Below are 115,343 nucleotides of genomic sequence, written 5' to 3'. Positions count from 1 at the left end.
CTGTTTTGGATTTTATTGCCGATTTTATGTGTATGGAATTAATGCTAATAATTGAGGTTGATGGCATTACACATTGGCAAGAGGAGGTGGTCATCAAAGATGAACATAAAGAAAACGCGCTGCGTCAGGCCGGATTTCGGGTACTTCGGTTTGATGATGAGGAGGTGTTGAATGATATGGAAAATGTGGTGCGCGAATTAGAAGGTGTTATTGCGGAGTTGGAGAACGATAGGGTTAAGGAAGTTTTACCACCCCCAACCCCCGCCAGCGGGGGATATTTTTTTTGGGGGGGATTTTCTTTTTTTTGAAATATGCGGTGCTGACCACCCCCTACCCCCGCCAGCGGGGGACAGGTTTTATGTGTGGTGGTAAAACTCGAGGTACTTGTGGGTGATTTTCAGGAATAAGAAACTTGCTGACTTACCACCCCCTACCCCCGCCAGCGGGGGACAATTTTTATGTATGCCCCGCTGGCGGGGCCGAACAGTTTATGCCAATAAACTTTTCGGGGGTGGTAAACCTCGTGGTACTTGTGGGTGATTTTCAGGAATAAGAAACTTGCTGACTTACCACCCCCTACCCCCGCCAGCGGGGGACAGGTTTTATGTGTGGTGGTAAAACTCGAGGTACTTGTGGGTGATTTTCAGGAATAAGAAACTTGCTGACTTACCACCCCCTACCCCCGCCAGCGGGGGACAGGTTTTATGTGTGGTGGTAAACCCCGAGGTACTTGTGGGTGATTTTCAGGAATAAGAAACTTGCTGACTTACCACCCCCTACCCCCGCCAGCGGGGGACAGGTTTCAAGAGAGATAAACCACCCTACCCCCGCCAGCGGGGGACAATTTTTCAAATAAGATCTAACCTTAATTTGTGAATATCTACTCCTCACCGCCAATTTATTGCACTTTGCAGAAATTGTGCTTGCGCGTGATGGTAACTCTTAATTTTTATTAAAATTAATTTCTAGATTTACAACCTTGCATTTTTATGAACAAGAAATTAACAGCGGCTAAAAGTCTTTAAAGCATTAATTATCAATATTTACATTAAAAACAACTTACATGATTACAACAACTACAAACAACAACAGAATTACCCGTTTTGCTAAGCAATTACTACTCGTTTTGGCGGTGGTGCTTTTGAGCAATTTTAGTTCCATGGCGCAGAGTTTTCGTACCGTAACTTTTAGCGGGTCAAGTGCTGATTTTAATGCTGCCGAAAAAATAACAGCAACCGGAAGTGCTATTGATTATTACATCACTTTTGATGCAACAAATTTGTACTTGGGTGCTTTTAACACAAGTGGAAATTTCGGGGGAACGGACAACTTTACTGTATATATCGACAGCGATCCCAACTCTACCCCTACAGGAGGTGTTGGAACCACAGCAGGACAATCATATAATGGTGTCACAGGAACTTTACCGTTTTCAGCCAACTACAATGTTCATGCTGAACAAGGTTATCAGGAGGCACGCAGCTTCGGTTCTTCATGGGCTGCTACTATAAGTGGAGTTACTTATAGCACAGGCTCAAATTGGCGAGAAGTAAAAATCCCCTTAAGTAGTATTGGAACTCCTGATGCATTGTACCTTACCATGTGGATGGGTTATTCAGGAGGGTTTTTTGCAAATGCACCAGGAGCAAATATTGCTGCCTCTGGCAACCCAACCATAGTTAATTATTTTGGTGGAATTGGCGTGAGTAGTGCTGACTGTATTCCTGTAAATATTACCAATACACCTATTACTGCAACCGTTACTAACGCAATCCCTGCATCAGGTGCTGTTATTGGGAAATTGGTTATAAATACTGGCTCAATAACCGCATCAAACAATTTTACAATCGCTCCTGGTGGCTCAATTCAACTTAGTGGTTCAGCCACACTAACAATTTCAAGTAGAACAATTACAATGGGAGGAGCAACAATTGGTACTGGTAGAGGTACTACAATTAATATTGCTGGTACGGCGACATTAACTGGTAATAGCTCAACTATTCTGACCTTTAATGGTGAAGGGAATTGGACGGGTAATGCCTATTCATATCCTGGTACTATTAATATTAATAGGAAATTTACGCCGATGGCGAGCGGAGGTTTAACACTCGGCAGCACCGGACTTTTGCAAGTTAAGGCCAGTAGTTTTGTTAATACAAATAGTTTAACTTATGCAACTGGTTCTACCTTGTCATTTCAAACAGGAGCAACTTATACCGTTGGTACTGGTGATAAAACCTGGGGCATAGGAGCAAGTGGTGTTGGTGTTCCCGATAAAGTTTTAGTGAATTTGGCCAGCACAAATGTTACAATCAGCGAGAATAGAACTGCAAGAAGTACCGTTACTGTAACCTTAGGAACTTTAACAAATAATACAAACACTTTAAATATAGCCACCGGAATTACTACGGGTGCAACAGCCTTAAGTATAAATGGAGGGACACTCACAAATGCAGGCGGAACTATTAATGTTGGAGTCGCAAATGGAGGGAATCAGGCAATGAGTATTACAGCTTCTGGAGTTGTTACATTAAGCAGTGGAACAATAAATTTGAATGGTAATGGTGTATTTAGCAGCGGAACATTCACTATGACCAATGGAAATTTTAATATTGATCCTAACAGTGGAACTTTGGCAACAAGTGTTGCAAGTGGGACTGCAATATTGAATATTACTTCTGTAGTGATGGCAGTAAGTGGTGGAACTATTACTTTTGTTGATCCACCTAATGCCGGAACAGCAAAAACGTTAACTTTTTCCAGTACCTCTTCCTATTCAATGGTCGGCAACACGATTGTGGTCGGAGGAGCTTCTGGAACAAATACAACTACAGCAACAGTTGGTTTTGCTTTTGATACTTATGTTTCATCTGGTCGTCTGCAATTAGGAACGATTACTGTTGCTGGTGGCAACACAACCGACAGATATATGAGTGGAGCCGGTTCAACTGCTGACGAGGTAAACATCGGTGGAAATATCACCATTAATGCCGGTTCGGAGCTAAGGATTGGTGCATCAGATGAATTTCATTTTGCTGGAAATATTATTAATAATGGTACACTAACTTCATTAAATACTAATACCGGAGCAGCTGCCTCAGCAATTAACTTTGAAAGACAAAGCACACCAACATCTAACACGGTAGCACAAACTGTTAGTGGATCGGGTACTTTTAGAAACTCAACTTCAGCCTCAACTGCTAAATTCTCTTCCCTCACTTTTGATAACACAGCCGCTAGTCCGGCTGTAACATTTAGTATTGGAGATGTGACAGTGAGCAATGCAACCTCTTTTGTAAATGGTGTTATTGATATTGGAAATAACAATAGTTTTACTTATGTAGGAACAGGAGTTACCGCTAATAGGACAAATGGTTATGTGCTAATACAAGGAACCGGAGAGATGAAAAAGGCTTTTGCAACCGGCTCTTCAAGTTTTACATTTCACGTAGGTGAAAATACGGGAACAACAGAATACTCACCAGCATCTTTAAGTTTTACAGCATTAACACCTGCAAGTACAATTGGGGTTCGTCCTGTTGATGGTGCAACTGCAAGTACTGGTCATCCCAATGTTAATGATAAAACTACAGCCGGTGATGGTCTAGAGCCTCAAACTGATTATTTAAGTCGTTACTGGCAGGTTAGCAATAGTGCGGCCACCACTTATACCTACACCGGTACATTCACCTATTTACCTGCTGACATTAATGGAACTGAAGGCAATATGAGGGTAAATATGTGGAGTGGAGCAAGTCCTTGGACACAAGTTGCTAGTTCAGCAGCATCCAATGTACTAACTATATCATCCGGTGTTACACAAGCTAGTTGTCCTTTGGGAGCTACAGCGGATTTTACAGGAAGAGTAAAAGCTCCAGTAACTTATACTTGGAACCAAACAGGAACTGCAGACTACGGAACAGCATCAAATTGGACACCTAACAGAACAAATCCAGCATCCAATGATGTGTTGCAATTTAATGGAGGCAGTACTCCAAATCCAATTGTTACAGGTGTTATTACAGAAACAATTGGAAAATTAATATTACTTAATAGTGCAAATGTAACTTTGCAAAGTGCTGCAGCCGTTACACTAACTATTAGCGGTGGAACAGGAACAGATTTAGACATACCTAGTGGCAGTCATTTGCAATTAGGAAGCACAGGCGCTAATAGTATTAACCTTGCGTATACAGGAGCCCAAACTGCAAGTATTGCAGGGCAACTATCTTTGCTAACAAATACCTCAAATAATAATACTTACACAGCCACTAACAGTGTTACTACTGTTACAGGTGCGATAAATAGCAGTGGTACCATTGCAAGTACAACAACAAATCTGTTATTTACCACTGGTACTTATAACCACAATCATCTTAGTGCAGGTGCAAGTGCTGCAACACCAGCCATCCCAACCGCAACATGGACCGCTAATACCTCTTTGTGTGCTGTACTTGGTTTAACAAATCCAACAGCAGGCACCTTCCCTAATGGCCTTACCGGTCAAACCTTTGGTAATTTCACTTGGAATACTCCATCTCTTTCTACCAATCCTAATATTGGTGGGGGTACTATAACATCGGTTGGTACTTTTACAATGACTTCAACCGGAAGTGCTGCCCTCAGATTGGGTACTGCATCTAGTGGAACAATTGTTTGTACAGATTTTGCCCAAACAGGAGGAACAATTGACATGGCATCAGGCAGCGGTTCAGGTACAATCAGAGTAAGTGGTACGTTTAATCAAGGTGCAAGTGGTATAATTACCGAAACATCAACAGGTAATGGAACACTTGAATTTAATGGAGCAAGCAGCCAATCTGTAACCATATCTGGTACAATTTCAAACACAATTAATGCAAGGGTATTGAACCCTGCCGGCATTGCAATCACTGGCACACTAGCAATGAATGCCGGAACAACCTTTACAGCAGCGGCTGGAGGAACAGCCGTAACTTCAGGGACTGTAACTTATAGCACTGCAACAACATTGGCTTATGTAACAGCATTAGGGACACAAATAACCGGGAATGAATTTCCATCATCAAGCGGTCCGGTAAACGTTACATTTAATAATACCAATGCTGCAAGAACGATTACCTTATCAGCATCAAGAACCATTACAGGAACTTTAACCCTAACTGGAGGTAGAGGTAACATTAGGTGCTTTTGATTTAACTTTAGCAAACGGAGGAACATTAACAGCAACCTCACCTAGTGCCACAAATATGATTGTAACCGATGGAGCTGGGTTATTTAAAAGAGGGATTCCGGCAAGCAGCGGTACATATCTTTTCCCAATTGGAGATGTAACCGGCACAACTCAATACAGCCCTGTAAGTTTACAATTTACAGCAAACTCCACAATTCGTGTTGTTGGCGCAAAGGTATTTGATGCAAGCAGCAGCAACATTAATAGCGGCGGTACTCCAACTAATTTTTTAAGTCGTTACTGGACTTTCTCTGAAGATGGGTCGGGGGGTACTTACAATTATTACATCAATCCCGCTTTGGCAATAACTGGAGCAGAAGATGAAAACGGAACAGCGTCTTTAATAAAAGCAGCATATTGGGATGGATCTGTTTGGACAAGCTCAACGGGTTCATATACAGCAGGTAGTTTGGTTTCAAATGCAACAGGTGTAAGCGAAACAGCAGCACCGCTTGGCTCAGTTGAATGGACAGGTCGCGATAACCCGGCGGTTTCTTACACCTGGGTTGGTTTTACCGATGGTACATGGAACACAGCCTCAAACTGGAATCCTTCCGGAATCCCAAGTTCATCCGATGCGGTAACGCTTACGAATGGTTCTACCGGTGTAGCGGCCAATTTAAGTTTAACAGGTTCTGTTTCTGTTAATGCACTTACATTTAATGGTACTGGTAACTTCTTTACAATTGGCGCCAGCGCTACTTTAAGTGCTTCCGGAAATATTACCTACACTGCTGGTTCAGGAACCTGGGATGCAACAAGTACATTTGTAATTTCATCAGCAGTCTCTCAAACTATACCCGCTTTTAACTATGGCAACTTAACTGGTACCGGCGGTGCCCGAGTATGGACTTCTGGTACGACCGGTATAGCAGGAACATTTACACCCGGAGCGGGAGTATATACTGCTACATCAGGCAGCACAGTTGATTATACTAGTGCGGGTGCTCAAAGCATTGCTTCGGTTAATTATTATGATTTAAGCAATAGTGGAAACGGAGCAAGAACATTATTAACCGGTACTATTGATGTTGCAAACACCTACACTCCAACTACAGCAGCAACAACACCCGGTAGCTCCAACGTTTTTAACTTTAGTAGCGCGAGTGCTCAAACAATACCAACAACCAACTACTATAGTATAACAAATACAGGTAATGGTAACAGAACATTGGCAACGTCAGGAGCCAACTCCAATGTAATTACTATTGCAAATTTGTTCACACCAGGAAGTGGAACTTATACAACTACTAATAGCACAATTGAATATACAGGTGCAACCACATTTACATTGGCTGCTTTTCCTTATTATAACCTAATTCTTAATAGTACTGGTGCAGGTACTTGGAACTTAGCTAGTGGTATAACATTGGCCATTGCCAACGATTTAACTTTGGCAGGAACGAGCACTTCAAGCTCATTAAATATCAGTAACACAGCAAGCACATGCTCACTTACGGTTGCCGGTAATTGTTACATTCAAAGCAGAGGAATTTTAAGAACAATTTCCATTGGAACATCTACAGGTGGAGTTGCTACTATTACAGGTAATTTAGAAATTTCGGGAACCGGTAAAATACATTTGGAATCTGTTTCTGCAGCTAGCGGAACTGGTGTTATAAATGTTAATGGAAACTTTACTTCCACTGGTACAACTGTTGCGTCTGTTGGTGCGAATGGGGTTGTAGATTTTGGAGCAGGTTCCTCCTTAGCAAACAACGGAATATTCATTAAAGGAAACTTTAGTCATACAACAGCCGGTACATTCGGTACAGGTGGAACAGGTCCAAATCTTGGATTTGTATTCAATGGTACAGCTCCACAATCTCTTACTTATACAGGTGCCGCTGTTTCTGATTATACCAATTATCAAATAAACTCAGGTGCTACTGTTAACTTAGCAAGTAATTTAACCTTTAGCGGTGCCGCATCACCCAGTAGCTCAGTTAGGGTGCTTTCTGGTGGTACTTTGAATATGGCAGATTTTGTAATTGCAAATAGCACTGGTGGTTCAGGAACGCCAACTTTTGATGCACAATCAGGTTCTACTTTAGGAATTGGAAGTGCAGATGGAATTCGTCCCGTGGGTGCAACATTAGGAAATGTCCGTATTTCGTCTTCCTCACCAACAGGTGTGGTAACCTACAACTCGGGCGCAAACTATGTGTATAATGGAGTTGTGGCACAGGCAACAGGAACTGGCCTACCTGCTACCATCAATACATTAAGAATTAACAATGTAACCAACGCGGTTACACTAACAGCAATTGTGGGAATTACATCTGCCACAAACTCCTTGATATTGCAAGCTGGAACACTTGACTTAAATAACAAACAGTTAACCATACCGGTTGGCGGAACAGTTGCATCAACAGGTGGCGATTTTACAGCCACAGCAGGTCCTGTATTCTTTTTGGGAACTGGAACTGTCTCTGGCACAGTTAATTTTCCAACAGTAACGATTGCCGGTGGAGTAGTTTTTGGTGCCGGATCAAACATTGTTACATCATTGCAAATAAACTCTGGAGGGTTTGTAAATACTACAGCTCCAACTTATGGATCAAGTTCAACATTAATATATAACACAGGTGGCAGTTATGGCCGAGGGCTAGAATGGAGCGCAACAAGCGGTGCAGGATATCCTAATCATGTTCAAGTTTCAAACAGTACATCTTTAGATGTTGGCAACGCAGCGCCTGGAGTATTGCGCCAAATGGCTGGTAATTTAACCATTGATGCAAGTTCTGGTTTTTATTTGGATTTTGGTAGTAATGATATGACTCAACCTGTTGTCGTACTCGGAAATATAAACATTGCAGGAGGTTTATCCTTATCTGATGTAGCAGGAGGAGATTTAAAAATACGTGGCAATTGGACCCATACGACCGGTACATTTGCACCAAAATCAAGAGCCGTTTTCTTTGATGCCGCTTCAGGAAACCAAACAATTACAGCTACCGGAGGAGAGACATTTGATTTTTTAATTCTTGATAAAGCAGCAGATAACCTTGTTCTAGCTAATGATATCACGGTTACACAAACACTAACGTTAACTAGCGGTTTAGTTTCTACAGCAAGTAATTCAGTAACTATTGGTTCTGGAGGTGCTACCGCCAGTGCAAGTTCAGCAAGTTATGTTAGTGGTATTATGAAAAAAGTATATGCGGCCACCGGCACATTTACTTTCCCAATTGGTAAAGGTGGCGTTTATCGTCCTTTAGGATTTGAATATACTGCCCTTACCGGAACAAGCACAGTTACCACCGAACAATTTGAATCTGCATTAAGTGGAACACTGCCAGCCAATACAAACCTTAACAGTGCACGCTATTGGGATATTTCGCAAACTGGTGGTTCTGGATTAAGCTATAAGGTTACTTTGGATGGTACAGGCGATTATATTACCGGAACAGTTGTAATGCTTAAAAACGAGTCAGGAACAATTACCTCAAATACTTCCACAACTCCAAATTATACGAATTCAAGCGCTTATTCTGGAATGACGGGTACAGTAAGTCATGCCATAGGCAGTTCATGTTCTGTAGGTCGTTGGTTAGGTTATAGTAGTGATTGGTTTAGTACAAGTAACTGGTGTGGAGGCTCAGTGCCAACCGCTTCAACAGATGTTACAATTGAGAATGGAGCCACTGTGTACCCAATAATTGTTACAAGCGCAGCACAAGTAAAATCTATTTCAATTGCCTCCGCTGCTACGTTAACTATAAACAGCGGATCCTTAACCATGGCCGGAGCAGGAGATATTGTGAATGCTGGAGCTTTAACAGTGGGTGCAAGCGGAACCTTAAATATGGTGAATAATTTGATAAGTGGTGCTGGCTCGGTTACAATTAACGGAACACTAACTACTCAAAATTCGGTTGGTTTATCAGGTGGCATTAGCACAACCATTGTTAATACCATTACATTAACACTAGGAAGCGCTTCAACTATCGATTATGCAGCGGTTGGGCCACAAGACATTACAGCTGGGAACTATGCTAATTTAACCAATTCAGGAAATGGCGATAGAACTTTTGCAAATTCAGGAACAATAGGCATTGGGGCTACATTTTCTCCAGGAACAGGAGCCTACACTGTAAGTGGAAGCACCGTATCATATAACGGTACCTTAGCTCAAACAATACCCGCGCATTTACCAGACAGCAAATACGATAACTTAACCATCAACAATTCGGCCGGTGTGAGTATGAGCGCAGATTTAGCAATTGAAGGTGCTTTAACTTTAACAAGCGGTACATTTACAACCACAGGGTATGACTTTACTTTGCTTTCTACCTCAAGTAAAACCGCACGTATAGCGCCAGTTACCGGTGGAACAATAACTGGTGATATTATTATGGAACGTTTTGTGCCGGGTGGTGTAGCTGGTTGGGCTACTATTTGTGCCCCTGTTAGTGGAGCAACTTTGGCACAATGGAACGATGATATTGCAACTTCCGGCTTCACCGGCTCAACTTATGGACCAGGTATATTTAATTCTATTTATAGTTATAACGAAGCAATACCAGGATTATCAAGTGTTTCAAATGCATACATTCAAGCAACCAATGTTACTAACTCCATTGATCCAACCAAAGGGTACTATGTATTTATTGACATGGCTTCCCCTACCGTTGGGGATAAACTGTTAGATGTTAAAGGACCGCCCTTAGTCGGTTCCCAAGATTTAAATGTTACTTATACGTCATCAGTTGGCGGCGTTGATGAAGATGGTTGGAACCTTGTTGCAAATCCTTACGCTTCAGCAATTAACTGGAATGCAGGATCTTGGACAAAAACCAATATGGACAATTCATTTTATATTTATGAAGCAAACAGCGCTCAGTACAAAGGGATTTCTGGCGGTGTTAGTTATAATGGAGGAGGTGCAACAATTGCTTCTTCACAAGCATTCTTAGTGCATGCTAACGCAGGCAGCCCGAGCTTAATTGCCGATGAAAATATTAAGGTTGCCAGCAACCCTACTTTTTATAAGGAGAGCAATGTTGGTACCGGTATTTTGCGCCTACAATTGGATGGCTTAAACGGAACTTATTTTGATGAAACCGTTTTTCACACGGATATAAACGCCACCAGTAACTTTGATCCTGCTTTTGATGGTTACAAACTGTATAGTTTTGATCCGGCTGCTCCCAATATTAGCAGCAAGTGGAATGGTATTGAGTATGTAGTAAATACTGTAGGGGATTTGAATACCAATTTGGATTTACCGGTGCGTGTAAATGTGAATACTGCAGGAAGCTATACCATTAACTTTATTGGCTTGCAGGAGTTTGCGAATGTAACCTGCTTTAGTTTGGAAGATAAATTAACCAACACTTGGGTGGATTTACATATTGATAGCACCTATACTTTTAGCTCTGCAATCGATACTGTTAAGTCTTATGCTCGATTTGTACTTCATTTTGGAGTTGAAGCAATTGTTCCTCAAATTATGCCAAGTGCAACAACTGTAAGCTTCCCGGGCAGCACAAATGTTGACTTTGCAAACTTAACTACAGGGGCTACTTCCTATTCTTGGGATTTTGGTGATGGAAGCCCACTAGAAACAGTTGTAAGTCCGAGCCATGTTTTTGATTCGGTTGGAACTTACGTGGTTACCATGATTGCCACAAATGCAGCAGGATGTAGTGTAACTTCAACTGTAACAATCAATGTTGATAACGTTACCGGACTTTCCAATTTAACTGCAGAAGAAACTGTTAGCATTGGACAAGACGCACAAGGTGCATTTGTTAACTACAACTTTAAATCAAACACAAAATTAACCATCAACATTTATAATGCATTAGGTGCAGTTGTTGAGTCTGGCATCAATAAAACCGTCTTAAACAAAGGAAGATTAAGCCTCAATAATCTGAATGTTGCAAAAGGTGTTTATTCTATTGAAGTGCTTTTCGACAATAAAAAAATTGTAAGAAAGATGACTTTTTAAGGATTCGTTCCTAATTCGAAAATGGGCTGTAGACTTTTAGTTTACAGCCCATTTTTGCTTGTTATCGGTCTTTTTTTTTATTCCATCGGCGGAATGCCAATTCACATAGAATTGTTAGTAATTCACAATCAATTATTTAGCAATTTGCAATGCGAGGTTTATCTTTGAGAGGTTCCATGAGAATAAATTATTCAACTCGAAAATTACCAATGCGCCCAACTTTCCTCACAAAAATGTCAAGCATGACACAAAACAAAAGATATCCGCATCTCTTACTATTGTTGCTGTTGCTTTTGTCTCTAAATACACAGTTAAAAGCTGTAAATTATTATTCCTATCAATCTGGTGCATGGAACAACCTCACCACATGGACAACTGATCCATCGGGTACAACGTTAATTGGTTCGGCGGTGCCGGCAAACAGCGATGCTGTAACTATACTGGATGGGATTACTGTAACACTAACAGCAAATGTTACCACTACAGGCAATACGCTTAATATCAGACCCACCGGAGTTCTTAATCTATCCACTTTTCAAATCACAAATGTTCTATCTACATTCAGTGGTTCAGGCATGCTAAGAATTGGTGCTTCTTTTTTTCCGGGTGCAACTACCAATACCTTTGTTGCTCCGGGAGGCGGCACCACCGAATATTACAATTTTGGCGGAGCAGGTACGAATCTTCCCACCCAAGCCATTTATAACAATTTAATTATCAGCAACAATACTGTCACCAATAACACTGTTCGTTTCAACAATCCGGCTAACCCAACATCCTACACCATTAATGGAAATTTATCCTTGCTATCAAATTCTTCAGGTACCGTAACACTCATCTGGGGAAACCTTGCTACAAACATAATTAATGCGAGTATTGGAGGAAATACAACAGTGGGTTCAGGATGTGCAATTCGCGTAGGAAATTTCAATGCGATCCACAACATAAGTTTTAATGGAGATGTTACAAACAATGGTATCATGCGGTTTACCAACCAGGCATCTCCTGTGTCAAACGCTTACTATACTGCTGCTGCCACAACTACGGGCGCAGCAAACATAAGTTTTACCGGAACAAATAACAATACTTTATCCTGTAATGGTGTAAGCGATTTTTACGTTTTTATTTTGAACAAAGGAATTGATCAAACCTATACACTTACTGTTAATTCAACCAATGTTGCAAATTTTGCATTATACGGACCTAATAATGGGGCATCAGCCAATAAAGCCTTATACATGATTGCGGGTTCGCTTAAATTAAATTCAAATATCTCCATTCCCTCATTAACTGAAGGTGGAATTGATTTTGGAATACCGGAAACCTGCTCTCTTTGGATTAATGGTGCAACAGTTTCAACAACAATAGTTGGCTTAAACGGCACCGGATATCAAGCGTTGTCGGTTTTTGGCCAAATACGAATTAGTGCGGGCAGCATGAGTTCGGGCGATGCTGCTGGTTTAGTGTGCTGGAGCACCAATTCACCAGAAATTATTGTGGAGGGCACAGGTATTTTAGATGTATCTCAAATTTGGACAACCGCTGCCATAGGTATAGAAACATATATTCAAACCGGTGGAACTACTAATATTAGAGCAAATGGCGAGGTCCATGGTGGTCCCATGTTTCAATTTAACAGCAATAATTCGGTCGTAAACATATCCGGAGGTACCATTAATTTTTTGAATGGAATTTTCACCCCTGGTCAAGGTATCGATATACAAAGTGCTCCAGGAAACTTTAGCATTACCGGAGGTATCATCAATATCAATGAACCGGGAGGAACCGATTTTGGCATTAATTCTACGATTCCATTTTACAATCTTGCTGTGAGTCGCCAAAGTGGTGCCGGCAACAACACGATTACCTTGCTAAATACCAGTGCGAGCACTATTGGCATTCTTAACAACCTTACATTGAACGCAAATACATTACTAAATGCAAATACAAACACGGTAAACCTATCGATTGGCGGTGATTTTAATATTGGAAACGCAGCTACCTATACTCCCGGTAATACAACAACTTCTCTTAATGGGAATGCTGCTCAAATTTTGACCCTCGATGGCACCATTACAACAGGATTATATAATTTTACGATTGCAAAATCTGCCGGAGTTGCAAGTCTGGCAGGCACTTCCCTAACACTTGCTATAAGAAACAATATATCGATTACTTCCGGAACACTTGCTGATGGCGGCAAAACAATCGACGTAAAAGGAAATGTTATCAATTCGGGGACGCATAGTGGTGCAGGAAAAATCAGCTTGACCGGCACTAACATTCAAACAATTGGGGGTAATGGCTCAGGTATTTTTCAAAACCTTGAACTCAACAATAGCAATGCTGCAGCAGCCCCTGTAACATTGTTGTCAGGGCAAAGCGTGCTTGGGGCCTTAACTTTAACAAGCAATAAAATTTTAGATTTAGGGATAAATAATTTATCCCTAGGAAGTGCATCTACGATAGTCGGAACACCTGGAAGTAATCGATTTATAAGGACTGCAGGGTTTCGATCGGATGGTGGATTAAGCAAAACTTTTTCAACAAACAGTTTTACTTTTCCAATTGGAACCGCTGCTGACTACACGCCTGCAACGATTACATTTAGCACAACACCAACAGCTTATGGAACAATTACTGTTCGCCCGGTTGCAAATGAACATCCAAATGTAACGGTAACAGGACGTTCTCTCACCTATTACTGGAGAACAACATCTTCAGGGTTTACACTAGGCGCCGCAACAGTTAGCCAGAATTACACTTACGCCCAAAGCGATGTTGTTGCTGGTGGTAATGTTTCAGAAGCACAATATGTTCCAGCCCGATACAATTCATCCAACTTTTTATGGGCAAACACCACACTTGCAGATATAAATACTGGAACAAATGTGATAACATTTCAAGGAGCCACTTTTAATAATTTGATTGATGGCGATTATACTGCCGGTGACAATAATCCAACAAATCCCTTTGGAACAGTTATAGTTTACTACAGTAGAGTAAATACAGGAAACTGGGAAACAGCCGCAACTTGGTCGGTTGATCAAGTGCTGAAATGGGCCGGAGCAGCATCGGTATCAGTTCCAACAGCAACTAGCCCGGTAATTATTGGAAATGGAACATCCTTTAATCATACCATCACAGTTACAGCCAATAACAAACTTTGCGGCAGCCTTGAAATTGGTTTTGGTTCTGTGCTTAATTTAGCTACAACAAGCGGCCATAATTTCAACACCTACCTCACCGGAAATGCAGTTGGAATTGGAACATTGAGAATTTCTTCATCAGGTGCTACTGCCCAATTTCCTGCAGGTGACTTTGGTCTATTTTTAGGTCAAAATGGAGGAACAGTTGATTATTTTAATACCGGGGCTCAAGATTTTACTATCCCTTTAACCTCTGCAGCCCCCACTGCTGCTGCGCTTGGTAATTATTATAATTTAACCCTGAGCCCAACGAACAATAGAACAATTACATTACCCAATCGTGACTTAACTATTTACAACAACCTAACAATTTTGGGCGCTTCAGCAACTGCAAGAGCCTTAATAAACGCCACCGCAACAAGGACATTGAGTATCCTAGGAAATTTAAATGTTAATGCTGGAAATTTTCAGTTTCAAAATGGTACGATACAAAATATGCTGGTTACCGGAAATGTAAGCATTGCCGGAGCTGCAATTTTTGATGTCGCCAATAGTGGAACAGGAGTAAACAATACCCTTAGTATTAACGGAAGTCTCACAAACAACGGTATTTTCGACATGCGGGCAAATGCTACGCGAATTTGCAACCTTACCTTTACAGGAAGTTCAAATAACCTAATTACCGGAACAATCGGCACGCTAACGGAACTTAACCTATTAACCATCAACAAAGGAAATAGTCAAACACCAGAATTAAATGTGGATGTGGCTGGCACCCTTACTACTCCATCCGACAGTTGGCTAAATATCCAAAACGGTACTTTCAAGTTTTCGAAGACCGCAACATTGACCCTTACAAATGTAGGTGGTAGTTTATTTACGATCGCACCAACAGCGCAATTAAGCGTGAACAACTCAAGTGCAATTATTAATATTGGAAATGTGGCCAGCGATGCATCGGATTTAATTTTGGCAGGTAAACTTCAAATCCTTAGCGGTACGGTTAACATTGGCAATACTGCCAATGCAACCAACAATGATATTGAATACTCGGGTTCTGGTTTTCCTGAAATTGAATTGCAAGGTGGAACCTTAAATGTAAATGGTCAAATTCGAAAAAGCGCAATATCTACAGCGGGAGCTTTGGTTTACAAGCAATCCGGGGCTAGTGCCGTTACTATATTTGGTCAAAACCAATTGGCAGGGAAATCCAAATTGCAGATAAACACAAGTGGTTCGGTATTCAATATGAGTGGAACCAGCACGTTAACAATTGTCCGAGGGGGAGGAACCACTTACCAGGATTTGTACTTGCAAGCAGCTTCCTCAACGGTAACAGGTGGAACAATTTTTTTAGGAAATACGGCAACACCTGCAGCAACTACTTTCCAAATTAATTGCATTAACCCGCTCTTTAATTTGGTAGTAGATGCCACAACCAATACAAAAACAGCACAATTGATTGTTAATCCGATCACAATAAAAAATGATTTGAACATCAATGGAAATTCTGTATTTAATGCCAATGGACTAAATGTAAATATTGGCCGCAATTTCACCAACAGCAACACAACAGCTACTACCGGATTGTTGGTTGGAGGATATAGACCCGGAACAGCTGCTCAAACAACCACATTCAATGGTTCCTTATCAAATCAGTCAATAGCTGGTGTGGCGGCAAATTTAACCAATTTCGCTAACCTTGTTATCGCAAATTCCTTCTCCGGAGGAAGTGTTTCCCTTTCTTCAAATTCGGCCATTCGTGTAAATGGGACTTTAACTATTTCCTCTAATTCGCTAACAGATGGAACTAACGCTATTGATGTTGTTGGAAACATCGTCAACAATGCCAGCCATTTGAGTAGCGGCGCAGGTAGGATAAATATGTTGGGAACCAGTAATCAAATTATCTCGGGCAATGGAAATGGGATTTTTGGAAATGTTACGTTAAATAATTCTGCCGGAGTTACAATGAGTGCTAACAGCACCATCAATGGAGCCTTGAATTTTAATACCAATTGCACGTTTAATATCAATGATAAATTACTTACACTGGGAACCACAGCCACTATTGTGGGAAACAATGCCAATAGGTATATTGAAACGAATGGTGTAGCTTCCGATTTAGGGGTACGGAAGAATTTTGCAAGCGGTATAGCAAACTTTACTTTTGCAATTGGTGTTGCACCAAAATATACACCGGCACAATTTAATATCACGGCTAACTCAGCTGTGGGTACTATTACGGTGAAACCAATTAACAGTAAGCATCCGGGAACAACCGATGCTCTTGCGAAAGAATTGGCCTTTTATTGGCTTGTTTCCAGCAGCGGATTTTCCGGATTGACGGTTACTCAAACTTACAATTACATACAAGGTGATGTTTTTGGCATTGAAGCTAACTATGTAACCGGAAGAAATCTTAGCGGTTTGTGGACACCATTAAATGGCATTCCGGCAAGTGTAAATGCTGCAGCCAATACCATGACCATTGCAGCAGTAAACTATTTAAATGGTGATTATACCGCAGGTGAAGCATCAGAATTTGCTGCCCCGCTTGTATTCTATAGCAGAAATGCACGGACCAGCAACAATTGGAACAACACCAATTCAGATACATGGAGCAATGACCCTATTCTAAAGCATACAGGAGCAGCTGTTGCTACAACTCCTTCGGTTTTTAATGCCGTTGAAATTGCCGCCGGGCACACCATTGTTGCCAATGGTGATTTTAGAAAATGCGCTACGCTAAATTTAATGGGGACCTTGGATTTGAGCAATAATGTAGGACATGATTTAGGCGCTGTTAGCGGCAGTGGAACACTAAGAATTGCTTCTACACCAGGCAATTTCTATGCTTTTCCTAGCGGAAACTTTGTTTTGTTTACTGCTTCAAATGCTGGTACCTTTGAGTTTAACACATCAACTACTGCATCAATGCCGCTTCAAGCTGTTTACAACAACCTTCGCTTTACCGGCAGCGGAACGAGTACTTTAGCCAACCTTGACCTGCTCATTAATGGCAACCTCAACATTGTGGCCGGAACAGTAAACAATTCAATCAACAATAAGAATATCGACCTAAAGGGTAATTGGGCAAATACAGGAAACAGTTTTATGCCCGGCACAGGAACAGTAACACTAAGTGGAGGTGGGACCCAAAGCCTTTCCAGAACAGGTGGCGAGGTCTTCTACAACCTTGTGCTTAGTGGTGCATCTGCAAAGACATTAGGAAGCTCAATCCATGTAAACAATGATTTAACCATTAACAGTAACCTGGATGTTGATGCCATAGGAAACCACAACATTTCTTTAATGCATAATTGGGTTAACAATGGGACTTTTTTACAACAGCAGGGGGCTGTTTCTTTTATTGGTAATACAGCACAATCCATTTCCGGTGCAACTACCTTTTACGATTTGATTATAAATAACACATCGGGAGGGGTTAGCATTTCTAGTGGTGCCCAAAACCTCATTAGTGCGCTAGATCTTGCTAATGGCGTATTTACCACAAGCGGTCAGTCATTTACTTTGCTGTCAACATCAAGTGCTACAGCGCATATTTTGCCAGTAACCGGAGGTAACCTCGTTGGAAACGTAACCATGCAACGCTATGTTCCTGCTGGACTTCCGGGATGGTTTTTGCTTGGTTCACCTGTGCAGAGCAGTGTTATTGAAGACTGGGATGATGATTTAATTCTGGTAGGATTTCCCGGTGTAGATGGATACGCTGGCAGTTTTGTTTCAGCATATACTTACAATGAAACCATAGGGGGTTTAAATGATAACCCTGCGGCCTACATACCCGCTACCAACTCAACCAATAATTCACCAACAGGAACAGGTTTCTGGATTTGGATGGCAGATAATTTGACCACCCTAAATGCCAATACAATTGATGTTACAGGTCCTCCGGAAATTGGCAATAAAAATTTAAACGTATCGTTTACGAGTAGTGGAGGTATTGCAAATGATGGCTGGAATTTGGTTGCAAACCCTTATTGCTCTACCATAGACTGGGATGCACCAGCTTGGACAAAATCCAGCATGGATAATGCAACCTATATTTATCATGGAACTACCCAACAATATGCAAGTTATGTTGCTGGGGTTGGAACAAATGGCGGCTCACGGTATATTCCATCTTCACAAGGCTTTTATGTAAAGGCGAATGCCGCAGCTCCTGTTCTAATCGCAACTGAGAATATAAAAGCTTCAACAAATCCAAGTTATTTAAAGCAGGCTGCATCAAACAACTCCAAAGAAGTAGTTTATATAACTTGTGAAGGAATTTCATTTACCGATGAAACGGCCTTGCACTTTACAGATAGTGCCAGCCTAGGTTTTGATAGCAATTGGGATGCAGTAAAACTTTTTTCTGACAATAGTCAAAATATTAGCTTATCCACGCGCATTGCCTTGCAGGATTTATCAATTAACTCCTTACCTAAACTCACCTCTTCAATAACAATCCCCTTAAGGGCAAAAGTAGGAACGAGTGGACAATATACTTTGAGTTTTCGCGGATTAGAATCTCTTTCAGCTTCCATCTGCATTACCTTGGAAGACACCTATTCTGGAGTCATCACTAACCTAAGAAACCAAAACACGTTCGCTTATTTTCTAAGCGACACAGCCAACAAGCCTAGATTTTTAATTCAAATAAGCAATGCTTACAAGATTGAAACCACCCCATCAACTTGTGGAACAACAGGATCCGGAAAACTAATTATCACAGGAAACACAAATTCGATTTATGCTTTAAGCAACATGCAAGGAACAATTATAAAAAGCTCCGTTTTAAATGCAGGAGTTGATACTGTTTCCAATTTAAATATCGGACAATACTTGCTGTTATTTACAGACTCTAGCTCTGCCTGTATTTCCTTTGCAGATACCGTGGAGATTGAAGAAGGTACTTCAGTAGTTGCATCATTCAATATGAATACGGCATCTGTTCTCCCAAATCAAATGGTGTCTTTTTCGAACCAATCCAACGGGGCAAGTTATTATTCCTGGAATTTTGGTGATAATTCACCAATTGATACGAGTACCCATCCTACGCATAGTTATGCTGCATCCGGGGTTTACACTGTAACCTTAACTGCCGGCAACACATTGGGATGCGCCAAGAGTTTCAGTAGAAGCATTATTGTAGAAAATCCAACAGCTGTACAATTGCTTTTCGGAGAGGAAGGGGTTGACGTTGTGAGAAATGAACTAGGGCTTTTTGTGCACTATTCCTTTGTAAACAGCACATTGCTTAACGTTAGTGTTTTCAATTTAATTGGTGAAAAGCTTTGTGAAGGTCAAACAGAATGGGTGAAAGACAATGGCAGTTTTGCACTAAAAATTCCTGAACTGCCTAGTGGGATTTATTTGGCAGAATTTCATTACGACAATATGAAAGTAAGAAGAAAATTCTGGTATTAGTTTTAGTTTTTCTGGTTTGCTTCCAAAACCGATTTATTTTTATTCGCCAATTGCCCGCAGGCAGCATCAATATCCTTTCCTCTGCTGCGGCGCACATTCACAATAATATTTTTACTCTCCAGCAATTTCACAAAATTATCGAGCCGTTCTTGTGTGGTTTGTTTAAACTCGCCCCCTTCAATTGGATTGTATTCAATAATATTTACTTTACAAGGAACTTTTTTACAAAAATTAGCCAGTTCTTTTGCATCCAATAGACTATCGTTAAAATCCTTAAAAACAATATACTCAAAAGTTACACGGGTACCGGTTTTATCATAAAAATAACGCAGTGCTTCCGCCAAAGCATCCAAGGTGTTTTGTTCGTTGATAGGCATAATTTTATTGCGCTTATCATCGTTTGCGGCATGCAAGCTCAGGGCTAAATTAAATTTCACCCCGTCATCGCCCAGTTTGCGAATCATTTTCGCAATTCCGGCTGTTGATACCGTTATGCGTTGCGGCGACATGTTTAATCCTTCAGGGGATGTTATTTTATCGATCGAATCCAATACGTTTTTGTAATTCAGCAAGGGCTCACCCATTCCCATGTACACAATGTTGCTTAAGGGAATATTATAATGGTTGAGCGATTGATTTCGAATTAAAACTACTTGATCATAAATCTCATCGGAGTTCAAATTACGTAAACGTTCCATCCTACCGGTCGCACAAAATTTACAGGTTAAACTGCATCCCACTTGCGACGAAATGCAAGCAGTCATGCGGGTGGTAGAAGGAATTAATACTCCCTCCACAATATTGCCGTCATGCAAACGGAAGGCATTTTTAATGGTACGATCACTGCTAATCTGAAAATCACCCACGGTTACGGGTCTGATTTCAAAGCCGTCTTTTAACCATTCCCGCATCTCTTTCGAAAGATTATTCATGGCATCAAAAGAGTGCACACCTTTACGCCACAGCCAATCATACACCTGCTTAGCGCGAAAAGCCGCCTCTCCCTTTTCAACAAACTGTTGCTTCAAAGCTTCCTTTGTAAGCGAACGTATATCAATCTTTTCAGAGGTGTCAAGCATTTTGCAAAGATAATTCTTTAAAACGTAAGAATCTCTTTTTCATTTTAGCGCATTCCAAAATTAACAGCGAAATCGACTAAAAAACGACACTTTTAGCATATTTATGCCAATTTACGGCTTGCAGAATTAGAATAATACAGTATAAATACCTAAATTCGCACCTCAAATTTTAAAAACGATAAAAATGTCCTATTTATTTACTTCAGAAAGTGTGTCGGAAGGACACCCGGATAAAGTTGCCGATCAAATTTCGGATGCCGTTATTGATGCCTTTTTAACGCACGACAGCAATGCAAAAGTTGCTTGCGAAACATTTGTAACTACCGGCTTGGTGGTGATTGGAGGAGAAATTACTACAACACCTGCCGCAAAAGCAAACGTGGATGTGCAAAAAATTGCGCGCGAAGTAATTAACCGTATTGGATACAACAAATCTGAATACCAGTTTGATGCAATTTCTTGTGGTATTTTAAATGCCTTGCACGAACAATCATCCGATATTTATCAAGGTGTTGCCCGTGCAAAAGAGGAAGATCAAGGTGCAGGTGACCAAGGAATGATGTTTGGTTACGCTTGCCGCGAAACAGATAATTACATGCCGCTTCCCCTTGAAATTTCTCATCTTTTATTAAAAGAGTTAGCCGTTATCCGCCGCGAAGGAAAAAAAATGAAATACTTGCGTCCCGATGCAAAATCGCAAGTAACCATCCAATACAGCGACAAAGGAAAACCCGAAAAAATTGAAACCATAGTGCTTTCTACACAACACGATGATTTTGCTGCCGATGAGATTATGTTGGCTAAAATCCGTGAAGATGTGGTGAATATCCTCATTCCTCGTGTAAAAAAATTGTTGCCAAAACGCGTTCAAAAATTATTTGGTAAAGACATTCATTACCATGTGAACCCAACCGGTAAATTCGTTATCGGTGGCCCACACGGAGATACCGGCTTAACCGGACGAAAAATTATTGTAGATACCTACGGTGGTCGCGGTGCGCACGGAGGTGGTGCATTCTCTGGAAAGGATTCTTCTAAAGTGGATCGTTCTGCAGCTTATGCAACACGTCATATTGCTAAAAACCTTGTTGCAGCGGGAGTTGCGGATGAGGTTTTAGTTCAAGTGGCTTATGCGATTGGTGTAGCGCAACCGGTTGGATTGTACGTTTCAACTTACGATACCGTGAAAGCAAGAAACAGCGAAGGAAAAAAATTAAGCGACGGAGAAATTGCGCAACGCGTTGCTAAAATTTTTGACATGCGTCCAAGTGCCATCGTAAAACGCTTTGGCTTAAAAAACCCTATTTACTCCGAAACAGCAGCTTATGGTCACATGGGCCGCATACCCGGTGTGAAAGAAGTAAACGGAAAAAAATACGAAACCTTTGGTTGGGAAAAATTAGATTATGTTGACCAATTGAAAAAGGAATTCAATATCGTTGAAAAAGAAACAGCTGTAAATGCTTAATTCTTAAAACAAATAAAAAAAGCGCCGCAAATTAATTTTTGCGGCGCTTTTTTTATTCCACTAATTACTTCAAACAACAAGTTAGTATTCCTTTCAACCTTTGCGCTCTTTGCGCCTTCTCAGCGAACTCCGCGGTTAAAATCAACCGCATGAATGAATGTGATTAAGGACTTACAAATGCTTTTTCAAAAATTCTAAGGCCATTTTATGTGCCACCTCTGCCGAAGCTTTGTCGTATTTGGGATTGCTGGGGTTAGCAAAAGCATGTTGTGCATCAAATTCCTGAACAGTTACTTCCTTTTTATTATCCTTCATGTTTTTTTCAAAGGCACCAACAATTTCTTTTGTAATCCAATTGTCTTGACCAGCAAATAATCCTAAAACAGGTGCCGAAATAGTTTTCAGTTTTTGAACATCCTTTTCCGGCATGCCATAATACATCACACAACCTGTTCCTTGTTTGCCTAACATAATCGAAGCTTGCAAACTCCATCCACCTCCAAAGCACCAACCGAGCGTTTGAATTTTAGCATCCTTTCCGGCATAGTCGATGGCAGCTTTAATGATGGCCCTAATTCGTTCTTCTTTCGCTTCACCCATGTATTTACCGGCTTCTTCAGGAGTGGTGGCTACATTGCCATCATATAAATCGAGCGCTATTACAGTTACATCACCCAACTCGTTTTGTAGTTTTTCAGCTTCTTGCTTGATGTAATCATTTAAGCCCCACCATTCTTGAAATACAAATAAATAATTTTGGGTGGGCTTCTCTGATTTTATTTCAAAAGCCCCCGCATCTTTCTTATCATCGCAGGCAAGTGTAATCATTTTCCCTTTTGGCGATTCGTAATTAAAGGGCAAGGGAGCTAAATGCGAAGCACCAAAAGACTTGTCTTTGCCGAGCATGGCAAATTCCTGTGTAGCAGGCATGCTGCAGCAACTGTGTTGTGTTTGAGCAAATAACTGCATGCCCGTAATGCAGCAGGCAAATAAGGTAAAAAGTGATTTTTTCATATTTTTATGTTGGTTGAATTACTTTAACAAAGTGATGACTCGAAATGTTGAACCCATAATTTAAATAAAGCCGATGCGCATCAAATCGTTGCACGCCGGAATCTAAATGTACCTGATTAAAATTATTTTTTAGCGCGTAATCAAAAATCCAATCCAATAAGGCAGTACCCAATCCTTTTCCTCGATGCGATGGTAAAGTGCTTAAGTCATCGATGTAAATAAATTTGCCGCGGTGGAGTTTTACTCCTTCCACAAAACCGGCTGCACTCACCGCTTTTCCTGCTTCCTCTATAAAGAGCAAGGTAAATTTATCGGATTGCATTTTCTGAACAAGGGCAACAAACTCCTCCTGAACAAGGTGTGGGCGCAAGGCATATATTACCTCCCAACATTTTAAAATTTTTTCGGGAGTATCGGCAATTTCAACTTGTTTCATTTTTCTATGCGAATTGGTTTTGTAGTGTAAATGTATTTTTTTGCTTTGGAAATAGCCTTACATAATTTTGTATTCTCAAAAAATGCGTAAATTCGTTTGCCCCTATCCATTTTAGTATTCACTAAATCTCTCTTTTTATGCAAACGGTTTCTTACATTTTAAAACAAAAGGGAAGCGATGTAGCTTCTGTGTCGCCCGATACAATGGTACGTGACGCCTTGCGCATAATGGCCGAGAAAAATATCGGTGCCATCGTTGTAAAAGATAAAGAAAAATTGGTTGGAATATTTTCAGAGCGTGATTACGCGCGTAAAATTGTGTTGAAGGACAAGTCTTCAAAAACAACTCCCATCAGCGAGATTATGACCTCCGATGAGTTAATAACCGTGAAACCCGGCAACAGTGTAGACGATTGCATGGTACTCATGACCGAACGCCGCATACGTCACTTGCCGGTTGTTGAAAATGAGGTGTTATTAGGTGTTATTTCCATTGGCGACCTTGTAAAACACATCATCGAAGAGCAAAAAATTACCATCGAAAATTTGCAGAATTATATTTCCGGTCAATAATCTAGACCCGCCACAAGCTGTTCGATTGTATTTTCGGGACTAATGGTAATGGTTCGGATGCCCAGTGTTTGAGCGCTTTCGATATGTTGCAGCGAGTCGTCCCAAAAAATTGTTTCGGATAAATTCAACTTATTTTCGCGCAGCACAAATTCAAAAGCCTCCTTCTCCGGTTTTCGCAAACGCAAAATATGGGAGAAATAATTTTGTTTAAAATAACTGCTAAATACTTCGAAGGGAAGCAGGGCATTAATTTTTTCGATGCAACGTAAGTAGTGGATGGCGTTGTTGTTGCTGAGCAAATAAAGATTAAAACGCTGTGAAAGGCTTTGAATGGCAGCCACTCGGCTTGGTTTTAAATCTAAAATAAGCGCATTCCAGGCAGCATCTAATTCAAGTGAGCTAAAGGGTATGCCACACCAAGCCCTCACCTGATTTCGAAATTCATCCGGGCTTAAATTACCGCTTTCAAATTCTTCAATAAAACCGCTTTGGCTGGCTTTGGTAAAAAGGCTTTCAAAATTTTCAACCCCAATGGCTTTAAAAGCAGCTGCGGTTAAGGAATGGTCAATATCCAAGATAACACCACCCATATCGATTATGATGTTTTTAATTCCGTTCAATTGCGCTTGTGCCATGCTTTGTAAATGCGAGAGGTATTAATTTGTTTTTTACCTGCAAATATATACTTTTGCACTCCTTCAAAATGAGGGCCTATAGCTCAGTTGGTTAGAGTAGAAGACTCATAATCTTTTGGTCCCTGGTTCGAGCCCAGGTGGGCCCACTTCACAGGGCAACAACTCAAAAAAAGTTTGTTGCCCTTTTTTATTCCTTCTGGAATCCTTGATACTAGCGCAAAGTTTAAGAATCACTTCATTCACTTTTGTGGTTCGAACTCGATTATTTTCAAACATGAATTTTTCTGGAAATATCGAACCAATTATTCGCTGTTTTATTTGTGTATCTGCCTTCTCGTAAGCAATATCAAGGTTTAGAATAACATTCTTGCAGGTATCGATAATTTTATCGTGTGAAATGGGTGCTGGGCTAAATTTGTTTTGCTCTTGCGATAAATCTAAAATCTCTCGCTCAAATTTCAGTTTCATTTCATGGTATTCTAAAGAACTAATATCACCATCCAACATAAGCATTTGGGCATTTTTCAATCTTAATTTATTCTTCTCAATATCGGTGGCAACTTTGATTCGCTCGGTATTATTATTACTTGAGTTGTCCTTTAACCTTTTTGAAAGGTTTTTCATGAAGATGTTAATCTCTTGAGAATTGAGTCTAAGTGATTTAAGCTTTTGAGTAAATGCAGCATTTGTATCAATAGCATTTATGCGCTCCTTGCAGCCTTTTAGGCAATGGTAATAATAGAATTTATCTCCAGAACGACCAGTAGAGCCTGAGCCTGTAAGTGTTCTACCACACTTAGGACAAATTAAATGCCCTCTTAAAGGTAACTCATCTCTATAAGTGCTAATTTTATTGGGCATATTTCTTTTACGACCTGATAAGATATCTTGAACTTTATGAAAGGTAACTTCATCAATTATTGCATCGTGAATCCCATCTACCCATTGAGCAGACTCATTTTTATATTTAGCAATAAAAATTTTACCGATATAGGTTTTGTTTTTTAAAGCTGCGGCAAAGGCATTTTTTGTGAGTTTAAGCCCTTCTTTGCTTAACAATCTCCTTAGCTCTTCAATATTGTAAACACCTGTTGAAAATTGCTGAAATGCTTTTTTAATAAGTGCTTCATTTTTTCCTCCTTCGGGAACTATGATTGGTTTGTTTTTATCGTCTCTTGTGTTTTTATAGCCGAAAGGTGAGTTGCCAAGCCATCGCCCTTCCTTTTTTGCTCTTCGCATTCCCCTAATAACATTTAAGGCACGCCTGTCATTATCTACTTCTGGAGCTACAACATACAATGCTAACATTATTTTTTGTTCAGGAATATCGAGGTCGAGTGGCTGCTCAATTGCTTGGGGTTCAACTCCCAATTTTCGCAAGGTTTTAATGGTGATATAGGTTTCGGTTGTATTACGAGAGAATCTATCCCATTTAGTAAATAATATAAAATCAACCGAGGTACCCTTACTCTTTAGAAAGCTCATAATATTTAACCATTGTGGTCTGTTGAATGATTTTCCACTTTCATCATCGTGGTAAAACCCAAGCACCTCAATATTTTTTTGCTCACAATACTTATAAAGCCTTTCCTTTTGGTCGGCAGGGCTGTAACCATTGTTTTGCTCATCTGTGGATACTCTCGAATAAAGAATAGCTGTTTTTTTCATCTTGATAAATTAACCGCTCCGCATATGCGGAGCGGGATTTTTAATAATTATTTCCTCTTTAAATTTTGCAATATTTCATTCATTTCGTTAACTCCTGTATTTTCAATAATGGCTATTGCTATTTCAGCCAAATTATCTAGCCAGTCTCTCAATTTTAATAATTCTTCGTCAGAATAATTAACTGCACTATCATTAATAATTTTGCGGCATTCAGCGAGTGAAATTTTTGAATTACCCAGTATTGGAAGAATTTCTTTTCTGTTTTTTAGATTACTACCATTTTCTTTTGGAGTTAGGTTTGACATTGTAATAACAAATAAGATACAGGTCTGAGCTGTGATTCAGGGGCTGCACCATAATCATTATCCTGCTTGTGGCAGGTGATATACTTTGTTGCTTTATATTAGTCATTTAAAATTTTACTTTAATTGTATTCTCAATACTTGAAACAACTCCCTTATGACTTTTTATTGTAATGTTCTGGTAGGCTCCTTCTTTCATAATATCCACAAGTCTGGTTTTTGCGTCTTGTGTTTTATTTAGTTCCAATTCTTTCATTTCAGTGCCTTTAAAAATTACTCTTATCGAATCGTACTCTCCTGAGTTAATCAGCTCCAAAAGTTTAATTTCATTGGGCTGCAAAATTTTTAAATCAGTCGCCACATGGGTAATATGGTCACTATATCCAGTTAGGAAATTTTTAAGAATGGTAGTTAAGGAAATGCTAATATGCATTTCCCTAATTACCTTCAGAACATCCACTTCAGAATATAGATTATGAAAAGGGTGAAGTATTACTGAACCATCTTTAAAAATTTCTAGCTTTATCTCTTCGGTTAGTTGAATTGCATCAGCTATCGCATAGTAAAAATGTGTGATTTTTTTATTGGTAGGTTTCTTTTCTATTTGAGCATAGAACTTTTTCAATTTTTCCCTTTCCTCCTTAGAATAATTTTTAGTAATTATTTCAAATTCATCAGGGTTAGCTTTTACATTTTCCAAAAAAGGCTTCATGTTAAATGGTTGAAACAAGTTTTTTTTTGCTGCCTTTATGAGCGTTGTTGAAATGCCTATTTCCCTTAGTTCGTCAACAGTTTTAATCCACATAAAATCAATAAAATTGAAGTTTCGCCATCTTCCTCCAGCGCTTCGGCTAAAACTCAGTATACCTTGCTTGTCCCAATAGGTTATATTGGTGTAACTAACCCCCAAATCCTTAATTGTAAATCTTTCTTCCAACAGAAATTCTGTTAGCTTTTCAAGATTAGAAAACGTTGGCTCTGCTCCCCAATAGGGCGCAATGGAAATATTTTGATCCATGGATTATATGTTTAATTAGGTTGGTATAAATACAAATATAGTACAAGTATATTTAATAATTATGTAAAGTTACATAATTATTAAATAATAGTATCTTTGATTAAAGTTTGCGTTACAAATTGCCGATTATTTCTGTAACCGAATTTTAATTTCCGTATCAAAAAATGTAATTCGCGTAACAACATGGCTAAAAATCATTCAAAGACCTGCCTAAATTGCAATAAACGATTTATTGCTAAAAACATAAGAGCAGCCTTCTGTTCCGACAGGTGCAGAGTAAGTGCAAATAGAAAGAAATCCGTAACGGTTACGGAAAAAGTGCCTATTGAGCAAAGTATAGCTGAAATAGAACTAGAAAAGACAAAGATTTTATTGCAAAATGAAGAGCAGACTCTTTTGCACCTTCAGAATTTGGCCGCCAATTACAAAAAGGTAAAAGATGCGAAAGAGCTAAAAGATATAGTGCTAATCAAAGAAAAGCTTGAATTGCAAAATCAACGAGCTAAAATTCAATATGAATTGTCGATTAAAAACAAAAGCTCTTATGCAAGTAAAGTTCTTGAAATAGGTCAAACAACGCATGAAAAGCTTTTAGGTTTTTTCGGAGGAATTATCCTTGATAACCTTTTTGAAGGCGATTCAAGTCGGCAGGATTATTCTGGGATGATTAAATCCATTGATGCTAAAATTGGTAAAATAAACACTGAGCTAAATCGCGTTTTATTTAATCCGCTTGTTTTTTCAGACATTAAAGTGAACGAAGCCGCTGTTGAAAAGCTAAAACAGAAGTGCCTTGCTTTAGAAGAGGAAATTATACGCAGTAATTCAATCAAAGAGCTGGCTCAAATAAAGGATAAGGATGGATTTGTTAAGGCCAAAGATGTTCAAAGCATTAATTTTGCGGGAAGGGTACAGTTTTCAGGCGCATTAGGCGATTTTATAGGCTTACTAGAAATGGATAAGTGTGCTATCACACTCACCGGAAAACCCGGAAGCGGTAAAACTTACTTGTGCTTTGACCTAATTAGTAAATTCATAGAACTTGATTTTTCGGTTGCTTATTTCTCAATAGAGGAAGGAATTACAAACCTTACCCTTCAAAAAATAGAAAAATACAAATTACAGGCTTCTGAAAAATTTAAAATTAATGACCAAGCAACGCTTCAGGATATACAAAAGTTTGCAAGTAGTTTCGATGTAATTGTAATTGATAGTTGGGGCAAGCTCAATGCTGATATTGCAGAATTTGACAAATTGAGGATTGCCTTTCCTAAAACAATTTTCATTTCTATTTTTCAGTTAACATCCTCTGGTCAAATGAGAGGCGGGACGATGGCAGCTTTTGACGCTGGGGTTAATATTGAAACATCAATCATTGAGAATAAAAGGTTTGCAATTTGTAGCAAGAACAGGTATGGGAATACAGGGATTAAGTATTGGATTGATGAAAGAGTTATTGCGATTTAACTTTTCTCTGTTTCATTTTAAACATGCAAAGTGTTTATTATTTATTCAGCATCATCCGATAATTTCAGTAGCCCAATTTTTCCTTCAAGCCTCCATTTAATTAGAGCACTTGTTCCTTTAATTCCGATGGATCACAAATAAGGCTCTGATTTAATTCTTTGATATTTTCAAATTCACCAATTATGGTAGTTTCATTTGAAGAGTAAAAATCACCAAACATTGTAATTTCCATAAAGCACAAAAAAAGCAAGTTTTCAGCTGTGATTTTTGAAATCTGACGAAAAAAATTAAAACGAAAATTTGCAGAAAATGCAAATAATTTGTTTAATGCCTTTCTGCCATTGGTTTGAAGGCGTCTCAAAAATAATTGCATTTTCCGTAGAAATACGGATTGACATTTCAATTTATTTTTCTTTAATTAACACCGTCAAATAATTCATCCCCCAAAAGAATTTTATTTGGGCTTTATACTTAGAGTGATTTTCACCAAAATAATTGAGTGAAAAATGTAAGGTTGGAGTTTTAATTTTTAAAACCAAACTACATGACAAGAACTACCCATTTTTTCTTTCCAAGTTATTTCCACGCACTTTTTTTGGAATCAATCAAATATCATCCTTTTTGAGTATTGACAGAGTTGAATGGCGAAGTTAATTTTGTATCAATACTTTTTTGATAAATAAAATCAATAGTGTCCTGTTAGATTAGATTGATTTTTAACTGATTACATATTTGTTCTTTGACATCTTGATAGACAGATTCAGCAAGTAGCTGATTTAACTGGGTTTTATCCAAAAGTGATACTCCCAATATTTGTAGGATTTCGTAAGTGGAACGATTTAATTTAAGTTTGCTTTTAATGATTGCTACCAATGTGTAAGTTATAATTGCAATATGGATTTGAGTTTTAACTGCATTTGCAGAAACGCCCCAAAAAGATTTTACTTTTAGATGCTGCTTAATCCATTTGAAAAACAATTCTACTTTCCATCTATATTTATACAGATCAGCAATATCAATGGCTTTAAGAGTTAGGTTATTTGTTAAAAATACAAACGAACGTTCTTGTTCTTTGTCGTAAAATTTAATTCTTCTGATTTGTTCAGGATAATTTTGTTTAGCATAAAACCCGGACAACTTTACTATTTGATCACATCTAATGCCTGCTTTTTTATTTACCTTGGAAGAGTAAATTCTTGTAAGTTGAGCATTCTTTTTAGCTCTAGTCACAAAAAATGCATGATGCTGATGTATGTTATAAAGCCGGTCAAAATCAACGTATCCTCGATCCAATATATAGTAAGCGCCTGCCTCGTATACCAAGGCATCTAACCCATTTATATCGTGTACATCACCAGCAGTGATATGCACAAAGGATGGAATAGAGGTTTTTACATCGTAAAGAGTATGAAGTTTTATGGCTCCCTTAGCTTTTCGGAATGTTGCCCACCAAAATACATTTAGACATAAATCAATGAGGGTTGAGTCAAAAGCATAAACATTACTTTTTATGTTGAGATGAAAATCGCTATCGTCTTTACAGCACTCACGAGCAATAGCAATCATCTCATAAGCGAACTGTTCGTAAATTCTATAATCACGATTTTCGTTTGCTCTGGAAAGATTGGAGCGAGATACATTTTTACCGAAACCAAGACGATAATATTTTGTCGAATGAGCTTCGATGCAAACCATCAAATCTCTTAAGCTTTCGCGATTGCTTAGTTGACCAAACATCATACAAAGCATTTGATTCCAGCAAGTGAAGTGTCTTACTTTATTATTTCCTTCAAAATTAGCAACGTGTTTATCAAACAATCTTGCTGGAAGAAATTCACAAACTTGTGAAAAGACATATTTTCCATGACCCATACCATATTTTCGGTAAAAGCTACGAATCAATTTTAAATCGTCACGGCTCTAAAAAAGCCTACAACCTTTGTCTATCAATAATTTCAAAGAACTAATTATTATTTAAACGGGACACTAATGAAATAAAATAGCAAATTAAATGCAAAAAAAATTAATTGTTTTTCAAATGAAAAATAGTTCATTTATATTTTTCCTGATACTAATTGCCTGTATTTGTTCATGTAAAAAATATGATGATGGTCCAGTTTTAAGTTTGCGAACAAAAAAATCAAGAATCGTGGGAAATTGGATATTAAAGTCTCAAGAACAAGATGGTTTAAGTACGCAATTTTTAACAGTTGAAAAATTGGACATTAATAAAGATGGGACTTTTAAATTCACTTATAAAACTGCTATATCTAATCAAGAAAATGGTAATTGGAGCTTTACATCTGATAAAGAAAATATTGATTTCAAATTCTCATGTTGCACCAATAGATACAAAATCCTTAGGTTAAAGAATAAGGAATTATGGCTTGAAAACACTGTTTTTTTTACTAACACTAATTCGATTGTTACAGAATATCATTACGAGCAATAGCAATATTCAAAAAACTCAAATATGAAGAATTACTTTATTTATATAATATTTCTTTCCCTATTTCTTATAGTTGCTTGTAAAAAGAAAAAGGAAGATGATGAAGTAATACCTTGTAGGAATTTCCAAGACTTACAGTCTTTTTCATATTTTAAAAAGGGATCATATTGGATTTATAAAGATAGCGCTGGTTCTTCACTTGACTGTGTATATGTTTTTAATGATACGAATTATATATACCATAATCCGGGTTGGGGAATAATTAAGGAGGGAGATTATCAATTCTACTCTAATTCATTATATAGCTATTTTGATGGCGATCAATATTTCTATAAAATTGATTACGGCTATTATGGGAGCAATGGGGAAGTTGGAACGTGGCGTGAAAGGAGAAAACAGACTCCAAATGGATATAATGGTACCACTTTTTTAATGTATAATATTTTTGAGGAAGGCAGCTTTATTAACCCTTGGACTTCACCCGGAGAAGTGTATTATAAAGGTTCTTATGATACTATAAGAATCGAAGGAATAGTTTATAAAAATACTGCAAAATTTTTCGACAACCATAATGCTTCAGAAAAAAACGAAAGTCCAACGAATTTTTGGATTGCAAAAAATATTGGAATTATTCGAAAGGAAATATTAGATAGTAATAAGATTTGGAATTTAATTAGATATAATGTTAAACAATAAACTACCCAAAATATGAAAATTCAAACTAAAGTAATTTCGTCGGTCTATTTTATTCTTTGCTTATTTAATTTCTTGAATACTCAAGCTCAGACAGAAAATGAGAACTTAATGAAGTATTGGAATTATAGAAATAAGTTTAAAAGCCAATTTGTTTCCATTGGCCCTCTGAAAGGAATGGGAATTAATATTTCAAATATTGATGCAGATCCAACAAGTTTGGGTCAAGAATGTGGGTCCCCTGCTTGGACCTTGCATTCACCTAATTATGGGTTTAGAAGAATGGGGGATGCAATGGCTCAACAAGGCGATTATCTTGCTGTATTAGCAACAGAATACAAGCTATTGAATGATGAAAATAAAGATTGTTCTGGAACATTAAATGAATTATATTACGCGATAAATGCTGTGGATAGATTGGATAAGACTGCAGAAGCTTATTTTAATCCTTCTCTTTTGGATGATGCTAACGGTTTTTTATTAAGGGACGATTTTGATGAAACGTTGATTCAAAATTGGACAGATGAATATCCAGTGACTAACGACCCAAGGGACAGGTTCGATGCAATGTATTCTTCATATTATTCTCAAAAAAACGTTACGGAAAATGGAGGTCAAGCCAGAGAAGGGAATGCTTGTAGTCAAGATCAAATGATCGCATTAATGTTAGGTTTTGTTCATATTAAAAAATTTGTTGGTCATGTTTATGTAAAGCCCAAACCAACTGATACCGGATTTTTTATTGATGACAAAATAAAGGAAATTACAGAGCACTTTATGCAGTACTTAACTACAATTTATCAGTGGAATAGCCTAGAATATCGAGTTTTAAAAACTAATATTACGCCTTCAATACCAAGCGTTACTTCTCCTGCTATCGGTACAGCAGGTTCGCTTACTGTTTTTCAAGGATTACCTGCAAATACACTTACAGTAACAAGTAATTGTGATGTAATCGAAAATTGGGTTTTAGTTAATCCTGTTTTGGGTAAAAAGGAACCATCAGGGAGTGAAGCCCGTCCATTTTCATACGGAATTGCAAAAGCTGCCGATGTTATTACAGGAAATGTTCATAATTATGCTGGTACAATTGGAATAATTCACAAAGCTGATGATAATATAGGAGATGGTAAACCATGTGTGATTCCCCATGACATTACTGTTCCTCTATCTATTGTAAATACTGCTTTCTGGCAAAATTTTCAAAACTTAACTTTACTTCCTGGTGGAATAGTGCCGGTAAATATTCCTAAAATGTGCGTTATTCTTCCACCTTTTGCCGCTGTTCCTTTGCTTCCAACTATACCATATACAATCTGTTTTGATGCATTTACATATAAATTCCAGAGTGGTCTTTTGGATGCAGATTACAATGTAAATTTAGCATTGTCTTTGGCTGTAGCTGGAGATAGTTGGAGTCATTATAATATTGATAGAATGTCTAATGATTGGGATATGTGGATTTTTGATTTATCGTATGCGGTTCTTCATAATGTACCCCCTTTGCGCTCTCAAGCCTTTTATTTAAATATTCTCAATAGTGCACCTTGCGATGGCCCTCACAATTATAGTCCAGCTAGTACTATTGATCCCACATTAATAACAGGTGAATGGGATGAAAATTCTAGATGGTCTCATCCTTTTGGCCCAAGTGGTTTTACGAGAGGAGAGTATAATGGTAATGATTATATGTGGATGTATAATTTATATCAATTAGCATTTAAATCACTACCCACAACCCCTGCATATACTAATAGTTCATGCTCATGCACATCAAACTATTTTATAGACAATCCTCAAAATTCAACTAATGAAAATATTCATTCTACTCATGTTAACCTAAAAAGAAAATTTCCGGAATATCTGGATGTAAATATACCTATTGAAGAATACCTAACACATAATTTACTAGTTGATAATATAGGAAAGCTAACAGTTCAAACAGATTTGAATGTATGCAATAACAGTACATTAGCTATTGAGTTAAATGGTTTGGAAATAGGTAATTCTTCAAACACATCGATATCAGAACGAGGATTACTAAGGGTTAAGAGTGGATCAACATTAAAATTGTCATCCGGGGCTAGTGTAATAATTAATGATTATTCAAAAATAATTATTGAGGCAGGTGCGAATTTAATTATCGAACCATATGTTACTATTAAACTTCAAGGCGAGCATTCATTATTTGATGTTCAAGGTTATTGCAATATAGATATTCCAAGTTTTACTTCTGTTTCAGTAAGAAAAGGAAGTGCCTCGAATGGAGGAGTTTTTAAATTGAATGCAGGAACATTTGACCTCAATTCTGATGCATATCTTGAAATAGAACATTGTAAAGTCTATTTGAATAATTATACATTTAATTATTTTGAAAACGCTCACATTCTATTAACAGGAGAGGAGTCGACCTTACAATTTGGAGGTATAATAAATCTTCAACCAAAAGCAGATTTGCATTTTAGTGGAGATGGTTATTTAGGTTTTAAACTTAACTGGATAAATAATGGTGATATTAACATACATGGAGATGCAAGCAACTCTATTACTTTGCAAGGAAACGGCAAAATAGATAAAATTGCAGAAGTTGCAATGCAGACCTATGTGAAAGCCGATGATAATTTAAAAATGCAAAATATCAAAGATGGATTATTCGAATTTGGAAGAGATGCAAGTTGGTTGATGGCATCTAGCTATCGTTTAGATAATCTCGAAGCAACAAGTATTGCAGGGCAAAGTGGAGGGGGTGATGGTTTTTGGGTTTGTGCTGCACCGAATCATCATATTGAAAATGTAACTTTTAAGGCATTAAAAAATGGATTAAGGGCTTCATTATTCTGGGGCACCGCAAATACGTTGCGCATGTATAATTGTAGCTTTGAGCAGTGTTTGAATGCTTTCAAATATGAAGATAAAGGTGTAATGTTGGAGAATATTGACTTCATTGATTGTCATTATCCAATAATAGGTGTTAGCGCAAGTACACCAAGTTATTTTACAAATATTGCAATAAAAGAAGCTGGTGGAACTTATGATGATGCAATTAATATTTCCTCGGCAGGAACCGCCACTACATATTTGAATAATTGCAATATTATGAAAAGTAATAACGGATATTATTCTACAGGAATTAGATACCAAGGTACAAGTTTGCTTAACCTGAAATGCAGTAATATTACAGCAAATAATAACTCATTATTTTTGTATAATAACGTTACATTAAATGTAAGCCCAATAATAAACAGTCCTTCAAGTTATCGATTTGGTGGAAACAATAGCTTTAGAACTGATGGAGGTGGAATTAGTTGTGTTTCTGCGAATCAATTAATTCTTGAAAATGGATTCAATGACTTTACTGTAGATAATCCTGTTTCAGCTCAGGGTTCTGTTATGAGTGGTGTGGTAGATAAATTTAGTATTGATGCACAAACTGGACAAAAATTTATTCCTGCACACAATAATAAATGGGTGAATGAACCAATCCCTTCAACAAAACCTAATTTGCCCAGCAATTTAACTTTAATTTCCTTACTTGGAAATCCTACTACAGGCCGTATTAATATTATTGATGACTCACCGAATTATATTGCTTGTGCTGATGAACCAGGCTCTGTACAAATCGGATATAATGAACGTGGGTTACCCATAAACTATTGTCCTAAATGTCCACCAATAAAAAGCGATTATTTTTGGAATACACCAATGAATGATGCATTGAGAACCGCGCTAAGTACTTCAATTGATGAATCAAATAGTGACAATATTTTTACATCTTTCAAAATGTTCAGTGATATTTTTAATACCTCAACAACATATGAAGAAAGTAGAATAAACTGGGATTCGGAATTTGCATATTTAAAGATGAAAGAATTATTCGGATTAATGATTAAAGACGATAGAATTGGCACATTGGATGTAAAGAATGAGTATTGTACAAAAATCCTTGAAGCAGAAAGTAAATTGATTATAAATAGTAGGGAAAAGGATGATGATATGAATGAATTTTACTATTCTATTGACTTGGCAACAACATATCGATTGCTTGGTAATAATGAAGCAGCCTTAAATGTGCTTAATAATATAGCACCATGTTTGAGATTAAAAGAAGAGCAGATAAAATTCTTACAAAACTGGATAACTCAAATAGAAACCGAGCAATTATTTAAAACGGGCAATATCGGTATTTTTGAATTTGATAACTACGCAGGTATCCAACCAACTGGTAACAGAGAGTTTAGAACAATTGGAAATACACAAGCAAATATTGATACAATTATATATTTATCGCAAGAACCCTTGGTGCCATCAAATCTACAATTTGTTACCGATAATGCCGGAAATAAATACTCAATATCAACAGTATTGGACACTGTTTCTTATAACTATCATTTAATGAAAGGTGACCTTATAAATTCAGTTGTTTGGGAACAAGATTTTAATGGTAGAAATAATGGAACTGATTCAGTTAAAGCAATCCTAATTGACGATAATAATTTTATTTATGTTACTGGGAAAAGTTGGAATGGGGTTGACTTTGATGTTATGACTATAAAATATGATACTGCAGGGAATAGTTATTGGAAGGCTGTTTATAATGACATGTTGATTGGAAATGATGAACCGATTGGATTTGAAATTGATTCATTATTCCATATGAAAGTGTTTGTTCGTTCATACAATGATTCAATACAACAATACAAAACAATATATTACTCGCAGTGTGATACAAATTGTGCACAAAACTACAGAATCAAGAATGCAAGAGAGACGAATACTTCTTCTAAATTAAATACTGACTTGGCTTTAAATGTTTTTCCAACACCAACCAGTGATAAATTAAATTTAGTAGTAACTACAAATAACCCATCTGAGATTTTTTCAATGAAATTATATGATGTCTCAGGGAAATTAGTTTTAGAAAGAAAAATCAATTACAAATATGTAATGGATGTCAGGGAATATACAAAGGGTGTATATCAGCTAATTGTTTCGGATGGTAAACACTTTCTTAAGAAAAGAGTTGTAATTAATTAATTACAGCTTAAATTATTAAGCTATAAAATAGATTCGAAATTAGATAATAGTAGCTGTTATTTTTTATTTTTTTCTGAGAATATTTCCTGTAGTATTTCTATAGCGATTGGGATTTTTCCACTATATAAACTTTGAACTTCAATGAAGTATTCTTGAGTTAAAAGTGCAAGATTAGGAAGTATAGTGTAGTAAATTTGTTTCTAATGATTAAAAAATATAAGAACACCATATACAAACTTTTAGAAGAGGATACTCTTGGCGTAGAACGATTTGAAGTTGAAGAAACCAAGATAAAAGGAATCGATACATTTACAATATTTCTAAGAAATTCTCCTTTAAAGTTTAGTATACAGAGCTCACCAGATGATTATAATTTCTTCACCTATAGATATACTAAGTTTAATTTATTATTTGAAGAATCGGGAGTTATACCAACAAAGGGGTATTTCCGTTTTTCTAAAGTACTTGAGGATTTTGATTGGTTTCTACAACATGTTGTTGAACCTTATTTGGCAGAGAAAGATGAACCAGATTATTGGCAAATCAATAATAGAGTGGAACTGTATACTGTTGTTAATCATGACTTTAATGTTGGATTTTTTACTACTGAAGAAAAGACCGCTATAAGAGTGATTTTAGAAAAACTTGGACCAGTAATAAAATTAGAGTTAAATATTGGAACCTTTGAGCAAAGTATCGTTAATTCTAGACTTGATTATTTAATTTCATCGCTGGATAAATTAAATAAATTTGATTGGAATAGTGTTTTTGTTTCATCAATCATTGGGATTATTACAACTCTATCCTTAGATGCTACAATGGGTAAAAAGTTATTCGATTTATTGAAGGAAGCTTTTAGTTCGGCATACCTTAGATAGTTATTTAGTTGGGTAAGGTGGGGTCTGATTAGCGGAATTTCAACATATGGCAAATAACATAGTTCAAAAGAGCTTTTTCTCTCAATAAAATATGACTTCACTAATAAAAATAAATCTTTCAGAAAAGGAAATTAAGATAATTAAGTTAATTAGTAAGGAGTATACAAATAGGGAAATAGCTACAATGCTGGAATTAAGTATTAGAACTGTTGAATATTGCCGTGAGAATATCATGGTCAAAACCAAATCAAAAAGTGCAATCGGCATATATAAATTTGCACTTAAAAATAAAATGGTCAAGCTTTAAAACTACCGAAGATACCCCCTTTTTTCTGTGAATTTGCTCATCACAATCCCATATAAATAAAAGCAGAGTATTGAGAATTTTCTTATTCAATACAATTTTCAGGAAGTTTCTTGACAGCTCAAAAAGGAGCATTTAAGGCTCATTAGGAGAAGGAGACCTAGAGCAATTCAGTATCAGATTCCCTATCAGCTATTGGATAATAGTAGCTGTTATTTTTTATCTTCTTCTGAGAATATTTCCTCAAGTATTTCTAAAGCGATTGGAATTTTTCCACTATATAAACTTTGAACTTCAAGGAAGTATTCTTGAGTTAAAAGTGCAAGATTAAGAAGTATAGTGCTTTGTTCTTCAATAAAGTTTTCGTAGTTGGATGCGCTTTGATGAGAATCCAACCCGAAATCAACGGGAATTCCCCAAAGTGCGTCCTTTAAAACAATATGGTCTTGTTGAATTTTGTAGTATGTATTTATAGGGTCTCTTTCCTGAATGTATATTTTTGCGCATTCAGCCAAGTGTTCTTCAAGTTTTTCTCCATATTTAAATTGAGTTTCAATTGGAAGGTTTTGCCACCAATTATTTAATTCATTCTTAGAAGTCATGTATCTTTTTGATTAGTATCAAAAAAATCTGCGTGGGTAATTTACCCAACCGCTCCTGAGGTACTGGTATACCCGCAAACGAGAAAAGGCAAACACCCACGCATCGCGTGAGCGCTTCACTTTATCCTCGTTTGCTATAAAAATTACCAGTTTTCAGTAGCGAGAATCAGCTAAACGCAAATCCTTATGATTGTTTTTTTTACATTTTTAGTATTTAATAAGACAAATGTATTGCTTTAGGTTAATATATCTTTAATCTTAGTGCATATTCCTTGATAGTATTCAATCACCCTTTAACATCTCTCCTTGTTAGTATGATAAAACCATTAACATTCAGAAATGTAATATTAATTATCCGTTTTAGTTTAAACTTTCAATAATTTGAATTTCGGAAGGAGTTAATTTGTATATGCTAAAGGAATTTTTTTTGTGATTTTAATTTTTCTGTTTACTTATCCGCTGCGCTTGAAAGCATTTATTTGCTGTGGGTTCACACATTGCCATCATGCTAATCCTTTAATTTTCATTCCTAATATTTTATATATTACAAAATTAACTACCTTCGAAAGAGAAATTAATCTCAAATTAAATTGTAATTGCCAATGAAAAAAATCTACTTATTAACTGTAATTTTATTATTGACTTTTGTGAAAAATTTTGCGCAAACACCATATTTAGTTAAAGATATAAAAACTGGAGGACTTGACTCTAGCCCTAGGGATTTTACAAATGTGAATGGTACATTATTTTTTTCTGCGGATAATGGTGCAAGTGGCAGGCAATTGTGGAAAAGTGATGGTACAACTGCTGGAACTAATCTAGTGAAAATAATTGCACCTGGAACTGGATTAACGAACTCTTTTCGAGGTGAAGACCTTAATGGGATTTTATTTTTCAGTGCTAATGATGGACTAAATGGAATGGAATTATGGAGAAGTGACGGGACACAATCTGGAACGTATATGGTAAAGGATATTAATTTAGGAGGAAACTCCAACCCTAGTTGCCTAACAAATTTTAATGGCAACTTGTACTTTAGTGCTGATGATGGTATAAATGGTGTTGAGCTATGGAAAAGTGATGGTACTGCTTCAGGAACAGTATTATTAAAGGACATTTACACTGGTGTTGGTAATTCAAATCCCGGACCGCTTTCATTACATTTTGCAATTATAAACAACGAATTTATTTTTACAGCAGATGATAGTATACATGGGACAGAGCTTTGGAAAAGTGATGGAACAGAAATTGGAACGATAATTATAAAAGATATTGTTCCTGGCTCTTCTAGTTCCAACATTTACTTTAATAGTAACATAGATTATCCGACAGTAAGTATAAATGGAATACTATATTTCATAGCGCAATTTGAAATATGGAAAACTGACGGTACAAGTTTAGGGACAAGTATGTTGACTAGTGGTTCGGTTGGGGGTTACTCGCCTGCTGCCTTATTTAACTATAATGGCACATTGATTTATGCAGTGGACGATGGAATGAATGGGTATGAAATATATAAATCCGATGGAACAGTTTCTGGAACAAGTATTCTAAACGATATTTGTTTAGGTAGTTGTAGCTCAATAACAAAATATAGTGAATATATAGCAAGTCTTAATGGCAATTTATTTTTTTGTGCAAATGATGGATTAAGTGGTAATGAACTTTGGAAAAGCAATGGGACAGTTACTGGAACTACATTAGTTAAAGATATCAATATTGGAAGTCTTGGTTCAACAATTTTGGGTCTAACAACTGGTAGTGGATATCTTTTGTTTACCGCAAATGATGGACTTAATGGTCAAGAATTATGGAAAAGTGATGGAACTACAAGTGGGACAGTTCTTTTAGATATTGTTCCAGGGAGTAGCGGTTCTTATCCATATAATTTTATGACTTTAAATGACATAACTTATTTTGTTGCTGCTGACGCTCCGCATGGTTATGAGCTATGGGCAATAAATACTGCAGTTGGTATAAAGAAAACAAAAGGAAATTTAAGTGTGAGTGTATTTCCAAATCCATCAACTGATTTTCTCAACTTTGAAAATATAGATTTTAAGAGTAGAACTTATATATCAATTGAGAATATCTTTGGTGAAACAGTTTTAAAGAAGGAGTTAAACGAAAATAAAATGAATGTCATGGATTTAACTCCTGCCGTTTACTTTTTTAAAATAGAAAATGAGAAGGGGATTTTTGTTGGAAAATTTTTGAAGCAATAGTTCTTTTTTTTCTAATCTCAGTCTATAAAAATCGGTAAAGTAGTGTCAGTTTTCACCTAGATAGAGTTTGAATTATTAAAAACTTATTCATTTGATTTTTTTGATTCTTCGAAGGAGAATATTTCTTGTAGTAATTAGTCAAGTGGTCTGTTTTCTAGTTTTGGATTGTCCCAGCTTGTGTATTTAAGTCTGCGGGAGTAGATTATATGTCAATTTCACATACTCCTTTTAATTTTATTAAAAGCCTCTTTTGCCAATAATTCCGTAAGAGTTTTGTTGAAACCTTTCTCGTCCATAAAACGAGCAAATATATCTTCGTTTTGGTCTATTCGCTCTACGAAAAGTTGTTGTAGAATACTTTTAAAAATCAAAATAAATTTATCCAGTGAGTTTGCTTGAGCAGCCTGAATAATATCTTGATCGGCGATGGCTGTTTCTATAATTTGATCAAAAAAATATTGATCGGCCTGATTGAATTCCGTTCCAAACCGATTGTTAACTATATCAACAATTCTCGAAAATGGAACCTCGTCTTCTCTAACCATTCCGGTTGCTAAATCTGTAGGGCCATCTAATTTATATTCTTTCGGAATATTAAGACTTATCGAACCCTCGCTTATTTTTTGGAGGCGATAATACTCCAATCTTACTGAATCATCAAAATTATAGTTTGGACCTGTATTGCGCTTGGGTAGTTTACTTGATAAATGCCTCAGAAAAACAAATAACTTTTCCAATTCAGTATCTTGATAGGGAATAATCTGGCTTAAGAAAGCATACAGATTTTTGAAAGCTGTGATCTTACTCCGCCATAATTCAGCCTCTTCTTCATTCGCTTTTAGGAATAACCTGAATTTTTCAACTGGAACATCAAGAATATAATTCATATCTTCATGATCCTTACTGCTTTGTTTTTCTCTGGATTTAAAATAAATAGCATTAAAGGCATCAATGTCCTCTGTGGTAAATATATCTACAAGAAGCAACTCTTGTTGAATTCTATACAAGTTGTTCGGGTCAGCCTCTTGCCCAAGTACTGCACCATCATAATAAGCCTTAAAAGCAGCTTGTATTTCATCTCGATCATTCACAAAGTCTAGTACGAAGGTATCCTCCTTCAATGGATGTATACGATTTAAGCGAGATAAAGTTTGAACCGCCTGAATGCCCGACAATCTCTTATCTACATACATTGTATGCAATAAAGGTTGATCAAAACCAGTCTGGTATTTTTCCGCCACTAAAAGAATATGATATTCCGCTGTTGCAAATTTTTCCGGAAGATCTTTTTCTTTAATCCCATTATTCATTCCAACTTCTGTATACATTTTATCAGGCACCTTGTCGTCACTTACTTCTCCCGAAAAAGCCACTAAAGATTTTATTTTATACCCCTTTTCTTTAATGACTTCGTCAAAGCATTGCTTGTAACGAACCGCCTCTAACCTTGACCCGGTCACAACCATTGCCTTAGCTTTTCCTCCTATCTTATGGCGAGTAGACTGGTAGAAATGTTCAACCATGATTTCTGTTTTCTGCGCAATATTGTGTGGATGTAGTCGCATAAAACGACCTAAAGCTTTAGCTGCTTTTTTGCGTTCTACTTTAGGATCATCTTCAGAAGCCTTTACAAGCTTATAAAATGTAGCGTACGAAGTATAATTTTGCAATACATCCAGGATAAATCCTTCCTCAATAGCTTGTCGCATAGTATACTTATGCAACGGTTCGTCATTTTCAGAAAACAATTTAATTGTTTTATGCTTGGGTGTGGCTGTAAAAGCAAAGAAGCTAATGTTTTTTTGCTTTCCTCTTTTTGCCATATTTCTATACAAAAGCTCCAATGTTTCGTCACCCTCTTCATTCGCTCTATCCTTAGCCTCTTTGGCTAGATGCTCGCCTCCTAAAACCACTTTTAAATCGGCAGCGGTTTCACCTGATTGTGAGCTGTGGGCTTCATCAACCAGGATTGAGTAATTTTTAGTTTTTAATAACCCTTTAGAATCCTCACCTCGTTCCTCAGCCAATTTTCGGAGTTGTTCGGTTACGAATGGGAATTTTTGTAAAGTTGTAATAACAATAGGTACAGAGTTCTCCAAAGCTTCTGCTAATTGCTTAGAATCTTTATCGATTTTCAGCACAACCCCTTTTTTATGCTCAAATTGATAGATGGTATCCTGTAATTGTCTGTCCAAAACTACACGGTCTGTTATTACAATTACCGAATCAAATAATTTGGTATTGTCTGCTTTGTGCAATGAAGATAAACGGTGGGCCACCCATGCGATAGTATTACTTTTTCCACTGCCCGCAGAATGTTCAATTAAATAATTAGTACCTACTTCATCCTTTAATGAAGTGTGTATCATTTTCCTTACAGCCTGTAATTGATGATACCTTGGAAATATCATCGTTTCCTTTTTGATCTTCCTTCCATCTTCAGTAAATTTTACATCTGTTTGCAGATGAATGAATTTACCCAGAATATCCATCAAGCTATCTTTTTGTAATACTTCTTTCCACAGGTAACCCGTTTTGTAGCTTAAGCCTTCTTCATCAACCGGATTACCTGCTCCGCCTCGATTACCTTTATTGAATGGAAGAAAATAAGTAGCTTCTTTGGCTAATCGTGTAGACATTTCTACCACATCAGTATCTACTGCAAAATGTACCAGAGTTCTTTTTTTAAACTCAAAAATTAACTCTCGGGGATCACGATCATTTCTATATTGATGTTTAGCATGATTGATATTCTGATGCGATAAAGGATTTTTAAGCTCTAAAGTAATTAAGGGTATACCATTCACACTTAATACCATATCTATAGAATTTTTACTGCGTGTGCTGTAGTACAATTGTCGGGTAATGGCAAAGACGTTTTTATCATAACGTTCCAATACCTCAGCATTCATTGAATGGGAAGGTTTAAAATATGCTAATTGCAATTGTTTACCGTAACATTTAAAACCATGACGAAGCGTGGAGAGTATACCGTGAAGTTCTATCCATTTGGTGAGGTCATAGATGATTTGATTGGCTGTATTGTCTCCAAGAATAGAATGTAATTTATTCCATTCTTTGACTTGGGTAGCTTGAATAAATGCAACAAACGTTTCGGGGAAAATTGCTTTTTCTTTATCAAAGGTAGTACTAGGAAAAGACACATAACCATTGGACAGCAATACTTGTTCTATGCTTTTTTCAAATGCGATTTCTTTAGTTTGAGAATTGCTCATTTCTTATTGGCGTATTTAAGTTTCTTCTCGATCTTTTCAAGATAAATCAGATGTTCCTTTAACGCATGTTTGATAGGAATACAAAATTCTGCGTACTTATCTCCCAACAATTTATCTATGTCTAAAATAGCTTGAGTGGTTTTTGCTTTCTTAATGGGATTAGACTTGCCAATAAAATTTTCAATTGCTGTCTTTCTTTCTTCTATTAGCACAACATGATCTAAGGCTAATAACGAAACAGTATTTTTTCCCCGATCAGTAGTTCCCAAAACACCACCATTTTTATCATAGCTAAAATTACTTTCACAATTCAACTGCAATGGTAAAACATAATCTAATCCATTGTTTCCCCAGTTGTCGTCTTTCTTGATTGCACCGAAATACTTTTCTTTTGGAATTCCTTTGAGCGCCTTGTTAGGAAAACAAGCTACCATGTTATTATAATCTAAGTCGGAAACAGTTTCAACTCCTGCTTCCCTATGCTGCCTGCACAACTCTTCAGGTTTTATATGTTCAATATGACAAGTATCTAATGAGATTCTTTTCAACGTATACGCACAGATGTAGCCCTGTTCTTTTAATAAGGCTTTCTTAATAGGCTTTTTTTGTTCACTTCCTAAGTGTGTATCGTAACGAATCTGTATGCCAGCCTTTTCATTTACTTGTTTGAATTGAATAAAGCTTGCCGGTTCATGCCCTTTAATTATCCTCTTCATCGTCAAACATTTCGAGGTTAGACATTCGGGCTTCAAACATTACCCATTCATCAAGGTCAAGATTTTCTCGCTTGTATCTATCAATTAATAATCTGGCTTTTTCAAATTCAACTTCATCCACAAGGTTTTTAACTTCTGAAATCGCTTCTTCAGATTCCTTTAACCGATCACCGTCCTCCATGATAAATTTTAAAATCCAATTAATATCCAGCCCGAAACTTTTCACGGTTTGAACGATTTCGAAGTTTTTAACAATTTGAATATTTCCCGGAAGAACCGAAGAAATAATCTGAGGCGAATGCGTTGTTGCAATGAACTGACAGTTAGGAAAAGTCCGTTCCAGGTCGCTCACAATTGTACGTTGCCATTTCGGATGGAGATGTAAATCCAATTCATCAATAAATATGACCGCCTCTGCTTCTAATGGGTTTTCAGTATGCATATTAGCAATGATCAACCTTCTTGCTATGTCAAAAACCAGAGCTAATATTCCTCTTTCACCATCGGAAAGCTGATTGAAATTTAGAACCTTATTGGATTTGGTAATACAAAAGGTCAATTCTTTAGAAATCTCATCTTCTATTAAACCAAGGTCGGAAAAACCAGGTAAAAATGTATAAATAGTCTCTTCTATCAGTTTTGTAACTTTAATTTGTTCTGGAGTAACTTTAGCTAATTCCTTACGTACTTTAAACCACTCTGCAAACATCTTTATATTGAAAGCTCTGTTTTCAGACAAGGCATCTACAAACGCAGCAGCATAAGGAAGCTTCGACTTTACAGCTTTTGAGGCTTGATTGACTATTAATGATCTTCTTGTAGAAAAAAACAATCCTAGCTCCGGGGTATTGTGTGTTCTTTTTATTTCGGGTTTAAAATCAATAATATCTTCTAATGTAATACCTTCTTCTCTGACATTTGCTGTACTTTCCTTCGTTCGTTTCTTTTGTTCTGTACTTATCGTTGTGTAATCCTTTGTAGACTTGGAATAAATAAAATCATATACACTTTTATCAATCGTAAAGGACGTATTTACATGTAACTGATCTGTATTGATGTTGATGTCTGATTTCTTAAAAGACTCACTTGAGATTATGGGTGACTTTATTTTTTTAAGAATATGTGTCATTGATACTCTTAAAGCTTCTAAAATAGTTGTTTTACCAACACCGTTGATTCCCACAATGAGGTTAAAGCCAGGCTGAAACTCCAACTTTGCATGGGTAAACCCACGGACGTTGGTCAGTTCTAAAGTATTAATCTTCATGATAAGATTGAATTTAATTCCCCATTGATAGCAGCTGATATAATGGCTGAGCGCTTTTCAGCTAATAAATTTTTAGCTACCTTAATTTTATAAATGATTGAATCAAATATAGAGCATTCTTTTTCTAGAAATACTACAATATTTTTTTGGTCATCTATAGTTGGAAAAGGAATCCAGAAATTTTTAATGTTTTCAAAGGAAACCGCTTCTCTTCCACCGCCATACTGTAATAAATCAATTTGAAATTGACCAATAAATGAAATAATAGAAAAATACAGATACTTATAAAGTACTTTCTCATTTACACGTAAAATACAAACGTGCTGATTGACATTGGCTTCTATATCTAAATCATAATAGTAGCATCTCCCAATAGAGCCGCCGGTAATATTCAAAAGTAGATCATCCTTTTTTAACTGAGAGGATTTCATATCGTCATGAATTTCTTCAGGTATGTAGGTCTGATCATCAAACCTTAACCCATCATTATATATATTCTGGCTTCTTAAAAATAATACACCTTCATCTGTGTAAACTACAGAACCCCCAGACGGAGTAACACCGCTTCCAACTTTTTTCGTTAAAAATTTCAATCTCTGTAATTCCCAATTTTTGGGAATTGGCCCCAACCATTCAATTCCAGATTTTTTTAAGGGGATATTGGGATCTAATCCTTTAGTAACTGCATGGTTGATAACAGCTTTTTTTTTCTCCTCGAGAATGGCAAGCAGCTTTATTTTTTTATCAATTAAGCAATCTATTTTAGATACTTCTTTGTCAAGATAATCAACAATTTTGTTTTGTTGCGAAAGCGCTGGTAAGGGAATTTTATATTTTGCAATAGCATTTTTGGGAATACCAAATCTAGTTACACCTGTAGCTTCAATTTCTAATTGTAGTCTATGCTGTTTTGATTCAAAGCAATAAAAAAGATATTTCGGAATTACTAAATTTTCTTTTGGTCGCATAAGAGCCAAGTGATAGCCGCATATCGTGATATTTTCAAAATCGCCTTTAACAATTGCTGGAATTCCAATATCATTCCAGCTTTCAGAATCTTTTGTAATTAAAACATCGCCATCCTTAATCAAAAATCTTTCTATTTCATTATCAGAAGCAGAGCCTTCCATAAATTCAATGTCAGAAGTAATATAAGTATTTTTATAAACGTCTGTATAATTGCAAAGCTTTACTGAATCCTCATTGTCTTGCGGTATTTTATCCACTGGAGAAATCCGATAATCAGCAACATAGAATAATGGAACGATTTCACGGTCTGAAGAAATTTTACTTTGCCAATCTAAATAATTGCTCATACTCATTTAGTTAATAATTCTAAAATTTCTTTCTCGATCTCATTCAATTCTTTATTGATTATTTCTAATGATCGATTTTGCGAATTCTTAAAGAAGTATCGATTAAAATTGATTTCGTAACCTACTTTATCTTTAGTTCGATCCATCCAGGCATCTGGGGCAAATGGCAATACCTCATTTTTAAAATATGCTTCAATGTTTATTTTTAAAGGAATATTTTCAAAATCTCTTAAATCTGGGTCAGCTTCAAAGTCCGCTTTTCCTTTGAGCACTTTTGCGCCTTTCGTGTCCTTGTCTGTAAACACTTTGCGGAATACAATCAACTCTCTCGCAGACCATTTTTGTTTGCTTATTTTTTTTATGTCTTTCAATATCTTGTTCCAATCCATGAACACTTCTTGCCCTAATTTTTTGTCAATGGCCTGTACATCATCCAACAAATGTGGACAAGCATCTAAAAAGACAGATTTCCGCTCTGTTGTCATTTGGTATTTTAGGCGCAATGGGCGCTCAACTGTAACCCTTGTAAAACCAAAATCCTCATTGTCAAACAATTTAGCATTTGCCGAATTTGCAAACTGCCCGTATTCCGCAACAATTTCTTTTATTTGATCGGGCTCCATTACATGAATAATACCATCATCTACCTCACCCTCCCCAATTTTACGTCGTTTGTTCCCCTGGCTTTTACGCATTGGTATGTAAAATTCCCTGGCATTGAATAATTGAATTTTTCCTTTTCTATTCTTTGATTTTCGATTGGTCAACACCCAAATATATGTAGTGATACCTGTGTTATAGAACATTTGTTCTGGCAGCGCAATAATACCTTCCAGCCAGTCATTTTCGATAATCCATTTACGAATATCACTTTCTCCAGAACCCGCCCCACCAGAAAACATAGGAGATCCGCTAAACACAATTGCCAAACGGGAGCCATATTTTTTCTTCGATGGTTCGTAAGGTTCAAATTTGCTAATCATGTGTTGCAGGAACAATAAGGCTCCATCGTTCACACGAGGCAAACCAGCTTCAAAACGTCCTGTTTTATCCCGATCTATCTGTGATTTTTGTTTTTTCCAGTCCACGCCAAAAGGAGGATTGGCAATCAAGTAGTCAAATTTCTTATCCGGAAATTGGTCATCAACCAAGGTATCTCCAAAATGAATCGTATCTGGTTGAACCTTCTTTGCCGTGCTATCATACTTAATCAATAAATCAGCTGCGGCTGTTGCAAATGCACGTTTGTTATAATCTTGTCCGTATGCAACCAGAATAGCATCTTCATTAGTTTTTGTTACATGAGATTTCGCTTCTGAAAGCATTCCTCCAGTACCACAAGTAGGATCTAATATCTCCCTGATTACCGATTTGCCTTTCAGGAAATCATCGTCATCATTAAATAATATATCCACCATCAACTTAATAATTTCACGAGGTGTGAAGTGATCTCCTGCAGTTTCGTTGGCCAATTCATTAAAACGGCGAATAAGATTTTCAAAGATCAAGCCCATATCACGGTTTGTTACGAGATGTAAATTAATCTTTGCAAATTCGGAGATAATGAGATATAAAATATTGGCGTCATTCATCGCAAAGATTTCTTTCTCGAAATCGAAAAACTCGAATATCTCCCTCACGTTGGGCGAAAATCCATTAATATAACTTGCTAAATCCTGTGCAATACTATCTGGCGCTCCCTTTAATTTTTCAAAGGTAAAAGGAGAGGTATTGTAAAATTTTTGCCCAGTTATCATTTCGAGTTTAGAACTTAAAATTGAGGGAGGAATCTCGTTTTTATACCTGACTTTTAAGCTTTCAAATTCTTTTAATACTTCCGATTTCGATTTTTCTAATACAGAATCAAAACGTCGAAGAACTGTCATAGGAAGCATTACTCTTTCATACTGCGGTGGACGATAGGGGCCACGCAGTAAGTCTGCTATATCCCAAATGAATTTAATATGCTGTTGATGTGTTGTCATTTTATTGTTTTGTTCTTATTTTTTTATCTTTATGCCTCATGTCTTGTACTGAAATAGGTTGACAGATTTCATTTGTTAAAATTAGATTTATTTTTCATTGTACACCTAATACAGTGAGACTTGCAGAAAAATCGGCTCTAAACGAATTTCTGCAACCAGATTCAGAATAAGTGAAGAGCTTGTTGACCCCATTATCGATGAGTGTTTTTCCCAACCCTAATAATTATGATCATGAATTCGCAATTGAATTAGTCCCACTTTCCACTAACCTATTGAAAATATTAGATGAAAGGGAGTTTTTGGATTGATTTATAAAAAACTGGGGCATTTTTTGAGGATTTTGAGTGGCTCCCTTTTGAAGATTTTTGCGCCTGGTTTTTTGAAATCTGACGTTTTTGTTTATTTGACGAAAATTTCAGGGTCTTCCATTCCAAAACGCGGTAATAATTGACAGCTTTGATTTACAGATACATTTATTGATTTTTTTTGATGCAAAAACGAGTCTTTTTTCTAGGTATAAATACGGATTGACAATTTGAATTATTTTTTGTTTGTTTAGGGCGATAAGGTATTATAGCACTTTTGAACGTTAAATTTTAATCAATCAGATGCAACTTTCGACTTTCTTTCATTATAGTTGGATATGCGCAACGTTGTTTCGGGTGTATTACCGTTGGCGGTAACCAAAACATTAAATTGAATATAAAATGGAAGACAACATTTTTCATGAATTAACATCCAAAACTATTGCTGACCTTGCAGAAAGGAGTCTTTCATCAATCTGGGATGGTTTAGTTAAAAGCGGTAGGTATACAAAAAGTAGCATTCAAAAAAAATATATGAATTTTCGGATGAATATTCGAAGAAATATATTAGGCTGTATGGTAAAATAAAGGTTTTGGGGATGAGTGAACCTTGGGACTTAGAAGAAATATTTGTGAAGGTGCACCTATTGGATAAAAAATTAATACAGGAGTATGATAGGGAAAAAGTCAAATCTGAATTTGCCTCAAGGAATCAGGAATTAAATGAAGCGATCCTCGATGGCTTTGTTTCTGTAAACGAACATAAAAATTTAATGATTATAGGCTACCCGGGAAATGGTAAATCAACTTTTTTGAAAAAAATAGGATTAGAGGCATTAAAAGGCAAAAAGGGCAATTTAAAGTTTCGATCAATTCCAATATTATTGGAATTGAAAAACCTAAGGAACTCGGAAAAAACAATTAAAGATTTAGTTGTTGAGATGTTTACAATTTTAAAATTTCCTGAACCAGAAACATCAGTTGAAAAACTGCTAGAGAAAGGCGACTTATTGATTTTACTTGATGGCTTTGATGAGATTCCAGAGAGTCTTATGCCAAGTATGTACAGCTCTATCCAAAATTTCTGTGATGAGTATGACAAAAACAGGTTTGTAATATCATGCAGAATAAATATTTACAACCAAGGTTTTTCCTTTAGAAATTTTAAAGACATTAAAATCACACTATTTGATGACACTCAGGTTAAAGAGTTTGTTAATTTATGGTTTAAAAAAGATAACAAGCCTGAATTAGTGCCCTTTTTTATTAAAGAGTTAAATGCCAACAGTGCTAGTAAAGAATTATCTAGGACACCTGTATTACTAACCTTGATGTGCTTAATGTACAATAAAAACTTTAGAATCCCAAGACAGCAAAACGAATTATACAAGGAAGCAATTGATGTCTGGCTAGAAAGATGGTGGAAGACCAAACAAACCGAAGATAATACTTTTCTTCTTGACCCATTTGATGAAAAAATTTTGTTGTCTGAAATTGCGTACAAAAACTTCATTCAGGATAAATTGTTTTTCTCTTATGATGATTTGATTTCGCAGATAAATGTTTTCCTTGAATCAAAGGAAAAATTTAAGGGAATCAGTTCTGACTTGTTTTTGAAAAATGATCTTCTAAGAAAGCAAGGTCTTCTTGTGAATAGAGTTGCCAACGAGTATTCTTTCTCCCATTTGACATTTCAAGAATATTTTACTGCATACTTTATTTTTTCAAAATCGCTATCTTTAGGAAATGATTTGATATTTCCAACAATTGAAAAGTTTGGTGATAATAAAAAATGGAGATACGTATTTATATTACTATCAGGATTTATTCAAGATCCGATTGCCATTAATGTTTTTTTAAAAAGTCTGGCCTTAAAACTTCCTAGTGAAAAAAATACAAAAAAGTTTAAAATCCTATTTAGAAAATGTTTTGAACTAATTAAAGAAAATCATAAGGATCTTCCATTGCAACTAAGGCTAATTCACTCATTTTATTTTATTTTCTTATATACATTGACAAAATTTGGAAGTATAGAAAATGAGGAAGAAGGAGAAGAACCATCTAAATATTCAGATTTTTCATATGACTTTGCAGTATTAGCAGATACTTTTATTGTTCCTTTACAAAGGGATAGGAATTTTCCAAATCAACATATATATAAAGAAGTTTTTAGTGAGCATGAGGAAACTTTGTGGGAATTAAGAAACAATAAAGCATGTTCACAAAGCATATTATTCATTGAGGCTGTAAAAGAAAACAGTTTATTTAGCATAAACTCAAGCAAAATTATTGAAAAATTGAAACACTTGGAGGAAATTTATCCTGAAAATTTCCCTACTCAAAATGAGTATATTAAATTGACTAATGATGTTTCACAAATCATTTTATCAGAAGTTGGATTGGAAGAAATATTAGAATGGAGTAAGCAGGACTTTGGTGAGTTGTTCAAGATAATAAAAGACTATTTTTATATATACACACTTTTACTTGAGTGCAAAGAGTCTGCAAGTGCTGTTGTTATAGAATCAGACTGGAAATCCTTGGAAGATACAATATTTAATGAATATAATAAGGATATCGACAACAAGGTACACAGCGATGTTGCTCCTTAAAGCGGTCACACATCGTTTGTACTTCCCTTACAGGGCATTTAATGGACAGTGCTAAACCAAAACATTATGATTTGACGGACAATAAATAACATTAAGACAAGAATTGACAACTTGGAATCTCTGCTTTCATCTGACGATAACAATTGGAGCATTATTTGTGAGAAAAAAAAGAAGTCCCAAGTAATTATTATTGATCTCAATTCCGCAAATGATGAAATGGTTGAAGTAATTTCATGTGTATTATCTAGAATGATTTTTGAGAAGTTACGTGCTGCAAAAGAAAGAAATACATTTCCCGTAAATCTCGTTCTTGAAGAAGCGCACAGATATATTTCTACAGATGCCGGAAAAGTTTTTGGTGATGCGAACAGAATTTTTGAAAGAATAGCAAAAGAAGGTCGAAAATATGGTATGTTTCTTCTTATATCTTCTCAGCGACCAAGTGAATTATCTAAAACTGTCTTATCACAATGCAGTAATTTTATTGTTCATAGAATTCAAAACCCGGAGGACTTGTCACACATTAGACAAATCACACCTCATATTTCTGAAACTATATTGAGACGCATGCCATCTATACCAACCCAACACGCGCTTATTTTTGGACATGCTGTTAATCTTCCAACAACTTTTAAGGTGAATGAAGCAAACCCAAAACCCAAAAGTGACAATAATGAAATAAGTAAAAACTGGTTTAAAGAAAAAGAATTTGAAGTTAAGTTTTAGAAACGTTCCTATGAATATAATAAATTTAAAAGGCACGGAACTAAACAAGCATCAGGCAGAAAATTAATTTGAGTTATAAAGAACATGAAGTGGTTATTAGACAGAACAATTCCGACAGCCAAAATATTTCAAATAGCCTGTACTTTTGATGAGTTCGGAGCATGGTTAAAGAAAGAGCATGGTAAAGTCATTAATGAAGAAATATTTAGAGGTTATAAATATTTCTTGGACTGTGCGTTTTCTGCTATCTTCGATTCTATTGCCAGTGACGATTCACTAGGTATAAAGAGTGATTTTCTTTTGAGCCGAGCTTTAGGCAAAGTTGTTTACGTTGAAAAATTACCCAACTCTTGCGAAAAAACCATTTTATTAAAAAATATTTACCGGCTTTATAAACCTATATCTAAATCAAATTCTTTTGTTGAACTAAAAGCAAATGCACTCCCTTTTCAGAGAGACGTTATTAGTATTATTGAAAAAATATTTTCAAATTGTTATAGTATAAAGAAATCATTTAAAATAACTAAAGATTCAGCAACAGAATTATTATTAATTGATAGTTTATATATATTATTTAATCAGATAAAAAATAATGGCCCAGTAGCCTATGAAGGTCAATTATTAAAAGAATGGTGGCCTTCTAAAAAAGAAAGAGATACTTACCTTGAAGGATATAAGTACACTATTCAATTTGTTTGGCACAAAGTAATTGGTACGACAAAGTACAGAAAGTCGAGTTTAAAAAATATTCATCAATCTGATAGCTGGAGAGATTATGTGTATAACAAACCTCATGTTGAAAACCCAAAATCCCAAGAAGATTTGTTTTCAAATATGATGAACAAATCTTTCGACCTTGAAAAACAAACCAGTTTTGATAGTTACTTTTATAGAATACAAAGTGAAATAATTCGCCCACTAGAAAAAAAGTATAATTTTTTCATGGAAAGAGGGGTTGATGTTTTTCAAATTCACAAAGCTAAATTTTCAAAATCCTTTTTTGAAAACCTCTTAACTAAATCCGATCTAACTTCAATTGATCTATCACTCGAAGAAGAACTAGATATGATTCTCTACTGGTACCCAGTTGAAATTGTCAATAATGAAACTACTGCAATGCATAATGGTATTCCTGCGTTTATTACATTGTTAGCTGGAACAGCCGCCTTATTAAATAAGCAGCGAGAATTTGACAAAGTAATGGTTTGTAAATTCATTCATCCACGCGAGGAAGAAAATGGAAACGACTATAGTTTCGGAGTTTTAATTGATGCTAAAGCTTCAGCAGGACACTACTCAAGCGGTTGGATGATTTTTTATGATTGCTGTGGTGACTATTCAGGTTTCTCAGGAAGTGAATATAATCATGCCGAAGCAATTATCAAGAAGTATCAAAACAAACGACTACTAAAACTAGCTACCAAAAAAGTTCAGAAAAATGAATTTAAGGTTTATTTGGCAAAATATTTATCTAAACAGAAAAGCCTTCCTCCGCTTGACACTTCTGATTTAAAAATTACATATATCACCGAAAAGGGAGAGATAGAAGTCTTTGAAAAATTAGATGCTATAAGTGAGCTTGAGCAAAAGAAAAATTTCATTTCCGACTCTAAAGGAATAATTCTCGAACTAATCAGTTATTACGCTGCAACTAAATACATTAAATTTAATTCATATATTAACAAGGATTGGAGTATAGAATCCGGAGCAGGTGAAATGGATGTTATAATTGACAATGAGAAAGAAGCGCTACTTATAGAATGCAAAATGAATGTTAATAATCATAGCGCAGATTTGATAATTTCAAAGGCAAAAAATAAATTACTGCAAAAGTTTCCACACAAAAAGCACTTAATTGAAATTTGGAGCTGGCTTCCGGTTAGCAACCAAAATTTAGCAACATTTATTAACAACAATTGTAATTGTTATTCTCTTTCAACTGACAGAACGCTTGAATTTTTGAATCACCTTAGACTTTCGAAAATTACGTCTATCCTTAATTACAAATAGATTTAATTTTCTACAACTAATCATTGTGATTAAAATTCTGAGCTGAATTGAGAGGGTATCAAATCCTAAAAAAACACAATCAGAAATTAATCTGAGCGGGTTTTACATTTATTTTTTTTATAGAAAAAGCAAATGAAAACAATCACAGAATATTTACCGCTAATTTTCAGCGTAATAGCTATAGGAATTAGTTTAAAAGAAAGAAAAAGGGGCTTAAGCTCTTTTGTCTATGAGATGCAGATTAAGGCTTCTTATGAGCTGATGGAAGCTTTCTCAAACTTAAATCAGAGTATGATCGGTTGGATTAGTTTAAAAAGAGATGGGTATCATGTTCATTCGGTTCCTTACCCTACACAAACCGTAAATAATATCACAACTATTTATAATCAAATTTCTCAACACAGACTTATTCTATCAAATCAATTACTGAATAAATTCATAAACCTTCTAAATGAATATATTAAAGAGTATGAAAAGATGGGTGAGGATATAAAATATGTTTCAAAGGTTGATTGGTTTTTGAAAATAGCTACTCTTCAAAATGAAATAAGAAAAGAATTCGGTATTCATAAATTGACACAATCTAACAAGAATATTGTTGGTATTCCTTTTAGTCCTAAAAACTGAGAAAATCCATTCAGATTAAAATGATTGCTTTCAAATGCTTTCTGAGATTTGATGAAATATCATATATTTGAATTAGATATCCGTGGAGCCGAAACCACATCAACGGGGCGAGTCTGAAAGCCTTATTAGTAGGGAAAACAAAATAATAAATATTAAAATGGCAAAAAAACCAATGGTTGAAGGACCAAGACCAAGCACGGTGAAAGGTTATCCAAGTGGATCTGCGGGGAACAATCCTCCCAAGCCAGCTCCACCGAAGAGGTAGGGTGAACCGACTCATGTCTTTCATGTGTTCGAAGTAAAAACACCAGACGCATGATTATCTATAATGCATGCACGCTAATCTATATGAAATGTTCTGTCAGGAAATAAACTGATATAATTTGAAAATTGAAATATGCAATAAAATCTAAACTGCATGACCAGATAAACCTTCAAGAATAAAGAATAAATAAATTTTATTCACTAAAACTATATTTTTATGCTAAAAAAAAATGTAAGGAATCAAATTCTCAAATATTGGATTGCTAAAAGAAATCTTCCCAAAAAGTTGAAAATTCAAATTATCCAAGATATTGGATTTTCCACTGCTAAATTAAAAACAGCAAAAAAAACAGTTAATAAACAAAACTTGCTTTCAAAAATTATTTTAGCAAAAGTTCAAAATATTATGGACAATCCATTTGAAGATAAATCCAATCTGTCTTCAGCTGCCTTTTCTTTCACGCTTAAAAAGCCTCACTACTTTTCAATAAAATGCGATTCTCCAATGGTCCCAACTAAAGTAGGAGATTTTCAATTTGAAATAGCGGTATTTTCATTAGATAATAACCTTTTTCCAATTCATAAATTTAATAGTCAACAGGGAGATCAAGGAAATTCTGCTTTTGGTCAAAAATATGATTGTGATCAAAATCGTAGTTCTGGAAGTGTTGAGATTATTGTTGCTGCTCAATATAAAATAATTGGGGAAGGGGGTGACGATTGGATGCGTATATGGAGACCTTTGGATGATGGGCAGGTCATAACTGAAGGCAATACAATAACCTATTCCTTTCTTAATGGTCATCTTCTCGCAACTGTAATGATTTATTAGCATATGAAAAGAACAATAATTTTTTGTCTCTCTGTATTAGTTTGTACTTCGGTTTTATCCCAACCTAACACAGAAGGGATATTGAACAAAGTAAATACTCATCCCGGAAGAAAGAGCATCGATATAGTCAAAGAAGGTTATTTGAGGAGTTCAATCTACCCTCTTGAAGCAAATTATTATTCGTTTGGCTCAGATATGACTCTTGAACTTGGAAGAGGCTTTTCACCTTATCATCTGGATAAAATAAAAGAAAGTCCTGTATTTTACACCATAAAGCCCACCACTAGTGAAGGTGTAAATGATGCAAAATTTGAAGCTAGAATTGTTTTTGATAGAAGCCAACTAGAACAAAGTCTTGATTTTGATTTAAAAATGAACGCTAGTGGATTTGGCGTAACTGCAAATGCGTTTTATCATGCGATAAACAGCTCAAAGTTTAACCAATCGACAATTTATGCTGTAATTAAAGGATACTGTGAATATGAACACCTTTCAATTGATATCACTCAAGTAAAACCCGAAGCTCGTAAACTTGCCAAGAATCCTACAAAATTTAAAGAGATTTATGGCAGCAAAATACCTATAATGGCCCGAAGATATTCTTCCATTTATATCATAATAAAAATGTCGAGTAATACTTCAGAGATTGTAAAGGAAGTAACTAAAGGTGGGAAAATCGGATTTAATGGTGCTATTATCTCAGCTAGTGTAGAGGCAAAAGTAAAAGAATACATGAAGAGCTCATCTAATCATAAGGATATAGAAGTAAGCGTATTAACACGAGGAGGTGGAGGTTTAGAAAACTTTGATTCTTTATTAGGGAATCTTAATGCTCAATCAGATATTGATTTTTCCCTCAATAAAATAGAGGAGGGGTTATCAAAATATTTTAAAAGTATTAATGTTAAGAATTCTGCTACTTTGGGCTTCTTTTGTAAGGATTATAAAGATTTACATATAAAAAGAGTTTTTTCTTTAGAACCTGATTATTATGATATTTCTAAAGAAAAGTGTTTGGCTCAAATTATTTCAAATTTTTCCGAAGCAGGAAAAAAGCTTGAAAGGGTAAAATTAATAGCAAATAAAAATGACTTAAAGTTTATCACACTTTCAAAATCACAAAATGATTCATTACCAATTTTGATTGATAGCCTATCACAATATCAACAATTACTTATGAAGTATCATTATTATCTTTCAGATATAGAGCCTAACGGAAAGAATGGAGTTAATTTTGACACGATTAAGATTCCTGAAATACCAAAAATCTACTTTTTGGAGAATGATGTAGAGTGTTCATTTGAAAATAACCAGCTCATTATTCAGGGCTCAAATTTACAAAATGTATCAATATCATCTTTTGATCGTGCCAACGGCTCCCTCGTTAATTATTTCAATTTAGTTGACTATGATGATATAAGACAGAATAGTTCATCCACTGGGGATTTTTCAGTTACCAAAGATTCGATGGGTAAATCAATTATCACTATTGAACATTCATTTTATGAAAAATTATTTGATGGGAAAGGTAGTTCATATAATAATCAAGATGGAGCATTCTTAATGGTTAACGTAAATCTACAGTATGATAAAGAGCAGATATATAATGTTGGAATAATTAGATGCAATGGTACTGGAATTGGAAAATGTAGTTATTCTTATTACCCACCATTTAATGTGACCAATGACAATGTTGGGGTTTTACAACAAAATAATCTACTACAAGAACATTATTTTTATTTTAAAATAATTCCTTGGGACGGGTCATCAATTATTTTTAGTGATGTTTTTTCAATGAAATATAATATTGATCGACTTTCCTATCTCAATGGAATAATATCAAGAAGATTTTTGAATTCACATAATATCTCAATGAATTCTGAGGTTATTTTGTCAGAGCCATTTCAAAATAAAGCAGATTGTGATACTTCATGTCAAACGCATGCTAGATTGAATTTAATTTCAAAAACCGTGCGTTTTCAGCCAACTATTCAATTAGCGCCCATTAATTGTAATGCAAAGATAATTTGTCATTATGGAATTGGAAATTTTTGTAGATTTAACATCAAAGTTGATGAACAAAAATATTCTAAAGACTATCCTTGTAGCACAACTGATAGAGATGTTTTGAAGGATGCAATTGATGCGTGTAAAGCAGGTACTCTCGATGTTATATTTGACGAAGGATGGAATTTAGATTGTGGAAAGAATTAGGTTTTTAATTTTTTTTGACCTTTTATTTTCAAATCGGATATTAGTATTTAAATAAGATGATTAGTGCTTTAAACAATTAGAAAACCCTAATTTATGACAACAGATTATTATTACTTATGGTTAGATTTTATTGGAAATCCTTCAAAGGATTCTCCGTTTTTTTAGCAGTGTTTTAACATAGACTATTTAGATCCGAAAGATTTGAAGAAGCAACAAGATCAACAAATGCTTGATTTTAGAAACTTTTGCGGAGTCGATATAAATTATTTTCAACATATTTCGATTTCACTTCAAAGAAATAGGGTATTGGTTGAAAAGGAAGAAGTGTAATTATAGATCAGATACGTAATCAATATAATGAAGACGAGGTAATTACGGAAGTGATTTGGCCGATAATTCAGAAAAAAAAATAAAAAGATAGTATTATATTATCTGATTGGCATTCAAAATAAATTCACCCCTACGATCTTGTTTCAATACTAGCCGGGCTAATCCATATCGAATTTCATTATCTTCTTTTAAATTATTTTTCAAGAAATGGATATAAATCCGCAATAACCCCCATATCTTCTAGAAAATGGTTCGAGATTCGGTCAGTGAAGCCCACACAAGCAGAGCGGGAATGAGTGCGAAAGCAGTCGTTCCCGCTTTTATCTAAGGTTTAATTTCAGTATCTTTAAAGAGTGGTCAAACATTTTTGCTATATCATTTACAGTCCTACCTTGAATAAATTTTATGTTGGCGAAACCTCTGATTTCAATAGAAGGTTGATTCAGCACAACCAAAATTTTTTCCCTCTGTCCTATACTTCCAAAGCAAAAGATTGGTTGGAGTTTCTGGTAATTGTCTGTGAAGATCCCAAACATGCTCGAAATATGGAATCGTTCATAAAAAAAATGAAATCGCGCAAGTTTATTGAGAGTCTTAAAACTGAGCCAGAAAAATTGAATGATATTATAACAAAAATGAAGGTTTAATTTGGTCCCTGTCCCGAGGCTTCGGGACGAGCCCAGGTGGGCCCACTTCACAGGGCAACAATTCAAAAAAGGATTGTTGCCTTTTTTTATTCCTTTTAGAATCCTTAGTTAACTAAGCAATTTTAAGAATGACCTCATTTACTTTTGCGATTATAAAACGATTGACAAAAGTTGCAAAATTGGGATTACATTGAAAAGATGAATGGTGTTGGGAAGGAATTTTTGTTGATGGTTTGCAAACGCATATTTTGCGCAACGTAGCTGAAAACCTGGAAGAGTTTGGGTGATAATATTGTAAGCCATAATTTTAATGGCAACTTCACAGGAAAATTAACCCTAGTAAACAAGCGTCTGTATTGAAATTTCTCAACTATCGATTCCCTTTAAAGCAAATGCCAACAGGTAATTTAATCTACCTTTTAATTTTGCTTCACAAGCTTTGATCGGTAAACTTCAGACTGCGATTCGATTTCAATAATGTAGATTCCTGCAGAAAAATTTCTTATATCCACATGCATGACTGCCGTGTTTGTAAGTGTTGTTTGATATATTGCTTTTCCAACCAAGTTCCTTATTTTTAGGTTTGAATTACCCGAAATCTTTGAGGGCATATTCAAGGTGAAAGTTCCGGATGTTGGATTGGGGTAAATCAGTAATGTATTGGAATTTTTTGATGCTGTAAGAATGCTGTTTGGGGCTAAAATATGGGTCACCGCATTGTTTGTAATAACCGGATTATTGAAATCAAAATAAATTGCTGCCTTATTACGAATGCTGTCGCCTACAAGCAATGTAGATTGGGGTTTTATGCGGTACCGGATAAAACCATGGCTGCTTGGCTCATTTGAGTTGCTGTCGGGAAGATTGATGTTATCGAACCCAAAATCCATATTTGCAGTTACATAACTGTAATTGATATTCGCAGCATGCGAAGAGGCTATAAATTCGAAGGAATTGATATCGAGCTCTTTTTGAATTTCATTTAAAATATGAACATTAATAGCTGCTGCATTTCCTGTATTTTGAAAGGATATGGTGTACTCTAACCAAGGCGGAGCAATTAATTCAGCATCGTAAACAATTTTGCGATTTACCACAATATCGTTTGGGTCGTGCGAGTTAACAGCATAAGAAATACCTGTTGCATAATTATTTGATGGCTCTGAATCACTCCCTACAGCAAGAATTGATGCAGCAGAAGTGAGCAGGGTATTAAATTGTATGGTGCCGGGAATACTCACAACTAAAGTGATTGTTCCTTCTTGAAATGGAGCCAAATTTCCAATATTCCAGGTAACCGAATCGCTTGTTATCGAATTTGGTAATAGGCTTGAGCTAATGTAAGTGAGATTAGAATCAGGAAAAAAAGTGATGTTACCTGAAAGATTTGTTGTTCCCACATTTTTGTAATTTATCATGTAATAGCCGTATAACCCTGCTCGAAATGTCCCGAAGGGTGTTAGCAGAATTGACAAATCATTAAATACGCCGGAAGCTTGGTACGGAAAATCGTTGAGTAAACTGGCTTGTTGAAAGCCACTAAAACTAACGCTTCGGGTGGGTGGCATCGCAGTATAATGTGCAATGGAAGCAGGACTTACCTGAATACTTCCGGTATCCATAACCACCAATTTATAGCTCCCGTCAGGTTGCGACAGTGTAAATCTTCCACCTGCCGATTCTACAATTTTTGTTCTTGCCAATGGCGGTTCTCCCGGATCTTGGGTTAGGTTATTATTTAAATCCGCGAACATTTTACCTGTAACCAAATTGTATTCAGAAGCTATTTTCACCACCCAATAATCGTTCACACCCAATGTTGCTTCAGTCTTATCGCCCGAAGAGGGAGACTCAGAATAACCAACCACAATCAAATCACCCTCACGTGTAACACACATGTCCTGCACATAATCATTGCCTGAACCGCCAATTGTATTTTCCCAGGAAATAGTGCCTACCGAATCCACCTTTACAATCCAATAATCAAAACCACCAATGGCGTTTTCGCTTTTATCTCCGGAAGCTCCGGAAGTGGACGTTCCACAAATGGCAAATCCACCATCCGGGGTTTGTTGAATAGATTGCACCGTTTCACCATTGCTGCCTCCAATACTATTTTGCCAAACTATGTTTCCTGTGCTATCGAGTTTCACAATCCAGTAATCACTCGGGCCATTGTTAAGCTCCGTTTTATCACCGGAAATTCCTGAGCCTGAATTTCCACCTAGAATATATCCACCGTCTCTGCATTGTTGTATGGAAGTCAAAAATTCACTGTTGCTTCCTCCAATGGTTTTTTGCCACTGAAGATTTCCTAGGTTGTCAAGTTTTACTACCCAATAGTCTCTGCTTCCTTTGGAGGCATCAGTTTTATCGCCGCTCAAGCCGGAATAAGAATATCCGCCTGCAATGTAGCCACCATCTTTTGTTTGTTCAATGGAATAAAGAAAATCACTAGAGTCACCACCCAAAGTGGTTTGCCATTGGATGTTCCCACCTGTATCCAACTTTAAAATCCAATAATCCCATGTTCCTAAAAAACTTGCTTTTGTTTTATCGCCCGATATCGGTGACTGGGATGGACCACCGACAATATAGCCTCCATCAGAAGTCTGTTTTAAATCATATAAATAATCAGCGCCCGTTCCGCCAATGGTATTGTCCCATTGTTTATTTCCATTTGCATCCGTTTTTATAATCCAAAAATCCCAGGTCCCTATTTTGTTTTCTGATTTGTCAACTGAAATATTGGAGGCTGAATATCCTCCAAAAATATATCCACCTTCACTGGTTTGATGAATCACTTGCAACAAATCGGCATCGCCACCACCATAAGAATTCTGCCATTCAATGTTTCCCAAATCATTTAGTTTCAAAACCCAGTAATCATGAACACCCTTAGTGTTTTTTGTTTTATCCGCACCAATTCCGGAAGCGGAATATCCGCCTAAAATACATCCGCCTTCCACACAACGGTCAACCGAATACAAATTATCGTAAGTAACACCCTGTATTGTATTTTCCCATTCAATTTCCTGCGCAGATAAATTAAAAACCGGAATCCAGAAAAGGTAAACCAGGATTGCTAAAAAAAGGTGAGTGTGTTTCATAAGTATTGGATTGCTGACTAAAAAATGAGGTTGCAGTTTATTTTTTGAGCAGCACTATTGTGTTACTATTAATTTCAAAAATAAGCCTTTTAGATAAATAAAAAAATAAACTCAAACGTATTAATCAAAAAGCAGAGTATACATCTCAAAATCTCCAAACTCATCCTAACAACAGTGGTTTGTAAGGCAGATGCTCTCGCTTTGCCTTTGCAACAGCGGTTTCTATTTTATAGGACATTGCTCGATTTCATTTCCGCGAAACTTAAATCGTGTGAAGGTGCTAAGGGCTAGTTTGAGATTTTATGTTAGCTTTATCAATTATAATTGTTGTTTTTGAGCAACTTAGGTATATAAAATAAAGCCAGTAACTAGCACTAACTTTAACAGTAAACAATGAAAAGAATACTAATAATATTTGTTTTGCTTTCAACCATTTCAGTAGCACAAACAGTAACTTTAAACGACTTAATCGAAAAATCGAAGTGTAAAACATTTGATTGTTTTAGCGATTTGGTAACAAAGAAGGGATTTAGTTTTTATGAAAAGAAGGACACTTTAAAATTTAAGTATTGTACTTTCCTTTCAAGCAAGAGTTTTGCAATACCGACAGACAAAACAGCCAATTATAAAAATGTAGCTATGATATCGATAAATACGGATGGCTCTGTAGCTGCAGGTTTTAGAACAGCGGTATCTGCACATTACTTAGATTTTATGAGTCAACTAAAAAAGGCCGGATTTACAGAACGGGCGAATAAAACAGTTGCCACCGGAAAAATTGTATCTTATTTAGCTGAAGGCTATCCCAAAATTAAAGTTTTAGTTGCAACCAACTCGCAAATAGATATGGATGCTTTAATGTTACCTTATGTTATCACACTTATAAGATACCCTTAAAAATCGGAAGCCAATATACTATTGGCAAAGCTATGTTCAGAGTACTTTCCTTGGCAAGATATCAAAATCAAAAACTTAATCCATTTAACAATGAACGCATACACAATTAAATTATCAAACGGGCGAAATACATTTTTAGGAAAATTAATTATTGCCGATAAAGCGCTTTACTTTTTGTGCTCTTCAAAAGGGAATGCCCTACTTGAAAGTGCAGGTAGAAGTATTGGCGGTCTTTCGGGTTATGTTATTAAGGCATTGGCCGATCCCAGCACGAGCGGAGAACTTCCATCGGAAATTAACGAAACTGAGCTAAATAATCTTGCCTCTCAATTGCCGAATAGTATTGTGTTTGAGGCCAACAAAATTGAAAAAATTCAGGATACTTGGTTATTAAAAATGTTTAAATGGGACGGAAAAAAAATTGGAGTCCCCTCGGGCTTTTCTAAAAACTTAAAAGCAGAACTCGTTCCATGGGCGCTAAAGCATGGTATTCCAACTAAAGGCTTATAAAGTTCTGTGAATTGGATACAAATTTTGATATTTATTGGTCATTCATATCCAACACCCAATTGGAATTAAAATAAAAATAGTTTGAATTATCAATATAGAGAATCTGCGGTTCATCTTTGCTTGTTAAATCCTCTGGATATGATTCTATTGGTTCAAAACCAATTGTACATTTTACCATCCAATCATTATTCTTTTTACTAAACCTAATTTCAAACAGGTCAAAATTAATGTGGTTGGAGTAATCCACAAAAAACCAACTATTTAAAACGAATCGGTTAAACTGTTTTAATGAATCGTATTGAAACTGCAAATGTCCCTCAACGGATGATTTTTTTGTCTTTATAGAATATTGTTTCTGAAAGCTAATTTGCATTGAATCATTAGCACCATTATTCTTATAGATGGATGCAATAGGCAGCGCAGTTTCTAATTCGGTACTATCGTTTATGCAGGTATTACTTAAGGGCGATTTAATGGTGAAAGAGTTTTCGGAACGCAAAAATTGAACACATTCTATTTTTTGCTTATTGAATGAAAGCACAAGTGTATCTGTTGATTTACGAGTGGTGTTAGAATCCAAATCAAGCGGGTTATTAAATCCATTTTCGCTCATGAAAGCATCTGTAATTTTTACTTTTTGAAGCACACCTTTATAAAATAAGAAATGATATTGATAACAAATATTGTAGGTATTAAACGCAAGTAATTTACACCAACCATCAAATTTTCCTTCTCTTGTTTTAAGTACAGTTTTTGATTCTCTTAATACCGAATCCGAATTATTTTTTTTATAGGAATAATAAATCCCATTTGTTTTTCCTTCCTTTATAAAACCCTTAAATAGTATATTGTTTTTTTTACCATCCGTATAAATGAGGTAGCTCCCATCTTTGAATGCATGAGGTTTTATCAAACCAAATGACTGCATAAATGGATTGCCAATATAACTCGTGTCTCTATCATTATAAACAAGTTCCGTTGTTTGAGCAACAGATAAGATGGAGCATAGCATAAATGCAATCACCGAAAAGCGAAAGGAGTGTTGAAGAATGAGCATTAGAAATAGCGCGTTATTAAAGAAGGGCTTTGTGCCTTTATTTCATCTTCGAGCAAGGTAAATAATCGGTACCATAAACCGATTTTGCAACTAAATATGGTTTTCCGTAAGTGCCTCCTCCTAAATAATCTTTGTAAAAATCAACACTTCCCATCCAGCAGCCGGATGCATCTTTGCAAAAAACATACATCTCCTGATTATTATATTGAGAAACAGGAATACCCAAGGCGTTGGTGTTTACTGACCATAAGGGTTGTGGAGCAGGATGAACAACAATTTTAACAACGGTTGAACCCGGATATGCGGCTAAATAACCGGATTTTATTTGTGCCAGCGTAATACCTCCTCCTAAAGGAGCTGATTGCTCTGTCCATTGCTTAGGCATTTCCTTGCTGTTTAGTGCTGCATCGGCTTTAAGTTTTTCAGCAGGTTCTGCAGCTTTAGCAAACGCTTTCTTAAGGGCTATAAAATCATTTTCTGTTGTCCCCGTTATATTATAATTAAAAGTTCCAGTAGCATTGTCATTGTATACCGAAGAGAAAAGCTGCAGGTTATCATAAGTCCCTAATTTTGCAAAATAATTACATACAGCAGTCGAATAATAATAGTTATTCCCATCAGATGATGGTTTCATGATGTAAAACGACAAGTAAGTTTTTTCCTTTGATTCCGTGGCTGCATCGTAAAGAGTTAACTTCTCAGAAGCATAGCCTTTCTTTTCATCTCCACTTGGAAAAACTCTGCTAAGTATTTTCACAAAATCTAATTTATTTCCCGCGTCCAATTCTCTAACTGTTTTTGATAAATAAGCCATGGCATATATATTATCTCCAAATTTAAAATCGCGTGTAAACTTTGATTCATCCTCTTGACCATAAATAATAGGCTCTTTGGAGTAAACTATTCTATGCAGGTATTTTTTATGCATAGCACTACTGCCATCCGGTGCGCTCTCGGCAAGAGATTTATTGTTAAATTCGAAAAACCAAGCACGATCATTTTCACTTGGATTATACCAAGCACGGCGCATGCTATACAGGCTAGTACTACTGTAACCGCCAACCCTACTATCCACATTTAAAACCCCAAAGGCTTCATCATCATACAAAGAAGCTAATACCTGAGACCTTTCATTTGCACTAAAAAACCACTCAAATTTGGTCGTTTGATCAAAGGCAAAAATATACTTTGCAGGATCAGAAGGAGATTTTACAACGGGAAATGAGAGGTAAGTCTGCGCTTCATCCCAATTGTCATAATCGAACCATCCCTTGTCATTTTCGGTTGGCTCTCCGTCAGGCAGCGACCTTCTTACCAAATTCAAATGTCTCCATTTGGCAGGATCAAGGTCCTTAATCGGTTTAGAAAAATAAGCCATGGCATAAATGGGTTGGGCATACTCGAAAGAGTTGGTAAATTTAGATTCATCCTCTTTACCATAAATAATGGGTTCGGAGGAAAAAACAATTTTGTGCACATATTTTTTATGGGTAGCGCTACAACCCTTTGGGGCCGCTGTGGCTAGGATGCCTTTATTTGTCTTTTCAAACCATGCTTTCCATTCTGCTGTTGGATTGTACCATGCATAAAGCACCGAATAAGGATCTTTACTATTATACCCTTCAAGCCGGGTAGGCGCTTGAGCACGTGAAGTACTAAAATTTACAAAAACAAAATAAACACATAGGGATAGGAATAGTTTTTTCATGTTTAAAATTTTAAGGTGTTTATACAAATCTAAAATTTATTTGATACTAAACAAATCGTATACTTTTCATTTTGAATTTCCGCTATTTGCGACAAGTGGGTGGAAATTTAGCTTGCCTCTTTGTTGCGCATGCCTTGGTGATAGTATGTTTTAATCAAAAACGTAGTTCAGTTTTAAGTCAATTATTGATGTTGTAAATAGTGAATTTCCTTTATCGCTAAAAGCATAAACAATTCCACAACTAGTAAGTGCAAATAGAATATGGATAACAACTAAAATGCATCTAATTTCAATTTCTTAGTTTCGCAAACACATGAACCGCATCGACCGTATATCAGCTATTTTAATACAATTGCAATCCAAACGTGTGGTAACTGGGCAAGCTATTGCGGATCGCTTTTCGATTAGTTTGCGTACTGCTTACCGCGATATTAAAACCCTGGAAGAAGCAGGAGTGCCCATTGTGAGTGAAGCCGGTGTGGGTTATTCACTGATGGAAGGTTATCGTTTGCCTCCCGTAATGTTTACCAAAGAAGAAGCAACCGCATTTTTAACTGCCGAAAAACTTGTCGAGAAACTCACCGATGCCGACACATTTAAAATTTACGAAGCAGCACTTTATAAAATAAAGGCAGTACTTCGTAGCGATGATAAACAACATCTTGAAAATATGAACCAACACATCGAAGTGTTGGATAATCGCTACTTTCCTAAGGATACTAAAACAAGCAATACCCTGCAACTAATACTCCAAAGCATCACGCAACAATGCGTATTAAAATTGGATTATTTTGCCAACCACAGTCAACAAAGAAGCAATAGAAACATTGAGGCTATTGGTGTTTTTTTCGACATCAGCGCTTGGTACCTCATAGCCTATTGTTGGATGCGCAAGGATTACCGCACGTTTCGGCTCGATCGGATTTCTCATCTCGAAACCACTTTTATCCCATTTAAGAAGCAACATCCCCCACTAAAAAATTATTTAAAAGCACTCACTCAAGAAAAGAGAGACTTGACAGAAGTTGTTATACGTGTACAAAAGAACATTTTGAAATACCTGGGCGAACAAAAATATTATCAAGGGTTTGTTTCTGAAAAAGAGGTGAACGATACGTTGGAACAAACTTTTTTAACCTCCTCCCTCGAAGGTTTTGCCCGCTGGTACATGATGTTTGGCGACAGTGCCGAAATTGTGAGTCCACCCGCTTTAAAAGCACGTATCCTGGAATTGGCAAGCGCTATAAAGAATAGCGATTTTGCTAAATCGATGAACGCTAGCGAAAAAGAAAAAAGCAAAAAATAATTTTAAACCTACTGACATACTGTTGTCATACACCGCTTTTAGTTTTGTTCAAAATCTAAAACTAAAATCTATGATCACATTTATGGAATCGTTCCTGAAGGAACTCGAACACGAAAGTATTGGAACAATTAAAATGTTACAGCTAGTGCCTGCCGACAAAGCCGACTGGAAGCCACATGCAAAGAGTATGAAGCTAATGGATTTAGCGACACACATTGCCGATTTACCCAATTGGATTACCTATGGCTTAACAACCGATGAATTGGATTTTGCAAGCAGTCCGTATAATCCCGACAAGTGCAGCAATGGTGCAGAATTGGTAAAGTACTACGAAAAAAATGCTGCTGTTGCCAAATTGCACCTGCAAAAAAGTAGTGATGCACTTTTAGAGGAATTCTGGACCTTACGAAATGGGGCAATTGTATATGTGAAGCAAAGTAAGCTCGAAACCATTCGCCATGCCTATTGCCAAATCGTGCATCACCGCGCACAACTGGGTGTGTATTTGCGCTTGTTGAATATTCCTATTCCGGGAGTATATGGTCCGAGTGCGGATGAAACAATGTGATGGACATTTCCTGTATAAAATGCATGCGCTTAAGTAACTAATGTTGCAAAGCAGCGCGCATTGAAGCGCTAATTTTGTATCGTTAAAAAATAAACGATATGAAATACATAATTGTTGGAGCAGTAGCCGGAGGAGCCAGTACAGCCGCACGTTTGAGAAGATTGGATGAAAAAGCGGAAATTATTATTTTCGAAAAGGGAGAATATATTTCGTATGCCAATTGTGGTTTGCCCTATTATATTGGGGATGTAATTAAGGACAGAAATGCACTTTTCGTGCAAACGGCTGCTGCATTCAACCAGCGCTTTGCTATTGATGTGCGCACATTAACTGAGGTAATCTCAATAAATCCAACTACAAAGATCCTTACAGCTTTGGATCAGACAAGTGGTACATCCTACGAGGAAAGTTACGACAAACTGGTATTGTCGCCCGGTGCTACGCCACTTCGTCCGCCTTTACCGGGTATTGCCAGCGAAGGAATATTTACGCTTCGAAATGTAAACGATACCGATTTCATTAAAGCGTTTGTGCAGCAAAAAAATGTAAAAAGAGCCGTGGTGGTGGGCGCCGGGTTTATTGGTTTGGAAATGGCCGAAAGCATGCATGGACTTGGATTGCATGTAAGTATTCTAGAAATGGGAAACCAAGTATTGGCGCCTTTGGATTTTCCCATGGCAGCGCTGGTGCAAGAACACATACGCGACAAGGGTGTGAACTTAATATTAAGCGATGCCGTGAGCGCTTTCGAAAAAACGAGTGAAGGAATCACCCTCAGTTTAAAAAGTGGAAAGCAACTTGAAGCCGATGTGGTAATTCTCTCTATTGGTGTTCGGCCGGATACCCAGCTGGCAGCGGTGGCAGGCTTAAAACAGGGAGATGCCAAAGGGATTTGGGTGAATGAATTTTTACAAACATCCAACCCCGATATTTATGCAGTGGGTGATGCGATTGAATTTTCGAACCCCATAAGCGGCCAATCCATGAATACCTATTTGGCAGGACCAGCCAACAAGCAGGGGCGAATATGTGCCAATAACATTGTGTTGGGCAACAAGCAAAGCTACAGAGGCTCCATCAATACAGCTATTGTAAAAGTTTTCGACCTCACAGTTGCAATCGCCGGTACAGCATCCAAACACTTGTCGCGTGCCGAAATCAAACACCTTGTAAGTACCACACACAGCGGTTCTCACGCCGGATATTATCCCGGAGCGAAGCAAATGAGTATTCAAATTGCTTTTTCGCCGGATAATGGAGCCTTGTATAGTGCGCAAATTGTAGGATATGAAGGGGTGGATAAACGAATGGATGTGCTCTCGTCCGTAATCCAACGAAAAAGCAACATTTATGAATTAATGGAATTTGAACATGCCTATGCGCCGCCCTATTCTTCCGCTAAAGACCCGATAAACATGGCGGGCTTTGTAGCAGAAAATATTTTAACGGAGAAGTTAAAATTATTTTATTGGAATGAGTTGGATAAAATTGGTGAAGCCGATGTATTGCTGGATGTGCGCACACCCGAAGAGTTTGCTCAAGGACATATTGAAAAGGCAATTAACCTTCCCTTGGATGAATTGCGCGACAAGTTAGATTCACTTGCTAAGGATAAAAACTATTTTATTTACTGTCAAGCAGGATTAAGGGGTTATTTGGCGCAACGCATTTTGGTGCAAAATGATTTTAAGCGAGTTAAAAATTTATCCGGTGGTTATCGCTTGTGGAAGGCTTGCAGTGTTGAAGCCCACGGCTAAAACTAAAAATTAGTGATGTTTTTTTAACTCATTCATAATCTCTTGCTAATATGTGTCTTCTACTTTTGAATTGTAAAAAAGTATGAGATGCAAACAGAATTAAGCCCGGCTAAAAAGAAAATCCTACTTGTTGACGACGAAGACGATATACTTGAATTTTTGTCGTATCATTTTCGAAAGAACGGGTATGATGTAATTACCGGAATGGATGGCATGAGTGCACTTACTAGTGCATACGCAACGTTACCGGATGTGATAGTTTCGGATATTCGCATGCCGCTTATGGATGGCATTGCATTGTGCAAAAATTTAAAATCGGATGATCTGCTGAAAAATATTCCCTTGCTATTTTTAACAGCCGACGATGGGGAATACGTGGCTTTATTAGCGCATGAGTGTGGGGCTGATTTTTACCTCAATAAACCGGTGCGCATTGAGGTAATTTTACGGGTAGTAAATTCACTTGTAAATCGGGAAATAATCCACTAAATGCTGCTGGCTTCCTCGGCCGGCACAATTTTTTTTCTTTTGCTTTTTTAGTATCTCAACCGGCACTTTTAAGACGAATATCATGTTTTCAGAAAGAAAGCATGCTTCTTGGAACAAAAGCAATTTTATGTTCTTCAGCAAAGAAATCAATACATTCAAGCCTTTCTAAATCGATCGACTAAACATATTTCCGGCACTTTGCTTTCGTCTTAATCGGGCATCTAATGTTGAACTGATATTACGGATAAATAAACTTCCCTTTTCGGTTACAACAACTTTATTGCCGTTTAAGCTTACTAAATCGTCCTTCGCCAAAAGCGCTAATTCGCCCATGCACGACTTAAGAAAATCCGCGGATAATACAGAGGTGTCAATTATAGCAGTTCCACGACACATCAGATCTAATATTTTAGTACGCACCATAACATCTTCCGGAGTAAGCAAATGCCCATTTTTAATAGGGAATTCACCACGCGAAATTTTTTCTTGGTACTCTTCTACTACATCGTCATTTTGTGCAAAAGCAATCCAGGCATCGCTAATGCTGGATGCGCCAAGCGCAATAATTAGTTTAGATTGTGTGGTGGTATAGCCCATAAAATTGCGGTGCAAAGTACCTTTCGAAACAGCGTCAAAAAGTTTGTCGTTGGGCAATGCAAAGTGATCCATGCCAATTGCTTTGTAACCCTGTTCCAGTAAAAGTGTTTTTCCCAATTGATACATCTTCCATTTGTCGTTGGCCTTGGGTAAATCCGCTTCGGTATATCTGCGTTGAGCTTTACTTTTCCAAGGAACAAAGGCATATGAATAAAAAGCAATACGATCGGGTTTTAATTCTTTTACTTTACTTATGGTATAGGCGATGCTGTTTACGGTTTGCTTCGGCAAGCCATAAATCAAATCCACATTAATACTGGTGTATCCATGTTTTATAGCCCAGTCAACAACCTCTTTGGTTTTTTCGAACGATTGTACGCGGTTAATTATATATTGCACTTCAGGGTCAAAATCCTGAACGCCTAAACTTATCCTGTTAAAGCCAACCGATGCCAAAGCCTCTAAATGTGCCTCGTGCGTATAATTGGGATGCACCTCTATGCTGAATTCATGGTCAGGCACTACTACCGCATCTTTTGTGATTCCATTAATCAAAGCAAGCAAATTTTCTGGACTAAAAAAGGTTGGAGTGCCACCACCCAAGTGAATTTCACGAATTTTGGGTTTGTCTGGCAACAAGGCACGGTACATGTCCCACTCTTTTAAAACACTCACTAAATAAGGCTCTTCCACCTTATGATTGGTGGTGATACGCTTGTTGCAGGCACAAAAAGTACAAAGGTTCTCACAAAATGGCAGGTGAAAATAAATGCACAATTCACCGTTTTCTTTTTTAAATGTCTCTACAACCGATTGTTTCCAGCTTTCGGTGCTAAGTGTTTCCTTTTCCCAATAAGGAACTGTTGGATAACTGGTGTAGCGCGGAAGCGGAAGATCGTATTTTTTTAAAAGTCCTAAAATATCTTGGTCCATATTGTTTGAATTTAAAGGGTGTTCACAACTTCGATGGTTTTTGCAACGTCTGAAGAAGATAAGACATGATTAAAAAACCAGCTTTCGTATGCCGAAGGTGGTAAATAAATCCCGATGGTAAACATTCCCAAATGCCATAATATACTTCATGATTTCTCTTTTCCTACAAAAGCTTCTGACAGCATTCCTCCATCAATTACTTTTCCATAAGTTGCCAAATTAGAGCGCTATTCATCCGCTCTTGAGCACCGCCCGGTGCCAGCCTTAAACAGTTCACTACAGCATCAAAAACCAATTCCTGCCTAAAAAAATTACTCGGTCATCAAGCTTTTTAATTCCAGCGCTATTTTGTCCCCGCCTTTTGATAACAACTCTTCGGCTGCTAACCTACCTGCATTCATATGATCCGCTACATCAAATTCCATTTCCACTTCCACTTTTCTTGCTCCATCCAGCGAAAGTATATTTCCTCGAAAATGTATACGCTTATCACTAACAACCGCAAGTGCTGCAATAGGTATGGAACAGCCACCTTTGAGGTGACGTAAAAAGGAGCGTTCTATTCCAACACAAATGGAGGTTTCGGAATGATTTAAGGTGCTGCAAATTTTATCTACTTCTAAATCATCTTCTCTACACACCACAGCTAGCGCACCTTGGGCAGGCGCAGGTAGCATCCAATCCAACTCCAGTTTATTCGGAACTTCTAAACCAATGCGATTAATCCCGGCACAGGCAAACAAAGCCCCACTCCACTGCGGAGTGCTTTTTAATTTTTCAAGTCGTGTATTAATGTTCCCTCGAATCGATTCAATTGCATGTTGAGGATATTTATTCAACCATTGCGCTTTTCTGCGCAAACTGCTGGTGGCAATGGTAATGCCTGCTTTTTCGGAGAGCTCAAACGAACTGTTTTCATACACCAAAGCATCTTTCACATTTGCCCGTTCAGGTATGGCAGCAATCGTTAAGTTTTTGGGCAATTGAGTTGGCACATCTTTTAAAGAGTGCACAGCAATATCAATTTTATTACTCAACAAGGCCATATCCAAGTTCTTTGTAAAAATTCCCTGAACACCCATTTCATACAAAGGCGAAACCAAATTGATATCGCCTTCGCTTTTTACAAGAACGATTTCAGTTTTTAAACCTTGTTGCTGCAATAAATTTTCAATGAATTTAGCTTGCCATAATGCCAAATTACTGTCGCGTGATCCTATTTTAATTAACCGTTGCATGGCGCATAAAGTTTGCTACAATCTGATGAGGTGCTGAGATGGTAGCGTTATTTTGTTTAAGTTCAAGCACAAAAGCCTGTACCGTTTTTTTTACTAATTCATTCTTTTTATCTTCCTCCAAACGAGCTAAATGTGGACAAGAGTTGCTGGCTTCAATCAACATGTTTTTCAAATTTACAATTTGATTGCGTTGCTCATAAAATGTGTTCCAGTCAACAAAGGCTGCAATATGACTATTTAAGATTTGATTTGCAACCGGCAAATAAGTTTTTCGGTTTTCCAACGATTTATCAAGGATGGCAGAAATGGAATCGATATCTAAAACTTCCACATTTTCCATGTGTTTGCAACGTGGATGAACGGTTTGTGGAATCGATAAATCTAAAATTAACTTGGTTTTCGAATGGGCTAAATTTTCGGGTGTCACTATGTATTTGTCGGCTGTGGTACTTAAAATTACCACCTCATAATCCTTAATGTTGGCATTAATATCTTCAAATGGCAACAAACCAAAACCATTCTTTAAGGCAATGTCTAAAGCGGTTTCGTAAGTCCTGTTAGAAACAGTTAAATCAAAATGTGGTAAATAATGTTTAATGTTTTTTGAAATATTGTTTCCAAATTTTCCGGTTCCAATTAATAAACATTTGGTTGGTTTTACCGCTACTTTTTCTTGCAATATTTCAATCGCTGCATAGGATGCGGATACCGTTCCTTTACTCAATGCTGTTTTGGTTTTAATTTCCTTGGAAGCTTGTATGCATACATTCGACATACGCTCAAATACCGGTCCCAACAAGCCCTCTTCTTTAGAAAAGCGACAAGCATTTTTAAACTGACCTAATATTTCATAATCACCCAAAATTTGTGAATCTAATCCGGATGCTACCTGAAAAATGTGTGAAAGCACATCTTGCGATGTTTTCACAAATTTGTATTCATCTAATAATGCTTTTGGTTGATTGCATACTTCAGATAAAATACGCTCCGCATGGTGCACACATCCACTGCCGTATATTTCGGTTCTGTTGCAAGTACTGAGTACAACAAAATCGCTGAAAGGATGTCTTTTTGCCAATTCATAACACGCTTTTTGCTTCTCATCAGAAATCGAAAATGCACTACGGGTGGCAATGTTTGCATTTTTAAATGTTATTCCGATAACGAAAGAATTTTTCATAAACGTTTTATTGAGATTGAGTTCATTCGTGAATCTCAATGCCCAAATTTCTGCACTTCCGTATCGTGGAATACTGATAGAAATCAGTTAAACAGCTGATTTAACTCAAGTTAATGTAGGTAAATGCGCATATTTCTTAGATTGTTCAGGAATTCAATACGGTTTAAGTTGTTAAAAATTAACTATTTACAATTTTGTTGTGGAAATCAAATTGTCGGAGCCTTTTACTTCCTTTTGTTTGATAAGGTAATGCATTCCGGGGGGTGCAATTAGAGAAATCTCAATTAAAATCGTCCGAGTTTTCTGTCTTTTCTTCTTTTACTTTTTTCTTTTTTGGTTTCTCATCCACTTTTTTAAACAAATTGTCCAAGACCTTCACTTTCTTTTTCTCCTCTTCGGTGTTGCTTACTGCCTTCACTTTGGGCAATTGTTTTTCAGAATTCGAACTTTCTTTTGTCGCTTTATCACTTTCTTCCCACTCTGTTTCAAAACGAACATTTTGCTTTTTTTGCGGAGCTGCTTTTATAGTGCTGTCTTTTTTAAACCAGCCAAATTCATTCCTCAAAATCGATTTTAAGTTTTGTGTTTCGCTGGCCACATTTTGTTTCATCTGCATCTTCAAACCACTTTTATCATAGCTAATTTTTGGGTTTTCAAGCGGACCACTCATGCTGATATAGATGGCTGTTTTTCCCAATCCATCGTCTTCTACGGTGCCAAATTCTTCATTTTCCTTTTTGGCTTTTCGTGCTTTCTTTCCCAGTAATTCATTCAGCAAAAGTTTAAAATGATAATCCACCACATTATCAAACGTATGCGTACCGGCAACACTCAAATTCATGGCCGATGAATTTATCTCCATTTTAGGAACATTTATTTTTCGGTTTTTAATTTCAATCGAATTTTTAAGAGAGGCAAATCGAATATCGTTTAACTCCGTTAAGGAAATAAAACGCGATAACTTCTTCAACGGTTCAAAATTGAGCAACTCGCCATTTTCAATGGTCAAATCAAATCGCGAAACAATGCTTTCAGTTTTGGATTGAAGCTCCGAAGTAAAATTACCCGAAAACTGAACACTCGCAGATGCCTTCCCTTTCAAATTTTTATCGGTCAAGGTAGTACCTCCAAAATTTTCGAATTCATAAAAAAGTTTCGAAATAGTAATGTTGCGCAAATCCGCATCGCAAATGGCTTTAAAATCAACATCACTTGTTCCGTCAATTACTCCATTTGCAAGTACGGTGCCATCCATGGTTGAGAATGTAATCGGACTTAAGGCTAGTTTTTTATCCTGCAATTTCACAGTTCCCGAAATTGCACTTGCTTCAAAACGCTTAAAAACCAATTCGCGCACCGTCACATTTAAATTTACATTTATGCGATCTGAAAACTTTAGCTCAAATGCTTTTTTGTTTTTTGTTGATGTTTCATCATCCGCTAAAATTTGATTTAAATCAATTTTTTGAGAAGTAAGGCTGGCATCAATAAATAATTTTTCTTCACTGTTGAATGTCGCGGCTAAGGCATTTCTAAAAAATCCTTTCAAAGCAAAATCCGAATCTTCTATTTTTCCATTACATTCATTCACTACAATATCATTATTGTTAAATAACAAAGATGCATTCAGGTTTTCAAAAGATTGTTTTGCCCCAACAAATTTTACACTTCCTTGTTCCAAGGTAAGCGTACCTTGAGTTTTTGTTTTGGCAAAATCAGCTCCCGAAAAATGCGAGATGTGGCTGGTGTTTCCCGAAAAATCCAAATCCAATGTAAGCGCCCCGCTAAACTTTTCGAGTGTATCGAGTTTTAAAAATTGTTTCACTTGGCTTAAGTTCAATTGCGCCTCCGCAACAATAGTTAAGTAAGGATTCTCAAAATTCTTTATCGAAAAATTACCCAACACCTTTCCGCTACCTAATTGTGCATTAAAATTGGCAATACTCAATTCGCTTCCTGCACTGTTCCTGCTTTTTCCATTGCTGTAGGTGCCGGATAAATTTATTTTTTCAAGATTTAATTTTGAATTTTCTTCTGTAATTTCTCCCGATTTAACGCCAAATTGGGCACTTATTTTTGGTCCGATATGCTCCCCTATTTCACCATTGATGCGTGTTTCAAAATAAAATAAACCACTGCTGCTATAGGTATTCAGTTTTTTGCGATAGCTGTCAGGAAGCAACGAAATAAATGTTTTTACATCCAGGTTTTTACCCGTAATGCTCAAATCTACCGCATCGTTTTTACCGCTGTTGCGGATAAAATTACCACTTAAATTAAATGCCAAATCATTTAACAACAACTCCACATTTTTAAACTCAAATCGGTTATTGTGGCTTACCTCCAAACTTCCCTCCAACAACAATGATTTACGTTTTAAGTAACTGGTTCCATTTATGGCAATATCCGACACGAAATACTCTCCCTTTGTATCCAAGACATAATTGCTTTCCGAAAAATTCCCACTTAGCTCACTCTCCTTGATGACAAAGGAATAAATTTGATTGTCCAACTCATTTTTAAATACCACATCTGCATCCTGTACTTCAATGTTTTCAAGACTTAGCTTAAAAGTGCTTGCGGTAGTATCAGTCGAAGTTTTCCAGAAATGAAAATTGTCGCTCCCTTTTTTTGTGATGAGCAAGTTTAATTTTACACCCTCAATTTCAATTTTTTTAATGCGGTATTTTTTGTGAAAAATATCTAGAATGTTGAATTGTAAAAATAATTTGTGCGCTTCAAAAAGCTTCTCCGTAAAGCGTTCTTCATCTTCTAGGCTATCGGCGGGTTGAACCGATGCTGCACTAACTTCGGTAAATTCTAAACTCGCATTTGGGAATTTCTTAATCAACGAAAGCTCTATTCCTTTTACGGAAACCGGCGTATTCAATTGTTTGTTGATTTCTCCTACCAGCAATTGCTTTACTTCTTCTTCATAAAAATAAACGATTACCAAAGCACTACTGAGCAAGAGTATCAGCAATGAACTAAGGGTAATTAGAAAAATTTTAAGAAAGCGGGGAATTTTCATAAACAAATTGTGCTCAATTAGAGCGTATGCAGTTTATTTTTATTGATAAAAATACATGGAAGCAACTTGAGCAGTTATGGATTTTGTTCCCTTCAAAGCTGCAACAAATTAAACGGAAATGACCATAAAAAAACGGTACAAGTAAATTATTCAAACAAAACCAAGACTTGATTTTTTTCCACTGCATTTCCTTTTCGAACCGCAATTTTCTTAATCACAGCATCTGCTGCTGCTTTAATATTGTTTTCCATTTTCATGGCTTCCAACACTAAAATGGAATCCCCTTTTTTAACTGAATCTCCAGGTTTAACTAACACATCCAACACCAAACCGGGCATAGGTGCCTTTAAATCTTTTGCTACTCCGCTCACTAATTTATCCAAGCCCAGATTCTTCAAGAGCTCGTCAAATTGGTCTTTCATTTCGAACGAATAGGTATTACCATTAACCTTTAAGGTGCATTTTTTTTCAGCAGCATCTGCATGTACAACTTCAATGGTGAATGATTTATTGTCCTTCAATACATGAAAACGTCCGTGTTTTTCTTCTAAAATGTCCCATTCAAAGGCCTTGCCGTTTATCTTACCGCTGTTTTTTGAAGCTGCATCAAACGTAATTTCAAATTCGCTGGCTGCTCCGTTTAGAGATTTTACTTTATACATGCTACAAATGTATTTAAAACTTTAATTCTGAATTTCACTTTCGTTTGATGGCTATACTTTTGAAAATCACTTATTTTTGCTCAAATTTGCGCCCCTATTGAAAAATACGATGAAATTTTATTCGCTGCTGCTTTCCGCAGTAGCTTTGGTGCTGCTTAGCTGTAATCCTTCCAAACGTACTGCAAAATCAGATAAGGCTCAGGTCATTAATTTGGATACCCTAACTATTCATCCAAAAGATAACACCCCAGTTTACCACGAATCCGAAGCCCATGAAATGGATATTCTGGATACCAAACTGGAATTAAAACCGGACTGGGAAAATGGGCTTTTATATGGAAAGGCTACGCTTACGCTTAAACCGTATTTCTATCCGCAAAACCAAGTAAAACTCAATGCACAAAGCTTTGAACTTACGGATGTTTTTATCCTTAGAAATGGTTTAAAATCGAAGGCTGAATACAATTACGATACAAAAATAATCAGCATCAATCTCAATAAAAGCATCACCCGCAAGGATACCCTTCAACTCTATATCGAATATGTTGCTAAAGCGAATAATCTCGAACTAAAAGGCCGACGAGAAGCCACATCCGACAAAGGTTTATTTTTTATCAATGCAGATGGAAGTGATCCGAATAAACCAAAACAAATATTTACCCAAAGCGAAACACAATCCGCCTCCTGCTGGTTTCCCACCATCGACGCACCCAATCAGCGCATGACGCAACAAATCGCTATTACAGTAGATAAAAAATACACTACGCTTTCAAATGGTTTATTGCTCAATCAAATCGATAATAACGATGGCACCCGCACCGATACCTGGAAACAAAGTCTTGCCGCAGCCCCTTACCTTTCGATGTTCGCCATTGGTGAGTTTTCAGTAACGAAGGATAAATGGCGCAACAAGGAAGTAAGTTATTACGTTGAAAAAAATTACGGTAAGGAAGCGCAAGGAACCTTTGGAAATACTCCTGAAATGATTGAGTTTTATTCCAAAAAACTGGGCGTAGACTTTCCTTGGGAAAAATACGCTCAAGTTGTTGTGCGAGATTATCCGGGCGGTTCGATGGAAAATACCTCGGCCACTTTACACGGAGAGTTTATGAATATTACAGCGCGCGAACGACTCGATAATGAAAAAGAAGAATACATTTCGCACGAATTGTTTCACCAATGGTTTGGCGATTTGGTTACCTGCGAATCTTGGAGCAACACTGCACTCAATGAATCTTTTGCCACTTATGGCGAATACCTTTGGTTTGAATACCACAATGGGCGAGAAGATGCGGATATTCACCACCAAGATGATTTGAATTCATATTTCAATGAAGCGCGCGCCAAACAAGTAAAAATGATTCGTTTCGATTATGAAGATACGGATGATATGTTTGACCGGCACAGCTACGAAAAGGGTGGTAGGATTTTACACATGCTTCGAAATTATGTAGGTGACGATGCATTTTTTACTGCACTTAACTTGTACCTCACTGAACATCGGTTTTCCACTGTTGAAATTCATGAGCTGCGCCTTACCTTCGAAAAGGTGTGTGGACAGGATTTGAATTGGTTTTTTAACCAATGGTTTTTTGCCAGCGGTCATCCCGAATTGTTTATCACCTACGAGTACAACGAGGCCACAAAAAAGGAAATTGTGCACATCGAACAAGTGCAAGATTTATCCAAAACGCCGCTCTATCGCCTACCCATGGCAATAGATATTTATTCTTTTGGCAAAAAAGAAAGACACAACATCACCTTAAAAAAGGAAACTGAAGAGTTTGTTTTTGATGTGGCGGCCAAGCCAAATTTGGTGAATGTGGATGCCGAAAAAATGTTGCTCTGCAAAAAAAATGATACCAAAACCCAGGAAGAGTGGGCCTTTCAATATAGGAATGCTCCCTTATACCTCGATCGCTACGAAGCTTTGGATGCCATCAGTAAAAACCCAACTGCTAAATCAAAAGAAATTATTATAAAAGCGCTTAGCGATAAAAATTGGAGCATCCGAAATTTTGCAATAAAAAAATTAGACAGTCATGGAAATAACGGCGATTCCGAAATAAGACCCATTTTGATAAAATTGGCACTGAAGGACGAAAAGCCAAGTGTACGCGCCAATGCGATTGAAATGCTGGGCAAATTATTTAATGAAGAAGACCTCCTAGACGTATACAAAAATGCATCCGATGATAAATCTTACACCGTAGCCGCACAAGCCCTTAGCACCCTTTATGAAAAAAATCCCGAACAGGGTTTTGAAGAAGCAAAGCGTTTTGAAAACGACAGTAATTACACCATTTTAAGTGCACTCCTTACAATTTTTTCGAGCAGTGGTTCAGATATTGAAAATAGTTTTTTTATTTCTCGTGAACGCTTTTTTAATAGCTATGGCAGATACAGTTTTACACAATTGTATGGTAAATATTTGCTTGGCAGAAGCGATTCAATTATTAATGCCGGACTTCCATTGTTAGAATCCACAGCGCGTACTTCTAACATTTGGTGGGTAAGGCTGGTAGCACTTCAAGCAATTGATTCGCTTCAAAGCATGTACGAAGCGCGCGAAAACGAACTAAAAGCTAAAAAGGCTGCCGAGCTTAATGCGCAAGCGCTCGAGAGTGCCCACGCCCAATACCAAAAACTTAAAGCCTTATTCGAATCCGTAAAAGGACAAGAAACCGATAAAAATCTTTTACGCTATTACAGCAATTAAATTAACTCCCATTAATAGCTTTTCTAACAAACTTTTAAATCTCAATAAGGACCGAAAAGGACCGGCCTATGAGAAATTGGCATTAAGAAATTTGAATTCATTTTTCTACATGGGCCCAGTGCAAGCAACCCTCGAGCGCAGACGAAAAAAAGCATCATCAAAAACCGAAAAGGACCGGCCTATGAGAAATTGACGTTAAGAAATTTGAATTCATTTTTAAGCGTGGGCCTTGTGTAAGCAACCCTCAAGCGAGAAACAAAAATATTTCGCTATTACTAATCAAAATCGAGCGCTTGGGTTGCGCGTAAAAATGAATTTAAATTTTAGCCAATTGCTCATCAGCCTTGATTTTTTGCTTACTTTTTGATCAAGCAAAAAGTAAGAAAACACCCATGAAAAAACGCAAACACCCATGAAAATCATCAAAAACAGAAACGAAAAAAAGCATCATCAAAAACCGAAAAAGACCGGCCTATGAGAAATTGGCGTTAAGAAATTTGAATTAATTATTCTTTGTTAAAGCAGTACTGATTTTCTCAATACAAAAATCTACCTCCTCTTCAGTGGTATACTTTCCCAAACTAAATCGCGCTGAAGCATAAGCAGCAGCGTCATCCAAACCCATGGCTTTTAACACATGCGAAGGTTCCGGCAAAGCACTCGAGCAAGCCGACCCGGTTGAAAAAGCCAAATCAGGCAATTTAGTAATGAGTTGAGCTGCTTTAATTCCGCTAAAGCAAAGATTGCTTACATTAGGCAAGCGGTGCTTTTGACTCCCATTCACAAATACATTACCCAGCTCAAGTAAACTTTGCTCCAATTTGGTACGCAATCTCGAGAGGAGAATAGCGTCATCCCATTGCTCCTCTTCGGCCAAAGCACAAGCAGCACCAAGCCCCACAATCCCGGGGACATTTAAGGTGCCCGAACGCAATCCGTTTTCATGCCCACCCCCAAGTTGTTGGGCGAGCAAGGTTACCCGCGGATTTTTACGGCGCACAAACAAAGCACCCACACCTTTGGGTCCGTAAAACTTATGCGCGCTTAAGGGCATTAAATCAATACCCAATTCCTGCACATCCACTCGTATTTTTCCAATGGCTTGAGTAGCATCGCTCAAGAGGAGTGCATTTTTCGAATGTGTAATTTCAGCAACCTGCGCAATGTCTTGAATTACTCCCGATTCGTTATTGGCGAGCATCATACACACCAATATGGTGTTATCCTTAAATGCGTTTTTTAATTCGTGCAAATCAATTCTTCCTTCACGGTCTACGTTTAAATAACTTAGTTCAGCTCCTTGTTTTGCAAGGCCTTCACAGCAATCAATCACGGCTTTGTGTTCGCTTCGAACAAGAATAATATGGTTCCCTTTTTTTTGATAGGCACTATAAGCGCCTTTTAGTGCAAGATTTATCGATTCGGTTGCCCCGGAAGTGAAAATTAGTTCGGAAGTATCACAATTTATGAGCCGAGCAACTTCTGATCTTGCTTCTTTTACTGCCTCTTCAGCCAACCAACCATAAGCATGTAACTTGCTGCTGGCATTGCCAAAATGTTCGGTAAAAAAGGGAAGCATTTTTTCCAGCACACGCGGATCCACTGGGCTTGTAGCATTGTAATCGAAGTAAATCGGAGTTCTCATAACCACACAAAGTTAGGGCAAATAATGCGCTAAACGCTGTTATTTTGAGGAGAAGGATAATATTTTTTTGATGTACAAAGTATTTTTTTACATTTGCAGCCCTAAATTAATGCTGGTACCTTAGCTCAGTTGGTAGAGCAAAGGACTGAAAATCCTTGTGTCCCTGGTTCGATTCCTGGAGGTACCACTCTAAGGGAAAGGTTGTTAGAAAACAAACCTTTCCCTTTTTTATTGTCTTTAAAGTCCTTTATATTACTGCAAAGCATGGCGACAACCCAATTCACTTTTGTGGTTCGATACTTTTGATTTTCAAAAATCAGCTTTTCGGGAAATATCGAACCAATAATACTCTGTTTTTTGGAAGTATCTCCTGAAACGTAGTATTGATGGAGGTTTACGAGTATCTCTAAGCATTGTTGAACCTTTACTGACTGATTTTCGCTTCCTACCCTTAGATTTGCTTCTTCTCTTGTTAAAGAATCAATCTTTTCTTCAATCTCCAGTTTCATGTTCTTGTAATCGGTGGCAGAAAATTCACCATCTAACATTAACTCCTTCGCATTTTGTATTCTTACTTTCTGTTTCGCAATTTCTTTTCCTACTCTTTCCAATTCAGCCTTGCCATCATTATTCTTTTTCTGCAATCTATCTTTTAAAACAGCTCCTTGTAATTTAATAGCAAGCTCATTCGATTTAAATTTAGAAAGTATGTTTTCAAATTCGTGATTAGCAATTTCAGCTACCTGCCTTTCTTTGCAGCCCTTGGAGCAATGGTAGTAGAAAAATTTATCTCCTTTGCGCCCGGTAGATGCGGAGCCTGTCAGCCTCTTTCCGCATTGTGGACATAAAAGAAAACCCCTCAAAGGCAATTCATCTCTTTGTGTTCTAAACTTATTGGGGATATTCTTTTTTCGCCCAGCGAGGATATCCTGAACGGTATAAAATGTTTGTTCATCAATTAAGGGCTTATGTTTTCCTTGCACCCATTCTTCCTTTTCATTTTCAAAGGCAGGAACTAAAACCTTCCCAATATATCCCTTATTGCGAAGCATCATCCAAAAGGAATTTCGATTTGCTTTAAAACCTTCTTTATTTAGCTTCCCACGTAGCTGTTCAATGTTATATAAACCTGTAGCAAATTCGGCAAAGGCTTTCTTTACCAATTCTTCTTTTTGACCACCTTCAGGAACAATTATAGGTTTATTGTTTTCATCCCTTGCGTTCTTATAGCCCTTGATACATGTACCTAGCCAACGCCCTTCTTTTTTACCTCTTCTAATGCCATGAAACACATTTAGAGCTCGGCGATCGTTATCCACTTCGGGAGCAGCAAGATAAATTGAGAGCATAATTTTACTTTCAGGGATTTTAAAATCAAGTGGCTGTTCGATAGCCCTTGGCTCAACACCATGTTTTCTTAATTCCTTAATTTCAATAAAAGCTTCAGCAACATTGCGGGAGAACCTGTCCCATTTCAAAAAATAAATATAATCTACATAGCCCTTATTCATTTTAATAAACTTCATAACCTTAATCCACTCGGGGCGGTTAAATGTTTTAGCGCTTTCATCATCATGATAAAATCCAACAACATCTAGGTCATTGTTTTCGCAATACCGATAGAGTTTATCTTTCTGGTCAGCTGGGCTGTAGCCATTGTTTTGCTCATCTGTCGATACCCTTGTATAGATTATTGCTCTTTTTTTCATGAGTAATTGTTTTTGAGGTTTTGTTTAGTGCTAGCTTCTCTTTGCTCCACAATCTCAATGGCATTATCAGCTGTAAGGTAAAGCCAATCTCGAACAGCTGTTAACTCTTCATCGGTGATTGATATATTGTATTCTTCAATTATTTTTCTGCATTCATTTAATGAGAGCATGTTATCCAATAAACATGCTTGTCCTTTTGATTAAATCAATAAGTTAGCTTTACTATTATTTGTCCGGCACTGGCGGAACTTTTAACCCTTCTTTTTTTAAGTGCATTAGCAGGGATTGTTTTCACAGTTTTGTTTTTACAGTTTTAGTAGCGTAAGTAATGGTTCCTTCCTGTGTAACCAATTCAATTTTTTCATAAGATCTCTTAGCAAGAATTTCAGATATTCTAGCTGTATTAGGAATTTTAATCTTTCGTGTTTCATCAATCCTAATAGGTTCGTTGTTCCTTAGATGAATAGTAATAGACTCAAAATCTCCCTTCCTAATATGCTTTAGAATTTCCATCTCTTTTGGACTTAATAGCACATATTTTGCTACATATTCTAATTTGCTTTTATCCTCAATGAAATTCATAATTAAATTCATAAGTGGAATTCGCAAGTGAGAATTGTTTTTTAGATAAGTAATTACTTGCTCCGAATTTTTGGAGGCATCCTCATGAACATACACTGCACCTCCCTCATTAAAAAAGACCCAATCAATATTTTCTTTTTTTCCTAGAAGAATCAATATAGTATTATCAAGGAGCGAACGTTTAACCGTTTTGTATTTTTGCCAAGAGCTAGGACTATTAAGAAATGCACTAACCGGAATATCCTTATTTGATGTTGCTTTTATCATCCCCCTTAAAAACTCAATTAGGGCTTCGTCTGTATGTAACTTTAAAGATTCAGCAAGCGATTCTTTTTTTAGTAAAATCTCCTTAGCCTTTTTAATATATTCTATTGGATAGCCAAATTCTCTTAATTCAACAATGATTTTTAGCCAGATGTATTCTGTAAAATTGAGTTTGTGATTCTCATCCACCGCTCTGTTTTCTTCGCGCAGAATCCCCATTAAAGACCAATACTTGAGAACTCTTGAGCTAATACCCAAGTCTTTTAATGTAAAGGCTTTTGTGAAAATCTCCTTGTTCAAATCGTAAAGATTGTTGGAGAGTTTTATATCATTGACATTGAATTTTGATTCATTCATTTCTAACTGTATTAGAGTAATAAAATATAGGCAAATATATGACATAATTGTAATATGTTTATATTTGTTTGAAATTAATTAATAAAATTTAAAATGGACATTAAAGAATTATGCTTCAAACTACGCATGGAAGGTAAAAGTTTTAAGCAAATAGCAACCCAACTTGGCATTGGAAAAACCACAGTTTATAACCATGTTAAGGAGATGATGCTGAAAAAGGGCATGAGTTTCTCTGACCCCGTTCCGAACGGTTCCGAACTGGGTTCCACAGGGCGTTCGGAACGAAATCCGAACGCGCCAATTGAAGGCCAAAGCATGAGTGAACCCCAGCAAAAGAAGCAGGAAATAGAACAGGTGATTAAGCCCAAAGCAAGTAAAGTATTTACCGGAGATGAATTGGTAAAAAAGAAATTTCAATGCCTTGAATTTGAGGGTAAATTCCTTGAGCTTATCGGCAAGCCTGAAAAGTTCTTTTCTGCGGTAATTTGGGGATTACCCAAAGGAGGAAAAAGCAATTTAGCAATTCGTTTGGCTGATTACTTAGAAGAATATTTTGGCAGAGTCATTTACATTGCTGCGGAAGAAGGCGAGAGTGTGACCCTTCAACAAAAAATAAAAGATATTGGTGGAAGTAAAATGAAAATACTTGAAACAAGAGATAAGGATGAAATTAAGAGCTTTCTATCGAAGAGCACATTAGATTTTGTATTTATTGATAGTATTAATGTTGCCGGAATTGAGAGCGAGTTTTTAGAACTATTAAAAAATGAAAATCCGAGCAAATCTTTTGTGGCCATAACACAAGCAACAAAATCGGGTAATTTTAAGGGCGACCAGTCTTTAACGCACAACTGCGATTTCATAATAAAGGTGGTAGATGGAATTGCGTATCAAGAAGGTCGATTTAGCCCGGCTTCCGAAGTCAATATTTTTGAAAAACCGCTTTATGAGAAGAATAAGAAAAAAATCGAGGAATTCAGGGAAATAGATCGATTTAAAAAAAAGGAGGTTCCAAAGCAAATCCGATTGAAACCGTTTGCAGAAGCTTTTCCAGAAAAGGAGCAAAATGATTTTTCAAAAATTAATAGAATCATAGAAAATAAATCCAATAAAGAATTTAATTATAAAGGCCTTTTAATAGGGACAGGAATATTTGTTGCAGGCACTTTGATTTATCAGGTTTTTAAATCTAATGAATAATTCAAGATTCCGGAAATCCAAAGTGGAACCAATCGGGATTTTATTCTTTAATTGGGCAAAAGATTTTGAACCTGATTTTGCAAAGTGGTAGAATAAATTGGAAGGACTGCATGCTAAAATAAACTTACAATTAAGTGCAATTTAATATTGCAAATCAAAAATAAATGACTTAATTCGTACTACCAACTTTGAAATAGTAGCGATAAAAGCTTTTTTGCATATCTTTTTTTATTATGTCTTTGTTTAACGAATTAATTCGCTTTTGAAATTTTTCTCATCAATTTTAATTTGTAGTAAAATGGTAAAATCTTCTTTTGATGTTATTATAAAAAGGAGTTTTTTGCTTTTGTTTTTACTTTTCTCTTGCAGATTGCTTGCTCAGCCAACGCTAAGTTTGGATTGGGAGTATAAAGAACCAATTGCTCAAGGCTCCTTTGTTACTCACGACAATGCTGGAAATATTATAACTATAGGATTGGGTGGTACAAACATGTTTGGAACTTATGTCAGATTAATTGTAATTAAGCAAGATACTGCTGGAAACATAATTTGGAAAAAAGTGTTAGGAGATGTTGCCGGAGGACTTCTAAGAGCAAAAGATTATGTTATAGACTCTACAGACAATATCTATATAACCGGAAGGGCTCATTATAATGCACAGAACGCGGAAGGTTTCACTTTGAAGTACGATGCTGCGGGAAATCTCGTGTGGCGCAAATACTATGGATCTGCAATTGGTCTTGTTGGTGAATTTAACTCAATTACTCTTTATGATAATAAGTATGTATATGTAACGGGGGAAATGGATTCTATTAACGGGCAGGGAGCTCGTAAAGCAATATTGGCAAAGTACGATTCAATTGGTAATTTATTATGGAATAAAGCGGATAGTGTTGGCTACAATCAAGAAGGCAAAAGTGTAGAAGTAGATAAAGCCGGGAATGCCTATGTGATAGGCTACACAAGTTGCTGTTTGCCTGGAGGCAAAATGTTCGTAGAAAAATATGATTCTACTGGAAGTCAAAAATGGAAAACAGTTATTGTTGATACCGCTTATCAGTATGGTTTTGCAAATCGCTCTGCAATTGATGACTCTGCAAATATTTATTTAGCAGGACATATTCAAGGGCTGCACATTACTACTGGATTTGATGCAGGAGTTTCAAAGATTGATAGTAGTGGAAATATTCAATGGTTTTATCCATTTGTTTCAAGTTTGAGTAATCAAGTTACAGAATCACCAAAAGGAATATTGATTGATAAGCAAAACGGGGTTATTGTTTATGGAAATGCATCAGGTGGGTTTGTGCTGAAACTTAATACTCATGGTTTGCAAGAATGGAAAATTCTTGCAAATGGAATTGGCTTAAACAATAACTATGTTTTAGTTTCTGCTTCCCTTAATAGCCGCAGAGAAACTATAGTTGGTGGTTACGGCTTCTTACAAAATTCTCCAAGGAATTTCTTTGTTCATTCAATAGATAGCGCTGGAAATACAAAGGAAATATTAGGCTATTCTTACCAAAATAATTTCAACACATCTTCATTTGACTTATCCGAAGATTCATCTTTTTTCCTCTCAGGAGCTCTTTCAGATACGAATTTTGTTGTAGAAGACTCTTTATTTATTCTAAAACTAAAGAAGGATGAGGCAACTTATATTGTAAATAACAGAAGCGATTTAAAAATCGCAATTTATCCGAATCCATTTAAAAACCAATTAAATTTAAATTTAGCATCATCTAATTGGCAACAACCTTTAGTTGTTAATTTGTTTAATTCTGTTGGAATAAAACAATGTTCAGTACCAATTCCTCCTTTAAAATCTAACTTTTCTTTAAATCTTGAATCAATTCCGAAAGGAGTTTATTTTGCGGAAGTGACTTCAAACAATCAAGTTATTACAAGAACAAAAATTATTAAAATGTAACTAACCACAAACCAAAGCCATGAGAAAAATGAAATTTGTTTATTTGATTTTAATGTTATTGAGCTTAAACCTTCAAGCGCAAGTGCCAGGAGAACAGAGAGGGCTCTATGTAAATCGTTTCGTATCACTCATCGCTTCAGGTACTAATGAGGATGATATTGATGTTTCGACCAGTATTCTCACAAATAGTTTTGCAGAAACTCAGCTTCTCCAATACTGTATGGAAAACCATATCACTTACATTTCCCTCTATGGCCTTAGAAATATTTTTTATGGTTCTCCAACTCAAGTGAATTCAAAAATTCTGGAATTGCAACGATTTATTTGTATGGCCAAAACTGACTACTGTATTGAACATGTGGGAAGTGCCGGAGCTTTTGAAAAGCTAGATGTAGACCCACAAAATCCTAACGATCCATATATTGGTAACAACCTTAGACCAAGTAACCCCTTTATTTTTGACTCCTTGGTTCATGGTACAAGTTATTATGACGATTTAAGTTTTATAGAAGAAAGCATTCAGAGTGATGACGAACGATATGAGGTTGCCGAAAATTGTAAACTTGCTCTGCGCCTGATTAACATGGGAAATCGCCAGTACTTTAGTGGCTTGAGTTCTGCTCCTTGCAATAGAATAGATATACTTACCACCGAATGGGAATTTTGGAATGGAAAATTGTTTGATGATCAAGTGCGAAATCCAGAAAGAGATAATGATGATTATAATGACTTGATTTTTTTAATGGATAAAATAAGGGATAATCACAGTTATGAATATTTCGTGGAAGGCTATCTAAGCAAATTGGAAGCATCAAATACAATTGATATCGGATTAAATTTATATCCTGATCCTTGCTCAATTGCAAGTTACATTGATGGAAGTTATACAACCAGTGGTGTTACAAGAAGGATATTAGATAGAATATTGGCAGATAATTATAGTCGTACATCATCCAACAACCCTGCGTATAATCCGGCAGGTAACAATAATGTATATAACCAAACAAGCAGAACGAGTAAATACCTAGACCGTTTTCTTAGATTTTCTGAATCGATAGATGGATCAAACGCAGCACCAGCACCGACAGGAGGTGGTGCTTCAGCGAATGCTTGTTTAGGTCCTTTGGGGACAAATAATGCAACTGACTACCATCCTATTTTTGCTGCAAATAGTGTCAAGCTTGGAGCTGCAAGCAGTTCAAACTTTTTGGGTGATTATCTTAAATCCGCAAGCAATATAAACATCTTTACTGTTGAACGAGATTATTACGATGTTTATTTATCTGATGCTGTTCACAATGTGCATGGACAACCCCAAAGTAATAGGGTTAATCCCGGTGCATGCCAGTGGTATGCTCAAAACTATATGGTTAAGCCCTTAGATCATCCTATTACGTTTCTGGCATATACCGATCCTTGTCCTTCCAGTGGCTCAACTAATTTAAGGTTGGTTTATCAAGGTCCTATTGAGGATAATATCCAATATGAATATGTTGTATTAAATTCTCTTAATCAACCACAAACAGTATCTCCCGGAGTTGCAGCCAGTGGAAGTAATCCGTTATATTCTTCAGTTGGAGGAGGCCTGCAGCCTGTTCATTATAATCTTTCAAATGATACTTATAAGATTTCACTTATACTTACCTATAAGACAGGTTGTCATTACACCTATGAACAAAAAATAGTTGTGAGCGACCATTTTTCAATCCAAGCTTTAAATTCTAATCCTTTGTCGCCTGGTTCAGTTTGTGAAGGCAGTCCGGTATTTTTACAAGCCAACTGGTATTTACCCACACCATCTTCGTCACCTTATAATTTTCAATGGTATCTTAACGGATCAGCAATTCAAGGTGCACGAGATTTTAACTTTACAGCGACACAAACTGGAATCTATTTTTGCACTTTTAATAATGGCACTTGCAGTGAAACCAGTAACTCAATTTCGGTGACGATTAATGCCAATCCATTTACTTACATAAATGTAAATTGTGGAGGAGCTTCCATTTGCTCAGATGGAGTAACTTTAACTGCAATTCCTTATATTTCGACATCTAATTATCAATGGTCAAACGGTGCATTTGGGCAATCCACTGAAATATGTTCAGAAGGAACTATTAGCTTAACGGTTATTGGACTAAATGGCTGTGTAAGCAATTTTTCCAAGAATATTTCGGACTTCATGTTTAATACAACTTACGGAGGAAACACACCAAATATTGTTCAGACATCCCCAACAGGTAATCCCTGCCCTGGGAAAACTGTGCACTTGTCAGTTACCACTAGTAATTCTCTGAGTCAGAATGTTATTTGGAGTACGGGCGAAACAACAAACGGTATAGATGTAAATAATGGAGGTGTATACACTGCTATTTTGATCGATGAAAATGGCTGTGAAGCAATAGATAGCTATCAAGTTAATTATAATAATAGCAATCTATTTAATATAACTAGTGCAGACCCCCTCGCTAATTGCACTCCAGCCTCAACAATACATTTGGAAGCACCACAAACTGGCTTTCAGAATTACCAGTGGTTTGCCAACGGAACAGCGGTAAGTGGAGTTACTTCGTATAATTATTCACCAAGTCCTACCACAACAACGGTTTATTCTGTTACTGCAACCGGAACTGGAACTTCAAGTACTTGTAATTACACTGCAACTGTAACTGCTATTATTACTACTGAGCTTGAGTGCTTAACTATAAAACAAGCAGCAGTGCCAACTGTAACCTATGCAGGATATCCTGTGAAATTTACAGTTGAGGTTTGTAATAATTCCGCCTTTTCTCATACTGTCGTAATAACTGATGGTATACCTCCATCATCCAGTTTTCATGTGATTAATAATCCATTAGCCACTCCACTAACTGTTACTTTACCACCCGGCCCTTATTGTGAGACATTTGTAATAGAAGGTTATTTTACACTAGTAAATAATTTTTGTCCTTCTACACCTCCTGCAAGTCATACGAATTATGTTTCAATGCAAGAAGGGGCAAATACCCCAATTGATGCAGGAGAAGAATGCATTCGTGTTTTAGCTACTTGCCCCTTAATAACCTACGCTAATGGAGATTGCGCTGAAGAGAGCATTGTTGATGTTTGCTTGGGTGTGCATAAAACCATAGCGAATGTTCAATTCATAGATCTTTCGTTGGTGTATCCGGCCTTTTTAGAACCACCGTTAGCAGGGGCTCTTACGTCAACTAACTTTTCATGGAGCGCAGGTACCATTGATACAGGATCTACTATTGGCACACCAATGACTAGTACTTCTATTGGGGGAGTAAGTTATATGGAAGTTCCAATACGGGTTGCATTTTCTCCTGGGGTTACTACCACTTACCCAAACGGACCCAATGAATTCTTTTGTTTGAAATTTAAGAATAATGGAGCCCCCGGTGGAATGAATCAGTTTAAACTTTTTGACTCAGACTATAACACGGCTATTACTACGTCTGGAGACACATTTCAGTTTTACACACAGGCTTCATCAGTTTACCTGCACAATTGCACTGATATTCCCAGTACATTTGATGCATCGTTTAGGATAACGAGAACAGGTTGTTCAAAACCCGGTGAAATTACTGTTACCGCTGATGAAGACTCAGCTAATGTTATTCATATCTGGGATTTTGGCGATGTGAGAAGAACTCCGGAAAGGGGCGCACCAGCAACTTTTACATGGGATTATTTTGCTGACTATACGGATAATACTAGTTCAACGGAAAGCAGGGCAAACGGTAATTATACTTTTACTATAACTCATACTATAATTAGAGGCAATATTTCTTATGTAGATACTCAAATAGTAGCTATCACAGGTAAATTGGATGGTAGTGTAACTCCAACGGATAATGTTTGCTTGAGTCCAAACTTTGGAACTGCAACAGTAAGCCCAATTTATGGTACAGCTCCCTATACTTATTCGTGGAGCACAGGTGCAAATACTGCAACTGTAAATGGTCTTACAGCAGGCAATCATACAGTTACAATAACTGATGACAGCCTTTGTACTAAAGTGATTAACATAACAGTAGCAACACCTGATTCAAGTTCGGGGCCAAGCTGCGTTACTGTTACACCTGTAAATACAAGCTGTATCACAGCAACTAAACTCACTTGGACAGCGGCAATCAGTTGTTTGAAAGGATATGATGTTACTGTGTGGAGCGGAAGCGGCACACCTAATTACCTTGTTTACCATGAGGATGTTGGTACTGATACGGCTTATTCGTTGCTACCTTTACTGCCTGCAACAACTTATTATTACAAAGTAGTTCCGTATGATTTTAGAGATTCATTGACACTTGGCTGCTCCACAGGATCCTTTACTTCGGGCACTTCGCAGGCAGTTTCACCAACCCTTAGTTCCACAATTACACTTGGTGCAGAAAGCGCGAGCGTTCCTGCTTTACCTTGCGGCATGCTTGTTGAAAATTATGATCAACAAGGTGCGAGCAGTTGGTACACAAGCACAACAGCCCCAAGAACAGGTAGCAATCACATGAGAATTGATAAAAATCCGGATAATGTTACAGCGCTTTCGGATTGGTTTTTCTCCCCACCCATAAATGTAACTAAGGGTCACGCTTATCGTGTTAGCTGGTACGATAGAATTGCAAGTGGCACAAGCGCTGAAACATATAAAGTTTATATAGGTACAAGTGCCGATGCTTCTACACTTTTGGGAGATGGACCTCTTTTTAATGGAATTAGCAGCAACACAACGTACCACAAGGATTCCGCAATTGATTATCTCGCAACTAGTTCAGGACAGATTTATTTTGGCTTTTATGCTACCAGCCTTGCAAATCAAGGAAGCATTTATATTGATGATATACAAATAAAAGAAATACAAGTGACAAGGGTTGATACTACCTATTGCAATACCACCTTAAGCTCAACTAATTTAATTTATGCTTACAGTGTTTCAGGTGTCAGTAATTATAAATATAAGTTTGTCGGTACAGGTGGGCAGTCGGGTTATAATTTTGAACATGGAACTTCTAACTCAAACACCAGTTTTTATCCAATAACACAGGCTCCCGGGGTTATTTATGGTTATACTTACAATGTTTCTGTTTCATATAAAAAGAATAATATCTGGAGTCCATATGGTGCTTCTTGTCCAGTAACACTTTCTGCTTTTCCGCAAAACAAATTAGTTGATAATCCCTCAACACCTGGATTATGCGATTATATTGTAACAGACCAGCATGAGTTAATTAATGTTACTCCCATTACAGGAGCTTCCAAGTATCAGTATAAAATTGTGGAGAACGACACCACTAATTCTTATGTGTATGATACTACTAGCACTACCTTTAATTCTGTTGATGAGTTGCGTCTTGATATGGCTGCAATAACTCCTAAGGTAAGGTATGGATATTATTACAACGTAAAAGTACGCGCACTTGTTGGCAGTACTAATTCAACATACGGCAGCAGACCGGGTGAATGGGGAACATTTGGCCCAACATGCGTGGTGAATGTTTCAGGACTCCCAACTACTTCTTTAACAACCACTTATTGCAATACAAATCAGACAACTTTAAACGATATATTTTATGTGACGCCAATTAGTTCGGCATCGCAATATCGCTATCACATTACGGCAAGCGGATACGACAATACTATAGAAACCTCTAATTCAAACAGCTTTTTCAGATTTACTTCTATTAATCCTGCAGTTTCTCCCGGAGGTGTAAAATATGGCACAACCTATTCAATTGAAGCTGCTGCTGCTGTTGGAGGTGCGTGGCTGCCTTATGGAAGCACTTGCACCCTTACCACACCAACCGCACCCCTAACTAAATTGCAGACTTCACAATGCAATACTTCAATCAGCTCAGGATCAACTTTTTTATATTGGGATGCAATTTATGGTGCTTCAAATTATCAGTATAAAGTTTCAGGAACTTTCAGTAACGGCTATCGCACACGCGAGATATACAGGAATAGCTCTAACAACTTCTTCATACTTTCATGGGCAAATCAAACGGGCAGTTCAATTTTGGCTAACCAAACTTACTATGTGCAGGTTAAATATTATGCAGGACAATGGGAAGCCTATGGCGATTCATGTAGCATCACAACCAATTCCAACTACTCAAGGTATATTGATTCACTTGAAGCTGAAAGTCCAAGCCTTGCGATGTTATCTATGAATGTTTACCCGAATCCTAATCCCTACCATAGTGAATTTTCAGTTGAACTTAACGGTATAAAAGAAAAAAATCAAAAAGTAGATTTATTCATTTTTAATTCAGAAGGAGCCAGTGTATATCGTGCTGCAATTGTTTCGAAAGAAGAAAACAGGATCGTCATCAAACCTCAAGTTGATTTAGCACCCGGAGTTTATATTGTTTTAAGCGATGTAAATGGTGTGCGGCTTCAGAAGAAGTTTGTGGTGGAGTGATCTGATAATTTAAAATAACTAGTCATTGCAACACAATGACTAGTTATTTAGGAATCTGATTTAATTAGGTGGGTAGTGTTCTTTATTTGAATTCTACAATTTAAATAAAGCTAAGATGTTTTTTGGAGAAGAATTTATTGAACACTTTCCTTATCAACTACTTTTTGATCGATTAATTTACCAAGATTTTCTTTGCATTTTGTAAATGGGGGTCTTTAATAATTATAGCTAACTATGGAATTTTTAGCCCCTTCCCTGTGCTTTTAAACCGGAACAAAAAAATCCAAGACAAACTCAGAGGCTCGCAGTTCAATTCCGCGAAGTCTAAGTTTATTTAGGATTCCAAGTGCAAATTTAATTTAAAATTCTTAAAACTTAAATGGGCTCATATTACTCAACTAAATCACGAATGTTATGTAAAATTTCAAATAATAAATACCTTTACATTGGTTCGATGTACATCATTCGGTGTGCACCGGTCCTGAAAGGGTAAATTACTTCCATAATTTACCCTTCATTTTTTAGGTCGCTCTAACAACACAAATTTTATAATTCTTGACTTTATAGTAAACATATAAACCGGCAATTGCAGGGTATAAATTTTCTACACCAGCCGCTTCACTTGCACTTAAAACCCTTTATACCGTTTCAAAACTATCAAAATATTATCTAAATTATATTGAAGATATATTCAAACCATATAAAAATTGGCTTCATTTGCATCCGATAATCATCTAATAACAATTGAAAAGGTATTAAAATGGTATAAAAATGTACAACAACCATTAATTTAATCAATTTAGTGAATTCATTATAGGATGTCAATCTCAATCATTAGCATCAAAGGTTGCTATTAATGGAATTGTATTGTGTCCTGATACATCCTTTAAATTAGAAGGAATAATCACGCAGCATATTGCTAAAGAATTTCTAATTCCTTTGAATGAAAGCTATAAGACCAATTAGAATTATTTCAGCATTGTTTTGTAGAAATATTTTGTTTATTTGTGATATAGCTTCTGACTTAACTAAGCATTGCGAAGTTGTATTAATTACTTTGTAACTCTTCAAAAATATCACGTTATGGATTCTATTCCAACATTAGATAGTAAACACGATTTATCATACATAGGAGACAGATCTGAAGTGGAAAAATTTTATACAAAATGGTACGCAGTAAAAGATTCAGACCCTAATGAAGATGCAAAATTGAAAAGAAAAAGAGGATATAAATTGGAAAAGATTATCTACTCGATTTTATATAATGAAACGCTTTCCCCGGGCAGTGGGTTTAAAAAAACAGGAGAGCAAATAGATGGGAGTTTTACATACAATAATTTGCCCTTTTTACTAGAAGCCAAATGGCATATTGATCCTACGGAAGCATCAAAATTATATGACTTTAAAGGGAAGGTTGATGGTAAATTTCATTTAACATCAGGTGTTTTTATTTCAATGAGTGGCTTCTCTGAAGATGCTCCTGTTGCATTAAGTACTGGAAAAATCATTAATGTGATTCTTTTTGATGGAGAAGAAATGGAATTAATTATTAGCAATAAAACGACTTTAAAAGCCTCCCTTGAGTACAAAATAAAAATGGCTTCGAAAACGGGGAAAACCCATTCTAAAATTATTAGTGAAACAGAAATTGATTAGAGATGAAAGCATTTAATGAAAATCTGAAAACAGCATTTTACTCATAAAAAATGGAAGAAAAAAAGATATTGATTGTCAATCCCAATCAACAGTTGGTTAAGCCGTTTATTAACTCTACTCTCAGGAAACCTGGCTTTCCTACAAATCTCAAGTTTATACAACTCAATTTTGAACACCCAGAAGATGCAGAAATAAAAAACATCTATCGCATTTTATTGCAACTTAAGACATTGAAAACTTATATAAGCATCATTGTATTATACCCAAAGAACAATCCTAAGTTTAAGTATTCTAATGAAGAATTTACGGCCTTAAACGATTTACTTATTTCAGCGGGCCTTAAAAATGGTATTGTAATATGTACCTTAGGAACGGATGGTAAATTAGATGAGCATATGACCCCAAATCTTAAAAGTTATTTAACTCATATTTCAAAAAATTAATTTTTAAAACTCGATTGCTCATTTACGCTTTTAGATATAAATCCTTTTCAAACACAATAGTATTTCAAAACAACGGATAAGACAATAAAATAGCATGGAAACAAACACGGTACTTGATTCGTTCAAAGAATATCTTAATGATCGCCTGAAAAGTCCCTACTATGCGTCTGCATTAGCTGTATGGGTTATTACAAATAGGGTGTTTGTGTTTGGGGTTTTCAATTTTTCAGAGGATATAAGTCTGCAAATTAGAATCCTGTGGGCCCGCCAGCAATTTATTGATACCCACCCATGGGGAATTGGATGGATTGATAGTTTCTCTGAGAACCTCTTTTTCTGCCTTATTGCTGGTTTTCTTACAATGATGTTTCTGAACCTGTTGACAACAGCTGGGAAATACTTTTATCACCATGTAAATAATGTATCTGTCAAATTATTGTATAGCCTAAAGCCAAGCGATTGGGTGTCCGCCAAGAGTCATGAAACTTTGATGGATGAAAGAGACAGATTACGTTCTGATATAAGAAGTTATCAAGACCAAAGTGAAGAGATAAGAACTCTTAAATCCAATAAGGGACTTGCTGAAGAAGAGGCTTTTGATAGACAATTAAAATTTGAAGAAAATATTCGAGCTTATGATGAATTGAAAGATAGATTCGATCTTCTAAATAATGAGCACGAAAAACTAAAGAAAACAAGCATCATCAATATCAATAATAATGGTCTTAAACATGATGAGATAGACCGATTCTCTTTGCTCGAAAAAAAATTGAACGCTATTGATGAAAACGAACATGTTGTTCAATTGAGTCAAGATATCTTCTCAAAAATACTTAGTTCATGGGTGGCCGAATTACTTAAAAAAATTATTCCAGAAGTTCAGAAATTCAATAAGTTCTTTACCGGTTCAAAACACAATGTTGCCATTATAAATGTTGGTCAATCAATTGATTTTGTTGACGAACCGGCAACAAAAATTATTAACAGACTCATTGACGAGTTTGAAAGGGGAAAAGCCTATCTCAATAATTCTGATGCAATCATCAAGTTTGATGCAAGATACGGGACTTTAAAAAGAGGGGGCTTAAAAACATTTGGTTGCAACTATGGAATTGAATTAAAATTTACACAGTATAAATACGAGGTTTATGTTGATGATTTTGTTCAGGATACTGATAGTCGAACAAGGAGGGTACTATTTGAACGATTGTTAACTAAGCCAATCACAGAGGAGGAGATTGCCCAAATAACATCAGAATTCTCTTTAAGCATATTAGAGCACGTTGAATATTACTCAACAAAGAATGGGCTTATATGATCACAATCGATACGCTCAAAAGGTTTAATTTGGAGTTTTAATTTTCAAGTGTTTCTGGAACGCTTCTTTGTGTTGAACAAATTGACTTCTCGGACTAATTTACAAACATACCAGAATCTAGGCACAATACTCTATTTTAAGATAGAGTAGTAACTACCCTCTACTCAAAAACCTTTGTTGTCTTTCCAAGTCCCCACTTTTTAGACTATATGCAATTTCCTCGTTAATATAATTTTTAATGGGTGAAAGATTAGCGCCTTGTATTGAGTTTTCAATAGTTGTAAGAATGCTTCTCCATTCTGCAGCATGAATATCCCCAATAATTACATTTCCAGAGTACAAGCCTCCACTTCCCCGCCATAAAATTTTTGAGAATAGTTCTTTATCTTGACTCAATGATAAAAAAAGTAATAGTATTTCATTAAATAACTCTTTCATTGAATGCCTTACAATGTTAATGAGAAGATTCATCCTATCGGAATCCTCGAAATTCTTTTTACAATAATCGATAAGGAATGCTCCTGCTCTCTCTCTTTCAGAATCTTTAAGGTCTCTAAAAAGAGCGTTGCAAAAGTTATCGGAAGAACTAAAAAATGGCTCTTTTTCAGCTACTAAATCAAAAGCTTTTCCTAAAGAGGTCTCAATATTATTAACCTGCCAAATAAAGCCAAGATTTTTATGATCCGATGAGACCCCAAACTGTTTTACTGAATATAAGTTGTAAACGTATTCAAAAATAAATGTAGGATCTTTTTTTAAAATATTAAGAAACCCAATTCCGTTAAAATCAAAATGATTTTGTATTCTGTCTTGCTGTAAATAGGCTTTTTTAATAAGATTAATATCATTGCCAAGATGGTTAAAATAATCACTGAAAAAATCCATCCATAGTTGCAACTTTATATCTTCATTTTCATTTCTGTCCACAATTATTGCAAGTAAAATTTGGAATATGTTAGGCTCTATTTTTAGAAATCTCTCCAGTCGATTGAAATGGATTCCGCTTCCTTCTTTTATTCTACTAATTGTATTTGCAAGCGCATCAGCAAAATTCTTGTTAATTAAAGAATCATCTAAGTGATCATAGAATGAGAGTTCCCAAAAACTTTTTTGGTTAAAATCCCGACTTTGAATTAACTCCCAAAGAACTTTAACTTTCAACTTTGAATTCAGGTGATTCTGGAATAAAATTCTAGGGACATAATTAGTTTTATTGTTTTTCTCAATAATTTTTTCTAGAAGCAGGCATCCTATTTCAAAGTTTTTCTCACAATTCTCATCAATAATATAATCAAGCGTTTTTATATTAATTCCACTCATTTTTCGACACGGATTTTAAATACGTAAAAGTCTCATAGAACCTGTCAATTTCATTAGGGGTATCAAACTGAAAGGATTTTCTGATTTCTTCTTCTTTTAATTTTTCATATTTCTCATAATCGTCAAACTCATAAACATCCTTATCTCTCAATCTGTCCCAGTCAATTTTCAGGAATATTTGATATGTCGGGTTTGTAAACTTCCGTTTTAAGGTTGCAAAAGATGGGTGTGAAACGGAATTTTTTTTACACCATCTAATTTGATCCTGAACATATCTACAATGTTCAAAGGAGATAGGAGTCAAATGACTTTCAATAATACTAACTATGAATTGAATGTCAAATTTCATTATTTCTTTTGAAACATCGGGGCTAACAGCTGCATAGCTCTCTAAGAGTTTAAAAGAACTTTCTGGAAAACTTTCAAAATTTGCTTCAAGAGCATCCCAAATATTTTTACGAAACTCTTGTATTTCGAAAATATTGGGGATTCGGTATTGATACATGTAAAAGGAGTGGTTTCTGCCTCCTTTAGTGTGGTGAAATCTAAACGAGAGAAATAACTTTGATAATTCGTAGAAGGAGATTGCAAGAATAGAATCTTTCTTGTTTAATCCATCAATTAAAAATTTAAATAAAATAGTTTGTCTATTAAATCCTTCTATTTCATCATCTCTATCGAAAGTTAACTCTTCTCGAATCTTGTGAATTAATTCAGGTAAAAACTCTGGCTTCTTTCTCGAAAAATCAAATGCTAGCTCAATAGCCTCATAAAGATTCATAGAGTGAGTGAAAAATTCACTTAGAAGCTCAATCACATCATTTTTCTTGTGCGAAAAATCATTTTGTCCACGGTCCACTTTAAGGTTTTCAATTGGAACAACAGGAAGTGATTTAATTAAATTGTATATGAATTCTATCGCTTCACCAGACAAGTAAAACCAAAAAGTAAAGAGAAATTTAAATGCTCTTGTTTCTTCAGTCTTAATTATTTTCCAATGCTTTTGCAAGGCAGGAAGTAGTTTATCCATCACTTTGCTAGGGCCAAATGTATTGTTGGCGGGAATTACACAGTCCTTAAAGCGATTATAATTACTATCAAAATATTTACTGAGCAAGGTTTCAAAAGAAAGTACACCATCTTGTATAAAAGCCTTGTAAAAAAAATATGTTGAAAGATTTTGTTCAGGAATTTTAACGTGTTCAAATTGAACTTCAACTAATTCTAGTTTATCTAGCCTATCAATTGCATCGATAAATGAAAAATAATTAATTCCAAAATTTTCAAGAATAGCTTCTGTAATTTCTCTGTTTTTATAAGGTATTGTATAAAAGAATGAGATTAAGCCAAGGCTTTGCATGTTTAGAGTAGTTGTAATGTCTCCTACATCTTTAACGAAGGTTGAAAAGTAGTTCTCAAATAAATCTGACACATCGCTTAAGGCGTAAATATTTTGTTTTGCTTTTGCAAGCAAAGCGGTCATTATTGCAATTCTCGGATTGCCATCTGCAATTCGAGTTATTTCTTTATGATAATCTGAATTAATTATTTCAAATGGTTTTGCCTTTATTATGTCAATAATTTGGTCATCCACAAATTTTGATAATTCAATGCGTTTTGGTGAAAATTGTTGACATAAAATGCCGATTTCTTGGTAGGCATAATCACGAATAGTGATTACGATTTTCAATCTCCCTTTTCTATAAGTACCGTAAAAGCCAATAATTTGACTAAAGGCATCAATTCTATTTGCATCATCAACGAATAGGACATAGTCCTTGTCAGAATCAAAGTATTGATATAAGTCTTCAAGTAATGTATGGTTCTTGTATGAAACACAATAGGCGACAAACGTTAGATTCTCTGATAGAAATTCATTTATTCCTTCTAAGGCAAATTTTGTTTTCCCTATTCCTGGACTTCCTGTTAGAATTATAAAATCATTATTTAAAACTGCTTTCTTAAATTCTTTTAATTCAAGCTCTCTGTGTAAAAAGGTATTATTCAGAGGAGTTGATATCCCGCCAGATGCTCTGTTATACTCTTCGATAAACTTTTGTATTGAAACAATTTGTCCAGTATCAATGGGTAAGCCCAAATATTCATTTACTAAATCTCTATGATTCAATTTAAGTTCAATTGCGAGTGAGTCAAGAGTATAAAGGGTAAGAAGAATTCGTGTGTTTGCTAAAAGAGTCTTTAGCGATTGAACTTCACTTGTTTTTAAATTGAAGTTTATACAGAGAATTAATTCTGCAATCTGGTTTACAGGTATTCCCGTTTTTGATGTATCAATGCACTTTAAAACATCACTTTTTAATTTATTTAATCCGGATGAAATATTTGTTGAATATTCAACAAATACGTATCTCCCATCAGGTAGGAGTAAAAATGTATCAGGGGTACCTTTAATTGTCTTTTGTTTTCCACTTTGGCTTCCTGATCTTGAAAAAGCAGAATAATTAGGATTCCTCAATATAAGGAAACTGTCGCATAACTCCTGAAAAGCAGACTGGCTAATGGAGATAAGCGCACTTTCTATTGCTTGCAACCTACCCATTAGTTAGAGCTTAGACCTTTAAGTTCAGTCCTTATTTTTTCCTGCAGGTCTTTGTAAGATTTGTAAATAAGAAACCGCTTCGATTTAATATCAACTGGCAATTCCAATTTTTCTGGCTCACTGGCAATAAGAATTATTGTCTTATCTAAGGCTTGAGCAATTCCTAACTCATATAGAACATTGGGATTACGGCCATTCAAGTTTGCAATTATAAGGGTTGACTTAACAATTAATTTCAACATTTGAGGGAAAATATCTGCCTTGTCAAAGTATGTGTCATCTCCTCTAGAGCACTTGTAACCTAAGTCTATACAAGTTTCTCTTATTACCTTGTAATCTTCATAATATTTGTCATGAAACGGTGTGAGAATAAAGATTGAGCGAGGTTCAACTATAAGGTCATTTTCTGTTACACCATTTGCTCTCAAAAAGTCAGAGTATTGTGTACGTTTGCTAACCAATATTGGAGATTGATTTTCTAAATATTCTTTTCTTAACAAAAGATGATTTACGTCTCTCCATCTTTCCTCACTCTGAATTAGTCTATCGTTGAGAGCATACATTTGCTTTTCAAATGAGCCTCTGACCTCCTCTAAAACTGCTTGGTGCTTTTTGTTGTCATAGTCTCTCTTTTTTAAGCCATGAATTAACAAGTAAGATATTAAACCTGCACCTAAACTAATACCAACTATAATCAAAATGCTCATTGTATCCATGCCTATTGGTTAATTTTTATTTTTTGAGGACCTTCCTTGATTAATTCCTTGTTCATTGTTTGCAAATGGTCCGCTGTAGAAAAAAGACAATAAGAAGAAATACTATAATTAAAAACTATTAAAAAAATCAATAATACTGTTTGCCAACTAGTTCTTTTTACATCATCCAAAAACCTGCAGTATCTAAAAATAGCCACAACAACCATACAAACTACAACAAGAAAAATCGGAATTAGAGCAGTTGACTTATCAATTACCTCATCAAGAAAAAAATAAACAATTGAAAAGGAAAACGAAAGAAACGCAATATCAATTGGAAGTTCATAAACCAGCTCAAAGAAATGTTTAGATTCAGTTCTTCTGTTTACGAATAACTTCATAACAATCTTTACTGCTAAGACTAAGCAAGGAATTATGATTTTTAAACTCATCATAAAATGGTGCCTTTTTGTGTAAGGTCAAAGATATGTTTTTAAGCTTCCCTTTTTAAGAATCGCGAGAAAATACATTTAACAATCATGATACTTTGTATTGACGCATTGAAGACTAAAGGTTATTGATTCTCGTGAAAGGCAAATCTGTTTTATGGAAAATATTTTTTGAACTAAGGCTGCTATCAGAGGTCTAAAATCACACTTTGCAAACCATAAGTCGTGTCAGGTAATATATCTTTCGTCATCTTCAACTCCCTCCCTTTTAATAGTTTTTTCAGTGTATTCAAGCTTTCTGGCAGCCCACTCTCGAACTCTCTGAATCTTGTGATTCAATAACCCTTCTAAAAGTTTTTTTTGTTCTATGTAATATGGGATTCTCGAACCAACTGTTCCAAATGACCCCATATTGGAAGAAAGAGAATCTAGTAAATTCTGATTATCGCCAAATTCGTCAATAACAGCTTTAGAGAATGGATGCCATTTTGTTTCGTTATTTTCAGTTATGTTTAAGGGCATTAGGCGCGCTATTCTTTGTGGAGCGATTTCTGGGTAATTTCTGCACCAGCCTAATATTGTCTCATAGCCAGTAGGGTCTCGAAAAGGGAGCCCTAAGCGATTTCCTAAATAGCCATTTCTAGTTCCTATAAGATGTTCTAATCTTAAAAACGATCCATTATTGCTCATTATTCCCTCGCCAAAATAACTCCAAATGTGATTAATATATTTTTCGAAAAGAATAATAAGGACATTTGTAATATAGCTGTCGAAAGAATAATTAAATCTGGGCCTTGAACAAAACTCAATTATCTGCTTTGAAATAAGGATTGCAAATTCATTATTATCAAGTTCAGCTAACAGTTTTTTTACAGAATCGGACCAATGATATCCTTCTGTTTGGATTTCTTTACCCTCGCTAATTAATAAATTTTCGGATATGATAATTTCTCTAAAGAAGTCCTTATTGAGCATCCATTTTTCAGGATTCGAGAAACAAAACATATACATTATTGATAAGGCGACCCATTTACCTGCATCGCCATAACTACCAATTTTGTGACATAATGATAGAACTTCAGTGTTAGACAGATTGCTCAATGGTTGCCCATACTGAAAAATCCTGAAGGAATTAATTGAAAGACCAAATTTATCGACAAGAGGAAAAAGTTTTTCAATATCTTTCAATGTTGGATTAATAATGCGTGTCAGATAAAAGGAATGATGCCTGATTTCATCAGAAATAATAAACTTATCAATAAACATTTCAGACAAAACTTTATTTTTTGCTCCACATAAAAAGCCAGCAATGAATTCAGGATTTTGATTATTCTTTACTATTGCCTTCAATGAAATTATAGCGTTATCCAACAGCCTTACTTTTTCTTCCACCAACTCCCCTAATTTATAACCAAAGTTAAAACCTTGCCTTTGTTCTCCCGTGAGCAAATCTTCTAAAAACCCTTCAAATGGAATTTTTTCATTTACTAGCTTTTGCGCGAAAGCCTCAGTGTTTATTTTGGGTTTATCAATATACCGTCCCGCATCATCCTTTTCATGAGATTCCCATTCTGGTTTTGTTACTTTTAGAAGTACCTGGCTTTTAATATCATCAGGAGTGAGCTCCTTTATAAGAGTATTTACCCCAACAACTACATTCGCAGGTAAATGCTTTTCAAAACCTAAAGTCTTCCTAAGATTATTCAAAGCCTCCACCCAAAGAGTTCCCTTTTTATTAGCAACTTCTCTTATCGATTTAATAATTTGTTCATAGTGGCCATCTCGAATTAAGGTTCTTATAGAATTAGCGATTCTTTTCTGTGCAAGATCAGCATGTTTCGAATCAGAGCAAGCTATTTGAGTAAGCATTTCAATAATACAATTCCAATATTGTCTTATTTCTAGCCATGTAGGTTTATAATCTTCAAGTGGAGATCCGCTTCCTTGTAGCTCAGCACCACCCGTTCTAGAAAGATTATCATTTATCAGCCCTCTCCCCATCGCACGAATAGCAATGCTAGTATAGTCGTCATCTTGTTGACTTAGTGCCCATTTGATTGTTTCTAGTCTCTCTAGTAGGGGCGCAGCTGTTCCAGCTAAATAGATTTGAAATAATTGTTTAAATTGATTTATCGAATTATTGCTCCAAGTCTCATTTTCTGAGACGGCAAAAGAACAAAGAATCCTTGCTGCAATATTAAATGTTTCCTTTCTGAAACAGAGTTTTTCTAGTGCCCAAACAAGATTTCTTCTTCCTTCGTCAATTTTTAAAATTTCTCCTTTTGTCATTTTGCCAAACGCTGATTCTAAAGCCTTAGCTGTGGCAACCGGATTCACTTCAACAACATAGCGAAAGAGGAGTGAACCCAATTCAGTGTTAAGCACTTCCGCTGTACCAAAAGGGCTATCAGGGCCCCATAGTTGATTAACAATATCCTTCGCTTTATCTAATTGGTCGAGCTCAACTAATCTTTCAACTAATCGCTTTCCAAGATCGCTACCCTTTAACTCTTCAAGAATTTCTTTAATGGAATCGTGAGGTGTTTCCTCCCACCATTGGGCAGCAAGATTGATAGCCAGCGGAGTAGGTTTGACCATCAGGCGAGAACCTCGAAGTTCCATTATATCAGTGCTTCTATACTTTTGACAAATGCGATAAAAGTTCTTATAAGTTACTTCTTTTCCTTCAAATGAACCGAATATTCTATTCCTTACATATTCAGTTTGTTTTTTAATGAAATCTTTTTCCTCTTCTCGTAAAACACTAATGATATTGTCGTCCAAAAAGCCAAAATTTGAAACTACAGAACATGCTTTAATAACTTCGTATTCAAATTCGCTTTCATTATTTCTACCGAAAATTAATTTTTTCAAGAAATCATTTGGCAACTGACTGCTTAGATTATTCAACCCCCTTTCCTTTACTGATTCAGAAAATAAAATAGCCATTTGAGGATATCCTTCAGACTGATTTGAGATAAATTCTCGATCTGTTTGAGTAAGTATATCACCAAGTTTTTGATCAATTATTTTTTGAACAATGTCTTTTTGAGATTTCCTATCAATTTTAATTGCTGATCTTTCATCTGTTTTTGACGAAAAATCGATTGTAATAAGTTTGAATTCGTTGGATAGATTTATCAAGCTTGAAATTTCAGTATGGCACTTTTCATCACAATTATCTATAACTAGAATTCCAGATTGATGTGCTCTGTGTGATAAAATATAATCTGAAATGTTTTTCAAGCTTCCGAGATTCATATCGTAATAAACGAGTTGCAACTGCTGTGCTTTAATTTCGGGTTCTTTCTCATCCTCCGTAAAAGATTCTAAAACCATTCTTGTTTTCCCCAAGCCAGAATGACCTATAACTCTCATAATTTTTTTCTTTTTCAACTCGGACCTGATTTGCTTTATATAGCTCAGCAAGGTTTCATTTGTTTGAAAAGGAATTTCAGAACCTCTCATGTCAGCTTTCCACTCATTCCATAATCTAAATCCTTGAGGGCGGCTAATGTCGTTGCAACCTTGAACAAAAGTCACTGCCGCTACATTTTTGTTCACCCAATCTTTAATTTGGTTAGCCTCATAAATATAAATCTCAATTGTTGCGTAATTAGCATGATTGGCAGTTTGAATCGCATTACGAAACTTTGAGATTCGCGCATTTTGTTGCTTGGTATTTAATTCTTTGCTTGTAAACAGAGTATAACACCCATTTTTTACAACAATATCTTCTACTTGTGATTTAAGCTTACGTGGTTGCCCCTTGACTTTACGTTCAAGAATTTCTTCAAAGCAGTTGCTTATTTTCAAGTCCGTTGCTTTGCATTGAAAGATAGTAAGGTTATTTTTCAACCAATCAGTTTTTGAGGGTTGACCAATGCTCCAGCTAATTTTTCCATCTGCTCCACCATCTGCAACGGTAATTTTTTGAGGAACCAATATCTGCCAATTCATCAATGCATTTTTTTCCGCCTCCACTTTCAAAAGAATATGAAGTAAGGCAGAAAGTTCTTCAGCAGAAAGATTATTGATATGCTTTGTTTTTATTTCATTTATTGAGTGCATCTTATGTAATTAGGTAATAACAAATTTACTAAGGAGTTAGCAGTAAATCAATTTATTATAAACATCAAATTGCAACTCGCAAACAATTGCAAGGAGTGTTACTAATATAAGATATCATAAACATATTCAACCTGATAAAGAGGGACTAAAACATCATATTTAAAAAACTTTACAAAGTAAAGCCCTTGCCCATATTTGACAGGAACATTTATTTGCTTAGTAAGGTGGTTGTGATACTCAGGAATAGGAGAGATATCCTTCGCAAGTTCTTCAATATGTCTGAATAACAATATTCCAGAACTGTCAAAAACAGGAACATTACCGTTTCGATTTTTAAATCCCAAGCCGTGAGCTCTTTTGAACGCACGTGTTTGAGTTCGATTTAATTTAGAGGTATCCGAAGAAATTTTAAACTTGACTAGCCTTAGAGGTAAGCTTAAATAATATGTTCCTGAAATGGAATCATTGACTATTTTAAATTATCTTCCTTGAAGATAATTTTCATTTTCAGAAAGTCTTATTGTATAATGCTATTCAAACAATTTAACAGCACAATACGTGCCTTTGGCTTATATAGTCGTAAGAATGGCTGAATGATGGTGAGCTATTAAATTTCTTATTTCTGTAAATCGCTTACTAAATATGTCTCTGACCTCATTATCGTAATCAAAGTATTTTTTCTCTTGATCAGTTACAGCATTTTTAAGAAGAATATGAGTGAAAATGAGAGATATTGGCTCATTAAGATACTCAGGAATGAAATTTTAGCAAGGTTTCTATATCCTTATGGTTCGACATTCGGTCGGTAGACTCCACCACTAACCCTTGTAAATCAATGATTTGCGAGGGTTTTTTGTTGGGGGTTGTTGGTTTCTACTGTACCCTCGCTCGCTTCCAGCGAGTGTCAGCTATTAAAAGGCATCTTGCCGCTCTTTACACTTGCTCGAATTATAAAAAACACAAAACCCTGATGATCTTTCGACCTCAGGGCTTTGCTATAAAAATTAGTTATCATTTACGGCGCATACACCAATTTCACTGTTTTTCTATACTTACCCGCCTCAATCGTTACAAAATAAATCCCGGCACCAAGTTGGGTGGCTTTCATATCCAACTGTATCGAATACCCTCCCGCTGCCTTTTTACCATCCGAATTCAAAATGTTTCCAAGTACTTTTCCTTCCGTAGAAATTAATTTAATACTTACCGCTGCTGCTTCTGCAAGGGCAAATTTAACCGTTGTCACGCTATTTACCACCGATGGGTAAATACTTAATCCCAACTGATTGCTTGCCGCAGATGCTATACCCGATGGATTAATAAAATGCGCTACAATCGTATCTGAACTATTCAATACTAAACTGGCGGTATCTGCCAACGTATTTGGTGCAATAACTTGCGAATTGCTTGTCCAGTTTACAAAACCGTATCCGGTATCAGGCAAAGCCACCAAATTGCTGCTGATGTTCCCAAAATAAGTCCCTGTCCACGGTAAATTAGTAAGCTCTAACGAATTGTATTTTACAGTACCCGAACCGGCGGGTTGTGCATCAACCGTAACCGTATGTGGTCCGGTTAAATTATAGCAATTCATAAAGCCTCCCGTCAAATCGCCGCAGCGATTGCTGATAAAGGTGCGCAATTGCGCCACATTACTTTTCCATTCAGTATAGGTACCTTGCCAACGTATGCTGTGTTGTGCCATTTCCGGATCAATTAAATTCACAGTACTATCCAACTTCGCCAATAAATTTTCGCAGCTAAAAGTAGTATTCCACAAATCCAGCATGCGCGTTAAATAAAATTGGTTGAAAGCGGGATTCTGGCGTAATGCCATCAACACCCCAATATGATCTTGTGGATCCGATGAACCATTTAACGTTTCAGGATCACAAGGATTGGCTTGTGAGGAGGTATCCGGAATATTGGTGTAATTGATGTAATGGCCGTAGGTAGCATCGTTATCCCATAAGGTATATCCCCACTTTAAGTGTGTGCCGGTCGAATCCAAGCCTCTCCACCAGGCCGTATTCCAATTCAGCCAATCGGAACAAACGGTAAACATATTCACAGCAACATAATCCACCAAACTCTTTACATCCAAGCGTTCTGCTACATAATCGTAATTCGATTGTATAGCCATATTGTGTGTAAGAATGTAAGTGCGTAAATTACTCCAATCAGTTAAGGCTGGCTGTCCGCCATACTGTGCCCAAGTTTGTCCCCAAGTTTCGATGTAGTACAAATTGTATTTGTTTTGCCCGTAATAAAATTCAGTATTGTCATGATCATCCGGATTGTCGCGCAAATCATACACGCCCCAGTACTGTCCATTTAGGTAGGCTATGCATTTAGAGCCCCTTCGTGCATCCAAATCCAATCCGTCTTGCATGGCTACATTATGAATAAATGCATCCCGCACATGGGCACTTCCGGCATTGCTTGGATTGTGGTCAGCTGGGTAATTATCATCACCGGCAGCACGCAAAATCAAACGTTGGTATTTATCCCGTGTGGTGGTATTAAATACTGCCTCTTCTACAGAATGGTTATAACCCATTTCATCGCGCGATACAAAATCTAAACTGCGCTGACTATTGGCCCAAGAATCTTGCCCATGACGGTTAAACTCACCATAGCTTTTGGCTTTTAATTGTTGCGCCTCATCAAAATACTCAAAACTACCAAAGGGGCGTAAGCTCGAATTTATATTATTGGCCAAATTGGTTAAGCCCGATGCGGATATCGATACCACCGGTAAAGTGTGTGATACGTTAATAAAAAAGCTTTCATAGGTCACAAAACTGGGAAGTTTCCCCGAAGCAGTATTAAACGCTATTGCTTTAATAACTTTGGTATTGGCCACAATTATAGGCGCAGTGTATACAGGTGAAACAGTTGTTGGTATAGATCCATCTAACGTGTAACGAATTGTTGCAGTACTATCTGCGCAGGTAATATCCACCGATACTGAACCTGAATAAAATCCTGCCGGAACACTAAAATTAGGTTTGGCAACGTATCCAGGATATTGTACACTCACATTGGAAGCACCGGGAGTAGGGGCAGAAAAAACGCCCCAAGTTAAGCCACCATCCGGTTTTCGTCCATACGAATGCCCCAATTGTGTTTTTTTATGAATGTCCACATAATCCAATTTACCACCGTTTGGATACGATAAGATTATTATTTCATGATTATTTTTAGTTTGCTTTAAAGAAAAATTAGTATGGTAATTCAGCCCAACAGAAACATTTCTTCCGGATGCCCATACACGCAAATATCCTAGGCCTGCAATACTTGTTCCTGCAGGAAATTGCCACTTGTTTACATTCGCACTATCGTCACTTAAGTAAAAGCCCGATAAATTAAAACTGGCGGCAGATGTATTATACAATTCAATCCAGTCGTTATAATCACTGTGGTCATCAACATATTGAGATAAATTGGATGCCGAAAATTCGTTGATTACAATTTGCGCTTTGGAGGAAAAATTAAAAACTAAACTAAATATAAAAATGGGCAATAAAAAGTACTGTTTGTTCATGGATGTTTGGGTTATGTTAAATTAATGTTACCACGAAAGTAAGCTTTTTTCAACTGTTTATTTTAACGACACATCGAATATTGAATTTTTCTCTTTTAATTTGTACCATGCAGTTAAGCCATACGTGAAAGTCTACGAACGATTAGAAGATTTCAGCACCTTACCCAATGCCGTTGTTACTACCGGAACGTTTGACGGAGTGCATGTAGGGCACAAAAAAATTATTTCGCGCCTGCAAGATATTGCTGCTGCTTGTAAAGGCGAGACAGTCATTCTTACTTTTCATCCGCACCCCCGACTGGTGCTATTTCCCGACGATAACGATTTGCGCTTGCTAAATACACAGTCAGAAAAAATTGACTTGCTCCAAAAAATGGGTATTCAGCATTTGGTGATTATTCCCTTCAATAAAGAGTTTTCACGCATCAGTTCCCTGGATTTTGTGCGCAATATTTTAGTGAAACAAATTGGCGCAAAAAAATTAGCCATTGGACACGATCATCACTTTGGGCGTAACCGCGAAGGGAGTTTCGAACATTTAAAAGAGTTTGGTCCTTTGTATGGTTTTGATGTAGAAGAAATTCCGGTTCAAGATATCGACCATGTGGCAGTAAGCTCTTCCAAAATTCGGCAAGCATTAAATTCGGGCAATATCAAAGTAGCCAACGAGTATTTGGGCTATCCTTATTCCCTTAGCGGGAAGGTGGTAAAAGGAAATCAACGCGGCCGAACCATCGATTATCCAACAGCAAACATCGAAGTAAGTGAAGCACGCAAATTAATTCCTGCAATAGGAGTATATGCTGTAAAAGTTACGGTGCTCGGGAAAAATTACAGCGGTATGATGAACATCGGGCATCGCCCAACCGTAGGGGGAGGAGCCATTACCCTCGAAGTAAATATTTTCGATTTCAATGCCGATATCTACGATCAAACACTTTCCGTTCAGTTCATCGAACGCATCCGAAGCGAACAAAAATTCGAACACCTCGAAGCCCTAAAAGCCCAACTGGCATTGGATAAAACAAAAGCACTCGAACTCACAAAAAAGTTCTGAATAATTAAATTCATTTCTGCCCTCTCCTATGTGAAACCTATGTTCCTATATGCCTATGTGTTTAAAACCAAACATTCTACTATGTGTTTAAAACCACACATTCTACTACTTCAATGCCTTCTTCAAAGCCTCCACATTGGCCTTGGTATTTCCAATAAAAATCTGCTTCCCTAAAATCGCCACCGGCCGCTTTAAAAAAGTATACTCTTCAATAATGTAGTTGCGATAATCTTTTTCGGTGAGCTTCTTAGTGTTCAACCCAAGGGCTCTATATTTTAAAGCTACACGGCTAAAAAGCGCTTCATAAGAACCGGCCAGCTTGGCCATTTCATCCACCTGTGCTGCAGTCATCGCTTCCGTTTTAATGTCCTGCAACTTCACATCTTTGCCCGGTTTCACTTCTCCCAAAATCCGCTGGCAAGTGCCACAATTCCCCAAATGATAAATTTTTTTCATAAAATAGTTTTTAAACAAAATCAATTACATCAATAAATAAATCTTAAACGGCATAAATACCATAATCTTTGTACTTTGTACTCGATACTTTGTACTAAAAAAATAAACACAAGTATCGTACATTTTGTTTTCTTTGCGGAACATTATATTTAAAATTCGGATGCTTTTTAAAGTAAACCCAGCACCATTCATTTATGTCGAATAAAGCTTCCGATTTACTCAAGATGGTAAGGCCCGGCAGGCTGCTTATTCCTATTGCTATAGGTTTGGGCGCTGCTAGTTACATGCTCTTCCGTAATTTCGATCGCAATGCTTTCGATCACATTTCCTGGACCTGGTACACTACCTTTTGGTTGCTGCTGGCCTTACTTATGGTAGTTATTCGCGATTTTGCCTACATGTGGCGTATTCGGGTACTCACCGATAAGGAACTCAATTGGCGCAAATGTTTTGAAGTAATTATGCTGTGGGAATTTGCTTCGGCTATTGCTCCTGCTATACTGGGCGGAGGTTTTGCATTTGCCATCCTCATCATCAACAAAGAAAAAATATCGTTTGGGAAAAGCATTTCGGTAGTAATGTTCACTTCCTTTTTAGATGGATTATTTTTCGCACTCATAGCCCCGTTGGTTTATTTTATTGCAGGGCGCGAAGGTTTATTCTCCAACCTTAATTCCGCAGCTGCCCAACAATTGGCACATGGCAAAGAACTCTATTTTACTTTTTGGTTTATTTACTTTGCCATACTCCTTTATAAACTCATTATTGCTTACGCACTTTTTGTAAATGCGCATGCCGTAAAACAATTTTTAACCAAATTATTTTCCTTTAAACTCCTGCATAAATGGAAACAAGGCGCTGTCGAAACCGGTGAAGAAATGGTGATAGCGTCCAAACAGTTGCAAGGAAAAAACCTCAACTATTGGCTAAAATCATTTGCAGCTACCTGCCTCAGCTGGTCAGCACGCTTTATTATCATCAACTGCATCATTATGGCCTTTAGTAGCATTCCATTTAACCACTTTTTGCTCTATGCACGCCAAGTAGTAATGGGAATTTTAATGATTGGAAGCCCCACCCCGGGCGGTTCAGGCGTTGCCGAAATAATGTTCTCCAACTTTTTAGGTGAGTTTATCGACAACAAAGCACTCACGTCCTCACTTGCCTTGCTGTGGCGCTTAATCAGCTATTATCCCTATTTGTTTGTTGGCGCAATA

General features: G+C 36.4%; 66 protein-coding genes, 2 tRNA genes and 5 pseudogenes (2 of these 73 only partly in view). 38 read left to right on the top strand and 35 right to left on the bottom strand.

Annotated elements, in window-relative coordinates; genetic code table 11:
• The 4 genes from IPP32_03055 to IPP32_03040 all read left to right on the top strand — a co-directional run.
• Positions 1–308: the 3' portion of an endonuclease domain-containing protein gene (locus tag IPP32_03055; GenBank protein MBL0047059.1), read on the top strand. Its footprint begins 157 nt before the window's first position; the window shows 308 of its 465 coding nt (coding positions 158–465); the start codon falls outside the window, past its left edge; it ends in the stop codon at positions 306–308.
• Between the two features lie 755 nt (positions 309–1,063).
• Positions 1,064–5,173, top strand: coding sequence for a hypothetical protein (locus IPP32_03050; GenBank protein ID MBL0047058.1), 4,110 nt, complete (start codon positions 1,064–1,066; stop codon positions 5,171–5,173).
• A gap of 55 nt (positions 5,174–5,228) precedes the next feature.
• Positions 5,229–11,168 (top strand): PKD domain-containing protein, encoded by a 5,940-nt coding sequence (locus IPP32_03045; GenBank protein ID MBL0047057.1) that lies wholly within the window; start codon positions 5,229–5,231, stop codon positions 11,166–11,168.
• 242 nt (positions 11,169–11,410) lie between these two features.
• Positions 11,411–19,753 carry a PKD domain-containing protein gene (locus IPP32_03040; protein ID MBL0047056.1) on the top strand — a complete coding sequence of 2,781 codons (8,343 nt, stop codon included), beginning with the start codon at positions 11,411–11,413 and terminating at the stop codon, positions 19,751–19,753.
• A gap of 2 nt (positions 19,754–19,755) precedes the next feature.
• Here the strand turns inward: IPP32_03040 and rlmN are convergent, their stop codons facing one another.
• Complete coding sequence (gene rlmN, locus IPP32_03035) at positions 19,756–20,832, bottom strand: 23S rRNA (adenine(2503)-C(2))-methyltransferase RlmN (protein MBL0047055.1); 1,077 nt, start codon at positions 20,830–20,832, stop codon at positions 19,756–19,758.
• A 184-nt stretch (positions 20,833–21,016) separates the two neighbouring features.
• Between rlmN and IPP32_03030 the strand changes: the two genes are divergently transcribed.
• Positions 21,017–22,300 (top strand): methionine adenosyltransferase, encoded by a 1,284-nt coding sequence (locus tag IPP32_03030; GenBank protein ID MBL0047054.1) that lies wholly within the window; start codon positions 21,017–21,019, stop codon positions 22,298–22,300.
• A 171-nt stretch (positions 22,301–22,471) separates the two neighbouring features.
• Here IPP32_03030 and IPP32_03025 read toward each other — a convergent pair whose 3' ends face one another.
• Both IPP32_03025 and IPP32_03020 read right to left on the bottom strand, forming a co-directional pair.
• A complete protein-coding gene (locus IPP32_03025; protein MBL0047053.1) occupies positions 22,472–23,269 on the bottom strand; it encodes a dienelactone hydrolase family protein in 798 nt (265 codons plus the stop codon).
• A 49-nt stretch (positions 23,270–23,318) separates the two neighbouring features.
• A complete protein-coding gene (locus tag IPP32_03020; protein MBL0047052.1) occupies positions 23,319–23,750 on the bottom strand; it encodes a GNAT family N-acetyltransferase in 432 nt (143 codons plus the stop codon).
• 137 nt (positions 23,751–23,887) lie between these two features.
• Here IPP32_03020 and IPP32_03015 point away from each other — a divergent pair, with 137 nt between their 5' ends.
• Complete coding sequence (locus IPP32_03015) at positions 23,888–24,322, top strand: CBS domain-containing protein (GenBank protein ID MBL0047051.1); 435 nt, start codon at positions 23,888–23,890, stop codon at positions 24,320–24,322.
• On the opposite strand, the gene IPP32_03010 is transcribed toward IPP32_03015, so the two are convergent.
• Positions 24,316–24,957, bottom strand: coding sequence for an HAD family phosphatase (locus IPP32_03010; protein MBL0047050.1), 642 nt, complete (start codon positions 24,955–24,957; stop codon positions 24,316–24,318). The two genes, IPP32_03015 and IPP32_03010, sit on opposite strands and share 7 nt — an antisense overlap.
• A 72-nt stretch (positions 24,958–25,029) precedes the next feature.
• Between IPP32_03010 and IPP32_03005 the strand changes: the two genes are divergently transcribed.
• A tRNA-Ile gene (locus IPP32_03005) sits at positions 25,030–25,103 on the top strand.
• Here IPP32_03005 and IPP32_03000 read toward each other — a convergent pair.
• From IPP32_03000 to IPP32_02985, 4 genes and pseudogenes are all read right to left on the bottom strand, one after another.
• Positions 25,063–25,818 carry a recombinase zinc beta ribbon domain-containing protein gene (locus tag IPP32_03000; GenBank protein MBL0047049.1) on the bottom strand — a complete coding sequence of 252 codons (756 nt, stop codon included), beginning with the start codon at positions 25,816–25,818 and terminating at the stop codon, positions 25,063–25,065. The two genes, IPP32_03005 and IPP32_03000, sit on opposite strands and share 41 nt — an antisense overlap.
• 348 nt (positions 25,819–26,166) lie before the next feature.
• A pseudogene (locus IPP32_02995) lies at positions 26,167–26,625 on the bottom strand (recombinase family protein).
• Positions 26,626–26,672: 47 nt separating this feature from the next.
• The gene (locus tag IPP32_02990; GenBank protein MBL0047048.1) at positions 26,673–26,930 is read right to left on the bottom strand and encodes a hypothetical protein; all 258 of its coding nucleotides are present in this window, start codon (positions 26,928–26,930) and stop codon (positions 26,673–26,675) included.
• 106 nt (positions 26,931–27,036) lie between these two features.
• Positions 27,037–27,945 (bottom strand): MerR family transcriptional regulator, encoded by a 909-nt coding sequence (locus IPP32_02985; protein MBL0047047.1) that lies wholly within the window; start codon positions 27,943–27,945, stop codon positions 27,037–27,039.
• A 183-nt stretch (positions 27,946–28,128) separates the two neighbouring features.
• Between IPP32_02985 and IPP32_02980 the strand changes: the two genes are divergently transcribed.
• Positions 28,129–29,412 (top strand): hypothetical protein, encoded by a 1,284-nt coding sequence (locus IPP32_02980; protein ID MBL0047046.1) that lies wholly within the window; start codon positions 28,129–28,131, stop codon positions 29,410–29,412.
• Between the two features lie 100 nt (positions 29,413–29,512).
• Here IPP32_02980 and IPP32_02975 read toward each other — a convergent pair whose 3' ends face one another.
• Together IPP32_02975 and IPP32_02970 are read right to left on the bottom strand one after the other, a co-directional pair.
• On the bottom strand, positions 29,513–29,773 hold the full coding sequence (locus tag IPP32_02975) for a hypothetical protein (GenBank protein ID MBL0047045.1): 261 nt from the start codon (positions 29,771–29,773) through the stop codon (positions 29,513–29,515).
• A gap of 338 nt (positions 29,774–30,111) precedes the next feature.
• On the bottom strand, positions 30,112–31,284 hold the full coding sequence (locus IPP32_02970; GenBank protein MBL0047044.1) for an IS4 family transposase: 1,173 nt from the start codon (positions 31,282–31,284) through the stop codon (positions 30,112–30,114).
• Between the two features lie 139 nt (positions 31,285–31,423).
• Here IPP32_02970 and IPP32_02965 point away from each other — a divergent pair, with 139 nt between their 5' ends.
• The 5 genes from IPP32_02965 (at position 31,424) to IPP32_02945 (ending at position 38,773) form a co-directional block, all read left to right on the top strand.
• Entirely contained in the window at positions 31,424–31,864 is a 441-nt protein-coding gene (locus tag IPP32_02965; GenBank protein ID MBL0047043.1) for a hypothetical protein, read from the top strand.
• A gap of 21 nt (positions 31,865–31,885) precedes the next feature.
• Entirely contained in the window at positions 31,886–32,557 is a 672-nt protein-coding gene (locus IPP32_02960) for a hypothetical protein (GenBank protein ID MBL0047042.1), read from the top strand.
• A 12-nt stretch (positions 32,558–32,569) separates the two neighbouring features.
• Positions 32,570–37,588, top strand: a complete 5,019-nt coding sequence (locus tag IPP32_02955; protein ID MBL0047041.1) for a T9SS type A sorting domain-containing protein — start codon at positions 32,570–32,572, stop codon at positions 37,586–37,588.
• A gap of 203 nt (positions 37,589–37,791) precedes the next feature.
• On the top strand, positions 37,792–38,466 hold the full coding sequence (locus IPP32_02950) for a hypothetical protein (GenBank protein MBL0047040.1): 675 nt from the start codon (positions 37,792–37,794) through the stop codon (positions 38,464–38,466).
• 91 nt (positions 38,467–38,557) lie between these two features.
• Positions 38,558–38,773, top strand: coding sequence for a hypothetical protein (locus IPP32_02945; GenBank protein MBL0047039.1), 216 nt, complete (start codon positions 38,558–38,560; stop codon positions 38,771–38,773).
• A 209-nt stretch (positions 38,774–38,982) separates the two neighbouring features.
• On the opposite strand, the gene IPP32_02940 is transcribed toward IPP32_02945, so the two are convergent.
• On the bottom strand, positions 38,983–39,372 hold the full coding sequence (locus IPP32_02940; GenBank protein MBL0047038.1) for a hypothetical protein: 390 nt from the start codon (positions 39,370–39,372) through the stop codon (positions 38,983–38,985).
• A gap of 602 nt (positions 39,373–39,974) precedes the next feature.
• On the opposite strand from IPP32_02940, the gene IPP32_02935 reads away from it, so the two are divergent.
• A complete protein-coding gene (locus tag IPP32_02935) occupies positions 39,975–41,597 on the top strand; it encodes a T9SS type A sorting domain-containing protein (protein MBL0047037.1) in 1,623 nt (540 codons plus the stop codon).
• A 215-nt stretch (positions 41,598–41,812) separates the two neighbouring features.
• Here the strand turns inward: IPP32_02935 and IPP32_02930 are convergent, their stop codons facing one another.
• Genes IPP32_02930 through IPP32_02910 form a run of 5 tightly spaced genes read right to left on the bottom strand, consistent with a single transcriptional unit; the run spans position 41,813 to position 50,117 of the window.
• Positions 41,813–44,833 carry a type I restriction endonuclease subunit R gene (locus IPP32_02930; protein ID MBL0047036.1) on the bottom strand — a complete coding sequence of 1,007 codons (3,021 nt, stop codon included), beginning with the start codon at positions 44,831–44,833 and terminating at the stop codon, positions 41,813–41,815.
• Positions 44,830–45,549 carry a hypothetical protein gene (locus IPP32_02925; GenBank protein ID MBL0047035.1) on the bottom strand — a complete coding sequence of 240 codons (720 nt, stop codon included), beginning with the start codon at positions 45,547–45,549 and terminating at the stop codon, positions 44,830–44,832. Before IPP32_02925 ends, IPP32_02930 begins: the two co-directional genes overlap by 4 nt.
• Complete coding sequence (locus tag IPP32_02920; GenBank protein MBL0047034.1) at positions 45,533–46,816, bottom strand: AAA family ATPase; 1,284 nt, start codon at positions 46,814–46,816, stop codon at positions 45,533–45,535. The genes IPP32_02925 and IPP32_02920 overlap by 17 nt, the downstream gene beginning before the upstream one ends.
• The gene (locus tag IPP32_02915) at positions 46,813–48,132 is read right to left on the bottom strand and encodes a restriction endonuclease subunit S (GenBank protein ID MBL0047033.1); all 1,320 of its coding nucleotides are present in this window, start codon (positions 48,130–48,132) and stop codon (positions 46,813–46,815) included. Before IPP32_02915 ends, IPP32_02920 begins: the two co-directional genes overlap by 4 nt.
• A gap of 2 nt (positions 48,133–48,134) precedes the next feature.
• Positions 48,135–50,117: an SAM-dependent DNA methyltransferase gene (locus tag IPP32_02910; GenBank protein ID MBL0047032.1), complete on the bottom strand. Its 1,983-nt coding sequence runs from the start codon at positions 50,115–50,117 to the stop codon at positions 48,135–48,137.
• A 707-nt stretch (positions 50,118–50,824) separates the two neighbouring features.
• On the opposite strand from IPP32_02910, the gene IPP32_02905 reads away from it, so the two are divergent.
• From IPP32_02905 to IPP32_02870, 8 genes and pseudogenes are all read left to right on the top strand, one after another.
• Complete coding sequence (locus IPP32_02905; protein ID MBL0047031.1) at positions 50,825–51,010, top strand: hypothetical protein; 186 nt, start codon at positions 50,825–50,827, stop codon at positions 51,008–51,010.
• Positions 51,011–51,021: 11 nt separating this feature from the next.
• A complete protein-coding gene (locus IPP32_02900; protein ID MBL0047030.1) occupies positions 51,022–53,034 on the top strand; it encodes an NACHT domain-containing protein in 2,013 nt (670 codons plus the stop codon).
• A gap of 168 nt (positions 53,035–53,202) precedes the next feature.
• Positions 53,203–53,760: pseudogene (locus IPP32_02895) on the top strand (ATP-binding protein).
• Between the two features lie 84 nt (positions 53,761–53,844).
• Positions 53,845–55,770 (top strand): hypothetical protein, encoded by a 1,926-nt coding sequence (locus IPP32_02890; protein MBL0047029.1) that lies wholly within the window; start codon positions 53,845–53,847, stop codon positions 55,768–55,770.
• 132 nt (positions 55,771–55,902) lie between these two features.
• Positions 55,903–56,397 carry a hypothetical protein gene (locus IPP32_02885; protein MBL0047028.1) on the top strand — a complete coding sequence of 165 codons (495 nt, stop codon included), beginning with the start codon at positions 55,903–55,905 and terminating at the stop codon, positions 56,395–56,397.
• A gap of 481 nt (positions 56,398–56,878) precedes the next feature.
• On the top strand, positions 56,879–57,493 hold the full coding sequence (locus tag IPP32_02880) for a hypothetical protein (protein ID MBL0047027.1): 615 nt from the start codon (positions 56,879–56,881) through the stop codon (positions 57,491–57,493).
• 3 nt (positions 57,494–57,496) lie between these two features.
• The gene (locus IPP32_02875; protein MBL0047026.1) at positions 57,497–59,707 is read left to right on the top strand and encodes a hypothetical protein; all 2,211 of its coding nucleotides are present in this window, start codon (positions 57,497–57,499) and stop codon (positions 59,705–59,707) included.
• A 683-nt stretch (positions 59,708–60,390) separates the two neighbouring features.
• Complete coding sequence (locus IPP32_02870) at positions 60,391–60,684, top strand: GIY-YIG nuclease family protein (protein ID MBL0047025.1); 294 nt, start codon at positions 60,391–60,393, stop codon at positions 60,682–60,684.
• A gap of 419 nt (positions 60,685–61,103) precedes the next feature.
• Here IPP32_02870 and IPP32_02865 read toward each other — a convergent pair whose 3' ends face one another.
• A complete protein-coding gene (locus tag IPP32_02865; GenBank protein MBL0047024.1) occupies positions 61,104–63,794 on the bottom strand; it encodes a T9SS type A sorting domain-containing protein in 2,691 nt (896 codons plus the stop codon).
• Positions 63,795–64,187: 393 nt separating this feature from the next.
• On the opposite strand from IPP32_02865, the gene IPP32_02860 reads away from it, so the two are divergent.
• Positions 64,188–64,691 carry a hypothetical protein gene (locus IPP32_02860; protein MBL0047023.1) on the top strand — a complete coding sequence of 168 codons (504 nt, stop codon included), beginning with the start codon at positions 64,188–64,190 and terminating at the stop codon, positions 64,689–64,691.
• 90 nt (positions 64,692–64,781) lie between these two features.
• Complete coding sequence (locus IPP32_02855) at positions 64,782–65,201, top strand: hypothetical protein (protein MBL0047022.1); 420 nt, start codon at positions 64,782–64,784, stop codon at positions 65,199–65,201.
• A 31-nt stretch (positions 65,202–65,232) separates the two neighbouring features.
• Here the strand turns inward: IPP32_02855 and IPP32_02850 are convergent, their stop codons facing one another.
• Both IPP32_02850 and IPP32_02845 read right to left on the bottom strand, forming a co-directional pair.
• The gene (locus tag IPP32_02850) at positions 65,233–66,258 is read right to left on the bottom strand and encodes a hypothetical protein (protein MBL0047021.1); all 1,026 of its coding nucleotides are present in this window, start codon (positions 66,256–66,258) and stop codon (positions 65,233–65,235) included.
• Positions 66,259–66,295: 37 nt separating this feature from the next.
• Positions 66,296–67,966: a hypothetical protein gene (locus IPP32_02845; GenBank protein MBL0047020.1), complete on the bottom strand. Its 1,671-nt coding sequence runs from the start codon at positions 67,964–67,966 to the stop codon at positions 66,296–66,298.
• 313 nt (positions 67,967–68,279) lie between these two features.
• Between IPP32_02845 and IPP32_02840 the strand changes: the two genes are divergently transcribed.
• The 4 genes from IPP32_02840 to IPP32_02825 all read left to right on the top strand — a co-directional run bounded on the left by IPP32_02840 (position 68,280) and on the right by IPP32_02825 (position 72,086).
• Positions 68,280–69,272 carry a YafY family transcriptional regulator gene (locus IPP32_02840; protein MBL0047019.1) on the top strand — a complete coding sequence of 331 codons (993 nt, stop codon included), beginning with the start codon at positions 68,280–68,282 and terminating at the stop codon, positions 69,270–69,272.
• Between the two features lie 70 nt (positions 69,273–69,342).
• Positions 69,343–69,840 carry a DinB family protein gene (locus tag IPP32_02835; GenBank protein MBL0047018.1) on the top strand — a complete coding sequence of 166 codons (498 nt, stop codon included), beginning with the start codon at positions 69,343–69,345 and terminating at the stop codon, positions 69,838–69,840.
• A 98-nt stretch (positions 69,841–69,938) separates the two neighbouring features.
• A complete protein-coding gene (locus tag IPP32_02830) occupies positions 69,939–71,597 on the top strand; it encodes an FAD-dependent oxidoreductase (protein MBL0047017.1) in 1,659 nt (552 codons plus the stop codon).
• Positions 71,598–71,684: 87 nt separating this feature from the next.
• Complete coding sequence (locus IPP32_02825; GenBank protein ID MBL0047016.1) at positions 71,685–72,086, top strand: response regulator; 402 nt, start codon at positions 71,685–71,687, stop codon at positions 72,084–72,086.
• 165 nt (positions 72,087–72,251) lie between these two features.
• Here the strand turns inward: IPP32_02825 and hemN are convergent, their stop codons facing one another.
• The 5 genes from hemN to IPP32_02800 form a co-directional block, all read right to left on the bottom strand.
• A complete protein-coding gene (gene hemN, locus IPP32_02820; protein MBL0047015.1) occupies positions 72,252–73,616 on the bottom strand; it encodes an oxygen-independent coproporphyrinogen III oxidase in 1,365 nt (454 codons plus the stop codon).
• A 311-nt stretch (positions 73,617–73,927) separates the two neighbouring features.
• Complete coding sequence (gene hemC, locus IPP32_02815; GenBank protein ID MBL0047014.1) at positions 73,928–74,854, bottom strand: hydroxymethylbilane synthase; 927 nt, start codon at positions 74,852–74,854, stop codon at positions 73,928–73,930.
• Positions 74,838–76,034 carry a glutamyl-tRNA reductase gene (hemA, locus tag IPP32_02810; protein ID MBL0047013.1) on the bottom strand — a complete coding sequence of 399 codons (1,197 nt, stop codon included), beginning with the start codon at positions 76,032–76,034 and terminating at the stop codon, positions 74,838–74,840. Before hemA ends, hemC begins: the two co-directional genes overlap by 17 nt.
• A gap of 280 nt (positions 76,035–76,314) precedes the next feature.
• Positions 76,315–79,065, bottom strand: a complete 2,751-nt coding sequence (locus IPP32_02805; GenBank protein MBL0047012.1) for an AsmA family protein — start codon at positions 79,063–79,065, stop codon at positions 76,315–76,317.
• A gap of 146 nt (positions 79,066–79,211) precedes the next feature.
• Positions 79,212–79,727: an acetyl-CoA carboxylase biotin carboxyl carrier protein subunit gene (locus IPP32_02800; protein MBL0047011.1), complete on the bottom strand. Its 516-nt coding sequence runs from the start codon at positions 79,725–79,727 to the stop codon at positions 79,212–79,214.
• A gap of 109 nt (positions 79,728–79,836) precedes the next feature.
• On the opposite strand from IPP32_02800, the gene IPP32_02795 reads away from it, so the two are divergent.
• Positions 79,837–82,446 (top strand): HEAT repeat domain-containing protein, encoded by a 2,610-nt coding sequence (locus tag IPP32_02795; GenBank protein MBL0047010.1) that lies wholly within the window; start codon positions 79,837–79,839, stop codon positions 82,444–82,446.
• A gap of 502 nt (positions 82,447–82,948) precedes the next feature.
• On the opposite strand, the gene IPP32_02790 is transcribed toward IPP32_02795, so the two are convergent.
• Entirely contained in the window at positions 82,949–84,091 is a 1,143-nt protein-coding gene (locus IPP32_02790) for an aminotransferase class V-fold PLP-dependent enzyme (protein MBL0047009.1), read from the bottom strand.
• Positions 84,092–84,205: 114 nt separating this feature from the next.
• On the opposite strand from IPP32_02790, the gene IPP32_02785 reads away from it, so the two are divergent.
• Positions 84,206–84,278: transfer RNA gene (locus tag IPP32_02785), tRNA-Phe, on the top strand.
• Between the two features lie 568 nt (positions 84,279–84,846).
• Here IPP32_02785 and IPP32_02780 read toward each other — a convergent pair.
• From IPP32_02780 to IPP32_02765, 4 genes and pseudogenes are all read right to left on the bottom strand, one after another.
• Positions 84,847–85,122: pseudogene (locus tag IPP32_02780) on the bottom strand (recombinase zinc beta ribbon domain-containing protein).
• A gap of 219 nt (positions 85,123–85,341) precedes the next feature.
• Positions 85,342–85,800: pseudogene (locus tag IPP32_02775) on the bottom strand (recombinase family protein).
• Entirely contained in the window at positions 85,797–85,970 is a 174-nt protein-coding gene (locus tag IPP32_02770) for a hypothetical protein (protein MBL0047008.1), read from the bottom strand. The pseudogene IPP32_02775 and the gene IPP32_02770 overlap by 4 nt, the downstream one beginning before the upstream one ends.
• A 121-nt stretch (positions 85,971–86,091) precedes the next feature.
• Entirely contained in the window at positions 86,092–87,003 is a 912-nt protein-coding gene (locus tag IPP32_02765; GenBank protein MBL0047007.1) for a hypothetical protein, read from the bottom strand.
• A gap of 93 nt (positions 87,004–87,096) precedes the next feature.
• Here IPP32_02765 and IPP32_02760 point away from each other — a divergent pair, with 93 nt between their 5' ends.
• The 6 genes from IPP32_02760 (at position 87,097) to IPP32_02735 (ending at position 99,971) form a co-directional block, all read left to right on the top strand.
• Entirely contained in the window at positions 87,097–88,203 is a 1,107-nt protein-coding gene (locus IPP32_02760; GenBank protein MBL0047006.1) for a hypothetical protein, read from the top strand.
• 298 nt (positions 88,204–88,501) lie between these two features.
• Entirely contained in the window at positions 88,502–90,133 is a 1,632-nt protein-coding gene (locus tag IPP32_02755) for a T9SS type A sorting domain-containing protein (protein ID MBL0047005.1), read from the top strand.
• 19 nt (positions 90,134–90,152) lie between these two features.
• Positions 90,153–96,554: a hypothetical protein gene (locus IPP32_02750; protein ID MBL0047004.1), complete on the top strand. Its 6,402-nt coding sequence runs from the start codon at positions 90,153–90,155 to the stop codon at positions 96,552–96,554.
• A gap of 1,083 nt (positions 96,555–97,637) precedes the next feature.
• Entirely contained in the window at positions 97,638–98,210 is a 573-nt protein-coding gene (locus IPP32_02745; protein MBL0047003.1) for a restriction endonuclease, read from the top strand.
• Between the two features lie 50 nt (positions 98,211–98,260).
• The gene (locus IPP32_02740; protein ID MBL0047002.1) at positions 98,261–98,653 is read left to right on the top strand and encodes a hypothetical protein; all 393 of its coding nucleotides are present in this window, start codon (positions 98,261–98,263) and stop codon (positions 98,651–98,653) included.
• A 94-nt stretch (positions 98,654–98,747) separates the two neighbouring features.
• Complete coding sequence (locus tag IPP32_02735; GenBank protein MBL0047001.1) at positions 98,748–99,971, top strand: hypothetical protein; 1,224 nt, start codon at positions 98,748–98,750, stop codon at positions 99,969–99,971.
• 153 nt (positions 99,972–100,124) lie between these two features.
• On the opposite strand, the pseudogene IPP32_02730 reads toward IPP32_02735, so the two are convergent.
• From IPP32_02730 to IPP32_02710, 5 genes and pseudogenes are all read right to left on the bottom strand, one after another.
• Positions 100,125–103,851, bottom strand: a pseudogene (locus IPP32_02730) (ATP-binding protein).
• Positions 103,851–104,567, bottom strand: a complete 717-nt coding sequence (locus IPP32_02725; GenBank protein MBL0047000.1) for a hypothetical protein — start codon at positions 104,565–104,567, stop codon at positions 103,851–103,853. The pseudogene IPP32_02730 and the gene IPP32_02725 overlap by 1 nt, the downstream one beginning before the upstream one ends.
• A gap of 2 nt (positions 104,568–104,569) precedes the next feature.
• Positions 104,570–105,001: a hypothetical protein gene (locus IPP32_02720; protein ID MBL0046999.1), complete on the bottom strand. Its 432-nt coding sequence runs from the start codon at positions 104,999–105,001 to the stop codon at positions 104,570–104,572.
• Between the two features lie 222 nt (positions 105,002–105,223).
• Entirely contained in the window at positions 105,224–109,066 is a 3,843-nt protein-coding gene (locus IPP32_02715; GenBank protein ID MBL0046998.1) for a hypothetical protein, read from the bottom strand.
• Positions 109,067–110,081: 1,015 nt separating this feature from the next.
• Complete coding sequence (locus IPP32_02710) at positions 110,082–112,613, bottom strand: CotH kinase family protein (protein ID MBL0046997.1); 2,532 nt, start codon at positions 112,611–112,613, stop codon at positions 110,082–110,084.
• A gap of 124 nt (positions 112,614–112,737) precedes the next feature.
• Between IPP32_02710 and IPP32_02705 the strand changes: the two genes are divergently transcribed.
• Positions 112,738–113,670: a bifunctional riboflavin kinase/FAD synthetase gene (locus tag IPP32_02705; GenBank protein MBL0046996.1), complete on the top strand. Its 933-nt coding sequence runs from the start codon at positions 112,738–112,740 to the stop codon at positions 113,668–113,670.
• A gap of 105 nt (positions 113,671–113,775) precedes the next feature.
• On the opposite strand, the gene IPP32_02700 is transcribed toward IPP32_02705, so the two are convergent.
• On the bottom strand, positions 113,776–114,126 hold the full coding sequence (locus IPP32_02700) for a hypothetical protein (GenBank protein MBL0046995.1): 351 nt from the start codon (positions 114,124–114,126) through the stop codon (positions 113,776–113,778).
• A 194-nt stretch (positions 114,127–114,320) separates the two neighbouring features.
• Between IPP32_02700 and IPP32_02695 the strand changes: the two genes are divergently transcribed.
• A protein-coding gene (locus tag IPP32_02695; protein ID MBL0046994.1) for a flippase-like domain-containing protein crosses the window boundary here: on the top strand, positions 114,321–115,343 show its 5' portion. It continues 54 nt past the right edge of the window; the window shows 1,023 of its 1,077 coding nt (coding positions 1–1,023); its start codon is at positions 114,321–114,323; its stop codon lies off the right edge, out of view.

This window comes from Bacteroidota bacterium, from assembly GCA_016721765.1.
In the GTDB taxonomy this organism is placed as follows: Bacteria; Bacteroidota; Bacteroidia; order UBA4408; family UBA4408; genus UBA4408.
The sequence above is the reverse complement of the archived record's forward strand: the minus strand, read 5'-3'. Positions and strand labels throughout refer to the sequence as shown.

Excerpts from the sequence above, each read along its gene's own strand:
- IPP32_03050 (MBL0047058.1), top strand. The coding sequence starts at position 1,064 with ATGATTACAACAACTACAAACAACAACAGAATTACCCGTTTTGCTAAG.
- IPP32_03045 (MBL0047057.1), top strand. The coding sequence starts at position 5,229 with ATGATTGTAACCGATGGAGCTGGGTTATTTAAAAGAGGGATTCCGGCA.
- IPP32_03040 (MBL0047056.1), top strand. The coding sequence starts at position 11,411 with ATGACACAAAACAAAAGATATCCGCATCTCTTACTATTGTTGCTGTTG.
- rlmN (MBL0047055.1), bottom strand. The coding sequence starts at position 20,832 with ATGCTTGACACCTCTGAAAAGATTGATATACGTTCGCTTACAAAGGAA.
- IPP32_03030 (MBL0047054.1), top strand. The coding sequence starts at position 21,017 with ATGTCCTATTTATTTACTTCAGAAAGTGTGTCGGAAGGACACCCGGAT.
- IPP32_03025 (MBL0047053.1), bottom strand. The coding sequence starts at position 23,269 with ATGCAGTTATTTGCTCAAACACAACACAGTTGCTGCAGCATGCCTGCT.
- IPP32_03020 (MBL0047052.1), bottom strand. The coding sequence starts at position 23,750 with ATGAAACAAGTTGAAATTGCCGATACTCCCGAAAAAATTTTAAAATGT.
- IPP32_03015 (MBL0047051.1), top strand. The coding sequence starts at position 23,888 with ATGCAAACGGTTTCTTACATTTTAAAACAAAAGGGAAGCGATGTAGCT.
- IPP32_03010 (MBL0047050.1), bottom strand. The coding sequence starts at position 24,957 with ATGGCACAAGCGCAATTGAACGGAATTAAAAACATCATAATCGATATG.
- IPP32_03000 (MBL0047049.1), bottom strand. The coding sequence starts at position 25,818 with ATGCCCAATAAAATTAGCACTTATAGAGATGAGTTACCTTTAAGAGGG.
- IPP32_02990 (MBL0047048.1), bottom strand. The coding sequence starts at position 26,930 with ATGTCAAACCTAACTCCAAAAGAAAATGGTAGTAATCTAAAAAACAGA.
- IPP32_02985 (MBL0047047.1), bottom strand. The coding sequence starts at position 27,945 with ATGGATCAAAATATTTCCATTGCGCCCTATTGGGGAGCAGAGCCAACG.
- IPP32_02980 (MBL0047046.1), top strand. The coding sequence starts at position 28,129 with ATGGCTAAAAATCATTCAAAGACCTGCCTAAATTGCAATAAACGATTT.
- IPP32_02970 (MBL0047044.1), bottom strand. The coding sequence starts at position 31,284 with ATGGGTCATGGAAAATATGTCTTTTCACAAGTTTGTGAATTTCTTCCA.
- IPP32_02965 (MBL0047043.1), top strand. The coding sequence starts at position 31,424 with ATGCAAAAAAAATTAATTGTTTTTCAAATGAAAAATAGTTCATTTATA.
- IPP32_02960 (MBL0047042.1), top strand. The coding sequence starts at position 31,886 with ATGAAGAATTACTTTATTTATATAATATTTCTTTCCCTATTTCTTATA.
- IPP32_02955 (MBL0047041.1), top strand. The coding sequence starts at position 32,570 with ATGAAAATTCAAACTAAAGTAATTTCGTCGGTCTATTTTATTCTTTGC.
- IPP32_02950 (MBL0047040.1), top strand. The coding sequence starts at position 37,792 with ATGATTAAAAAATATAAGAACACCATATACAAACTTTTAGAAGAGGAT.
- IPP32_02945 (MBL0047039.1), top strand. The coding sequence starts at position 38,558 with ATGACTTCACTAATAAAAATAAATCTTTCAGAAAAGGAAATTAAGATA.
- IPP32_02940 (MBL0047038.1), bottom strand. The coding sequence starts at position 39,372 with ATGACTTCTAAGAATGAATTAAATAATTGGTGGCAAAACCTTCCAATT.
- IPP32_02935 (MBL0047037.1), top strand. The coding sequence starts at position 39,975 with ATGAAAAAAATCTACTTATTAACTGTAATTTTATTATTGACTTTTGTG.
- IPP32_02930 (MBL0047036.1), bottom strand. The coding sequence starts at position 44,833 with ATGAGCAATTCTCAAACTAAAGAAATCGCATTTGAAAAAAGCATAGAA.
- IPP32_02925 (MBL0047035.1), bottom strand. The coding sequence starts at position 45,549 with ATGAAGAGGATAATTAAAGGGCATGAACCGGCAAGCTTTATTCAATTC.
- IPP32_02920 (MBL0047034.1), bottom strand. The coding sequence starts at position 46,816 with ATGAAGATTAATACTTTAGAACTGACCAACGTCCGTGGGTTTACCCAT.
- IPP32_02915 (MBL0047033.1), bottom strand. The coding sequence starts at position 48,132 with ATGAGCAATTATTTAGATTGGCAAAGTAAAATTTCTTCAGACCGTGAA.
- IPP32_02910 (MBL0047032.1), bottom strand. The coding sequence starts at position 50,117 with ATGACAACACATCAACAGCATATTAAATTCATTTGGGATATAGCAGAC.
- IPP32_02905 (MBL0047031.1), top strand. The coding sequence starts at position 50,825 with ATGGAAGACAACATTTTTCATGAATTAACATCCAAAACTATTGCTGAC.
- IPP32_02900 (MBL0047030.1), top strand. The coding sequence starts at position 51,022 with ATGAGTGAACCTTGGGACTTAGAAGAAATATTTGTGAAGGTGCACCTA.
- IPP32_02890 (MBL0047029.1), top strand. The coding sequence starts at position 53,845 with ATGAAGTGGTTATTAGACAGAACAATTCCGACAGCCAAAATATTTCAA.
- IPP32_02885 (MBL0047028.1), top strand. The coding sequence starts at position 55,903 with ATGAAAACAATCACAGAATATTTACCGCTAATTTTCAGCGTAATAGCT.
- IPP32_02880 (MBL0047027.1), top strand. The coding sequence starts at position 56,879 with ATGCTAAAAAAAAATGTAAGGAATCAAATTCTCAAATATTGGATTGCT.
- IPP32_02875 (MBL0047026.1), top strand. The coding sequence starts at position 57,497 with ATGAAAAGAACAATAATTTTTTGTCTCTCTGTATTAGTTTGTACTTCG.
- IPP32_02865 (MBL0047024.1), bottom strand. The coding sequence starts at position 63,794 with ATGAAACACACTCACCTTTTTTTAGCAATCCTGGTTTACCTTTTCTGG.
- IPP32_02860 (MBL0047023.1), top strand. The coding sequence starts at position 64,188 with ATGAAAAGAATACTAATAATATTTGTTTTGCTTTCAACCATTTCAGTA.
- IPP32_02855 (MBL0047022.1), top strand. The coding sequence starts at position 64,782 with ATGAACGCATACACAATTAAATTATCAAACGGGCGAAATACATTTTTA.
- IPP32_02850 (MBL0047021.1), bottom strand. The coding sequence starts at position 66,258 with ATGCTCATTCTTCAACACTCCTTTCGCTTTTCGGTGATTGCATTTATG.
- IPP32_02845 (MBL0047020.1), bottom strand. The coding sequence starts at position 67,966 with ATGAAAAAACTATTCCTATCCCTATGTGTTTATTTTGTTTTTGTAAAT.
- IPP32_02840 (MBL0047019.1), top strand. The coding sequence starts at position 68,280 with ATGAACCGCATCGACCGTATATCAGCTATTTTAATACAATTGCAATCC.
- IPP32_02835 (MBL0047018.1), top strand. The coding sequence starts at position 69,343 with ATGATCACATTTATGGAATCGTTCCTGAAGGAACTCGAACACGAAAGT.
- IPP32_02830 (MBL0047017.1), top strand. The coding sequence starts at position 69,939 with ATGAAATACATAATTGTTGGAGCAGTAGCCGGAGGAGCCAGTACAGCC.
- IPP32_02825 (MBL0047016.1), top strand. The coding sequence starts at position 71,685 with ATGCAAACAGAATTAAGCCCGGCTAAAAAGAAAATCCTACTTGTTGAC.
- hemN (MBL0047015.1), bottom strand. The coding sequence starts at position 73,616 with ATGGACCAAGATATTTTAGGACTTTTAAAAAAATACGATCTTCCGCTT.
- hemC (MBL0047014.1), bottom strand. The coding sequence starts at position 74,854 with ATGCAACGGTTAATTAAAATAGGATCACGCGACAGTAATTTGGCATTA.
- hemA (MBL0047013.1), bottom strand. The coding sequence starts at position 76,034 with ATGAAAAATTCTTTCGTTATCGGAATAACATTTAAAAATGCAAACATT.
- IPP32_02805 (MBL0047012.1), bottom strand. The coding sequence starts at position 79,065 with ATGAAAATTCCCCGCTTTCTTAAAATTTTTCTAATTACCCTTAGTTCA.
- IPP32_02800 (MBL0047011.1), bottom strand. The coding sequence starts at position 79,727 with ATGTATAAAGTAAAATCTCTAAACGGAGCAGCCAGCGAATTTGAAATT.
- IPP32_02795 (MBL0047010.1), top strand. The coding sequence starts at position 79,837 with ATGAAATTTTATTCGCTGCTGCTTTCCGCAGTAGCTTTGGTGCTGCTT.
- IPP32_02790 (MBL0047009.1), bottom strand. The coding sequence starts at position 84,091 with ATGAGAACTCCGATTTACTTCGATTACAATGCTACAAGCCCAGTGGAT.
- IPP32_02770 (MBL0047008.1), bottom strand. The coding sequence starts at position 85,970 with ATGCTCTCATTAAATGAATGCAGAAAAATAATTGAAGAATACAATATA.
- IPP32_02765 (MBL0047007.1), bottom strand. The coding sequence starts at position 87,003 with ATGAATGAATCAAAATTCAATGTCAATGATATAAAACTCTCCAACAAT.
- IPP32_02760 (MBL0047006.1), top strand. The coding sequence starts at position 87,097 with ATGGACATTAAAGAATTATGCTTCAAACTACGCATGGAAGGTAAAAGT.
- IPP32_02755 (MBL0047005.1), top strand. The coding sequence starts at position 88,502 with ATGGTAAAATCTTCTTTTGATGTTATTATAAAAAGGAGTTTTTTGCTT.
- IPP32_02750 (MBL0047004.1), top strand. The coding sequence starts at position 90,153 with ATGAGAAAAATGAAATTTGTTTATTTGATTTTAATGTTATTGAGCTTA.
- IPP32_02745 (MBL0047003.1), top strand. The coding sequence starts at position 97,638 with ATGGATTCTATTCCAACATTAGATAGTAAACACGATTTATCATACATA.
- IPP32_02740 (MBL0047002.1), top strand. The coding sequence starts at position 98,261 with ATGGAAGAAAAAAAGATATTGATTGTCAATCCCAATCAACAGTTGGTT.
- IPP32_02735 (MBL0047001.1), top strand. The coding sequence starts at position 98,748 with ATGGAAACAAACACGGTACTTGATTCGTTCAAAGAATATCTTAATGAT.
- IPP32_02725 (MBL0047000.1), bottom strand. The coding sequence starts at position 104,567 with ATGGATACAATGAGCATTTTGATTATAGTTGGTATTAGTTTAGGTGCA.
- IPP32_02720 (MBL0046999.1), bottom strand. The coding sequence starts at position 105,001 with ATGATGAGTTTAAAAATCATAATTCCTTGCTTAGTCTTAGCAGTAAAG.
- IPP32_02715 (MBL0046998.1), bottom strand. The coding sequence starts at position 109,066 with ATGCACTCAATAAATGAAATAAAAACAAAGCATATCAATAATCTTTCT.
- IPP32_02710 (MBL0046997.1), bottom strand. The coding sequence starts at position 112,613 with ATGAACAAACAGTACTTTTTATTGCCCATTTTTATATTTAGTTTAGTT.
- IPP32_02700 (MBL0046995.1), bottom strand. The coding sequence starts at position 114,126 with ATGAAAAAAATTTATCATTTGGGGAATTGTGGCACTTGCCAGCGGATT.